This is a genomic window from Bradyrhizobium erythrophlei (assembly GCF_900129425.1).
Lineage (GTDB): Bacteria > Pseudomonadota > Alphaproteobacteria > Rhizobiales > Xanthobacteraceae > Bradyrhizobium > Bradyrhizobium erythrophlei_C.
On record NZ_LT670817.1, the window covers coordinates 5,192,398 to 5,307,740 of the forward strand.

At 60.1% G+C, this 115,343-nt stretch carries 101 protein-coding genes, 3 tRNA genes and 4 pseudogenes (1 of these 108 running past the window's edge); 50 read left to right on the forward strand and 58 right to left on the reverse strand.

Annotated elements, in window-relative coordinates:
• Both B5527_RS24900 and B5527_RS24905 read right to left on the reverse strand, forming a co-directional pair.
• Positions 1–310 carry the 5' portion of a 4-hydroxyphenylacetate 3-hydroxylase family protein gene (locus tag B5527_RS24900; RefSeq protein ID WP_079603901.1) on the reverse strand. It extends 1,187 nt beyond the left edge of the window, so 310 of the gene's 1,497 nt are visible here — the first part of the coding sequence; it begins with the start codon at positions 308–310; its stop codon lies off the left edge, out of view.
• Positions 311–352: 42 nt separating this feature from the next.
• Positions 353–883: a flavin reductase family protein gene (locus tag B5527_RS24905; RefSeq protein WP_079603902.1), complete on the reverse strand. Its 531-nt coding sequence runs from the start codon at positions 881–883 to the stop codon at positions 353–355.
• Positions 884–1,196: 313 nt separating this feature from the next.
• Between B5527_RS24905 and B5527_RS24910 the strand changes: the two genes are divergently transcribed.
• The 9 genes and pseudogenes from B5527_RS24910 to B5527_RS46575 all read left to right on the forward strand — a co-directional run.
• Positions 1,197–1,838, forward strand: a complete 642-nt coding sequence (locus B5527_RS24910; RefSeq protein WP_172842650.1) for a MarR family winged helix-turn-helix transcriptional regulator — start codon at positions 1,197–1,199, stop codon at positions 1,836–1,838.
• A gap of 176 nt (positions 1,839–2,014) precedes the next feature.
• A complete protein-coding gene (locus tag B5527_RS24915; protein ID WP_079603904.1) occupies positions 2,015–2,872 on the forward strand; it encodes a S1C family serine protease in 858 nt (285 codons plus the stop codon).
• Between the two features lie 5 nt (positions 2,873–2,877).
• Positions 2,878–3,459 carry a helix-turn-helix transcriptional regulator gene (locus tag B5527_RS46570; protein ID WP_079603905.1) on the forward strand — a complete coding sequence of 194 codons (582 nt, stop codon included), beginning with the start codon at positions 2,878–2,880 and terminating at the stop codon, positions 3,457–3,459.
• Between the two features lie 294 nt (positions 3,460–3,753).
• Positions 3,754–5,007, forward strand: coding sequence for an MFS transporter (locus B5527_RS24925; protein ID WP_079603906.1), 1,254 nt, complete (start codon positions 3,754–3,756; stop codon positions 5,005–5,007).
• A gap of 81 nt (positions 5,008–5,088) precedes the next feature.
• Positions 5,089–7,260: a glycogen debranching N-terminal domain-containing protein gene (locus B5527_RS24930; RefSeq protein WP_079607476.1), complete on the forward strand. Its 2,172-nt coding sequence runs from the start codon at positions 5,089–5,091 to the stop codon at positions 7,258–7,260.
• 213 nt (positions 7,261–7,473) lie between these two features.
• Complete coding sequence (locus B5527_RS24935) at positions 7,474–7,959, forward strand: flavodoxin family protein (protein WP_079603907.1); 486 nt, start codon at positions 7,474–7,476, stop codon at positions 7,957–7,959.
• 3 nt (positions 7,960–7,962) lie between these two features.
• On the forward strand, positions 7,963–9,795 hold the full coding sequence (locus B5527_RS24940) for a 2-oxoacid:acceptor oxidoreductase subunit alpha (RefSeq protein ID WP_079603908.1): 1,833 nt from the start codon (positions 7,963–7,965) through the stop codon (positions 9,793–9,795).
• A 6-nt stretch (positions 9,796–9,801) separates the two neighbouring features.
• Entirely contained in the window at positions 9,802–10,689 is an 888-nt protein-coding gene (locus tag B5527_RS24945) for a thiamine pyrophosphate-dependent enzyme (RefSeq protein WP_079603909.1), read from the forward strand.
• Between the two features lie 81 nt (positions 10,690–10,770).
• Positions 10,771–10,950, forward strand: a pseudogene (locus tag B5527_RS46575) (IS481 family transposase); the annotation flags it as partial.
• A 1,011-nt stretch (positions 10,951–11,961) separates the two neighbouring features.
• On the opposite strand, the gene B5527_RS24955 reads toward B5527_RS46575, so the two are convergent.
• From B5527_RS24955 to B5527_RS24975, 5 genes are all read right to left on the reverse strand, one after another.
• Positions 11,962–12,642 (reverse strand): GntR family transcriptional regulator, encoded by a 681-nt coding sequence (locus tag B5527_RS24955; protein WP_079603911.1) that lies wholly within the window; start codon positions 12,640–12,642, stop codon positions 11,962–11,964.
• 78 nt (positions 12,643–12,720) lie between these two features.
• Positions 12,721–13,533, reverse strand: a complete 813-nt coding sequence (locus B5527_RS24960) for an anti-sigma factor family protein (RefSeq protein ID WP_079603912.1) — start codon at positions 13,531–13,533, stop codon at positions 12,721–12,723.
• Between the two features lie 10 nt (positions 13,534–13,543).
• Positions 13,544–14,206: a sigma-70 family RNA polymerase sigma factor gene (locus tag B5527_RS24965; protein ID WP_079603913.1), complete on the reverse strand. Its 663-nt coding sequence runs from the start codon at positions 14,204–14,206 to the stop codon at positions 13,544–13,546.
• A gap of 37 nt (positions 14,207–14,243) precedes the next feature.
• Positions 14,244–14,624, reverse strand: coding sequence for a cupredoxin domain-containing protein (locus B5527_RS24970; protein WP_079603914.1), 381 nt, complete (start codon positions 14,622–14,624; stop codon positions 14,244–14,246).
• 13 nt (positions 14,625–14,637) lie between these two features.
• Positions 14,638–15,585 (reverse strand): metallophosphoesterase family protein, encoded by a 948-nt coding sequence (locus tag B5527_RS24975; protein ID WP_079603915.1) that lies wholly within the window; start codon positions 15,583–15,585, stop codon positions 14,638–14,640.
• A gap of 497 nt (positions 15,586–16,082) precedes the next feature.
• Here B5527_RS24975 and B5527_RS24980 point away from each other — a divergent pair, with 497 nt between their 5' ends.
• Positions 16,083–16,616, forward strand: coding sequence for a hypothetical protein (locus B5527_RS24980; protein ID WP_154072503.1), 534 nt, complete (start codon positions 16,083–16,085; stop codon positions 16,614–16,616).
• Between the two features lie 142 nt (positions 16,617–16,758).
• Here B5527_RS24980 and B5527_RS46580 read toward each other — a convergent pair whose 3' ends face one another.
• The 3 genes from B5527_RS46580 to B5527_RS24995 form a co-directional block, all read right to left on the reverse strand.
• Positions 16,759–17,076, reverse strand: coding sequence for a transporter (locus B5527_RS46580; RefSeq protein WP_245332243.1), 318 nt, complete (start codon positions 17,074–17,076; stop codon positions 16,759–16,761).
• On the reverse strand, positions 16,961–17,548 hold the full coding sequence (locus tag B5527_RS47175; protein ID WP_338065131.1) for a transporter: 588 nt from the start codon (positions 17,546–17,548) through the stop codon (positions 16,961–16,963). The genes B5527_RS46580 and B5527_RS47175 overlap by 116 nt, the downstream gene beginning before the upstream one ends.
• Positions 17,549–17,960: 412 nt before the next feature.
• Positions 17,961–18,416, reverse strand: a complete 456-nt coding sequence (locus B5527_RS24995; protein ID WP_079607477.1) for a hypothetical protein — start codon at positions 18,414–18,416, stop codon at positions 17,961–17,963.
• Positions 18,417–18,583: 167 nt separating this feature from the next.
• Between B5527_RS24995 and B5527_RS46585 the strand changes: the two are divergent.
• A pseudogene (locus B5527_RS46585) lies at positions 18,584–18,778 on the forward strand (IS481 family transposase); the annotation flags it as partial.
• Positions 18,779–19,342: 564 nt separating this feature from the next.
• On the opposite strand, the gene B5527_RS44460 reads toward B5527_RS46585, so the two are convergent.
• Both B5527_RS44460 and B5527_RS25010 read right to left on the reverse strand, forming a co-directional pair.
• Positions 19,343–19,660, reverse strand: coding sequence for a hypothetical protein (locus B5527_RS44460; RefSeq protein WP_154072504.1), 318 nt, complete (start codon positions 19,658–19,660; stop codon positions 19,343–19,345).
• 109 nt (positions 19,661–19,769) lie between these two features.
• Complete coding sequence (locus B5527_RS25010; RefSeq protein ID WP_079603919.1) at positions 19,770–20,702, reverse strand: LysR substrate-binding domain-containing protein; 933 nt, start codon at positions 20,700–20,702, stop codon at positions 19,770–19,772.
• 137 nt (positions 20,703–20,839) lie between these two features.
• Between B5527_RS25010 and B5527_RS25015 the strand changes: the two genes are divergently transcribed.
• From B5527_RS25015 to B5527_RS25065, 11 genes are all read left to right on the forward strand, one after another.
• A complete protein-coding gene (locus B5527_RS25015) occupies positions 20,840–22,522 on the forward strand; it encodes a thiamine pyrophosphate-binding protein (protein ID WP_079603920.1) in 1,683 nt (560 codons plus the stop codon).
• A 2-nt stretch (positions 22,523–22,524) separates the two neighbouring features.
• The gene (locus B5527_RS25020) at positions 22,525–23,421 is read left to right on the forward strand and encodes an SMP-30/gluconolactonase/LRE family protein (RefSeq protein ID WP_079603921.1); all 897 of its coding nucleotides are present in this window, start codon (positions 22,525–22,527) and stop codon (positions 23,419–23,421) included.
• On the forward strand, positions 23,421–24,335 hold the full coding sequence (locus B5527_RS25025) for an SMP-30/gluconolactonase/LRE family protein (RefSeq protein ID WP_079603922.1): 915 nt from the start codon (positions 23,421–23,423) through the stop codon (positions 24,333–24,335). The genes B5527_RS25020 and B5527_RS25025 overlap by 1 nt, the downstream gene beginning before the upstream one ends.
• A gap of 30 nt (positions 24,336–24,365) precedes the next feature.
• Positions 24,366–24,920 carry a hypothetical protein gene (locus B5527_RS25030; protein ID WP_154072505.1) on the forward strand — a complete coding sequence of 185 codons (555 nt, stop codon included), beginning with the start codon at positions 24,366–24,368 and terminating at the stop codon, positions 24,918–24,920.
• The gene (locus B5527_RS25035) at positions 24,917–25,462 is read left to right on the forward strand and encodes a cupin domain-containing protein (RefSeq protein ID WP_079603924.1); all 546 of its coding nucleotides are present in this window, start codon (positions 24,917–24,919) and stop codon (positions 25,460–25,462) included. The genes B5527_RS25030 and B5527_RS25035 overlap by 4 nt, the downstream gene beginning before the upstream one ends.
• A gap of 188 nt (positions 25,463–25,650) precedes the next feature.
• On the forward strand, positions 25,651–26,613 hold the full coding sequence (locus B5527_RS25040; protein ID WP_172842653.1) for a Bug family tripartite tricarboxylate transporter substrate binding protein: 963 nt from the start codon (positions 25,651–25,653) through the stop codon (positions 26,611–26,613).
• Positions 26,614–26,665: 52 nt separating this feature from the next.
• A complete protein-coding gene (locus tag B5527_RS25045) occupies positions 26,666–27,112 on the forward strand; it encodes a tripartite tricarboxylate transporter TctB family protein (protein WP_079603926.1) in 447 nt (148 codons plus the stop codon).
• A 17-nt stretch (positions 27,113–27,129) separates the two neighbouring features.
• Positions 27,130–28,659 carry a tripartite tricarboxylate transporter permease gene (locus B5527_RS25050; RefSeq protein ID WP_079603927.1) on the forward strand — a complete coding sequence of 510 codons (1,530 nt, stop codon included), beginning with the start codon at positions 27,130–27,132 and terminating at the stop codon, positions 28,657–28,659.
• A gap of 381 nt (positions 28,660–29,040) precedes the next feature.
• Positions 29,041–30,063, forward strand: a complete 1,023-nt coding sequence (locus tag B5527_RS25055; RefSeq protein WP_079603928.1) for a sugar ABC transporter substrate-binding protein — start codon at positions 29,041–29,043, stop codon at positions 30,061–30,063.
• A 6-nt stretch (positions 30,064–30,069) separates the two neighbouring features.
• Entirely contained in the window at positions 30,070–31,572 is a 1,503-nt protein-coding gene (locus tag B5527_RS25060; protein ID WP_079603929.1) for a sugar ABC transporter ATP-binding protein, read from the forward strand.
• 10 nt (positions 31,573–31,582) lie between these two features.
• The gene (locus B5527_RS25065) at positions 31,583–32,620 is read left to right on the forward strand and encodes an ABC transporter permease (RefSeq protein WP_079603930.1); all 1,038 of its coding nucleotides are present in this window, start codon (positions 31,583–31,585) and stop codon (positions 32,618–32,620) included.
• A gap of 42 nt (positions 32,621–32,662) precedes the next feature.
• Here the strand turns inward: B5527_RS25065 and B5527_RS25070 are convergent, their stop codons facing one another.
• Together B5527_RS25070 and B5527_RS25075 are read right to left on the reverse strand one after the other, a co-directional pair.
• Positions 32,663–32,845: a hypothetical protein gene (locus tag B5527_RS25070; RefSeq protein ID WP_079603931.1), complete on the reverse strand. Its 183-nt coding sequence runs from the start codon at positions 32,843–32,845 to the stop codon at positions 32,663–32,665.
• A 47-nt stretch (positions 32,846–32,892) separates the two neighbouring features.
• Positions 32,893–33,582, reverse strand: a complete 690-nt coding sequence (locus B5527_RS25075) for a TetR/AcrR family transcriptional regulator (protein ID WP_197689208.1) — start codon at positions 33,580–33,582, stop codon at positions 32,893–32,895.
• 220 nt (positions 33,583–33,802) lie between these two features.
• On the opposite strand from B5527_RS25075, the gene B5527_RS25080 reads away from it, so the two are divergent.
• From B5527_RS25080 to B5527_RS25100, 5 genes are all read left to right on the forward strand, one after another.
• Positions 33,803–35,050: an efflux RND transporter periplasmic adaptor subunit gene (locus tag B5527_RS25080; RefSeq protein WP_079607478.1), complete on the forward strand. Its 1,248-nt coding sequence runs from the start codon at positions 33,803–33,805 to the stop codon at positions 35,048–35,050.
• 26 nt (positions 35,051–35,076) lie between these two features.
• Entirely contained in the window at positions 35,077–38,298 is a 3,222-nt protein-coding gene (locus tag B5527_RS25085; RefSeq protein ID WP_079603933.1) for an efflux RND transporter permease subunit, read from the forward strand.
• Between the two features lie 313 nt (positions 38,299–38,611).
• Positions 38,612–39,376: a nitroreductase family protein gene (locus B5527_RS25090; protein WP_172842654.1), complete on the forward strand. Its 765-nt coding sequence runs from the start codon at positions 38,612–38,614 to the stop codon at positions 39,374–39,376.
• Positions 39,357–39,827, forward strand: coding sequence for a MarR family winged helix-turn-helix transcriptional regulator (locus tag B5527_RS25095; protein ID WP_079603935.1), 471 nt, complete (start codon positions 39,357–39,359; stop codon positions 39,825–39,827). Before B5527_RS25090 ends, B5527_RS25095 begins: the two co-directional genes overlap by 20 nt.
• A gap of 24 nt (positions 39,828–39,851) precedes the next feature.
• Positions 39,852–40,652 carry a nitroreductase family protein gene (locus B5527_RS25100; protein WP_079603936.1) on the forward strand — a complete coding sequence of 267 codons (801 nt, stop codon included), beginning with the start codon at positions 39,852–39,854 and terminating at the stop codon, positions 40,650–40,652.
• Between the two features lie 207 nt (positions 40,653–40,859).
• Here B5527_RS25100 and B5527_RS25105 read toward each other — a convergent pair whose 3' ends face one another.
• The 14 genes and pseudogenes from B5527_RS25105 to B5527_RS44465 all read right to left on the reverse strand — a co-directional run bounded on the left by B5527_RS25105 (position 40,860) and on the right by B5527_RS44465 (position 58,492).
• Entirely contained in the window at positions 40,860–41,216 is a 357-nt protein-coding gene (locus B5527_RS25105; protein WP_154072506.1) for an integration host factor subunit alpha, read from the reverse strand.
• A 1,085-nt stretch (positions 41,217–42,301) separates the two neighbouring features.
• Positions 42,302–43,159: a hypothetical protein gene (locus tag B5527_RS25115; protein WP_154072507.1), complete on the reverse strand. Its 858-nt coding sequence runs from the start codon at positions 43,157–43,159 to the stop codon at positions 42,302–42,304.
• A gap of 248 nt (positions 43,160–43,407) precedes the next feature.
• Positions 43,408–44,922, reverse strand: a complete 1,515-nt coding sequence (locus B5527_RS25120; protein WP_079603939.1) for an arylsulfatase — start codon at positions 44,920–44,922, stop codon at positions 43,408–43,410.
• A gap of 709 nt (positions 44,923–45,631) precedes the next feature.
• A complete protein-coding gene (locus tag B5527_RS25125; RefSeq protein ID WP_079603940.1) occupies positions 45,632–46,048 on the reverse strand; it encodes a helix-turn-helix domain-containing protein in 417 nt (138 codons plus the stop codon).
• A 416-nt stretch (positions 46,049–46,464) separates the two neighbouring features.
• A pseudogene (locus tag B5527_RS25130) lies at positions 46,465–46,802 on the reverse strand (DUF1622 domain-containing protein).
• A 152-nt stretch (positions 46,803–46,954) separates the two neighbouring features.
• Positions 46,955–48,292, reverse strand: coding sequence for a H(+)/Cl(-) exchange transporter ClcA (gene clcA, locus B5527_RS25135; protein WP_079607480.1), 1,338 nt, complete (start codon positions 48,290–48,292; stop codon positions 46,955–46,957).
• 110 nt (positions 48,293–48,402) lie between these two features.
• Positions 48,403–49,680, reverse strand: coding sequence for a class I SAM-dependent methyltransferase (locus B5527_RS25140; protein WP_197689209.1), 1,278 nt, complete (start codon positions 49,678–49,680; stop codon positions 48,403–48,405).
• Between the two features lie 91 nt (positions 49,681–49,771).
• The gene (locus tag B5527_RS25145; protein ID WP_197689210.1) at positions 49,772–51,310 is read right to left on the reverse strand and encodes an arylsulfatase; all 1,539 of its coding nucleotides are present in this window, start codon (positions 51,308–51,310) and stop codon (positions 49,772–49,774) included.
• A gap of 241 nt (positions 51,311–51,551) precedes the next feature.
• Positions 51,552–53,096, reverse strand: coding sequence for an arylsulfatase (locus B5527_RS25150; protein WP_079607482.1), 1,545 nt, complete (start codon positions 53,094–53,096; stop codon positions 51,552–51,554).
• Positions 53,097–53,143: 47 nt separating this feature from the next.
• Positions 53,144–54,184, reverse strand: coding sequence for a cytochrome d ubiquinol oxidase subunit II (gene cydB / locus B5527_RS25155; RefSeq protein WP_079603942.1), 1,041 nt, complete (start codon positions 54,182–54,184; stop codon positions 53,144–53,146).
• Positions 54,181–55,572 (reverse strand): cytochrome ubiquinol oxidase subunit I, encoded by a 1,392-nt coding sequence (locus B5527_RS25160; RefSeq protein WP_079603943.1) that lies wholly within the window; start codon positions 55,570–55,572, stop codon positions 54,181–54,183. The genes cydB and B5527_RS25160 overlap by 4 nt, the downstream gene beginning before the upstream one ends.
• 51 nt (positions 55,573–55,623) lie before the next feature.
• Positions 55,624–57,399 (reverse strand): pyrroloquinoline quinone-dependent dehydrogenase, encoded by a 1,776-nt coding sequence (locus B5527_RS25165; protein ID WP_079603944.1) that lies wholly within the window; start codon positions 57,397–57,399, stop codon positions 55,624–55,626.
• A gap of 119 nt (positions 57,400–57,518) precedes the next feature.
• Positions 57,519–57,962: a YidH family protein gene (locus B5527_RS25170; RefSeq protein ID WP_079603945.1), complete on the reverse strand. Its 444-nt coding sequence runs from the start codon at positions 57,960–57,962 to the stop codon at positions 57,519–57,521.
• An 11-nt stretch (positions 57,963–57,973) separates the two neighbouring features.
• Complete coding sequence (locus B5527_RS44465) at positions 57,974–58,492, reverse strand: hypothetical protein (protein ID WP_154072508.1); 519 nt, start codon at positions 58,490–58,492, stop codon at positions 57,974–57,976.
• A 550-nt stretch (positions 58,493–59,042) separates the two neighbouring features.
• Here B5527_RS44465 and B5527_RS25180 point away from each other — a divergent pair.
• The 3 genes from B5527_RS25180 to B5527_RS25190 all read left to right on the forward strand — a co-directional run bounded on the left by B5527_RS25180 (position 59,043) and on the right by B5527_RS25190 (position 62,211).
• Positions 59,043–60,284, forward strand: a complete 1,242-nt coding sequence (locus B5527_RS25180; protein ID WP_245332245.1) for a complex I NDUFA9 subunit family protein — start codon at positions 59,043–59,045, stop codon at positions 60,282–60,284.
• A 769-nt stretch (positions 60,285–61,053) separates the two neighbouring features.
• A complete protein-coding gene (locus B5527_RS47805; protein WP_172842656.1) occupies positions 61,054–61,260 on the forward strand; it encodes a TraR/DksA C4-type zinc finger protein in 207 nt (68 codons plus the stop codon).
• A gap of 513 nt (positions 61,261–61,773) precedes the next feature.
• Entirely contained in the window at positions 61,774–62,211 is a 438-nt protein-coding gene (locus B5527_RS25190; protein WP_154072509.1) for a hypothetical protein, read from the forward strand.
• A gap of 286 nt (positions 62,212–62,497) precedes the next feature.
• On the opposite strand, the gene B5527_RS25195 is transcribed toward B5527_RS25190, so the two are convergent.
• From B5527_RS25195 to B5527_RS25205, 3 genes are all read right to left on the reverse strand, one after another.
• A protein-coding gene (locus tag B5527_RS25195) for an IS5 family transposase (RefSeq protein ID WP_154072160.1) occupies positions 62,498–63,336 on the reverse strand; the annotation gives its coding sequence in 2 pieces (ribosomal slippage) (positions 62,498–62,949 and positions 62,949–63,336; 840 coding nt in all).
• A gap of 128 nt (positions 63,337–63,464) precedes the next feature.
• Positions 63,465–63,538: transfer RNA gene (locus B5527_RS25200), tRNA-Gly, on the reverse strand.
• 1,575 nt (positions 63,539–65,113) lie between these two features.
• Positions 65,114–65,199 (reverse strand) — tRNA-Tyr (locus B5527_RS25205).
• A 200-nt stretch (positions 65,200–65,399) separates the two neighbouring features.
• Here B5527_RS25205 and rlmB point away from each other — a divergent pair.
• The gene (gene rlmB / locus B5527_RS25210) at positions 65,400–66,233 is read left to right on the forward strand and encodes a 23S rRNA (guanosine(2251)-2'-O)-methyltransferase RlmB (RefSeq protein WP_079603948.1); all 834 of its coding nucleotides are present in this window, start codon (positions 65,400–65,402) and stop codon (positions 66,231–66,233) included.
• 58 nt (positions 66,234–66,291) lie between these two features.
• Here rlmB and B5527_RS25215 read toward each other — a convergent pair whose 3' ends face one another.
• The 3 genes from B5527_RS25215 to B5527_RS25225 all read right to left on the reverse strand — a co-directional run bounded on the left by B5527_RS25215 (position 66,292) and on the right by B5527_RS25225 (position 68,180).
• The gene (locus B5527_RS25215; protein WP_079603949.1) at positions 66,292–66,753 is read right to left on the reverse strand and encodes a hypothetical protein; all 462 of its coding nucleotides are present in this window, start codon (positions 66,751–66,753) and stop codon (positions 66,292–66,294) included.
• 56 nt (positions 66,754–66,809) lie between these two features.
• Positions 66,810–67,301: a hypothetical protein gene (locus tag B5527_RS25220; protein ID WP_079603950.1), complete on the reverse strand. Its 492-nt coding sequence runs from the start codon at positions 67,299–67,301 to the stop codon at positions 66,810–66,812.
• 162 nt (positions 67,302–67,463) lie between these two features.
• Entirely contained in the window at positions 67,464–68,180 is a 717-nt protein-coding gene (locus B5527_RS25225) for a dienelactone hydrolase family protein (RefSeq protein ID WP_079603951.1), read from the reverse strand.
• A gap of 132 nt (positions 68,181–68,312) precedes the next feature.
• Here B5527_RS25225 and B5527_RS44470 point away from each other — a divergent pair, with 132 nt between their 5' ends.
• Positions 68,313–68,453 (forward strand): hypothetical protein, encoded by a 141-nt coding sequence (locus B5527_RS44470; RefSeq protein WP_154072510.1) that lies wholly within the window; start codon positions 68,313–68,315, stop codon positions 68,451–68,453.
• Positions 68,454–68,519: 66 nt separating this feature from the next.
• Here the strand turns inward: B5527_RS44470 and B5527_RS25230 are convergent, their stop codons facing one another.
• On the reverse strand, positions 68,520–68,813 hold the full coding sequence (locus B5527_RS25230; RefSeq protein ID WP_079603952.1) for a hypothetical protein: 294 nt from the start codon (positions 68,811–68,813) through the stop codon (positions 68,520–68,522).
• A 133-nt stretch (positions 68,814–68,946) separates the two neighbouring features.
• Positions 68,947–69,324, reverse strand: coding sequence for a hypothetical protein (locus tag B5527_RS25235; protein ID WP_079603953.1), 378 nt, complete (start codon positions 69,322–69,324; stop codon positions 68,947–68,949).
• 287 nt (positions 69,325–69,611) lie between these two features.
• Here B5527_RS25235 and B5527_RS25245 point away from each other — a divergent pair, with 287 nt between their 5' ends.
• The 3 genes and pseudogenes from B5527_RS25245 to B5527_RS47810 all read left to right on the forward strand — a co-directional run bounded on the left by B5527_RS25245 (position 69,612) and on the right by B5527_RS47810 (position 70,890).
• Positions 69,612–69,908: a hypothetical protein gene (locus tag B5527_RS25245; RefSeq protein WP_154072511.1), complete on the forward strand. Its 297-nt coding sequence runs from the start codon at positions 69,612–69,614 to the stop codon at positions 69,906–69,908.
• Positions 69,905–70,181: pseudogene (locus B5527_RS46590) on the forward strand (hypothetical protein). Before B5527_RS25245 ends, B5527_RS46590 begins: the two are co-directional and overlap by 4 nt.
• 508 nt (positions 70,182–70,689) lie before the next feature.
• Positions 70,690–70,890, forward strand: coding sequence for a DUF6894 family protein (locus B5527_RS47810; protein WP_425305106.1), 201 nt, complete (start codon positions 70,690–70,692; stop codon positions 70,888–70,890).
• 235 nt (positions 70,891–71,125) lie between these two features.
• Here the strand turns inward: B5527_RS47810 and B5527_RS25255 are convergent, their stop codons facing one another.
• Together B5527_RS25255 and B5527_RS25260 are read right to left on the reverse strand one after the other, a co-directional pair.
• Positions 71,126–72,094: a PD-(D/E)XK nuclease family protein gene (locus tag B5527_RS25255; RefSeq protein WP_172842657.1), complete on the reverse strand. Its 969-nt coding sequence runs from the start codon at positions 72,092–72,094 to the stop codon at positions 71,126–71,128.
• A gap of 80 nt (positions 72,095–72,174) precedes the next feature.
• On the reverse strand, positions 72,175–73,146 hold the full coding sequence (locus B5527_RS25260; RefSeq protein ID WP_079603957.1) for an ABC-three component system protein: 972 nt from the start codon (positions 73,144–73,146) through the stop codon (positions 72,175–72,177).
• A gap of 617 nt (positions 73,147–73,763) precedes the next feature.
• Between B5527_RS25260 and B5527_RS25265 the strand changes: the two genes are divergently transcribed.
• Positions 73,764–73,838: transfer RNA gene (locus B5527_RS25265), tRNA-Thr, on the forward strand.
• 696 nt (positions 73,839–74,534) lie between these two features.
• Here the strand turns inward: B5527_RS25265 and B5527_RS25270 are convergent.
• The 3 genes from B5527_RS25270 to B5527_RS25280 all read right to left on the reverse strand — a co-directional run bounded on the left by B5527_RS25270 (position 74,535) and on the right by B5527_RS25280 (position 78,296).
• Positions 74,535–75,638, reverse strand: a complete 1,104-nt coding sequence (locus tag B5527_RS25270) for an LptF/LptG family permease (protein WP_172842658.1) — start codon at positions 75,636–75,638, stop codon at positions 74,535–74,537.
• A 275-nt stretch (positions 75,639–75,913) separates the two neighbouring features.
• On the reverse strand, positions 75,914–76,870 hold the full coding sequence (locus B5527_RS25275) for a glycosyltransferase family 2 protein (RefSeq protein WP_154072512.1): 957 nt from the start codon (positions 76,868–76,870) through the stop codon (positions 75,914–75,916).
• 79 nt (positions 76,871–76,949) lie between these two features.
• Complete coding sequence (locus B5527_RS25280; protein WP_197689211.1) at positions 76,950–78,296, reverse strand: hypothetical protein; 1,347 nt, start codon at positions 78,294–78,296, stop codon at positions 76,950–76,952.
• 62 nt (positions 78,297–78,358) lie between these two features.
• On the opposite strand from B5527_RS25280, the gene B5527_RS25285 reads away from it, so the two are divergent.
• Both B5527_RS25285 and B5527_RS25290 read left to right on the forward strand, forming a co-directional pair.
• Positions 78,359–80,113 (forward strand): AMP-binding protein, encoded by a 1,755-nt coding sequence (locus tag B5527_RS25285; protein ID WP_079607486.1) that lies wholly within the window; start codon positions 78,359–78,361, stop codon positions 80,111–80,113.
• A 28-nt stretch (positions 80,114–80,141) separates the two neighbouring features.
• Entirely contained in the window at positions 80,142–80,927 is a 786-nt protein-coding gene (locus B5527_RS25290) for a phthiotriol/phenolphthiotriol dimycocerosates methyltransferase (RefSeq protein ID WP_079603960.1), read from the forward strand.
• Here B5527_RS25290 and B5527_RS25295 read toward each other — a convergent pair.
• The 3 genes from B5527_RS25295 to pks2 all read right to left on the reverse strand — a co-directional run bounded on the left by B5527_RS25295 (position 80,838) and on the right by pks2 (position 90,027).
• The gene (locus B5527_RS25295) at positions 80,838–82,175 is read right to left on the reverse strand and encodes a glycosyltransferase (RefSeq protein WP_079603961.1); all 1,338 of its coding nucleotides are present in this window, start codon (positions 82,173–82,175) and stop codon (positions 80,838–80,840) included. The two genes, B5527_RS25290 and B5527_RS25295, sit on opposite strands and share 90 nt — an antisense overlap.
• A 46-nt stretch (positions 82,176–82,221) precedes the next feature.
• Positions 82,222–83,511, reverse strand: a complete 1,290-nt coding sequence (locus tag B5527_RS25300) for a condensation domain-containing protein (protein WP_338065030.1) — start codon at positions 83,509–83,511, stop codon at positions 82,222–82,224.
• A gap of 213 nt (positions 83,512–83,724) precedes the next feature.
• On the reverse strand, positions 83,725–90,027 hold the full coding sequence (gene pks2, locus B5527_RS25305) for a sulfolipid-1 biosynthesis phthioceranic/hydroxyphthioceranic acid synthase (protein ID WP_276329278.1): 6,303 nt from the start codon (positions 90,025–90,027) through the stop codon (positions 83,725–83,727).
• Positions 90,028–90,218: 191 nt separating this feature from the next.
• On the opposite strand from pks2, the gene B5527_RS25310 reads away from it, so the two are divergent.
• The 3 genes from B5527_RS25310 to B5527_RS25320 all read left to right on the forward strand — a co-directional run bounded on the left by B5527_RS25310 (position 90,219) and on the right by B5527_RS25320 (position 94,565).
• Complete coding sequence (locus B5527_RS25310) at positions 90,219–91,640, forward strand: alpha,alpha-trehalose-phosphate synthase (UDP-forming) (protein WP_079603964.1); 1,422 nt, start codon at positions 90,219–90,221, stop codon at positions 91,638–91,640.
• A 244-nt stretch (positions 91,641–91,884) separates the two neighbouring features.
• Positions 91,885–92,949, forward strand: a complete 1,065-nt coding sequence (locus tag B5527_RS25315; protein WP_079603965.1) for a hypothetical protein — start codon at positions 91,885–91,887, stop codon at positions 92,947–92,949.
• Between the two features lie 44 nt (positions 92,950–92,993).
• On the forward strand, positions 92,994–94,565 hold the full coding sequence (locus B5527_RS25320) for a hypothetical protein (protein WP_154072514.1): 1,572 nt from the start codon (positions 92,994–92,996) through the stop codon (positions 94,563–94,565).
• A 111-nt stretch (positions 94,566–94,676) separates the two neighbouring features.
• Here the strand turns inward: B5527_RS25320 and B5527_RS25325 are convergent, their stop codons facing one another.
• Positions 94,677–95,792 carry a nucleotidyltransferase domain-containing protein gene (locus B5527_RS25325; protein ID WP_079603967.1) on the reverse strand — a complete coding sequence of 372 codons (1,116 nt, stop codon included), beginning with the start codon at positions 95,790–95,792 and terminating at the stop codon, positions 94,677–94,679.
• The gene (locus B5527_RS25330; RefSeq protein WP_172842659.1) at positions 95,789–96,949 is read right to left on the reverse strand and encodes a PqqD family peptide modification chaperone; all 1,161 of its coding nucleotides are present in this window, start codon (positions 96,947–96,949) and stop codon (positions 95,789–95,791) included. Before B5527_RS25330 ends, B5527_RS25325 begins: the two co-directional genes overlap by 4 nt.
• A gap of 863 nt (positions 96,950–97,812) precedes the next feature.
• Between B5527_RS25330 and B5527_RS25335 the strand changes: the two genes are divergently transcribed.
• Complete coding sequence (locus B5527_RS25335; RefSeq protein WP_172842660.1) at positions 97,813–98,997, forward strand: rhamnan synthesis F family protein; 1,185 nt, start codon at positions 97,813–97,815, stop codon at positions 98,995–98,997.
• A gap of 138 nt (positions 98,998–99,135) precedes the next feature.
• Here B5527_RS25335 and B5527_RS25340 read toward each other — a convergent pair whose 3' ends face one another.
• On the reverse strand, positions 99,136–100,494 hold the full coding sequence (locus tag B5527_RS25340) for an acyltransferase family protein (RefSeq protein ID WP_172842661.1): 1,359 nt from the start codon (positions 100,492–100,494) through the stop codon (positions 99,136–99,138).
• Positions 100,495–100,730: 236 nt separating this feature from the next.
• Between B5527_RS25340 and B5527_RS25345 the strand changes: the two genes are divergently transcribed.
• On the forward strand, positions 100,731–101,093 hold the full coding sequence (locus tag B5527_RS25345; protein ID WP_079603971.1) for a hypothetical protein: 363 nt from the start codon (positions 100,731–100,733) through the stop codon (positions 101,091–101,093).
• A 33-nt stretch (positions 101,094–101,126) separates the two neighbouring features.
• Here the strand turns inward: B5527_RS25345 and B5527_RS25350 are convergent, their stop codons facing one another.
• The gene (locus B5527_RS25350) at positions 101,127–101,975 is read right to left on the reverse strand and encodes an alpha/beta fold hydrolase (protein ID WP_079603972.1); all 849 of its coding nucleotides are present in this window, start codon (positions 101,973–101,975) and stop codon (positions 101,127–101,129) included.
• Positions 101,972–102,340 (reverse strand): hypothetical protein, encoded by a 369-nt coding sequence (locus B5527_RS25355; protein ID WP_154072516.1) that lies wholly within the window; start codon positions 102,338–102,340, stop codon positions 101,972–101,974. The genes B5527_RS25350 and B5527_RS25355 overlap by 4 nt, the downstream gene beginning before the upstream one ends.
• A gap of 497 nt (positions 102,341–102,837) precedes the next feature.
• On the opposite strand from B5527_RS25355, the gene B5527_RS25360 reads away from it, so the two are divergent.
• Complete coding sequence (locus tag B5527_RS25360; protein WP_079603973.1) at positions 102,838–103,092, forward strand: hypothetical protein; 255 nt, start codon at positions 102,838–102,840, stop codon at positions 103,090–103,092.
• 130 nt (positions 103,093–103,222) lie between these two features.
• Here the strand turns inward: B5527_RS25360 and B5527_RS25365 are convergent, their stop codons facing one another.
• The 3 genes from B5527_RS25365 to B5527_RS25375 all read right to left on the reverse strand — a co-directional run bounded on the left by B5527_RS25365 (position 103,223) and on the right by B5527_RS25375 (position 106,482).
• Positions 103,223–103,462 carry a DUF6719 family protein gene (locus tag B5527_RS25365; RefSeq protein ID WP_079603974.1) on the reverse strand — a complete coding sequence of 80 codons (240 nt, stop codon included), beginning with the start codon at positions 103,460–103,462 and terminating at the stop codon, positions 103,223–103,225.
• Between the two features lie 233 nt (positions 103,463–103,695).
• A complete protein-coding gene (locus B5527_RS25370; RefSeq protein ID WP_172842662.1) occupies positions 103,696–105,570 on the reverse strand; it encodes an acyltransferase family protein in 1,875 nt (624 codons plus the stop codon).
• 201 nt (positions 105,571–105,771) lie between these two features.
• Positions 105,772–106,482, reverse strand: coding sequence for an outer membrane protein (locus B5527_RS25375; protein ID WP_079603976.1), 711 nt, complete (start codon positions 106,480–106,482; stop codon positions 105,772–105,774).
• Positions 106,483–107,370: 888 nt separating this feature from the next.
• Here B5527_RS25375 and B5527_RS25385 point away from each other — a divergent pair.
• The gene (locus B5527_RS25385; RefSeq protein WP_079603977.1) at positions 107,371–107,628 is read left to right on the forward strand and encodes a hypothetical protein; all 258 of its coding nucleotides are present in this window, start codon (positions 107,371–107,373) and stop codon (positions 107,626–107,628) included.
• Positions 107,629–107,799: 171 nt separating this feature from the next.
• On the opposite strand, the gene B5527_RS25390 is transcribed toward B5527_RS25385, so the two are convergent.
• From B5527_RS25390 to B5527_RS25410, 5 genes are all read right to left on the reverse strand, one after another.
• Complete coding sequence (locus tag B5527_RS25390) at positions 107,800–108,156, reverse strand: hypothetical protein (protein ID WP_245332247.1); 357 nt, start codon at positions 108,154–108,156, stop codon at positions 107,800–107,802.
• 311 nt (positions 108,157–108,467) lie between these two features.
• Positions 108,468–108,689, reverse strand: coding sequence for a hypothetical protein (locus tag B5527_RS25395; RefSeq protein ID WP_079603978.1), 222 nt, complete (start codon positions 108,687–108,689; stop codon positions 108,468–108,470).
• Between the two features lie 62 nt (positions 108,690–108,751).
• Positions 108,752–108,949 (reverse strand): hypothetical protein, encoded by a 198-nt coding sequence (locus B5527_RS25400; protein ID WP_079603979.1) that lies wholly within the window; start codon positions 108,947–108,949, stop codon positions 108,752–108,754.
• A 79-nt stretch (positions 108,950–109,028) separates the two neighbouring features.
• Positions 109,029–109,466: a hypothetical protein gene (locus B5527_RS25405; protein WP_425305023.1), complete on the reverse strand. Its 438-nt coding sequence runs from the start codon at positions 109,464–109,466 to the stop codon at positions 109,029–109,031.
• 200 nt (positions 109,467–109,666) lie between these two features.
• Entirely contained in the window at positions 109,667–109,933 is a 267-nt protein-coding gene (locus B5527_RS25410; protein WP_079603981.1) for a His-rich protein BRANT, read from the reverse strand.
• Between the two features lie 277 nt (positions 109,934–110,210).
• Here B5527_RS25410 and B5527_RS25415 point away from each other — a divergent pair, with 277 nt between their 5' ends.
• Both B5527_RS25415 and B5527_RS25420 read left to right on the forward strand, forming a co-directional pair.
• Entirely contained in the window at positions 110,211–110,756 is a 546-nt protein-coding gene (locus tag B5527_RS25415) for a tetratricopeptide repeat protein (protein ID WP_079603982.1), read from the forward strand.
• 75 nt (positions 110,757–110,831) lie between these two features.
• Positions 110,832–111,386, forward strand: coding sequence for a tetratricopeptide repeat protein (locus tag B5527_RS25420; RefSeq protein ID WP_079603983.1), 555 nt, complete (start codon positions 110,832–110,834; stop codon positions 111,384–111,386).
• Positions 111,387–111,452: 66 nt separating this feature from the next.
• On the opposite strand, the gene B5527_RS25425 is transcribed toward B5527_RS25420, so the two are convergent.
• Positions 111,453–113,024 (reverse strand): S10 family peptidase, encoded by a 1,572-nt coding sequence (locus tag B5527_RS25425; RefSeq protein WP_079603984.1) that lies wholly within the window; start codon positions 113,022–113,024, stop codon positions 111,453–111,455.
• Between the two features lie 278 nt (positions 113,025–113,302).
• Here B5527_RS25425 and B5527_RS25430 point away from each other — a divergent pair, with 278 nt between their 5' ends.
• The 3 genes from B5527_RS25430 (at position 113,303) to B5527_RS25440 (ending at position 115,343) form a co-directional block, all read left to right on the forward strand.
• Entirely contained in the window at positions 113,303–114,082 is a 780-nt protein-coding gene (locus B5527_RS25430) for an NAD kinase (RefSeq protein ID WP_079603985.1), read from the forward strand.
• A 109-nt stretch (positions 114,083–114,191) separates the two neighbouring features.
• Positions 114,192–114,737 (forward strand): response regulator, encoded by a 546-nt coding sequence (locus tag B5527_RS25435; protein ID WP_079603986.1) that lies wholly within the window; start codon positions 114,192–114,194, stop codon positions 114,735–114,737.
• Positions 114,738–114,764: 27 nt separating this feature from the next.
• A complete protein-coding gene (locus tag B5527_RS25440; RefSeq protein WP_079607489.1) occupies positions 114,765–115,343 on the forward strand; it encodes an Hpt domain-containing protein in 579 nt (192 codons plus the stop codon).

Consider the following 115,343-nt stretch of genomic DNA (forward strand, 5'->3'; position numbering starts at 1 on the left):
GATCGGGCGCGCGCCCCATGAAGCCCGCATGCAGTTCGGTCCAGACCTCGAGAGCCCTACGGCGCGTGACCAGCGCCTGATAGCTCCCCGGCAATTCCCAGATCCGGTTGGCCCGGGTGCCGGTGTCGGTCTCGAAGGTCATCAGCTCGCGGTTTTCCGGCGCGCTATGAAAATCGAACATACGGCCGATCGAGGCCACCGCGCCGCGAAACGCCGGATGTGTGGTGACATCAGCAACCAGTTCGCCGTCGAGATAAACCTCGCGGCCGTCGCGCAGGCTCGCAATGTGCTGTATGCCGGTCTTGATCATGAAGGCCTCGGTTATCGGTCAAGTGGATCTAATCAAGTGGACCTAATAATGCATTGGTAGCGGCCATTCCGGACTGCGTTCGCTCCTGGCAAGGCTGCGATAGGCCCCGCGAAAGAATATCAGCGGTTCCTTAGCAGGATGAGCCGAGAACCGCACCACCCGGCCGACGAAAATCACATGGTCGCCACCGTCATATTGCGCATGCGGCTGGCACTCGAAATGCGCTATCGCCCCGGCGATCAGCGGCGCCGCCGTGAGGCCCAAGGTGTGTTCCACCGCCTCCCATTTGTCGGCGAGCGAGCGGGCGAACCGGTCGGAGAGATGCTCCTGGTCCCGGCCGAGGATGTTGACGGCGTAACCCTTGGCTTTGGTCATCGCAGCCAGGCTAAACGCCTTGCGGTCGATCGAGAACAAGATCAGCGGGGGATCGACCGAGACCGAATTGAACGAACTCATGGTCAGCCCGATCGCGTTGCCGTCCGTGGCCTGTGCCGTGATGACGGCAACACCGGTAGCAAATTGCCCTAGCGCACGGCGGAAGGCGCGAGCATTCAAGTCCGAGGCTGCACCCATCGATTTCTCACGGGACCCACATTAGCTTCACTACAAAGCTATATTATCGAGCTAAAACCGGCGCTGTCAAGCAAGGCGGAGCTGCCTCGGGTAACGCCATGGTCATCGCCCGCCCCGTCCGGAAACCGCGGTTCCACTCCACCGCATCCGCCGCAACAGTGTCGCCAGACCAGATTAGATAGCTTATATCCAAAGCTATTGCGGAGTGAATACCAAGACGGCTATGCGACTCTGTGCGCATGCAGGGCACAAACATTTGCTTTTGGGATGCGCAGCGTCCAATCTTGCGCAACCGTCATACAGGGATGATCACGTGGTAAAATCAGCAGCGCGCGTCAAGACCACCAAGCTTGCCGTCGGACGTCCCGCCCCTCGGGCCGCGCTCACCACGTCTCGGCCCGAACTACTGGTTGACGGCTCCGACCAGCAATTCCGCCGCCTCGTCCACAGCTTGTTCGGGTTTCTGGTCCGGCATCAAACGCTGCGCGAAGGGCATGCCGCCGTCATCGGCCTGCCCGGAATCGAATACACCACGCTGATTTCGATCCGGCATCTGGCCGCGCTTGGGGACGTTCACGTCAAGGCTGTCGCCGATCATCTGCACCTCAGCGGGGCGTTCGTCACCACCGTAACCAACAAGCTTGAAAGCAAGGATTTGATCGAAAAAGCGGCGCATCCGGTCGACCGCAGGCGACTGTCGCTCACGGTCACGCCGCGCGGCGCAGAATTGCTTGAACGCCTGGCGCCGACCCAGATGCAGATCAACGATGTGCAGTTCGGCTGCCTGAGCGCACGGGAATTCCAGCAGTTGCTCGACATGGTGCAGCGTCTCGTCGAAACGAGCGACCGCGCGATCGCACTACAGCGTTATCTGGCCGAGACCAACGCCAAGCCGATCTCGCCGGCGCTCCGGAATCCCGACGCGTCCAAGCGGCGAAAGTCCCGGAAGGCATGACACTGACGGCGGATTTGCGCTGCCGCCACCGTTCTTACGTTTTTAAGTTTCGTCGGGCGCCCGCCATCAGGGAAACCGCAATCTTGCCCGAGGCACCCTTTCCTAGCCATCAGGCCAGTAGAAATCGGGGACGCAGACAGCGACATTCGATCCCAGGAAATTAATGGGAGGAATCGATGGATCAGATTCAAGATTGGTCAAAAGGCATTCGGCAGATTGTGAAAGAGGTGGCCGAGCGCGTGGTGGTCCTTCAGAATGAAGATGGCTCGACGGCGAGCGGTATAGCCTGGCGCAAGGGATATGTAGCTACTACAGACGAAGCCGCGGGAGATAGCGTTAAACTGATTACGAGCGATGGCACTGTCCTGACGGCCGAACTCGCTGGTCGAGACCCATCTACCGACATCGCTCTCTTCAAGGCAGATATCGACCAGGATCCCTTCCAAGCATCAGGAGAAGTTCAGCCTGGAGACTTTGCAGTCGCGGTCGGACGCGGGTCGACATCTGAACTGGTAGCTGCGGGCTTCATTGCCGAAACGGGAGGTGAATGGCAAAGCTCGTTTGGCGGAAAGATTGACCGAAAAATTCGACTGGGCTTCAGGATAGACCGCCGTGCGCACGGCGGCGCAGTCGTCGATACGGCCGGACGGCTGGTCGGCCTGGCTGCATTTGGGCCAAGACGCAGAGCGATAGTCATTCCGTCTCCGACCGTTGAACGGATCGCTCACAGGTTGGCAAAGTCCGGCACGATCTCCCGCGGTTACCTCGGCGTTCAGTTGCATCCATTGCGGGACGGACAGCAAGGCACCGGTGCCGTCATCGTTCATCTCGACAAGGACGGACCAGGTGCCACAGCCGGCCTCATCCTGGGCGACTGCATCATCAGTTGGAACGGTGAAGACGTGACGGGCGCCAGGCAGATCTTCCGGCATTTGGGCCCCGACAGCGTCGGTACCAAGATCGCCCTCGGCATTTTGAGGGGCGGTCAGCAGTCCAAGATCGATGTTGTTGTCGGCGAGCGGCCACATAGATAGACGGAATGGGAGACCACGAAAAGATTGAAGGCAGAGATCAGATTTTAGCATCTAGTGCACCGGACGCGATTTCGGTTGGATTAGCTTTATCCGACCGAACAGTCAGGCTGCGCGTGGTGTCAATGATTTCTCAAATGGCAGCTGTCGAGGTAGCCGACGCCGACGATGCTGATGTCATCTTGACCGACTCCGATAACGTGCCTGCTGGCCCCCATTTGGTTCTGGGAGACCCCGCTTCATTGCAATCCACAATTAACGGCGTCGACAAGGACGCCAGCATCTGCGTTCTCGAAGCGGCAATTCGGCTCGTCGTCCACGGTTACCGGATAAGCGTTCCATTGGTCGAGCGTCATCGCTGGGAAACCGACGATTTGACCCCCGAGGGTGATAAGATGCTCACGGAGCGCGAGCGCCAAGTCCTCGAAAAGCTCGCTGCGGGCGCGTCCAACAAGGTGATCGCCAGGGATCTCGAAATCTCCCTCGCGACCGCCAAGTTTCACGTTAGCTCCCTGCTCACAAAATTGGCGGCCCGCAATCGGACAGATGCTGTGGCCATAGGAATCAAACTTGGGCTCCTGCTTCTGTGACGGCAGGCCTGTAAGATGCCATTTCGGAGCGATGGTTGCTTTGATCAACGGCACGGCGGAAATCCGGCACGTCGATCAACTCCACCTGACCGCGATGGGCAAGGATGAACGAGCGCTTTCGGTTTCCGGACTATGTCTGCCGCGGTAACGTCAAATAGACCGATTATGATTGCAACAGCCTTGGGAGCCACCGGCCTCGACCAGCTGGCCGACAACATACGATCCCAGTCGGTGTCGTGACGCTTGCCGCGGGCTTACGGAGCCAGCGGCACGAATAGGCGGAGTCGAAGGAAAATGGTCATTACTGCGGATTCTGCAGCAGCAGCGGTCGCAAGTGAACCATCCCCATCTGGCGCCAGCTTGCGGGGTCTCGATGGCGTTAACTTGCTGCTCGCTGCAGCTTTGTCGGGCTTCGGCCCCTACGTCGCTGCCTTTCTAGCCGAGCAAAATTGGACTCAACAGCGCATCGGCTTTGTGCTGACGGTGGGTGGTTTCGCCGGATTGCTAAGTCAACTACCCGGCGGGGCATTGCTTGACGCTATCCGATCGAAGCGAACCGCGGTCGCGCTAGGTGCGGGTATGATTGCAGCAGGCGCGCTGATTATGGCAGCTTGGCCGAGTTTCCCATTGGTGTTGGTCGCGCTGGTGCTGCAAGGGATCACTGGCGGCTTCCTGGGGCTGGCGATCGCCACCATCAGCCTCGGCCTGGTTGGCCACGCCGCGCTCGCCGAGCGGCTCGGACGCAATCAGCGCTTCGCCTCGACGGGAGGAGTATTCGCGGCCGGCCTCATGGGCTTCATCGCCTATTTCCTGTCGTATCGCGCGATATTCATCGCCGCTGCTGCGCTGGTGCTTCCGCTGCTCCTTGCTCTCGGCCGCATCCACCCCTCGGATATCCATTTCGGCCGCGCCTGCTGCTTTCCGGATCACGAAGGGCCGAGCGCGCCTCCGAGAGTCCGGCTCCGAAGCCTTTGGAAGACTCCCGGCCTGCTGATATTCGCCGGCTGCGTGTTCTTATTCCAGATGGCCAACGCATCGTTGCTGCCACTTGCCGGCGAAGCATTCGCGTACAGCAAGGAAGCGCTTTCCTCACTCATCTTCTCCGCGCTCATCATGGTGCCCCAGGTCGTCGTGGCGATAATGGCGCCGTGGACCGGTCGCCAGGCGAATATGCGAGGCCGCCGGCCGCTGCTGCTCGTCGGATTCGCGGCATTGCCGATCCGTGCGCTGGTGTTTGCCTGGACGACCAATCCAACGATTCTCATCGCCGCTCAATTGCTGGACGGAGTCAGCGGAGCGGTGCTGGGCGTGCTCACGGCGCTGACAGTCGCCGACCTCACAGCTGGTACCGGCCGATTCAATCTCGCGCAGGGTTTCCTCGGAACGATATCCGGGATCGGCGCTTCGCTCAGTACCACACTCATAGGTCTCGTTGCCGGGAGCTTCGGCCCAGCGGCAGGGTTTCTCTGCATCGCAGCAGTGGCCCTGGCCGCCCTTTTTCTCCTGTGGTGGCTCATGCCTGAGACCCATCCGTCAAATAGGAGCTAGCATCTCTGACCGCTCACCCCTTGGACGGCGGACAACCTCGTTTTATTGGTATTACAGCCATTTTCGATGAAGGACTTGCGCATGTCATTCAAGGTTCAGGTCGGGCCAGCAAAGATCGCCATTCATCAGGGGCAGACGGTGTTGCTCACCGAAACCGACGGGCAGGTGAACTGGCCGAGCAAAGGCGGACTTTATTTCCGCGATACCAGGGTGATCAGCGCTTGGGCAATTTATGCCAACGGCGAACTGTGGGATCTGCTAAATGGTGGCGCCGTTGCTCCCCACGCGGCTCGCATCTTCCTGACAAACCGCGCTTTCGAAACCGAAGACGGGCCGGTCGCGGCGCGCACCCTGGGCTTGGTGATCGGCCGTCAAGTCGATCGCGGCCTGCACGAAGACATCGAGATCACCAACAACAGCCAAAAGCCGGTTCGTTTCAACCTGGAGGTCGCGATGCGCGCCGATTTCGCCGACATTTTCGAGGTGAAGGGCGACAACATCGTGCGGCGTGGCCACATCGTCACCTCGTGGTCGGCCAAGCGGGAAACACTCCGCGTGACTTATCGCAACAGGGATTTTGGCCGTGAAGTAATCGTCCATACCGGCAAGGGCGACGGCAGGCCGACGGTATACGCCAACGGACGCTTGAGTTTCGACATTGTGCTGAAGCCCGGGCGGGCCTGGCACCGCTGCCTGATCTACGACCTTGTGGACGGTTCGAAACGCTTTCGGGCATCGAAGGAATGTATTCATTCCAGCGTCACATCGGGCCACTCTCGCAATATAAACGAATGGCAGCGAACGGTCCTGAAAATCGAGACCAGCAACGAGGAATTCTATCGTTGCTATAATCAGGGAGTGCAGGACATGGCGGCCTTGCGGCTTCCGTTACAGGGTACGGATCACATGGTGTTCGTGCCGGCCGCCGGATTGCCGTGGTTCGTAGCGCTGTTTGGCCGCGATGCCCTGGTCGTCTCGTTGCAAACGATGATTGTTTATCCGGAATTCGCTGCGGGCACGCTGGAGGTTTTGGCGCAGTATCAAGCAACGGAGCGCGACGACTACCGTGACGCCGAGCCGGGCAAGATCCTGCACGAGCTTCGTTACGGCGAGCTGGCGCATTTCAAGCTGATCCCCCACACGCCATATTACGGCACGGCGGACGCGACGCCCCTCTATCTGATCGCGCTGCATGCGGCCTGGAAGGCAACTGGCGATCAAGCCCTGATCGAGCGGTATTTGCCGAATGCCGAAGCGTGCCTGATCTGGATCGACAAATACGGCGATCGCGACGGCGACGGATTTCAGGAATATCAAACGCGCTCGAAGGCCGGCTACGAGAACGTGGCGTGGAAGGATTCCGGAGATTCCGTAATGTATCCTGACGGTACGCTCGTGCGCGGCCCTAAAGCTCTGTGCGAACTGCAGGGCTACGTCTATGACGCATGGTTGCGCATGGCCGAGATCTACGATGAGCTCGACGACAAACGACGCGCCAACAGGCTGCGAAAGAAAGCCGCAATCCTGTTCAAGAAATTCAACGAAGCATTCTGGGATGAAAGATCGGGCTTCTATGCCTATGCATTGGATGGCGACAAGAAAAAGGTGTTATCCGTCGTTTCCAATGTCGGGCACTGCCTCTGGTCCGGCATCATCGCACCGGAACGTGCAGCCACCGTGGTAAAACGGCTGATGCAAAAGGACATGTGGAGCGGCTGGGGAATCCGCACGCTGTCATCGGACCATCCTTCGTTCAACCCGTACAATTATCAAACCGGCGCGGTATGGCCGCATGACAACGCGCTGATTGCGCTGGGCATGCGGCGTTACGGCTTTGACGCAGAAGCGGCAGCGGTAGCGCGCGACATCAGCGGTGCCGCAAGCCATTTTCTGCTAAACCAATTGCCCGAACTCTATGCCGGCTTGCAGCGCGATCCGACAGGTTTCCCGGTGCAGTATCTCGGCGCCAACGTGCCGCAGGCCTGGGCAGCAGGGACGCCGTTCGTATTACTCCAAGCGATGCTCGGGCTTCAGCTGGATGCCCCGCGCGGAAAGCTATATGTCGATCCCGCGCTGCCGGATTGGCTGCCGAACGTGACGTTGACCGATCTTCGCCTGGGGCGGCAACGATTCGATATCCGATTTTGGCGTGATGGCAAGGAGACGGCATTCGAAGTGCGGAGGGGGAAGCGCGATGTGGTGGAGCGGAAAGCCATGTCCGCACTTCAACCCCACTCCCTGGCCAGGCATTAAGCAGTCAGCGCGTCGCCGAAGGTATCGCGGGATTCGTTTCCCGGGGACATGAAGCTACAAACGGCGACCCTTCGCTACAAGCGCGAGCCCCGACAAGCGTGTATCTGCCATGATGATGTGTATGCGGTGGGTTCGCTCGAAAACGACCGAATGAAATTACGTGGCCGCGTCAAGGTAGGTCAGCCGGGAACCGTTGAGCGAGGAGCGCGGTAAATGAACCAGCGTCGATTCCTCCATATCGTCTTTGCCTCGACTAGCGGTCACACGGAGTACGTGGTGGATGCACTGATCGATTCTTTGAAGAGCATTGCCCAAGGCTGGGAAATCAAGGAAACGATGGCCGAGAAAACCCAGCCACAGGATTTGCTAAGCGGAGATGTTCTCCTGCTCGCCTCCGCGACCTGGAATACCGGAAGTATCGAGGGGCAATTGAATCCACACATGTGGGTGCTGCTCCATGACAAGGCGAAGACTCTGGACTTGGCCGGCAAACCGTGTGCGTGCATCGGGCTCGGGGACCATCGATACTTCTACACCGCGCGAGCGGCGGATCATTTGCAGCACTACGTTACGGCCCATCATGGCCGGCTGATTGTTCCAGTGCTCAAGATCATAGACGAACCCTACGGCCAGGAGGAGGCATTAAGGGTTTGGGGCAAACAGTTGGTGGATGCTTCCAAGCCGGCAGATCGGTGTTAGGCGATGCCCCGCAAATCTCTCAAAATAGTCGGCGCTTCCGGACAGGGAATAAACTCCATTGGCGCGATTGTCGCCAAAGGTCTCAAGAGATCCGGATATTGCGTGTTCGGCTACCGCGAGTATCCCTCGCTCATCAAGGGCGGCCATGCCAGCTATCAGCTGGATATCTCGAATCAACCCATCCGCAGCACCGAAACGAAGGTGAACGTGCTTGTCGCGCTCAACCATCACGGGCTCGAGTTGAATATGGAGGAACTGAAACAGGGAGGGATCGTGCTGCACGTGACGCCCGGGTGGCAGTTTCCGGAGCATCATCAGAAGCTGATCGCGGAGCGAAGCCTTCGCGTCATCTATTTCCCGGTTGATGACATTCTCAACCGCCTCGGCGCGAGGGCAATTCTGTCGAACGTGCTGCTGACCGCCTTTGTCTGGTCCATGCTTGACCAGGATATCGATGCTCTCAAGTCCCTCGTCGGAGAGACCTTTGCGAAGAAGAAAGCTCTGCTCGAACTCAACATGCGATGCATCGATGAGGGATATTCCTTTGTCGACCCGGAGCAAGGGAGGATCTCCGTCGCGTTGCCGCCGCCTGACAAGGGTTTTGCCAGCCACCTTTTGATTACCGGCAGTCAAGCGATGGGACTTGGCGCGGTGCATGCGGGGGTGCGGCTCTATGCCGGCTACCCGATGACGCCCTCCAGCCCGCTGCTTTCATTCATTGCCGGGCTCGAAAACAAGACTCACATGGTGATTAAACAGGCGGAAGACGAAATCACCGCCGCGCAGATCGTGAGCGGGGCGATGTATATGGGAACCCGCGCGCTCACCGCCACGTCAGGTGTGGGATTCGATCTCATGAGCGAGACACTGTCTCTGAATGCTATGATCGAGAACCCGACGGTGTTTGTGCTGGCGCAACGCCCCGGTCCGGCGACCGGCCTGCCGACCTGGACGGCTCAGGGCGGTCTCTTACAGGCCGCGAACTGCTCTGCCGGTGAATTCACGCGCTGCGTGATCTCGGTCAGCAACAGCCAGGATGCCTTCGATTTGATGCCGGTCGCATTCAATCTGGCAGAGCAGTATCAAATCAGTGTCATTATCCTCACCGACAAGCAGATCGCCGAGGCGCTCTACACGCAACACCCTTACGACCTGGAAAAGGCCGATATCGATCGCGGCAGGCTCGTCGTCGATCCCGAGAAGCTGAATGCGTTGAAATCTTCCGATCGATACGATCCCAATGCCGAGGGCGGCATTTCATCGCGATGGCTTCCCGGTAGCAAGGCCGCAACCTACTGCGCCCAGGCCGATGAACACAACTCCTCGGGCACCACGGATGAGTCCAGCGTCAATACCAAGTTGCAGATGGAAAAGCGGCTGCGAAAGTTCCATGGGTTAAAGGCACGCCTTCCCGAGCCCCATTTGAGCGTGGCCGGTCGCAGTGAGAAGACAACCGACTGGCTGGATGAAGGCAGCGAAATCGAGTTGCTCGCGATCGGCTGGGGAAGTAGCGGTGATGTATTTCGAGAAGTTATGTGCAGCGACGAACTGCGAGAGCGGAAGATCGCGTACTTGCACTACACATATCTCTGGCCGCTCCGCACCCAGGAGCTTCAGAAATTGGCAAAGCGGTCGAAACGCGTTGTCCTGGTGGAGCAGAACTATCAGGGGCAGTTGGGTATGCTCATCAGGATGGAGTGCGGATTGGACATCGCGGACAAAATTCTGAAGTACGACGGCCGACCGTTCTTCTACGATGAACTTCTCTCGTCGGTGGTGGAGAGATGCGCCTCGGCAAGTCAGGAGAATTCTCACGGCGTTGAACTTGCAGGGTGACACATCATGAATATCGCTCTGGAGACCCACCCGCCCGCTCCTTCCGAGTACTACTCGGAAACCAAATGTAGTTGGTGCGACGGCTGCGGCAATTACGGTATCTGGACGGCCGTGAAGTATGCGCTCGTGGAACTGAACTTGCACCCGTGGCAAGTATGCCTCTGCTACGACGTTGGCTGCCACGGTAACGGTTCGGACAAGATCCAGGGCTACCGCTTCCACGGGCTCCACGGTCGTGTCATCCCATTCGCGGCGGGCGCGAAGCTTGCAAATATGAATGTCCCGGTGATCGCTTTCGGCGGGGATGGCGCGACCTTCTCGGAGGGAATAGGACACTTGGTACATGGCCTGAGGAGCAATTATCCCATCACGTTCGTTCTGCACAACAATGCGAACTACGGACTAACGACGGGTCAGGCGAGTTCGCTCACGTGGCAGGACCAGCCGATGAATACGAGCCCCAACGGCATTCCTGAGCACACTTTGGCGAGCATGGACTTCATCTTCTCGCTGAAGCCCACCTTCGTTGCGCGCGGCTTCAGCGGCGACATCAAACTGATGACCCGCATACTCAAGGCTGCCATCCAACACCGCGGCTTTGCCTTTGTCGATATGCTGCAGGCCTGTCCGACATACAATCATTTCGCGACGCACGAATATCTGCTGGACAGGTACTTCGATGCAAATGCCGGCGGTCACGACCCAAGCAATCTGCAGCAGGCGAAGGCACTCGCTACCCAGGTTCAGGATCGCATCGCCTGCGGCATTCTCTATCAACGCGAAGACATTCCCGACTTCTATAACCGGCTAATTCCGCGGCAAGGCCTGGCGACGACCTGCGTGGAGGAGGTGCGGAGGTATGACGTGAGCGAATATTGGAAGGCGCTGGTGTAAGTAAAACGAGCCAAAAAGTGAACCTTTGTCAGAATGAAAACAGCCCACTTGTCAAAATGGAAATCAGCGTGTGCGATAAGTACCGACCACGCTTCGCGCTTCCTGCGGTTGTACGAAGCGCTGGAGTCGGCCCGCGAAGACACCGCTTACACGGCCTTCGAACGGCTGTTTCGCGAGCGCGGCTTGCCGTTCGCCATCCGCTCCGACCGCGGAGTGCCCTTTGCCAGTCCAAATGCCCTGTTCAATCACTCAAAACTCTCGGGCCTGCCCGAGCTGAGTTGGCGGCCCCGCCACCCAGCTGACCTTTATGCTTGTGCTGTTTTTTTATTGATGGCGATCTCCATGCGAACACTCACTTTCGTTTCTGGACAGTAAGCCCTTAGCGCCAAAGTCATCGCTTAACGCGCCAACAATGATTGAACAAAAAAGCGTCCCAGCCAGGGGCGACGGCCGGGACGCTCAGGAGGCTTCGCCGGCCACAGCACCGGCGAATTGCTTTCTTAAACACGGCCAAGCTGCCTCCAATAATGAGACTCACATTCCGGTATCGATATTTCCGACTTTTTGCTTTTTTAACTCTCAAGAGAGTGTTGCGGGTTTCATTTCCGCGCATGAATGATGCTTGCCGACCTAAGACGTCAGACGATCAACATGTCTTCCACGTGAGCGCACGGAAGACAGAACGTCTTTCGTGAGGGCTTGGTTCTCAATATTCGGATGTTCGGGAATATCAGGACTCCAGAGACGGTCTGGTTATCAGAGCGCTTATGCCCGATAGGAGCTAGATGGAGACACTCGATGACCAAACGCACAATTCTTGGCGTGGTCGCGATTCTGTCAACGGCGATCACAACTCCGGGACTCGCACAAGCAGTTATCCAAGAACCCGGCGCATCCGCTTTTTACCGCCCGAACGGGGATTTAAGGATTGCATCCGCGCCACCTCGGCGACGAGAAGAAGCTGTTGTTGGTCGCGGAACTGCCGACGCTATGGCTTTAGCACCGTCCTTCCGTCCATCAATGGCCGGATATGAAACCACAACCAGGCCCTGGACAGCGCCGGTAGGCCACCGCCAGCCGCGTGCAGACGATGTTCCTACAAGGACGACTCCATCTCAGCAGAGCCTTGATCAAGAAGATGCGAACGTTGACCGCATAATCAGAAACGTTTGCCGAGGGTGCTAAACGCCGCACATCTCAGCTGTACGTATCAAACGCCTCTGATGACCACTGACGAGGGCCCGCCGATACAAAGGTGACCCTCGCCTGCCGTCAACCAGATGCTGCTTCTTTGGCGACCCGCGCAAGAATCACCTCCTGCGTTCGGCTGATTTGGGCACATACCAGAAAGGCAGCGCGCGCAGTGTCCCGCGCCCTGAACGCTTGTATGAGGTCGTCGAATCCGTGCGCAGCGCGCTCGGCGAACTGCGGGCTTACGTTTGTGATGGTGCCACAGAGCTGGATTTGCAACGTCAACTGCGCCAGCGCCTCGACGAGCGCCCAATTTCCGGATTGCCCCGCGATAGCTTCGTAGAATTCCCGATCGCGGACGGCATATCTTTCGACGTCGCCACGCTGCAAGGCAACCACGGCTTCAATAAGTATGTTTTCAATCCGTCGGATGTCGCAGTCGCTCGTTCGAGGGACAGCTAGTTCGACCGCGAAACATTCAAGCCGCTTGTAGAATTCGTAAAGGTCCGCTGTCTCGCTGTGAGAAAAGCTGCGCACATAGAAGCCGCGATAGGGTTTGATCTCGATCAGCCCACCCTTTGCAAGTATTGAGATCGCCTCGCGGAACGGAGTTCGACTCACCCGCAGCTTGTCGGTCACCTGCTTCTCGTCGACCCATCCGCCACGCGGCAATTCGCCGGATAAGATCAGGTGCACGACCTCTTCATAGATCCGTTCGCGTAGGGTTGTTTTACGCGGTTTTTCAGCATTTTTGATCAGCATGATGACGCGTCCACCAGACAGCCCATTGGGGCGTACGGGTCAGGACGTCCCTGCAGAGGACTAGACGATTTCACTCGCCTATTTGGTTTCCGGCGCCGGCGATCCCGCGGAGAATGCGCGCTCGAATGATGCAAGATCTGCGCTGGGCAAGTCTGAAACTGCAATGTAGGTGAATTCGGGATCGTTCCAGCTTCGGACGTTGTACCCTGCAATCGCTTGGTCAGAGACGGATTGACCGGGCGGCAAGGTCGTCAGGCTGACTGTATGCTTGGCGTGCTTGTAGACGATCGTCGCAACCGGATCGTGGCCAACGACGTCCACGCGGCCGCCCACCAGCACGAAGCCCTGCGCCGCGAGGTCGGGCACCTGGGGCGACTCAGGCAGGCGCGATGTGAACCAAGGCTTGACCGTATGGCGATCGGAAGACGCAACGTCGAAAGGCTGTGGTGCCAACAGACCCCGGATATGGCCTGCGACGACCTCGCGGGCAACATCCTCATGGAGATTGTCGCGCTCGATCGTCAGCATGACGGAACTCGAGATCACCGCGCCAAACACCGCTGCCGCCGCCAACGCTTGAAACGACCAGTTTCGCTGGCGCGGACGTCGCACCTGCCCCAGACGTACCACATGGCCCGGAAGATTCATCTGACCAGGACCATCTGCATCCAATGCCGATTGGATGCGGGCCTGCAGGCCTGGAGGCAGCTCATATTGCGAAAGCTTACGAACGGCGCGGCCCAACGACAGCAGCCGGTTATATCGGGCCTTCAAAGATTCATCGTCAGCCAGCCGTCGCTCGAACTCAATCGCGGAAGACGGATCGAGTTCGTCGTCGCAATAGGCGTTCATCTGCAGTTCGTCGTTCTCTTTTATCGATGCAATCATCATTTATTTACTCTCAGTCTCTCAGAAGAGCGATTAGAAGTTGCCTGCCCCGGGACAGGCGCGACATTACCGTGCCGATTGGAACATTGGTGATCTCCGCGATATCGCGATAGTTCAATTGATTGATTTCCCGCAAGACAATCACTTCGCGAAACTGCGCCGGCAGCTGCGCCAGGGCGCGCTGAGCGTCTTCGGCATCCGCTTTGAAAAGAGCAATCTCCTCTGGTGTCTCTACCCTCGTTCGATGCGGGCCTTCCTGCTCAAGTTCCTGTTGCTCCGCAGCACTTAGATCGTCCGTGAAAACCACCGCCTTGGGTCTGTTCTTCGCCAACCAGCTATAGGCGGTGTTGCGCACGATCGTCAGGGACCACGCGCGAGCGTTGACGGCACCGAAACCCTTGATGCCGCGAAACGCGCGCAACGCGGCATCCTGCACAACGTCTTCGGCGTCGTAGGCATTGCCGGTGAGCCATTGCGCGAGACGATAGGCTTCGGCCATGTGTGGCAGAAAGACTTCATCGAACACTGCGCGTTCGTCTTTGTTCTGCACAACCGGGATCGATGCCTGCTGCTCGCCGGACAAACGATCTGAGCCTTCCGGCCGTTTTCCTGACAAGACTTCTTTAAGCCCGGCACGCCAGAAATTCGACCGATGTACCGATAAGGGTGTCGTCATGTTCAGCACGCTAAGGTTTTCGGTGCTTTGGGTTCGGTCACTTCACGATGACTTTTCCGACCATATGCGGATGCAGACCGCAGAAGTAGTCGAAGGTGCCGGCGCTGGCGAACGTATAGGAAAACGAATCGTCAGTATCGAGCGCCTTCGACCGGAATGCTTTGTCCTTGTTGACCACTAAATGCGGGATATCGTCATGGTTGACCCACTTCACCGTCGTTCCCACGGCAACCGTTAATTCCGGGGGCGTGAAGGTGAAATTGTCGATGGTAATCACGTTCGTGGCATCCTGCGCTGCTACCGCACCAACCGCCGTCATCGCGCCAACGACTGGGCCCAAGAGGATTGCAACGACCAGGGCGCGGCTAACAGCAAACCGGGCCGCGGCGGACCGGAACTTGCTGATCAGTATTCGCATGTTGGATCCTCCATCAACCGGCTAATGTCTTGTCGACGATCGCGAGCGGCTTGTTACCCTGGACCATGGTGATGCTGGATAAGCCCAGGAACGTGCGAAGCTTGTCGGCGGGGACGAGCATCGGACCTGGCGCTGGTGCAGTCCCGGGGGCCGGCTGCGGAAACGCCGTCGACAACGCGGTGTGGAAGGTGATGTTGCCCTCCACCTTCTGCGCCAATTGGTGAATGTGCCCGTTTAGAACGGTGACCGAGCCAAAACGCTTGAGCAACGCAAGCGCCCGCGTACCGTCTTCGGTGCCCCAACCCCATTCCCTGTAGAGCACCTGTAGCGGGATATGCGCAAACACGACGATCGGCGTGCTGCCGGACTTTTCCTTCAGGTCGGCCTCGAGCCAGGCGAGCTGCTCGGCACCGAGGTTGCCTAGTCCGCCGCCCTTCAGATCGACGACATTGACAAGACCGATGAAGTGGACGCCGTGATCGTCGAAGCTGTACCAGCCCGCGCCCTTCGTGCCTTTGCCGTAACGCTCCAGATAGGCCTTGCCGTTTTCTTCGTCGATAATGTCGTGTTCGCCAGGCACATAATGAAGCTGTACACCGGTCTCGCTGAACACCTTGTCGGCATTGTCAAATTGTGCCGGTTTGGAAAGATGAGTGATGTCGCCGGTGTGAATGATAAAGGACGGCTTGACCGGCATCGCCTTCACTATGGCGACGGCCTCACGCAGCGTGCCGAGCGCATCCGGGTTCGCCGCCTTGTCGAAGCCGATATGGCTATCGCTCATCTGCAGAAACGTGAAGCTCTCGGGCTCGGCGGCGAGAGCATCGCCGATCATCCCCACCGAGTGGGGAACGCCGCCGCTCACAGTCCAAAGCACCCCGGTCCCCGCCCACACCATGCATTCGAGCACTTCCCGGCGGCCTAATCCCTGTCCGCGATCGTCAAAGCCTTTTTTGGACATGTCACATCTCCCTGCGGGAGCCAGAGGGCTCCAACTGGCGCCAAATTGCGCCGCTAAACAGGAGACATGGTCTTTTCGGGCTTTATTCCCAAAAATACAATTTCTCGGTCAGTGCCTTTCCTCGCTCCAATTGCTCATTTCGATGACGGCACCTGACCATTGGAGCCGAGTTTTCGTTCCTGAAGGTATTGGGCCCGGGTCGATCACGACGTCTATTTAAATTTCCAGTTCGCCGACGCGTATCCCAGCAAGCGAAGTTCGCCGGAATAAACCGATCGCCTGTCCAGTCTCCTGAGTGACGCGGAATAGCAATGCGGTCTCATCGAACCCTATGGCTCGGCAATCCGCAGGGTTCGCCGGACGCTAAGCCCGCAACCTATTGGTTACGACCGGACCTACCTCAGCGCAGCCCGGGTGCCGGGGCGTTTTGCGAAACGCCATGCAAATCCGCGCGCAGGAAATGATCCAGTCCAACCAAACGAGGAAGGAAGCCGATCATGCTGAATAGAATAGATACCTCAACAGTCACCCATTCTCACCCGAATGGATTTGCTCAAGTCATAGAGAGACTTGGTCCTGCAATTATGGGCGCACAGTGCGGACTTTTCGTTGCCGCGCTTGTGGCTAAAGCAAATATCGAACCGATCAATTCTATTGGAGCTCTCTTCTCAGCGGTCCTCTACCGCTCTGTCGGCTTCTATTTGAGAACCAACATTCCTTCACTGCCTGCCGGCGCCTCCGACCGCTCCCTATCACACGGCGGTTCGAGTCCGACGGCGTTTGCGATTGCGCTGGCGAGCGGCGCCAGCACATTCCTCGCCGCCTTTGCAGCGCTCGTGTCGGTATGTATGATCGTGCTTGATGAGGCTCCGCCCGTCGTTTGGAATGTCGGGATCGTTTTCTGGTGGATGATCGGCGTGCTGCTGCAGCTTGCCGCTGGCACCGCCGCGCGCCTTGGACAATTCACAGGCGCCCCTGGCGAATTGAAAGCACCGCGACGTTCGCATAACAGGACAGTCAATCTGGCTTGAGAGGCTGCAACTCTATCCGCCGACAACTTCCAGATCATATTCATGCCTATCGGGGTGTGGGGGCATCACCTTCCCCACAATCGTTACTTATAAATCCCAGCTGTCATCCACCTGCTAGTCCGTTGGCACGTCGAAGGCTTTGCTAATTGCGCGGGGCGATGGAGGCACTTCGCTTGGCCGAGAACAGCTCGTCGAAGCGCACCGAATAACCGATACCGACAATGTAACTGGGCGCGTTGTGATTGAGCCCCACGGCTATGTGGAAATCCACCTGCTGATTTGGACTGAGACGATACAGACCACCCGAATTCAGGAGTTGGGCGGGACTCCCATTCTCCGGGTAATCACCCACGTACTCCACAAATAGGCTCGCCCTCTCGGTCACATTCTTTTCGATGACAAATGTGGCTTCTGTAATCAGCTTGCTGGTCGGGTCCGAGGGACGAAAGAACTCGGTCAAACATTCCACTCAATCCCCACCCGCGGTCCAATTCCCACGACCACGGGAATTGAAAATAGGGCTGCGAGCCGCGACCGGCTATGCTGGCTGATCCGGTCGGCAACGCCACGCCAAACACCGCCGAGAGATCGACCTTTCCGGGGGCTGGGCTGATCTGCCACTTCAGCGCTGGCGCGACATCGGAAAACCCGGAATTTTTGGGACCTTGAACATTTGCAAAGTACGTCGGCGTGTCCACAAGAAATTCGAGACAGTTCGCAATTCCAGCGCGCAAACGTGTATTTGTGCCGTCCACAAATCGATCGCCGTCCCGCGTGCTGAAATTGACGCCGTTTTCGATCTGCAGACTGCCCGCAGGCACAACAAGGCTGGAATTCGTGACGTCAGGTCGATCGGTGGTGATCTCGTCCTTGGTGCTTGGACAACCGTCCGCCCTTGTAATTGTGCTGAGACAAACAGCCAAGGCCAGCACGACTATTGCGAGCCTGCAAACGAACGCCAACTGACCGCCCCTTCAAACCACCATTGCACTAAGTCTCGAGGTCTTGGCTAATATCTCGCCGCTCAAACGTTAACAGAATTAGATGTTCGGAATATCAGCGCTCGAAGGAGAGTCTTTCCATCGAAGGGCGCTCATGTGCAACGGTCCAAGTTCCACTCTCATCGGGGATAGCCTGAAATGAGTTCCTTGTTGGGATTCGTTGCGCTCGCTGGCAGTGCGACCGAGCATGTTCTGGGGTACTTAGAGCGTCACCACTGGTTTTTTGGGGTTCTCGTGATTGGCTATATATTTCATCTTCACGACAAAAGCCTTCATACCAGATTTGACGCGCTTGACAGACGGCTTGATGAGATCAGGAAGCGTCTTGCTTGTGACAACTGATTCAGTGCGAAGAGGCCCGTGAATCCAGATAGCAGGGGCGGTACATGGCCGCGAGCTGGCGGCCGCTCAGGAAAATCATGCGCGGGGTGAGCCCTCCGCGTTGGTCGATCCAGCGCCGCACCTCAAATGGATACATGGAATACAGGGTCTGCGTTGCTCCGGGATTGGTGGTTTTGCGACCGCTGGAACCGGGATCCCAGGCGGCGTGAAATCCAAGCTTGGCGCGGGTGGTCACGCATATCTTGTCATGAGGAACCGTTCCGAGAACGATGGTGCAGGCCGAGGCACAAAAACCGTCGATGATCACCATCTCGCCCGAGCTACGTACGCCCTTATATTTATCGACGTATGTTCCGATCCGGCCGCCAGGGTCCTCCACAATCCGAACCGCCGCGTCGCTTGCTCCAATTCCCGCGAGCAGGGTAGTCGTCGCGAGTAACGTTGGGAGGCTCTTCATGACCATTCCAGTCTCAAACTGTCGGATCTGAATCTGACCCCCAAAAGTGATGTCAAGCTGACTTTATCTAGTCGCCCGCCGCAGACCAAGCCGGAAAGCGGGCTCGATTGCCATCCAGAAATGTATATTTCTAGTGGCAATCATATATTCGTGCGCAAGCTGACATTCGTCCAGTTCGCGAGCCGGAAGTGATCGAGGGCCTGATTGTCCGTCTCAAGGCCGAGAAGCCGCACTGGGGTGCGCGCAAGATCCGGGAACTGCTGGTCAGGAGACTCGACGGCGATGTTCGGGTTCCGGCCAAAAGCACCATCCATGCGGTCCTTGATCGCCATGGCTTGGTCAAGCGCGGCGGCGAACCGCAAACGCGATCTCCGTGTTGTTGAGACCTGGTAAGGTTAGAAACTTACAGCGCCCGCTACGGGGATCGGCAGGGTCATCTCGAGATCGCGGACCGGTTCGCGGATGAAACTTCGTTACTCGCGTACCGAAAGCGCATCGGGGATACCGGAATCACGTGGACTTGGAAGGCTCTCACCCATAGGTTTCTCGAGTATCAGAAGCCGAAGCTGAAGGTGAATTCGACGACCGCAGACTTGGAGGCGCGGCGACCGCGATCCTCATCCAGAGCCGATAGGACGAACGAACGCATCGTGGGCGGCGTAAGCCAAGTGTAAGTCGCACCGGTGTGCCTTCCGAAAGGCTACGGGTTGTTGCAAACTGCATATGTAGCCCGCGATTCGTAGATGTCTTGAGGACCCATGAACGAGACTTTGATATCCGCCTGCACGATGTTTCTCGTTCCGGCAACGCTTTTGTTTGGCGCTTTAGGTGTCGCGAACTCGTCCTTTCTCAAAATGCTGGTCTGCCTGCTTGGCGTAGCCACGACAGGAACATGGCTTTACCGGATATGGTGGTGGACAAATCTGTCATTGATTGATCGCAGAACGACGCTTGGTTTCGCGGGCATGTTTGCGTGCGCGTGGCTGGTGACATTCTTGGTGCAGTTGAAGAATGTGTTTTTGCTGCGCTGACTGATCCAGATTGACTAATTTGAGCGCAGCGGAGTCGAAGGCTATCGCCGGGCGGTTAGAATCCGAGAAATGCACGCCCAAGGCAACCGTTACCGCACACACTTTGGAGGTGACGATGAAGATCTCTTTGGTGCCAGAGGTTTCGCAACGTTGATTAAAAGCCGCAAGCCACTGAGCGTTCGCCACGCCGAGGAAGAATTCCTTCTTCTCCAATCCGCCCAACTCAACAATGTTAATAGCTTAAGTCTAGCGTGTTGCAAATTTGTTGCATCGACGGGCAACCCTTCGCCGGAAGTCTGTTGTAGCCCTGCTCTGAGGTGACCTAATCCGGGTTCTGGCGCATTCGGCGGCTTACCCGCCTTTTCGTCCATTCCGGCGAGAATGTCTCGATGAAGTCGTAGACATACCCACGCACAAACGATTCCGGATGCAGTCCGATGAAAGGCGGCATCGGCGGAATGAGATGACCAGCGTCGAGTTTGTCGAGATCCGGATCGTGTTCAGCCTCGACGCAGAGCGACGGCAGAATGGCCACGCCCAGGCCGCGCGCGACGTAAGCTTTGACGACTTCGATATTGCCGGCGGTCATCACGACATTCGGACTGAGCCCCGCTCTTTCAAAGGCGCGTTTGACGTTCCAGCCGCCGGACAGGGTTGGATCGAGTTGTACCACCGGATAACGGGCGATCATGTCGAGCGTGACCAACCGTCGCACCAGCAAGGGGTGCTCGGGCGGCGTTACCAGGCTCAGGGCAATCTTGCGCTGGCTCAAGAGCTGCACCACGCCGACACCGCCGCGCGGCGGCTCGCTTAAAATACCCACATCAGCCTCGGTCGATTGCAGCATGTCGAGCGCATGTCGTTGCGTGGTCTCGTGCAGGGTAATCTGCACCTTGGGAAATCGCTTGTGAAACTGCTCGATACAATCGGTCAGCAGATAGCGCGCGATGAAATGTGTGGTGGCGATAGTCAGGTGCCCCCGATCGCCGCGCCTGTAGTCCTCTCCGATACTTTTCAGATTGCCGGCGTCCAATACGATACGCCGCGCGACTTTCAGAACCTCTTGTCCTGGTTCTGTCATGCCGATGATGCGGCCGCCGCGCCGGAGCAGGACGTCGACAGCCAGGTGCTGTTCGAGAAGACGCACCTGCTTGCTGATATTTGGCTGCGAAGTGTCCAGGGCATTGGCCGCCCGGGACATCGAGAAACCTTGATCGACGACCTCGCATAGAGCGCGCAATTGCTCGATCTTCATTTTTGACTATTCCCATCTGGAATGCACCTATTCCAGTTTTTTCCGTTTGTAGCATACGGGCTTACGGTTACAACTCGGGATGTTTCAAGCCGACTCCAAAATGCCGGCCGCTCGGGGAGGTGTTCTGTTTGCCGAAAATGACGGGCTCTCGCTATCTCGCCGAGTCGCTGCACGCTTATGGCGTCAGCCATGTCTTCTTTGTTCCGGCGGTTGTTCTTCAAGCGATGGCGGAAATGGAGGATTTCGGCATCCGCCGCGTCATGACCCATGGCGAAAAAGCTGCAGCCTATATGGCCGATGGTTTTGCGCGGGCGAGCCGCAGGCCGGGCATCTGTCTGGCCCAGAATATCGGCGCTTCGAACCTCGCCGCCGGTTTGCGTGATGCGTATATGGCCCGCTCGCCGGTGATTGCGCTGACCGGAGGCCCAACGCCGCGTTCGCACTACCGTAATTTCTACCAAGAAATCGAAGACTTCACGCAATTCGATCCTGTCACCAAGTTCAATGCGAGGGTCGAGGATCCGGAGCGGTTGCAGGATCTGCTGCGGCAGGCCTTTCGAACCGCAACATCGGGCTCGCCGGGACCGACACACCTGCAATTGCGCGGGGCGCTGGGCGATAGCCTCGAAGCGGAAGGCGACTACACGCTCGTCGTGGAAGAGACTCACAGCCGGGTTCCCGCCTATCGGCCGGCACCGGATGGCGGGGACATCAAACGCGCGCTCGATATGATCGCCAAAGCGACCCGCCCGATCATCGTGGCAGGCGGCGGAGTGACGATATCGGCGGCGGAAGCCGAACTGCGCGCTCTGGCGGAACGACTCAATATTCCGGTGGCGACTTCGCTTAACGCCAAAGGCTCGATCGCCGACAACCATCCTCTCTCCGTCGGCGTCTGCGGGACCTATTCACGGGCGTGCGCCAATCGCGCGGTCGCGGAAGCCGATCTCGTGTTTTTCGTCGGCAGCCGGACCGGTAGCCAGGTCACGACCAATTGGACCATTCCGGCGCCCGGTACGGCCGTCATCCAACTCGACATCGACGGCGAAGAGCTAGGCCGCAACTATCCCAATAGCGTCTCGCTGCTGAGCGATGCCAGGATCGGCCTGCGAATGCTGCTGGATGCGGCTGTTTCAAAGAGCGCGACTGAACGGTGCGCCTGGTTGACGCGCATCGGCGCTCTCGTCGAGGAATGGCGCGCGCTCGAGACCCCGTTGCTGACCTCGTCGGCCGAGCCGATGCGACCGGAACGGCTCTGCCAGGCGATCTCGGATGCGTTGCCCGAGAACGGAACGGTCGTGGTCGATACCGGCCATTCCGGCATCTGGTCAGGGACCATGATCGATCTCAACCGGCCCAATCAGCGTTTTTTGCGCTGCGCCGGCTCGCTCGGCTGGAGCTTTCCCGCGGCTATCGGCGCCAAATGCGCCTTGCCCGACACGCCGGTCGTCTGCTTCTGCGGCGACGGCGCCTTCTACTATCATATCGCCGAACTCGAGACCGCGGCGCGCTTCGGTCTCAACCTCGTCGTCGTCGTCAACAACAACGCCGCCCTCAACCAGGAAATTCCGCTTTTTGACAAAGCCTATGGCGGCACCCAGCGCGGGCGCGCCGGCGAGATGTGGCGTTTCCGCCCGCTCGATTTTGCCAAGATCGCGGAATCTTTCGATTGCGCCGGCATTCGGGTGAACCGCCCTCAAGACCTCGATGGCGCGTTACGTCATGCCCTCACCCTGAACCGGCCCGTCGTCATCGACGCGACCACCGACGTGAATGCGCTGGCTCGCCCAGCCTGGGGCCGCCCCAAGGGAGCTTATTGAAGATGCAGGTCGAATTTCTGGCACCCGGCATGCGTGACGTCGCCGATCCCGATCCTCCTTTGATCGAGATCGTCCGCGGCTTGATCTTCGGAGAAGGACCGGTCTGGGACCGCAACCAAAAGTGGCTGTATTTCGTCGACATCATCGGCGACAAAGTCCTGAAATGGATACCGGGCATCGGCGTCGAAACCGTGCTGGCGCCGTCCGGGCACCTCAACGGGATGACACTCGATCATCAGGGGCGGCTGATCATTGCCGGCTGGTCGTCACGCAATGTCTGGCGGCTTGAAGAGGACGGCTCCCTCGTCTCCCTCGCCTCGCACTATGAAGGCAAGAAGATCAGTTCGCCGAACGACATCGTCGTGAAGTCGGACGGCACGATCTACTGGACCGAAATGCAGAACGGCTTGCTGATCCCCGGCATGGAGGGCAACGATTGTCAGCGCTACCTCGACTGGCAGGGCGTGTTTCGCATGACCGCGGATGGCGCGTTGACCCCGATGGTCACCGATTTTGCCGGCTCGAACGGCCTGGCTTTCTCGCCGGACGAGAAACGCATGTATGTCAACGACACGCCGCGGGCCCATATTCGTGTCTTCGACATGAGATCGGACGGCTCGTTCGGCGAAGGCCGCCTGTTCTATACGCTGCAGGGCGACGAGCCGGGCCATGCCGACGGCATGAAGGTCGATGCTCAGGGAAACGTCTATTGCACCGGTCCGGTCGGCGTACACGTGATTGCGCCCGACGGCACCTTGCTGGGGCGCATGCACGTGCCAGGCGTGTGCACCAACATGGCCTGGGGCGACGATGATTGGCGCACGCTCTACATCACCACGCGCAATTGCGTGTTCCGCACCCGGCTGAAGATCCCTGGCATTCCCGTAGGAGCGGTTTAATGGCGTGGGAATTCGAACGCGTCGCCGGCCCCTTCAACGGCCCGACCGGCGGCCTCGTCTGGGACGGGAAGACCATCGTCTTTGCTGCGGTTCTCGAAAGCCGTCTGCTGCGTTACGATCCCGGCGGTGGCGGCGTCGAGGAAATCCGGCGCTTCACCAACCGCATCAACGGACTAGCGCTGACGCCCGACGGTCGTTTCTACGGCTGCCAGGAAGGCAGCCGCCGGATCATCGAGATGAATGCCGATGGATCCGCGGCGCCGCTTGGAGCCACGCTTGACGGGCAGCGTATCAATTTTCCGAGCGATCTGACGGTCGACCGCACTAGCCGTATCTGGTTCACCGATCCCTACCATCACCTGCCATCCCATGGGCCGCAGATATTCCCAAATTTGCCGCACGCCTCGGTGCTGCGGCTTTCCCGTCATCACGTGACCCATGACTGGATCATCGAGCGCCTGACCTTCGACACGGCGGCGCCGCGCTGCCTCGCGCTCTCTGCCGATGAGCGGACGCTCTATGTCGGCGAAGGCGATGCCTTGAGTGAAGCGCGTGAATTGCGCGCCTATCCCGTCGATGCGACCGGTCGTCTCGGCAGCCCGCGGCTCCTGCATAGTTTCGGCCGCGACCACCGCGGGACACAGCGTGGCGCGGAAGGCCTCTGCCTCGATGCCGACGGCAACATCATCGTCTGCGCCGGATCCGACCAGGCCGGACCGGGGTCGCTGATCTACATCGTGTCACCGGCAGGCCGGATCCTGGAAACACAGGCATTCCCGGATAATTGTCCGATGCGGTGCACATTCGGCGGCAAAGGTCTGGACGAACTCTACGTCACCAGCGGAACCGGCCATCTCTGGCGCGCCCGGCAGACGGGCCGGGTCGGGCTCAGCGCCGGCAAGCCTGCCGCATGATACATTTTCTGCGTCGATCCGGAGGCAAGCATGCCCTTTCAGGCGAGACCGATACGGCGGGTTGTAACAGGAACCGACGATCAGGGCCGCTCCCGCGTTCTGTACGACGGACCCGCGCCGAATGTGAACACACATGTCTCCGCGCGAATGACCGATCTATGGGTCTATGATCAAGTGCCGGCGCCGATCTCGGGCACCCGCGATGACGGCAATCTGCCCTTCAGCTTCGAACCGCCGCATCAGGGAGGACATCTTCGCGTCGTCGAGAGCATGGGGCGTCCCGCCAATTACGACGCTTCGACCGATGCGCAGAGGAAGGAACGACACGAGACGGTCCGCGCCGCCAATGGGACATTGTATCGCGGCGGTCAAAATGTCTACAGCTCACCCTACCACAAGTCGACGACCGTCGATTACGGCATCCTGCTCGACGGACAGCGAACCCTGCTGCTCGACGACGGCGCGTATCCGCTGCAGAAAGGCGACGTCGTGGTGCAGCTCGGCAACTGGCACGGCTGGACCAATCCCGATAGCGGCAGTCTCATGGCTTTCGTCATGATGGGCGCCGAAGAGGAAAGCTCATGACCATGCTCGACAAGCCGGTCAGGCGCATTGTGACCATTGACGACGCCGAGGGCCGATCGAAACCGCTGTTGATCGGACCGGTCCTCGACGTCAGCCGCGATCCTGCGCGGCCTGGCTATGCGTCCAGCCACATCTGGGCCGCGGGAACCAATTCTCGCGCTGCCGATGTTCAGAGGGCCCGGACTCATCCCGCCATCGAACCGCCGTCGAAAGGCTCGGTCTGCCGCGTCATCACCTTTCCACCGGATGCGGTTTACGCCGGAAAGGTCGGCACCGCCGAAGTCGCGGCCTTCTTTGCCACGGCGGGGTCGCCACATGCCTCGACCTACTCGCCCAAGGCGCCGCATCCCTACATGCAGAAGACGCGGACACTCGACTTCTGCCTGATCCTGGAAGGCAGGATCACCCTCGTTCTCGACACGCAGGAAGTGGATCTGGAAGCCGGCGACACCGTTGTCCAGCGCGGCGCCAATCACGCCTGGAGCAACCGTTCGTCGGAGCCTTGCGTGATCGCATTCACGCTAATCGATGCCGCCGGCTAATGGAGCGTTGAGAGAGGATGACCGGACCGGTTCGCGCAGCATTGAGGTCGTTCTGCGGTCGGAAAAGGCGAGCGGTAGAATCGTGCACCTTCACCCTTCCGGTGTCGTCGCCGGCACCCCGCCCAACGCGCTGTGCACAACCGACGGAAAGCCGCCCGGCTGGAAAGATGCGGGTCCAGGGAGACGGCATGGTCTTGCGTCGTTGTGCTGTCGCAATCCTCGCCTGCCTTGCTCTCATGATAGCCGCCGCCGGGGGCGTCTGCGCGCAGAACTATCCGACAAAGCCGATTCGCATTTTCGTCGGCGCGGGCCCTGACTTTGTCGCGCGGATTATCGGCCAGAAATTCACGGAAGCGTTGGGGCAACAGGTCGTCGTGGAGCAATTGCCCGGCGCAGGCGGTCTCATCGCAGGCCAAACGGTCTTGAAGTCACGACCCGACGGCTACACGCTGCTCTTCAGCACCGCGACCTATGTCGCGCTGCAGGCGTACCGGCCGGATACCACCTTCAACCTGGCGCGCGACTTCGCTCCGGTCGGCAAGATCGGCGAAGGACCCGCCGTTCTGTATGCCCAATCATCCCTCGGCGTGAAAACCCTGGCGGACCTTCTGAAACTCGCAAAGGAAAGACCCGGAGAGCTCAATTGCGGATCCACCGGCCCCGGCACGCAGGCGCATCTCGGATGCGAGATGCTGCGCCTGTATGGCGGTGTGGATATCGTCCACGTGCCCTATAACGGAATGGGCCCGGCGCTGGTCGATATACTGGCCGGGCGGACACAATTGCTGTTCGGCTTCCTTGTCAGCATGCCCTTTGTCACCAGCGGAAAGCTTGTTGCGCTCGCCGTTACCGGACCGAAACGGGTTCCCAATGCTCCGCAGCTTCCGACCACCGTCGAAGCCGGACTGCCGCAACTCGAATACACCACATGGTATGGACTCGATGCACCAAAGGGGACACCGCAGCCGATCATCGACCGGTTGAACGCCGAACTGGTAAAAGCGCTCGCCGATCCGAAGGTGAAGGAAAAAATCCAATCGATCGGCTTTGAAGCGGACTCGGACACGCCGGAGCAGTTCGGCGAGTTCGTGGAATCCGAACTCGGCAAATGGCAGAAGATCGTCAGGGAAACCGGCGTGAAGCCCGAATGAGGCCGACCATTCGAACATACGCGACTCGCTGCGTCCGGCGCCGGGGGTACAGATGAAGTTCAGGGTTCGCAGCCAGCGGGAGTTTACCGCCGGCCTCATCTTCTTCTGCATCGGTTCGGTCTGGCTCGCCGGCTCGCTCGATCATCGGATCGGCTCGGCAACGGCGATGGGACCGGGCTATTTCCCGATGGCCGTCTCGCTGATCCTCGCCGGATTGGGCATCGCTTCGGTGGTCCGCTCGGTGACGATCGCAGACGCGGATGTTCTTGATCCCTGGCCGTTGGCTGCCTTCGTGTTTGTGCTGGGCGGCGTCGTCGGATTCGGTCTGCTGCTCGAATCGGCCGGACTGATCGCCGCCGCAGCTGTCTTGATCCTGCTGAGCTGCTGGTCGCGATTGCAAGCGCGACCGGGTGAGACATTGCTGCTGACCGTCGCGCTGATCGCCCTTGTGGCGGGCATCTTCGTCTCCGGGCTCGGCATGCCTGTCGACCTTTACTGACGCCGGGGCAGAGCGACATGGAAATCCTCGATCATCTCCGGCTGGGCTTCGATGTCGCCTTCACGCCAATCAATTTCTTCTATTGTCTCGTCGGCGCGTTTCTCGGCACCCTTGTGGGTGTCTTGCCAGGAATCGGGCCGGTCACGACGATCGCCATGCTGCTGCCTTTCACCTTCAAGATGCCGGCGGTGGCATCGCTGATCATGCTCGCCGGCATCTATTATGGGGCGCATCATGCCGGTTCGACCACGGCGATCATGCTGAACATGCCGGGCGAACCATCGTCCATCGTCATATGTCTGGACGGCCATCCCATGGCGCGGCAGGGACGCGCCGGGGTCGCGCTGTTCATCTCTGCCGTTGGATCGTTCTTTGCCGGCTGTGTCGGCGTCGTCATCATCGCAACGCTGGCGCCTTTTCTATCCGAGAGCTCGCTGCTGATCGGGCCCACCGAATATACTTCTATGATCATCATGGCGTTGGTCAGTTCGGCCGTCGTGGTGTCGAATTCGCCGCTGACAACCATCGCAATGTCGGCGCTCGGCGTTCTCATCGGTACGGTCGGCACGGACGTCAGCACCGGAGCATGGCGATTTACCTTCGGCAGCCATTATCTCACCGACGGGGTCAGCTTTGTTGCGGTCGCGACCGGCCTCTTCGCTTTCGCCGAGGTGCTCCACCATATCGCCAAGCCGGAGCCGCGCGCAGAACCTACTGCGATCAATTCGCTCATCCCCACGCGAGAGGACATGCGCGCCGCCTGGAGGCCTATTTTGCGCGGCACCGGCCTCGGCGCGATTTTCGGGATTCTGCCGGGCACTGGCCCGCTGGTCTGCTCCTTCGTGTCCTATGCGGTGGAAAAACAGATCGCCAAGGATCCCTCGCGCTTCGGCAAGGGCGCTATCGAGGGCGTGGCAGCGCCGGAAGCCTCGAACAATGCCGCCGCGATCACGCACTTCATTCCGATGCTGGGTCTCGGCATTCCAGCCGGCGCCGCCATGGCGCTGATGCTCGGTGCCCTGATGATCCAGGGCATCACACCCGGCCCGCAGGTGATGAGCGGTCACCCCGATCTTTTCTGGGGCGTCGTCGCCAGCATGCTGATCGGCAACGTGATGTTGCTGATCCTCAATCTGCCGATGGTCGGCCTTTGGATCCGCCTGTTGAGGGTTCCCTACCGCCTGCTCTATCCGGCGATCCTGCTGTTCTGTTGTATCGGGGTTTACAGCGTCAACAGCCAGGTTTTCGATATCTTTCTGGCCGCCGGGTTCGGCGCGCTCGGCTTCGTCTTCAAGCGGCTCGATTGTCCGCCTGGGCCACTCGTCCTCGGCATGATCCTCGGCCCTACGCTGGAGGAAAACATGCGGCGCGCTCTGCTGATGTCGCGAGGCCATGCCGGTATTTTCCTAACGAGCCCGATCAGCCTCGTCATGCTGCTCCTCGCGGTTGCTTTCATCGTGATTTTTGCCCGACGGGAAAAGAGCATCGAGACGACCGTTGAAATCAGTGCAACGGAACAGGCGAAAACGGACACGGCGTTGTCGTAGGAAAATCAAATCTGGATCACGCGGCTTTGGGTGCATGAGTTGGCAGGTATCTCAGTCGAGCTCGCTGGCCCGATAGAGCAGTGTCGCTAGGTGCGTTGCACAAGAGACCGCTCGCAGAAGACAATGGAATCTAAGCCTTAGGCTCCGGATAACGAACAATATCTCTCTTACGGCCTCTCTTCCGAATGCGTTCTGAACGAAGTGTGGCCATAAGTGACCATGCATCTTCACGTAGTCGCTTGCCAGACTGAGATGGTTCCACTTCAAGCGGCTCGGGTCGCATGTGGCGCAAACGCGCCGATTGTGAGAGACTGCTTCCTTCCGTGGCGCGTGCAATCGACGCCCCGGGCAATAAGACAAAGACAACGAGGGAGCAAGCGAATGTTCGGGACCGACAAATCCTCAACGACCAGGCGTGATGTTCTTCAGGCGGCGACGACCGCAGGTGCGGCGGCCGCCTTGCTCGGTAGATTGGGCGTGAGCCCGGCGCTCTCAGCGGAAATGGGACGCTCGGAAAAGCCGCTGAAGGCCGCATTCTCCAACGCAGGCCTGCAGGCGACCTGGTGCGCCCAGGGCAAGCAAGCGGCCGAATGGTGGGGCAAGCTGTTCAACGTCGAGGTCACCTGGTTCGACGGCCAGCTCGACGCCGTCAAGCAGCGCGCCGCCATCGACAATATGGCATCGCAGAAATGGGACTTCGTCGCCATCCAGGCGTTCGGTATCGGCACGCTGACCCAACCCGTGCAGAAAATGATCGATGCCGGCACACCGGTCATCGACATGGATACCCTGATCGCGCCACTCGAGCAGATCAAGGTTCATTCGTTTCTCGCACCCGACAACGAATTCATGGGCGCCTCGGTGACGCAGGCGCTTGTCAACGCCCTCGGTGGCAAGGGCAAGGTCATCATGACACAAGGCGCGCTCGGTCATACCGGCGCACAGGGCCGCGCAAAGGGTTTTAATGCCGTTGTCAAGCAGTTCCCCGACATCGAGGTGCTCGATACCCAGCCGGCGGATTGGGACGTATCGAAGACGGCGCGGCTATGGGAAACCTATCTCACCAAATATCCGCAGATCGACGCCGCCTTCTTCCACAATGACGACATGGCGCTTGCTGCCTACAACATCATGAAGGCGCACAACCGCACCAACATCCTCATCGGTGGGGTAGACGCCATGCCGCCAGCGATCCAGGCGGTGAGCGAGGGCCGCATGTTCGCAACCGTCCGCAATCCTTCCTGCCGCATTCACGGCGGAGCCATCGTCGCTGGCGTCGCCGCCGTGACCGCAGGAGAGAAGAGCGGACAGGGTATCCCGAAGAGTGTCGTCACCGACGGTCCGGTGGTAACGAAAGCCAACGCGGCAGGGATGCAGTGGATGGAGGACCATTTCCTGATCTGAGCCGATATGCCGCAACGCCGGTCACCCATTCTGGAACTGCAACGGATCACGAAGTCCTTCGGCGGCGTCGAGGCGCTCCGTGGAGTCGACTTCGCGCTTTCCGCCGGCGAGATCCATGGTCTCGTCGGCGAAAACGGCGCGGGGAAGAGCACGCTGATGAAAATTATCGCCGGCGTGCATGCCGATTTCTCCGGCCGTTTCGTGCTGGATGGGAGGGAAATCCGCTTTCGATCGGCGCGGGACGCGCATGCGGCCGGCATTGCCATGGTCCACCAAGAGCTTAGCGTCGCGCCCGATCTGTCGGTGGCCGAAAACGTGTTTCTCGGCGCCCAGCCGAGCAATCGCTTCGGTCTGGTGCAGTGGCGGCGCATGGCGCGCGACGCGGGCGAGCAACTAAAAAGGTTCGGCATCGACATCGATCCGCTTTCGCGGCTCGGCGACCTGCCGATCGGCCTGCAGCAGCTGATCGAGATCGCCCGCGTCCTGTTCTCTGGCGCCCGCATTATCATCCTCGATGAGCCGACCTCCGCGCTCTCGCCGCCGGAGGTGGAGCGTCTGTTCGTGACCTTGCAACGGTTGCGCGACGAAGGCACCGGCATCGTCTTCATTTCGCATTTCATTGAGGACATCCTGCGCATTTCGGACACGGTGACAGTGTTCCGCAACGGCAGGAAGGTCGCCGAGGCGCGGCCAACCGCGACCAGCAAGGCCGCCTTGATCGAAGCGATGATCGGCAAGGGGCGCGAAGCGCTCGAGGAGACCTACACGCATGATGTGATGCTACCGCCGCCCAGCGATCGGCCCGTGGTTCTGACCGCGACCCGGCTGTCGTTTGCCCGTAGGCTCCAGGATGTCTCGTTTGAGGTCCGCTCCGGCGAAGTCCTTGGCATCTACGGCTTCATGGGGTGCGGCCAACTCGAACTGGCGCGGATTCTCTTCGGCAAGCTTAGGCCCGACAGTGGCGCGCTTGCCGTGACGGGCCGCCAAAAAGCCTTTGGCAGCACAGCCGATGCACGGCGTGCGGGGATAGCCTTCGTTCCCGAGAGCCGCCGCGCCATGCTGTTCCACCAGGAGCCCGTCTACAAAAATATCTCGATCAGCATCCTCGATCGTATTTCGTCGCTGTTTCTCAAGCCGTCCCGCGAGCGCACGATCGCCACCAGGCAGGTCGAGCAATTGCAGATCAGGCCTGCGGCCGTCGAACTCGACCTCGGGATGCTATCAGGGGGCAATCAACAGAAAGTCGCGCTTGCGAAGTGGCTCAGCTACCCGCCGCGTGTCCTGGTGCTGTGCGAACCGACGCGCGGCATGGATGTCGGGGCCAAGAACGACGTAATCCACATTATTCGCGATCTGCGCGCGCGGGGACTAGCCATCATCGTCCTCTCGACCGAGCCAGAAACAGTTCTGTCGCTTTCCGATCGCGTCATTGTGCTGAAGCGCGGCGCGGTAGTGCGCGAATTCAGCAACGAACAGATCAGCAAGGACCGTCTCTTGGAAGCGGCGTGAGGAGACACGTATGGTGGCCGGTGACAATGTGACAGTCTCCGCGGCGGATCGGAAGCCGCCGCGCAGTATTGCTGCATGGTTTCGCTCGCAAATGCGCAATATTGCGCCCTTCCTGACGCTGATCTGCCTCAGCGGCTTCTTCGCGGTTGCGAGCCCTTCATTTGCGACGATCGACAATGTCGGCAACATCCTTACCCAGGTTTCGGTCACGGGCATCATCGCCGTCGGCCTAACCTTCGTGATCCTCTGCGCTGAGATCGATCTGTCGATCGCGAGCATCGCCAACGCAACCGGCATTGCGGTCGCCTATTTCACCGCGCAGGAATCCTATGTGAACATAGCCAACGTGCCAATGCCCGGGTGGGCTGCGATCGGGCTGGCGCTGGCGTTTTGCGCGATGCTCGGTCTCATCAACGCGCTCGGGCTCACGATCATCGGGATCCCCTCCTTTATCATGACGCTGGCGATGATGCAGATCGCAGCCGGTATATCGGCGCTACTGGTGCGCGGGCAGATTGCGTACAGGGTGCCCGACCTCGTTGCAACGCTCGGATCATCGTCGGTGGGCGGCGTTCCCTGGATCGTGATCGTTGCGGCATTGATGCTGCTGAGCGGCCATCTGGTGCTGACCTATACGCGCTTTGGCCGCTACGTTTACATGGTCGGCGGCAATCGCGAGGCGGCAGAAAATTCCGGGCTCAACGTCAATCTGATCCTCGGCAGCGTCATGGTCATCTCGGCGATTTGCTCGGGCATCGGTGGCATGTTGGGCGTCGCACACTTCGGCAGCGCGCAACAGAACGAGTTCGACACCTATCTGCTCGATTCGATCGCCGCTGTGGTTGTCGGCGGCACCAGCCTTTTCGGCGGCCGTGGCGGCATCGGCAATACCATCGTCGGCCTGTTCGTGCTCGGCGTGCTCAACAATGGGCTCGACCACGTCAACATCGACAGTTTCCTGAAGATACTAATCCGCGGTCTGATTCTGCTCGCTGCGCTCGTCATCAACGTCTATGCGCAGAAATTGCGGGTCAGGGCGGTCGAATGATCGCGGCCTCCTATCCTGGATAGGCACCGGCGATAAGCTGGATCAGGAACCAGCGATCATGGCTCGTGAGCCGGACACGACCGGCAGCTTGCGGATCAAAACCAGCAGCTGATGTCGAGGCACTGCGTTCTTAGCCTCAAGCCGCAGCTTCGACTTGATGGCGAGGCTAGGACGGCCGGAAAGAAACAGATCAGCCCGATATCCCGCCAGCTTGGGCGATTCCATCGCGTCATCAACTCGGATAGGGTTTTCGGCGCACACCGGTGAGCGGTTCAGGCGCCATCCGAGAAAGCATTGCCGCTGAGCCTTGATCGCCCACTCTTCCCTGCCGGCCACGCGCTCATGGCGAGACGACCGATCTGGGCCAGCTTCTCGCGAGAGGCGCCGTCGCGCGCCTGGACCGCAAGCCCGCGCGCCACGGCGCTGCAATAGGCAGCCAGCATGTCGCAATCGGCGTCTTCAGGCACCTCGCCATTTGCCACACCCTTTCGGATGCGTGCCGCCATCGCGCTTTCCGAAAAGGCGCGATGCTCGGCCATCATGTCGCGTATGTTGCTCATGCCCGGCGGGCAATGCGTGCCCGCCAGCGAAATCATGCAGCCGAGCGGGTGATCGCCGCGGGTGAACTCTTCCGCGGTCGCCTCGAACAGCCGCGCGAAGGCCGTCTTGGTATCGATCGAAGGGTCATTGAGAATGGCGAAGAACCATTGACCCGACCATTCGAGGTAAGACCGCGTAGCCTCGCAATAAAGCGCTTCCTTGCTGCCGAAGGAATTGTAGAAACTCGACGCACTGACCCCCATCGCGGCGATCAGTTCGTCGAACGACGTGCCCTCATAGCCGCGCTCCCAGAATAGCTTCATCGCCGCCTGCAGTGCGACGGCGCGGTCGAACGCCGCCGGCCGTCCCCGGCCACGCTTGCCCCCCTCACCTTTCTTCCCTGTAATTATTTTTGGTGTCATCGCTCCAAAAACCCTTGAACGGCGCCTCCCCGAATTTATCTCCCGCGCACGATATTGGAGTGGTTCCTCCAGATATCAATCCCGTGCGCAGCTTTTCCACCACTTGAATGACAACCACCTGGCTTCACCCCTCGACACCCCGGCGCCGCCGGCGCGCGCGGTTCCCGGCGCCGGCGCGACCGAATTCCGGACGGCATAGCAAGGACTTATGGACAGTCTCATGGATCAGATCAGCGACCCTTCGACACTTGAACGAGAACGGCTGGACGAACCGGCGGCACGGCCGCGCCGATGGCGATGGAAGCTGACGGCGCTGGGCGCAGCAGTAGCGCTTGGCCTTACCTTCGCCTGGCTCGGCCTAGCGCCCCACCGGGGCAACCGGGCTGCGGCGGCGCCGACGCCCACCTCGGTCGTGACGGTTAGCCGGCCCTTGCAGCGCGAGCTCGATGTCAGGGCTGGTTTCCTCGGCCAGTTCTCCGCTATCGATCGCGTCGAGCTGCGCGCCCAGGTCGGCGGCACGCTCACGGAAATCCATTTCAAGGACGGGCAGATCGTGCACAAGGGCGATCTTCTGTTCGTCATCGATCCGCGGCCCTATGAAATCAAGCTGGCGCAGGCGCAGGCGGCGCTGCAGACCGCGACTGCCCGTGTGGCGCTCGCCAACAACCAGCTCTTTCGGGCGCAATCGCTCAAGCACAACGAGTTCGCAACCCAGGAGACGGTCGATCAGCGCACCAACGACCAGGATGCTTCGCAAGCCGCGGTCGAAGACGCTAAGGCGCGGGTGCGGGATGCCGAGCTCGATCTCGAATATTGCCGCGTGCGGGCGCCCTTTCCGGGGCGCATCGGCGCGCGTCAGGTCTCGCTCGGAAGCTTGGTCGCGGGAAGCCGCGCGGCGACCAGCCCGACCACGCTGCTGGCGACGCTGGTCTCGCTCGATCCGCTCTATCTCGATTTCGATATGAGCGAATCCGATTTCCTGACCTTCTCGCGCGAGCGCGCCCGCATCGGCGGTCCGCTTGCCAACAAGGTCATGATCGCGCTTAGCGACGAGAACAATTTCAGCCGCGAGGGCACGCTCGACTTCATCGACAATGCGCTCGATCGCTCCAGTGGCACCATTCATGCGCGCGCCACGGTGCGAAATGAGGACCTGTTCCTGGCGCCGGGCCAGTTCGCCCGGCTGCGCGTCGCGATTGCGTCGCCAACGCCGGTCTATCTACTGCCGGACGCCGCGGTCGTGCTCGACCAGTCGCAGCGCCTGGTGATGACGGTCGGCAGTGATGCGACCGTCAAACCGAAGATCGTGACGACCGGCGAACTGCGCGGCGGATTGCGGGTGATCCAGTCCGGCCTCGAGCCGAGCGACCGCGTCATCATCGACGGCCTGGTCCGCGCCATTCCCGGCACCAAGGTCGCGCCGCAGGACGGCACCATCCACTACGACCCGACCGCCGACCAGGGCTGAAATAAAAGGCTGAACAGGAGCTTCCCGTGACCCACAGCTTCATCGACCGGCCGATTTTTGCGACCGTCCTCTCCGTCTTCCTGACGCTGATTGGCCTCGGCGCGCTCGCCATTCTGCCGATCTCGCAATACCCGGAGATCGTGCCGCCCACGGTCCAGATCACCACGACCTATCCCGGCGCATCCGCCGAGACGGTGTCGCGCACGGTCGCAACGCCGCTCGAGCAGCAGATCAACGGCGTCGAGAACATGATCTACATGTCAAGCCAATCGACCGGCGACGGCAAGCTCACCGTCACCGTCACGTTCCGGATCGGGACCGACCTCAACGTCGCGCAGATGCTGACGCAGAACCGCGTACAAGACGCGCTGCCCCGGCTGCCCGAGGACGTGCAGCGGCTCGGCGTGCAGGTGCGCAAAGCGACGCCCAACATCCTGCTCGCGGTGCACCTCTACTCGCCCGACAGTTCGCGCGACACGCTCTACATCTCGAACTATGCGACGCTGCATGTGAAGGACGTGCTGGCGCGCCTGCCCGGCGTCGGCGACGTGCAGATCTTTGCCGGCCGCGAATACGCCATGCGCATCTGGCTCGATCCCGACAAGGTGGCAGCCCATAACCTGAACGCGAGCGAAGTCCTCACCGCGCTGCGCGCCCAGAACGTCCAGGTCTCGGCGGGCGTACTGAATCAGCCGCCGGTCGCCTCAAGGCAGGCCTATCAGATCAACGTGCAGACGCTCGGGCGGCTCTCGACGCCCGAACAGTTCGCCTCCATCGTCCTGAAATCGGACAGCGAGGGCCGCGTGACGCGGCTGAGCGACGTCGGCCGCGTCGAGATCGGCGCCGCCGACTACGGCTCGACGGCGTTCATGGACCACGGACCCGGCATGCCGCTCCTTATCTTTGCCCAGCCGGGTGCGAACTCGCTGGCCGTCGAACACGAAGTGCTCGACACGATGGAGACGCTGGTCAAGGACTTCCCGCCCGGCCTCAGCTACAAGGTCATCTATGATCCCACCATCTTTGTCGGCAAATCGGTCGACGAGGTGATCAAGACGATCTTCGTCGCGATCCTGCTCGTGGTCGGCGTCGTGTTCCTGTTCCTGCAGAGCTGGCGCGCCGCGATCATTCCGGTGATCGCGATCCCGGTGTCGCTGGTCGGCACCTTCACCTTCCTCTATGTGCTCGGAATATCGCTGAACAATCTGTCGCTGTTCGGCCTCGTGCTCGCGGTCGGCATCGTCGTCGATGATGCCATCGTCGTGGTGGAGAATGTCGAGCGCAACCTCGAGCGCGGCATGACCCCGGCAGAGGCCGCCTACGTCACGATGAACGAGGTCGGCGGCGCGCTGATCTCGATCGCGCTGACCTTGTGCGCGGTGTTCGTGCCGTCGGCGTTCCTGTCTGGTATCACCGGGCAGTTCTTCCGCCAGTTCGCGGTGACGATCGCGGTTTCGACATTGATCTCATGCTTCGTCTCGCTGACCCTGAGCCCCGCCCTGTGCGCGGTTTTGTTCAAGGCGCATGAGCCGGGCCACAAGGCGCGCGGCTCGTGGATCGTGCGGCTGGTGCAAGCCGGATTTACCCGCTTCAATCATGGCTTCGAGTGGCTGTCGACGAGCTATGGACGGCTGACGCGACGGCTGGTGCAGATCACCGGCGTGGTGCTCGTGGTGTATGCGGCGCTGATCGGCGTCGCCGGCTTCCAGTTCGCCCGCGCACCGACCGGCTTCATTCCGGAGCAGGACCAGGGCTATCTCATCACCGTCGTACAACTGCCGCCCGGCGCCACGCTCGACCGCACGGAGGCTGTGGTCAAGAAGGCGATCGACATCATCATGTCCACGCCCGGCGTCGAGCATGTCGCGCCGTTCGCGGGGCTGGACGCGACCACTTTCACCATCGCCTCCAACGCCGGAACGATCTTTTCCGGCCTGCCCTCGCTCTACAATCACGAGGTCAAGGGCCTGACGGCGACCAGCGTGCTGGCCGACCTGCGCAAGCGCCTGTCGGTGATTCAGGAAGCCTATGTGCTGACGATTCCGCCGCCGCCGGTGCAGGGCATCGGCAATGCCGGCGGATTCAAGATGATGCTGCAGGATCGCGCCGGGCTCGGCTCGGAGGCGCTCTCGAAAGCGGCGCAGGCGCTGGTCGCCGCCGCCAACAAGGATCCGAGCTACGCCGGTGTCTTCACCCTGTTCGGCACGCGCTCGCCGTCGGTCTACGCCGATATCGATCGCGAGAAGGCCGAGAAGGTCGGGCTGACGCCCACCGACGTCTTCAACACCCTGCAGGTCTATCTCGGCTCGCAATATGTCAACGACTTCAACTATCTCGGCCGGACCTACCAGGTTATCGCGCAGGCCGATGGCTCTTTCCGCCAGGATCCGCAGGACATCGCGCGGCTGAAGGCTCGCAACGCGTCCGGCGAGATGGTGCCGGTCGGCACGGTGGCGCGGTTGAAATCCGAAAACGCAGCCTACCGCGTACCGCGTTACGATCTGTTCCCCGCCGCCGAAGTGATGGGCGTCGCAGCACCGGGGGTCGCGACCGGCACCGCGCTGCACCGCATGGAAGAGCTTGCGCACGATATGCTGCCGCCCGGCATCGGCTTCGAATGGACCGAGCTTGCGTTTCAGCAGCAACAGCCGGGCACCTCGTCGCTCCTGGTGTTCGGCGCGGCCGCCCTGTTCGTGTTCCTGGTGCTTGCCGCGCAGTATGAGAGCTGGAATCTGCCGCTCGCGGTCGTGATGATCGTGCCGATGTGCCTGCTCGCCTCCGTGACGGGGCTGTTGTGGCGGGGGATGGCGATCGACGTGCTGGCGCAGATCGGCTTCGTCGTGCTGGTTGGTCTCGCCGCCAAGAATGCTATCCTGATCGTGGAATTTGCGCGCCAGACCGAGGAAGCCGGCGCGACGCCGGGCGAAGCGGCCGTGACCGCGGCGCGCACGCGGCTGCGGCCGATCCTGATGACGTCGCTGGCCTTCATCTTCGGCGTGGCGCCGCTCGTGGTCGCTACGGGTGCAGGCTCGGAGATGCGTCAATCGCTGGGCACGGCGGTCTTCGCCGGCATGCTGGGCGTGACCGCCTTCGGCCTCCTGTTCACGCCCGCGTTCTATACGGTCGTCAGAAAAATCCAGCGCAAAAAGCCGCAAGCAAGACCCAACGAAGCCGCGCCCGCGAGCTATATCGATGCTAATCGCGACGACCATGCGAGCGGCGTGCGCGTGCCAAGCCGGACAATTTGAGACGAACGAACGGCACCGCTGATTTTGTGAAGTCGTCATGCGCCGATTGCGCGCAATGGGCATCGGAAGCATCAATTCACAGGCCGTCCTTGGCGGACTTCACCACCACCACGCCCGAGCTTAAGTTTTCGGAACGCACACAGGCAGCCGGCGGACCTCTCGCTGACACCGATCCCTAAGCTGCTTCCTCTGCCGTGGACGGAGCATCAGTCGCTCCTAGCCTGATTTTTCAGACTGATTTGCATCGATCCCCCGCATTGACGTTTCGGGGTATATCGTTATGATCATAACGATATACCCATGGGAGGATCGTATGACTGAAAGCGCCAGCAAGCTCACCCATGATTTCACCGATCGCACAAAATACGATGCGCTCATGGAGGTCGTGAGGAACCGTCTGACGACGCGGGCATTCGATTCCGGCTACGTCATGCCGTCAGAGCATTATGAAATGATTTTGGAGGCCGCGCGACATGCTCCGTCGGGGGCGAACGCTCAGCCCTGGCACTTCATTGCCGTCACCGATCAGAACTTGAAGAACAAGATCACGGAATATTTTCGGGAAGAACAGGTCATGCGGGCCAAGCTGAAAATGAAATTCCCAACGCCCGACTACCGCGGCTTGGCGTCTGCTCCCGGCTTTATCGTCGTTGCTAGTGACTTTCGCTGGGTCAAGGCATTTCCGGTCCTGAACGACGGCTCCGAACTCGACAAGATGTACAAGGAGAACGCCGAGCGGATCCTACTCCAAAGCGTGGCGGCGGCGACCATGTCGGCGCATCTCGCCGCCGCCGCCCTTGGATATAATGTTTGGTGGGTGACAGCGATCGGCCAGGAGAAGGCGCAGCAGGCCATGAAGCCTCTGCTCGGCATTCCCGCCGAGCTGTCTGTCCTTGATATCATGTGTTTTGGCCCGCCCGCCAAGCCGCCGTACAAGCGCTGGAAGAAAAGTCTGACAGATATCAGCAACTGGAACAGGTTCGATGCGTCCCACTTCATGACGGACGCGCAGATCGACAATTGGGTGGCAACCACCCGGCACAAGGTGATGTATCGGGATGCAGAGAACGTCGACTAAGGCCGCCGCGGCGGCGGCCGCGCGCGCCAAGCCCGCTTACAGCCTTGAGGATCAGGTTGGGTTCCTGCTGCGACGCGCCTATCAGCGCGCGTCCTCAAATCTAATCGACCGCATCGGTCCTTACGATTTGACGACGCCGCAGTTTGCCACGCTGGCCCGGCTCTACGAACGCGGGACACTCTCACAGAACCTTCTCGGCCGCCTCGTCGCCATGGAGCCCGCCAACATCAGGGATGTCGTTTTGCGGTTGAAAAAGCGCCGCCTGGTTACGACTAGGCGCGACCCAGACGATGGACGGCTGATCCTGCTCAGCCTGACAGCTTCCGGCACGTCTCTTGTTGAGGAACTGCTGCCGATCGAGATTGAGTGCACGGCACGCACTCTGGCCAAGTTCAACGCGAACGAAAAAACACTTCTCTACGACCTGCTGGGCCGGCTGGCCGATAGCTGAAGCACGTACTTCGGGAGGATAGAAATGGGTTGCGGACATTCGGATCACGACACCGGCTATCAAGAGTTCATCGAGGTCGTCAAAAAACGCCGGAGCGTCCGGCGATTCGAAAAAGGGAAGAAGGTCGAGCGTGAAATCCTGCTGAAAATCGCCGAAGCGGGTCGGTGGGCCCCGACAGGCGCCAATGCGCAATGCTGGGACCTAATCGTCGTCGACGACGCCGATACCAAGCAGGCGGTGCTCGATGTCTTCTTGCGTCAATCGCAGAGGCTGGTCGATCACGCAAAGGGTTTCCCCGCCGTCAAGAAAACCTATCTTGCAAACACGGTCGCAATTTTTGTTGTGCTGGGTGATCCGCGCTTCAAGGCCTGTTTCCCGCAGGGGACCAGCCCGGAATGGCAGCGCGAATATAGCGAGAACAATGAGCGTATTTTTCTGGCTTCGCTTGGCGCCGCGATCCAAAACATTCAGCTCGCCGTCACCGCTTGTGGCTTGACGTCAGCGTGGCTGTCTGGAGGCGGCGAGGACAAAACCAACGAAGAGCTGGCGGCGGTCCTTGGATATCCGCCATTCCTCAGCGCGATCGGGACTGTTCCTGTCGGCTATCCAGAAAAGAATGTCGGTCGGCGCTATCGAAGGTCGCTCGAGAAGATCGTTCACTGGAATCGATACGAGGCAGAAAAACTCAGGCCAGACGCAATGATCGAGCATTACGTCACCGAGGTGAGGCCATTTGCCATGTACCGGGGAGTGGAAAACGTCGGCGAATGGGAAGACGCCGAGGAGATCCTTGGCAAATGGAAGGATTTTTACCTCGGCTCTTAGTCCCCGAGAGACTCGACTTTGACGTGCTGGTTCCAGCCAGGATCGCCTGCCCATGTCGCGCAAAAGCAGAAATGCGTCGATCGAAGGTTATGGAATATTGCTCTGAACCTTCGATCCGCCCGCCTATCCACTGCCATGGAATGTTTGCTGCGGTCCCCGAAGGATGACCCGACCGGCTCGTTTCCGTCCCTGAACTGCGCAGCAGTTTCAGCCGCCCGCCAAGGACGACCGGGTTTCCGCGCCCGCGACCGCGCCGCTACCGGGTGGCTGGCTGTTGATCTGCTGTTTCATAATAGCTGAGGGCTTGAACACCACCACGCGTCGCGGAGAGATCGGCACCTCGATGCCGGTCTTGGGATTGCGCCCGAGACGTCCGCCTTTTTCGCGTACCATGAATGACCCGAACGAAGACAGCTTCACCGTCTCGCCCTTCTCCAGGCAGTCGGTGATCTCTTGCAAGACCAGTTCAACAAAAGCGGATGATTCAGTTCGGGACAGTCCTACCTTCTGGTAGACCGCCTCGTACAGATCGACGCGTGTGACCGCTTTGCTAGTTTTTGGCATCGCACGGCCCCCCAGTGTGCTCCAAATAATAGAGCCCAACGCAATGTGGTCAACAGTCAGTGCGCGTTCGGGCGCGCTCCGCAAGGCGGGGGCACGGCACGGGCTGTTCCCCTAGGCGGTGCCGCTTCCTAAGCTCCAGGTCGATGCGCTTGAGCCCGGTGGGCTGCGAGATCGAACCGAGGCCGATCATCTCAACAAATGCCCGGTCTGCGGAGCGTTGCTCGCATGCGCGATCTAGCCCAAATGCCGGCGCATGTTCACGACGCGGGGATTGAAATATGCCAGAATCTGGGGCCGCAAGGCTCGTTGCATTAGAGTTAAAAGCAAAGCCCACGGTAAACCATCCGCCAACCCATGGATGCTACCACGTCGCGATAGCCCGCACAGGACTTTAGGTGGCGCATGCTGCGAAACGGCAGTTATTCTGCTTGGTTCAGAACCTCGTTGAGAGAGGGAACCGGCATCGTAGAGCTTAACGACGGCAAAGTGAGTGGCGGCGACCCAGTGTTCGCCTACTCTGGATCATACTTTCAAAACGGCGATGAATTTTCGGCTTCCCTTACGACGCGGCGACACACGCAGGGGCAACCATCCGTGTTCGACATCGACAACGTAGACTTGACCGTGACCGGTACGTCTACGCCGACGACGGCAGCCTGCACCGGAACTACCAAACAAGCGCCTGGCTTAGCCTTCGAGGCCGTTTTTGTGCGTATCGCGGATGAACCGAGCAACGCAGCGCCCTAGGCGTCGAGGCGATGATGGGACACGCGACGCGATGCCGAGCCTGACGTGAAAGAGGCCGCCAACTGAGGTGGCTTACTTTGGCGACCGCAGCCGCTTGTAGCTCCGTGATTGTCGGAGCGATGTCAGCGGCCCTGGCCGAGACGCGCCTCAATCACCGGGCCTTATCGTCGCCTCCGACCTGACGGCGCGATCTCGGCCAGCACCAAGACGATCTCGTTCACCGGTTGCCAATTCGATCCCGCCCAGTTCGCCGATGCGGAGGCCGCCACTTCCGGTTTTCCCTGAAAGCCGACATACGCCGCGTGGCGTGAGAGCGGCGGTTTTTTATGGGCCGCCGCTTACTGCATCGCGCGCTCCTGCTTGATCCCGTGGGTCCGTCGATCGAGCAAAAGTTCGACCGACAGGCCGCCCCCCGGTTGCACGCCCGCCTCGTCGAAGCGATGGATGGCGCGCACCACGTCGCAGCAGCCATCGGGACTGACCCCGGCCGGTTCCAACCGAAAATCTCCGTCGAACCAGCCCTTGGTGCGCCGGAGATACTGCTCGACACTTTCCACGGAACTGTCCGCCGGGCCGATGATGGAGTAATCGATCAGGCCGGTCGTGCCGAGGCCCGATGCCTCGCTCCAGCCATCGTCCCGATACAGGCCCTCTTCGAGGCGCCAAACTAGGTCGAAGGACTCGCCCGATCTTTTGTGCCAGTGGAGCCGGTAATAAAGGTTGCGCCGCCAACTTGGCGAATGGCCGGTCATCCAGTTCATCTCGAACGGCGTCGGCCAGGCGATCAGGCTGCGGTCTCGACTGAACACCACGTCGTCCCCATCATCCGCGGCAAAGGGGATATCGGGACGGCCATCGACGGGGGGCCGGCCGATCCGCGTACCGAGCGGAAAAGCGTGGCCCAAGGCGCGCAAGGTCAACCGACCAGCGGCGTCGACGTCGTATCGTATATTGACCGGGTTGCCATCGAGGCCGGACAGATACATCTTCGCATCGCCGATTTTCAGGCTGGGCGGCCAGTAGACATAGGCGCCAACGGGCAGCGCCTCCGCGGGTCCGGTAGCGATGCAGTCGAGCAAGAGCACGAGCTGCCGCCCGGCAAACAGCCAGACACCAGCGATGCCGATTAGAGCTAGAACCGCCAGGATCACGGCGAAACGAATGGCGACTGCTCCTTCGCGCGGGGGTGCTCGCATCAACATCAGGTCCGCCGATTCATGGAAAAGGGAGGCAAATTGATATACGCTCAAAACATCTAACGGTGAGACTTTTCCTTTCTCCTACCGAAAACGACGATGTCTCTTGTGGGTCATTCGCGCCGTTTTGGCCACGGACCAGCCACAACCGGTCACCCCCAGCTAACAGACATGCTCACCGTCCATCGGCATGTCTCAAACCTGCCAGACGCGGACATTTCGCTACGGCGAAGCGACGCGGATATCAGTTAGCCACCGCTGCGAAATTGCGTGATGTTCGGCGAGGGCGGATTTGGATATCGCTTAAGCGTTGCCAAGTACTCATCGACAGTTTTGAGCGCAGGCCCCGATACCCAGCCAAACATTGCCGCTACAATCAGATCCTCGTGCGGATCCATTTCAATGTTGTAAATCTTCGGGTAGCCGGCCATCGGAGCGCTGGCGGAGAACATACCGGGCTGCCGCTGCGGTCCAATGCCGGTCGGATGAACGTCGGTGAAGTAAATGCGCCACTGCTTCCAACGCGCCGCGACGAGGTCTGCACCGATAAAGCTCAAGAGGCTTTCGCGATGTCCTGTGGCTGTGCTTCCGAGCAAGAGGTCGATTTGATCGATGCCGTCAATCGGTCGGTCCGTTGGCATCTTGCCGCCGACGATGTGGGCGAAGGTCGGCATGAAGTCCATGATCGAGAACATGGCGTAGGTGGTTGTGTTCGGCTTGACCTTGCCGGGCCAACGGATCATTGCCGCTGTCCGTATCGCGCCCTCTGTCACTTCGCCTAACTCTCCACGGAACGGACCGGAATTGCCCATGTCCGGCGTCCCTTGGTTACCGTGTTCGCGTGCGGTTTCCCCCTGCGGCCCATTGTCGGAGGCAAAGACGACGATGGTGTTGTCGTCGATGCCAAGTTGTTTCAGCGTGTCGAGGATCTGGCCGACATGGTAGTCCCCCTCCATCAGCTTGTCGCCGTAGTTGCCGATCCGCGACTTGCCCTTGAACTGCTGCGAAGGCAGGTTCGGGAAGTGCCCCATCGAGAACGGCAGGTAGAGGAAGAAGGGCTTCCCAGCGGCCGTTTGACGCCGCATGAAGTCAATTGATTTGTCGACCAACTCATCGTCGATATTGGCACGCACCTCCTCGGTATATGGCTTCACCGTCTGCAACGGCCCACCGGCCTTCGCCTCAACGATCTGCGGCCCAGTCTTTAGCAGTGTTTCGTACGGCTCATTGATCGAGTGCGTGAGGGCGATTGTCACCACATATGTTGCTGCATCCCAGCTAATGTCCGGCGGGATGCCGTAGAACTCATCAAAGCCGTGCGCGGTCGGCAAGCTCTGCGGCGCACTTCCAAGGTGCCACTTTCCAAAAATCGCGGTGGCATAGCCCACACTCTTGAACAACTCACCGATGGTGAAGGCGTTAGCGGGAAGTGTATAGGGGCTGCCCTCAATGGCGATCAGCGACAGACCGTTGCGGATCGAGTATTGTCCGGTCATAAGCGCCGCACGGGAGGGGGTGCACGCTGGTTCCACTAGGAATTGCGTGAGACGCAATCCCTCTTGAGCCAGTGCATCGAGGCGCGGCGTCGGAGCCCCGCGCAACTCGCCGCCGCCATATGACCCAAGGTCGCCGTAGCCGACGTTGTCGGCGAGAATAAAAACAACGTTGGGCTTATTGCTTTGTTGCGCAAAGGCGGTCGCCGAACCCATCAAAGCAAGTAGCGTCGCCGCTGAAGCGAAGCGCATTAAGGCTGTGACTTTCATAGTGATAGCTCCATGAGCCATACCGGGCTGTAAGCGTAGCTGCCGCATTCAACCCTCTCAAGCAGGCCGCGCGGCATCCATTGGGGAGTTAGAGCCAACTGAGGCAGCTTTACTCTGGCGGCCTTAGTTCGCTCTTGAGCCAGCCAGTGGCGTTGTTTGAATTCATCGGGTCCTCTGCCAGCACCTTGTAAGCGAGTTCGCACTTAGGACATTCAAATGTCCACAAATCGGGACCAGCAAAGCTGGGCTCGATACCGGCCAGCATCATTCGAATCCGGCACTTGGGGCAGCGAGGCCGCTCGATCATGGTAAGCGACGACTCAGGGGAATGAGTTTGAAACATGTGATGCTCCTTGGATTCAGGCGGGAGGAAACCTCTTAGTCACCGATAAAGCGGATGGTCGCGTACGAAGATTGTCACCACACCGGTGGCACTCGCGCTCGGCGAGCACCGCCTGACGTTTCTTAATAAGTGGTTCAGGCAGTGGTTACGTATCTGCGGCAGAAAACTGGCTGGCCGTCCAAATCGTCATTAGCACGCGCCCATCTGCTATCTCACCTTGCGACGGATGGATCTCGTGTGGCGGGCGCTTCTGCACGCGGAGCCGTACTACTGCTGATGGTCGTTAAGTCCGTTTTGCGCTGCCGTTCACAATCGCTAAACGCGCAGGATGGGAGGCGGCTGCACAATCGAAGCTTCGCCCTTCAACTATTGCATAACCAGACTCTCGAGCGTCGATGAGCGATTTAGAGGCATAGGCCAGTCGGGCCTTCGGAGCGTTTCCGATGGTGTCTCGCCGAATAATGACCGATAGGTGACCGAGAAGCGCCCTAATTCCCAGAAGCCGTGATCAGTAGCAATTCGAGTGACGGTGGCCGTAGATGGATCGGCGCACAGGAGTGCGCAACGGACAAGGTGCATTCTTCGCAAGGAGAAGTAGCGGATCGGACCCATTCCCAGATGCTCCTCGCAGGCGAGGCGCAGTGTTCGCTCCCCCACGCCGATTGCGGGGCAAATTTCAGCCAGATAGAGCGGCCGGTCGAGATTCGCTTCCAGGAATTCCGCGAGCCGCGCGACGATCGCATAGTGACGTCGGCCGCTTCCCATCCGTTTACTAATCTTCATGACTAGCCTCCATTCCGGGATCGCAAAGTGACGCTAGAAAAAGAAATGGGGTCTGACCATCATTGGGAATACGTACCGGAATAGGTGGAACCACGTGCAAACGTTTGCTGAAGCTATGGCCGGTTTACAGTTCTCAGGCAGTGGCCGGAAATAAAGCCGTCAGCATGGATCCGGCTACAATTGTATTGTGCCTGCTCAGGCACCGGCGCCAATCGCGAGGCGGACAACCATTCGCAGGCGACGATCCGAAAAGGGATGCTACGCAGACCCCACGCGCGCAATGCCGATCATTTCCTGACCCGCAGCAGAAGGCTTGCGGCTGCCTCGCACAGCGCCTCCTGAACGGCGACGCGAAGCAAGATCAACAGCGCTGAGGTCCGCTCTGGCTCTGCATCATTCGGAAGTAGACTTGCTGTCTAAGGCTCGAATTGCCGTCTGCGAACCTCGGAGAGATCTCTCTCAAGGAAGAAGTTGAGCAAAGTTCGAATCACTGCGACCGTCGCGAGGCGCACCAGCTCGGAGCGATTGAGGTCGCAAGGCTATCGGCGGCGAGCTGGAAGGTAAGGCCGGCGACCAGCCATCGCGCATAGTGCAGCCACACGTCTCGCCTTTCATGTCCGGTCGCAGATGACAAGAGCATAACCCGCAAACCCCGGACAAAGGCTTGGATCGTCCCGATCGCAATGATGACCAATACCATCGCATCGATGACCAGCACCGTGCCGTTGGTGATTGCAACGAGCCATTCATGCATCGTGAGCACCTCGCAACATCTTCAAACCAGTCGTCTCGACCCGCGGGCCAGCACCGGATGGCCTTCGTCCGGACTATGCAATTCCGGCAAGGGTCGTTCGGCGGCAAAATTGAAGCGCTGAACTATTGGCATCATTTGGTTTCGACGCATCTCTAGGTTTGCGCCTGCTTGAGGCGTGTTCTTTCGCGCTCCAGAGTGAGCTCCCGCAACGAATCGTAGATTGGCGGGTCGTGCATCAGAGTCGGCACCAGCATCGCCATGAAACAGGCCCCCAACATCGGTAAGAGCATCGTGACGTTTGCCGTCATCTCGACGACAAGGACGATGCCGGTCAGCGGGGCGCGGACGACACCGGTGAAAAAAGCGGCCATCCCGACAACGGCGAATCCCTCGGGTTGAATGTTCAGATCCGGAAATACAAGCTGGCACAGCTGACCGAAGAACAGTCCCAGTTGGGCTCCCAGTACAAGCATGGGGGCAAACAGGCCCCCCGGTGTCCCCGCCGCATACGATATGGCGCCGAGCCCGAGCCTGAGCAGGAAAACGAGCGGAAGCAGGCCAAGCGTCTCCGCCCCGACCAGAGTGCGCTGCGTAATCGGATCGCCGCCGCCTACAAGGTCGGGCACGAACCAAGCGAGCATCCCGACTGCCCCGCCGATAAGACCCGCACGCAGCTCGACGGGCCACCGGTCGAGTTGACGGATCGTCGCAATCGTTCCGAGCAGCAAGCGATTATAAACAATCGCCGTAAGCCCGGCGACCGCCCCAAGGACAAAGTAGAGCGGCCTCGTTGCTGCACCAGGGTAGGCCAACGCCCCAACATGGAAATCTGCTGCGTCGCCGAGGATCACACGTGACACGGAGATGGCCGTCGCCGACGCGCCAAGCGCCGCTATCGCAACGCGTAGCTCGAATCGCCGCACCAATTCCTCCAGGACGAAAATGGCGCCGGCGATCGGAGCGTTGAAAGCAGTGGCCAGGCCTGCCCCGGCGCCTGCGGCAAGCAACACTCTGCAGTCGGGCCAGCCGCGTCGAAATTCCTTGCCGATTAGATGCCCAATGGTCGCCGCCATCTGAACACTTGGGCCTTCACGGCCGAGCGCCAGCCCCGAGCCGATCGCCAGCACACCTGCAATGAATTTCACCGGTATGATGCGAAACGGCGCCTGCGGCAGTTCCTCGTTCAGCACGGCCTCGACGTGTGGGATGCCGCTTCCTGACGCGTGAGGCGAGTAGCGGCGAACCAGCCAAGCCGCTACCGCCGCCCCGGCGGCACAAGCGATGCTGACGACCAAAAAGCCGGCGAAAGCTTTCGAATGCGTCCAGACGATGAGGGCATCGCGAAACCTGTCCGCCCGTTCAAGCAAGAGCAGGAAGAGCGCTCCTACGAAACCCGAAAATGCGCCAACGATAAGCGCCAAAACAGCAAGTACCAGCATGCTGCCATGGTCGCCATCTCGCTCGCTCGCAAGGTTCTGCCCGGGGGTCATTTGCATTTCACATTGGGGACAAGCGAGAACTCAGAGATGGCCACCAAGATCTTTCCGTCGACGACCTTGGCCGGAGCCCCTTGGCCTGAAGTAATCATTGTCTCTCCTTCTCACGGTCCCGATGGTTCGGCGACGGCGCGTGATGCGTCAAAGACCACCTGGTCGTATTGCCAAAGGCGCTCGAAGAACCTCAGGGCTCGGCAATCGCCGTCGCCGTCCTGCGCTGTAAATTGCAGAATTTCGGCCAGGGTTCGGTTTCCGTCGATGGCGCCGAGCAGCCGATCCTCGAAAGAGTCGACGGTGCAAACGAGATCAGTAAATTTGTGCGACCGGTTAATCAGCACCGCGACGCTACCAGGAGGCAGACGTTCCCGAACGCACACCGTCCCCGGCAGTGCAATGGGAATGTAGTCGCGCCAGCTATCGCCGGCGAAGGTGATCGGCTGGCTCACCTCGGAGCGATCGTCGCGGTAGGCGATGAAGTCGTGCGAGACCATTGTTCCGCGGAAGATTTCGACGGCGGCGTGCTGCAGCCGGGAGGGTAGCGAGGCCAGACGCGCGGCGTGCGGGCTGCGCGCCACCATCCCGCATTGGGCCAAGTAGGGAGCCTGCTCGATCCAGCGGCCGAAGGACATGCCGCACCGATCGAGCCATGCATACAGTACCGGGACGGAGTATGCGCGATCTTGGGGATGAAGGAGTGCGTCGGCCATAGCTTCCGGCTGCCGGAAGTCCTTCGCCCGGCGCAGCACACCCGAGATTGGGTGATCCGCCGATAGTGCCGCAAGCACGGCGGCAAGACCTCGCAGATCGTCCTCTGAGGCGCGAATCCCGAGCAGCCGGCAATACTCCTGCATCATGTAGACCCCGGCCCGGCCGTAGCGTGCATAGACCATTAGCCGCATCGCGCCTTGCGGACGGAGGACATCGCGAAGGGCGCGCAGGCCATGGTCCGGGTCGGGCATGTGATGGAGCACACCGGTGCAGACGACCAAGTCGAAGGAGCGCGCCAGTTTGCGGACATCCTCGATCGGGAGATGATGGAGTTCGAGGTTGTTCAGATTGTATTTGCGCTGAAGGTCAAGCGTGTGACGCAGGCTCGTTTTGCTTACGTCGATCGCGGTGACCCGCGCATCAGGCTCGCGGAGCGCATACCTGGCTGCCTGCGACGTGCCGCAGCCGGCCACTAGAATTTCCTGATTTGCGCGCGGGCGCTCGTTCGGCCACGTCAGGTGGAACTGCGCGCGGCGACGCTGCGGATTCGCATATAAATCCCTCTCCCGGTCCAGATTGTCGACCGGCGCCGGGTAGGGCATCTTTTCGTAGAAGTCGCGGACCTCCTGCAAGGCAGAGGTCGCCGGCCCCTCGCACAGATCGCTCCGGGTCACTTCGATTTTCCTAGCAAGCGTCTTTGCAGACGGCGGGCGCAATCGAGATTGCCGATTGCGCCCAGCGGTTGCACCATCTCGGGAGACTTTGTTATTTCACCGCGCCGCCCGAGCCTACTTCCAGCGCCTTCCTGTGGGCCTCGAGTTTCTCCATTACGTTGCCGACGGTAAAACTATCGGGCCGCTGCCTGGGTGGGAATTCCACCAGAGTCTGCATATACTGGGTGACGAGCGCAGCGGCTGGCACTAGTAAAAAGACCCGATCTACCCGCCATTGCTTGTACGAAAGGTCGCCGGCAACCGACGCGTTCTCGAACGGGTCGCTCCGCAGGTTGAAGAGCTTCGGGACTCTCAGATGCACAAAGGGTTCCTCCCAGGTGTCGAACCCTTCAGCGCGTTGCTCGGCGAAATGGACCTTCCAGTTGCCGTAGCGAAGCGCCATCAGGTCGCCGTCGTCACTCCAGTACAAGAAGCCTGGGCGTGGGTTCTCTTTCACTTCGCCCTTCCAATAGGGGAGCAGATTGAACCCGTCGATATAGACCTTGAAGGTTTTCTTCCCGGCCGTGTATCCCTGCTTGAGCTTCGCCGCAATGTCCGGCTCCCCGGCCGCAGCCACGAGCGTGGGCAGCATGTCCTGATGGGAGAAGATGTCGTTGCTGACAGTACCCGGCTTGATCACACCCGGCCAGCGGATCATGCAGGGCACTCGCCAAGCACCCTCCCAGTTCGTGTCTTTCTCGCCTCGAAACGGCGTGGTCCCACCGTCAGGCCAGCTGAATTCCTCCGCTCCATTGTCGGTAGCGTACATGACGATGGTATTTTCGGCGATCCCAAGATCATCGAGTTTCTTGAGGAGTTGTCCGACGTGGCCGTCGTGCTCCACCATCCCGTCGGGATACACGCCGAGACCCGTAACACCCCGCGACTCCTTCTTGAGATGCGTGAAAATGTGCATCCGAGTCGAATTGAACCAGCAGAAGAACGGCTTGTCGTCCTTCACGGCGGCGTCCATGAACTTCAGGCTGGCGTCAAGAAACTCGCCGTCCACGGTCTCCATGCGCTTGATCGTCAAAGACCCGGTATCTTCGATTTTCTGTGTTCCATCGGGGTTGGCCCAGGAATGAAGCACGCCCCGGGGCCCGAACTTCTTCTTGAATTCGGGGATCTTCGGATAATCTTCATTTTCCGGCTCTTGCTCAGCGTTCAGGTGATAGAGGTTTCCGAAGAACTCGTCGAAGCCGTGCGCCGTCGGCAGGAACTCGTCGCGGTCGCCGAGGTGATTCTTGCCGAACTGGCCGCAGACGTAGCCTTGCGGTTTGAGCAATTCGGCAATGGTCGGGTCCTCCGGTTGTAGACCTAGCTTCGCGCCCGGCAAACCGACTTTGGTCAGACCGGTCCGGATCGGCGACTGCCCGGTGATGAACGCGGCGCGGCCGGCGGTGCAGCTCTGTTGCCCGTACCAGTCGGTGTACATCGCCCCTTCCTTGGCGATCCGATCGATGTTCGGGGTGCGATACCCCATGATGCCGTGATTGTAGCCGCTGATGTTGAACCAGCCGATATCATCGCCCCAGATAATGAGGATGTTCGGCTTATCAGTCTTAGCCATTTGATCTCCTCCTGTCGGCATTGCAGTTTCGGGTCTAGTAGAGGGACATGACTCCGGGCATTATGATCGCTTTACGGTAGAGGGCGGCGCGCCCGCCGGGGTGTAGCCTTTGCGCTGCCTGCCGCGAAACATCCGCCGAGCGTCTGCCCGCAGCTAGTCTTGCAAGAGACCGTCGAGACCGAAGATTGGCGGTGAAAGCGTCAACCTCGGACGCAACGGGCGGCAAGCCAAATGCCTACCGCCCGATGCGGAACGCCGGCGCTCAGTGCATTCCCGAGGCGGTTTCGTGCATCATCCTCAATGCGTCGTCGAGGGTGAAGGTGTTGGGCTTCTGAATCGGCGGAAAGTCCTTGAAGGTCGCCGCCCATTGGCCTGCCACCGCCTGCGCTCCGTACAACAGGTAGATGTGGTGAATGTACCACTCCCAGTAGGTGTTGGACGTCTGATCCGCCCGCTCGTAAGGGTCGGTGCGAAGATTGAAGATCTTCGGTATTCTGAGCCGGGTGAACGGCTCGGCCCAGATCTGTAGCGAGCCGTGGCAGCGCTGCTCCATGAACGCCATTTTCCAATTGTCGTAGCGCAAGCCCAGCACGTCGCCGTCGTCGCTCAAATACATGAAAAACTCGCGCGGGCTCTGCTTCGTCTCGCCGGTCAAGTAAGGCAGCAGATTGTAGCCGTCGATATGGTTCTTGTAGGTGCGGCCGATCGCCTGATAGCCGCTCTTCAGCTTCTCAACGACATTCGGATCGCCGGCCATGGCGAGGAAGGTCGGGAACCAGTCGTGGTGCTGGACAATCCCGTTCGCGACTTGGCCCGGCTTGATCTTGCCCGGCCAGCGCACCACCATCGGGACGCGGAAGGCGCCCTCCCAGTTGGTGTTCTTCTCGCTGCGGAACGGCGTCATGCCGCCGTCCGGCCACGAGTTCATGTGGGGGCCGTTGTCGGTCGAATACATGACGAAAGTGTCGTCCGCGATGCCGAGTTGGTCGAGATAATCGAGCACCTGGCCGACATTCTTGTCATGGTCGATCATTGTGTCGTGGTAGGGGGACTGCCAGCGTCCCGCCTGTCCTTTGTTCTCCGGCTTGGGATGGGTGTAGAGATGCATATGGGTCATGTTCAGCCAGACGAAGAACGGCTTGCCGGCGTCGTTCTGGCGCTTCATGAAATCCTTGGCCGCCGCAACAAATTCGTCGTCGCAGGTTTCCATGCGCTTCTTGGTGAGCGGGCCGGTGTCGGTCACTCTCTGTTTTCCGACCTTGCCCCAACGCGGCTCATCGGTCGGGTCGTCCTTGTCGGTTGCCCAGGAATGGATCACGCCGCGCGGTCCAAACCTATTGCGGAAGTTCGGGAAATCCTTCTCGCTCGGGTAGTCCTCCATTTCCGGCTCTTCTTCGGCGTTGAGGTGATAGAGGTTGCCGAAAAACTCGTCGAAGCCATGGTTGGTCGGCAGCATGTGGTTGAGATCGCCGAGGTGGTTCTTGCCGAACTGGGCGGTTGCGTAACCCTGGTTCTTGAGGCAGGCGGCGATGGTCGCGAGCTTCTCAGACATGCCGACCGGCGCGCCCGGGATGCCGACCTTGGAGAGGCCGGTGCGATAGACGCTCTGCCCCGTGATGAAGGAGGAGCGTCCCGCCGTGCACGACTGCTCGCCGTAGCAATCGGTGAACATCATGCCTTCGTCGGCGATGCGGTCGATGTTGGGCGTCTGGTAACCCATGAGGCCGTGCGAAAAGCAACTCAGATTTGAGATGCCGATGTCGTCGCCCCAAATCACGAGGATGTTCGGTTTATCAGTTTTGGCCATTTCAATCTCCTCCTGTTGGTTTTCGTAGAGGGACATGACTCCGCGTATTATGATCGCTTCACGGTAGAGGGCGGCGCGCTCGCCGGCGTGTAGCCTTTGCGCTGCTTGCCGCGAAACATCCAGTAGACGACCGCGGTGTAAGCGCCGATCACCGGCAGCACGAACAGTCCGGCACCCCAAAACAGGAAAGATAAGGAAGCCTGAGGCGCTGCCGCCGCGGCCACCGTGACGCTGTAGGGGATCATGTACGGCCAGAACATCACCGCGAGCGAGAGAAAGGCGGCCACGAAGAGCAAGACCGTCATGGCGAACGGCCATGAGTCGCGACGCTGACGCACACCCGAAAAGATGCCAACGATCGCGATGATGCCGATCAGCGGAAAGACAAAGCCCCAGGAACGGTCGAGGAAAAGGCTTCCAGTCATGCGGGCCCGATCGATGAACGCATTCACGACGGCAGCGAACAGGACCGCAACAACCGCACCGGCAAGCACCGGTATGCGACTGCGCGCCCAGCTGCGTAGCGGATCTTCGGACTTAAGGACCAACCAGCCCGCGCCCAGCAGGGCATAACCAAGCACGAGGCCGATCCCGCACAGGAACGGAAGCCCCGCGACCCAGTCGAACGAGCCTCCGGAAAATTGGCCGTTCACGACCGGTATTCCGCGGATCATGGCTCCGACCGCGGCGCCCTGGACAAAGGCCGCAACGAGCGAGCCGACAGCGAAGCTGCGATCCCAGAATCCTTGTGCAGCGCCCCGGGCGCGGAATTCGAACGCGACGCCGCGGAATATCAGTGCCAAGAGGAGCAGCAGCACCGGGATGTAAAAGGCCCCCAGGAACACTGCGTAAACGACGGGGAAGGCTGCGAACAACGTTGCGCCCACCACGATCAGCCAAGTCTCGTTGCCGTCCCAGAATGGAGAAATCGAGGCGATCATTTCGTCCCGCAGAGCCGCGTCTTTGGTGGCGCCAAAAAGGATCCCGACGCCCAGGTCAAAGCCGTCCAGGACGACATAGGCGAGAATCGCCACGCCGATCACGGCGAGCCAGAACAGGGCTAGTGCTGAGGGGTCCGTCGCACTCATCGGGGTTCCTCCGTGGAGGATTGCATTGCAACAGCCAGCGGCCGAGCCGGAGTCATTTTCGCCCGGTCCGACGCATCGCGCCCAGGGCCATCCCGCAAAAGTCGGTGAATGAAAAATAGACCAAAGCCGAATATTGTAGCGTAGGCGATGACGTAGCACGCCAGCGAAAACAGCACGTCACGCGTTGTCAAGGACGGTGTCACGGCATCCTTCGTGCGCAGAAGGCCGTAGACTACCCAGGGCTGGCGGCCGACTTCGGCGGTAAACCATCCCGCCAGCACGGCGATGAAGCCGCTGGGGAAGGATAGGAACGCCACCCACAGAAACCAGCGAGTGCTTTCCAGGTGGCCGCGCCAGCGCAGAAAGTTTCCAAACCAAGATACCGCGAGCATGATCAGGCCCATTCCCACCATGATGCGGAACGCGAAAAAGGGAATGATCACCGGTGGACGGTCTTCGAGCGGGAAGGTCTCCAACCCAATCTCGCGCGCGGTCCAATTGCCGGAGGCGATGAAGCTGCCGAGCTTGGGGATTTCGATCGGAAAGAGATTCCGCTCCTCGAACGGATCGGGCAAAGCCATCAGCACCTCGCTTGCCGGCTGCTGGGTCTTCCAGCGCGCCTCGATCGCAGCGAACTTCGCAGGCTGATGCTGAAGCACGTAGAGGCCCGTCAAGTGGCCGAAGAACAGTTGGATCGGGATCATCACGGCAACGAGCCCGAGTCCCCAGCGCAGCATGGTGCGCGACTCCGGCACGTCCTTGTCACGCAGCAGGTACCAGGCGCCGGTAGCCGCCACGCACATGCCGGTGGTCAGGAAGGCGGCCAGCAGCATGTGCGGCCATCGAATCCGCATGATGGGCCCGGTGGTGATGGCCCACCAGTCGCCCGGCTCGATCCTGCCGTTGACCATGACATGGCCGAGCGGCACCTGCATCCAACTGTTGTTGGCGAGGATCCAGAAGGACGAGAACATGGTGCCGAGCGAGACCATGCAACAGGAGAGAAAGTAGAACCAGGGCGACACGCGGTCGCGACCGAGCAGCACGACGCCGAAGAATGTCGCTTCCAACATGAAGGCGGTGAAGGCCTCATAGCCCAGCAACGGCCCCTGGATCGATCCCGTGCGCTCGGCCATTACGCTCCAGTTGGTGCCGAACTGGAAGGCCATCACGATGCCGCTGACCACGCCCATGCCGAACGACAGAGCAAATATCTTGAGCCAGAAGTCGAAGACCCGCCGATAGAGCTGGTTGCCGGTCAACAACCGCGCGCCTTCGAGAGTTGCAAGCCATGCGGCGAGCCCAATGGTGAAGGCCGGGAAGATGATATGGAAGCTGATGACGAAGGCGAACTGCACCCGCGACAGCAGAACGGGATCAAGCTCCATGACCAGGCTCCTCATTGGCGCGCGCGGCGGCCGGAGCCGCCGTTGGCTGCTTCAGTTGCCCTCGACGCCCACGATCGCGATCTTCGCTCTCCTGATTTCCGCAGGAAAGGCGGGAGATACGTAGCCGGTTGCCACCGCGACTTTTTGGGCGCCGTTCACCGCGTAAGTGATCACCCCGCCGCCGATCGCGCCGCCGATCTTCTTGCCCCACAGCTTCTGGCCGGTCGCCGCGTCAAGCGCATAGAAATTGCCGCCCATGTCGCCAAAGAACACAAGGCCCCCCGCGGTCGGCGTCACGGCGCCCGTGATCGGATAATTGGACTTCAGCCTCCACTTCCATACCCCCGTGTCGGCGTCGATGGCGTGAAGCCATCCCGCCCAGACGCCGTCGGGACGCGTGAACTTTCCGAACACGTCGGCCGGATTGAAAGACTTCTCTCCCGTCCATAGTTGTCCGACCGAGGTCGCCACAACTTCTTCCCTCCTCTGCAACCTCACCGTCACGCACCAGTCGACCTCGCCAGTGAAGATGAGATTGGTCAGAGGATCGTAGGCCGGGCTGTTCCATTCCCCCCCGCCCGCGGCGCCCGGACAAAAATGGACGTCTTTGTCGACAGCGAAGGGCTCTTCCGCATTCTCGATTCTCGTCACCGGCGTCCGGTACAAGAGCGTGTTGTCGGCGCGATCGAATCCGTAGAGGAAACCGTCCTTCGGCGACACCGCCATCAATTTCTTGCCGCCCGTCGTCTGAAAGAGAGCGGGCGGGTTGGAGACGTCCCAATCGTGCCAATCCCTGCGCACGATCTTGTAATGATTCTTGTAGGCGCCGGTCTTGGCGTCGAGGACGACGACCGAGTCGGTAAAGAGGTTCTCGCCCTCGCGCACGCCGATGTCGAAGTCGGGCGCCGGATTCCCCACGGGCACATACAAGAGCCCCGTCGCCGGGTCCAAGGTCGCGGAAGTCCAGGTTCCCCCGCCGCCGATCGGAGCGCCAGGCACGTTTTTCCAAGTCGAATTGTCGAGCGGCGATGCGCCCTGGGGCCCGCGAACAGTATCGCCCTCGGCCTTGGGCACGAGGAAGAATTCCCACACAATCTTGCCGGTCTTGGCGTCGAGCGCGTACATGCGCCCCTTCCCGCCCTTGAAGTCGCCGCCGGCATTGCCGACGAAGACGAGGCCCTGCCAGGCGATCGGCGCCGCCGGCACGGCTTCGCTCTTCTTCACATCCGCGATCGTCGTTTCCCACAGGCGCTTGCCGGTCTTGAAATCGTAGGCCAGCACCCGCCCGTCCTCGGTCCCGCGAAACAGCATGTCATCGAGGTACACCGCGCCTCGATTCGTCGGTATAAGGTAGGATGGATATTCCTCGTGCGTCCGCCAGTTCTCGGCGCAGGTCGAGGGGTCGATCGAGAAAATATCGAATTCGGTCGTACCGATGAGCGCGCCGTTCACCATGATCAGGCCGGTCTCGAAGGCCGTCAATCGCCCGGTGTCGAAGGTACATAAGACCTTGAGCTTGGCGACGTTCTTCGTGTTGATCTGGCCGAGGTCGGAGAAGCGCTCGGAAGTCAGCGTTTTGTTGTAGCTCGGCCAGTCCGCGGCGGCCGACGAAGGTGGTGCCGCAGGCGCGGGCGCCGCAGCGCCCTTGTAATTTGGGTTCGTTTCCGTGGCTATGGCACCTGGAGGCGCAAAGAGCGACAGAATTGCGCCGCGCAACTCGCCGAGGCCCACCTCGACTCCGGCCTCGTCCGCAAGCGAGGAGGTGATCCCGGCGCCCACCACGGCGGCGCCCAGCGCAACGATGATGATCTCGAGCCTGCGATTCATTTGTGCCTCCCTTGTTTGCTTACGATCGTTAAGAGCTTCGCTTTCATGCTCATGCTAACGATGGTCGGGCTTGAGTTGGTCATTGCGGACCCCCTTTCACTCGCAGTTTCCTCCGGCGGCTACACGAGGCGCAGCAGCACGGCAAAGAAGGCAAACATCCCTATGCAAATGAGGAGGACGGCGATGGCGATAACCGGCGTATGCATTCCCTCCCTTCTCAGTCCGGCAATTGGGACGAACGTTCCGCCCCAAAGGTAACGAATGCTCCACAAGTACTGCCAAATCGCGATGAGCAGCGCCAACACGCCGCATGAAATCAGTGACAGCCCGAGGTCCCGCGGCGCGTTTGGATAATCGGCAGGTCGGGCGCCGGGCATCTGTTCGAAGCGTGCGAAGAACTGGACGATTGCGAAGCCGAAGCCGATCAGCGAGACTGCCGTCCGTATCCACGACATCATCGTGCGCTCGAGGCTCAGGCGGGTGCGGATCCAGCTAAAGTGGCTGTCTGCGGTTACTCTTACCTCGAACCTATCAGCGCTTGGGGCGGAGTCTGGATCTGCCATGCCGGGCTCCCTTATTGCTGACGATTCATGTCGGTGCCCTCACCGCGCGATCCGCGGATGCGCGACCGCGCGACGCGAAAAACGAGCCCTCGGATGATCAGGTACGGTACAAATGCGAGCAGCAACGCGATGACGAGTGCCTCATTCGGATAGAATGTCTTGAGCACGATGAGCTGATAGATCACGTCCATCGCCAGCCCCAGAAGGATGATCCTGGCGGTCGCGTTCAATCCCTCGCGCAGCAATCCAACGCGTTGCTGCGGATTGCGCAGCACCGTCACGAAATACGCAGAGCGGCCGGCCCGCGCGTCCTCGCGTCCGTCGTGGATGGCGGCGAGCGCAGCCATCAACGGCTGCAGGATGAAGCGGAACCTCATCGGCTCGTCCGGCCGTTCGACCAGATCGTGCCAGAATCGTCGGAAGGCATCGCCCGTAACGCCGTGCCACACCACGCCGGCGACGATCAGCACGATAGCGAGCACGATGACCAGCTTGGCCAGGACGCCCAGTTCCTGCGAAGTGGCGCTCATGGCGCGGCTCCCGCCTGCCTGACGATGCAGCGGAACCCCACATGGCTGGTCGAGGTGTCCACCGGCTTAGGATGACGCGCAGTGTGAGGGAAGCGCTCGGCGCGGACTATGCAGTTCCGGCATTTTTTCGAACGCGGGCGGCGATTTTGGAAAGGCGCCGATTGTCCGACGCTCCGCGCAAAGATGGCATCGCTCCCAGTGATTGCGGCGCCTTCGGAAGCTCTGCGACTACCATCAGTTACGCGCGCGTTCTCCTGAACCGGCCGTCATCATTGATGCACACGATTTCGCTTAGTCCATAAACCGGACCGGAATCGCATAGCGCGCCAACAAGGTTGGCAGTAATTTTGAATTGCCAAAAAGCCCGATCCCAATCGTGAACGGTACGTTTTGTACTGGACCAGCAACTTCACTAGCGGGAGTTACATATGCCACTCATCAAGGATCTTCTTGAGCGACCGTTCGATCAGGCGATCACGTCAAAATACACGGCAATGAACGGCCTGGTTTATTTGGGCGCGGGAACCTTGGACCACTAGCAAGGTAGACTATGTTGAAGCACTGGCTCATTGACCTCATTGGTCACGTTTCCGGTCTCAGCGATGCACAACTTCGGCAGATTGAGAAATCGTTGCCGGCGAGCAAGGCGCTGATCGATCTTCTCATTAGGGCGCAGCCGATCATCGAACAGGCGCACAAGCTGTACGTGGAAGCTGAGCCGCTGATCGATGAAGCAATGAAAGAGTTGCAGACTGTCGGCCCCGCGGCGCAAATTTTGATCGATGTTATCGGGCATCATGTCAACAAAGGTAGTTCGCCGGCGGAGGCCGCTGAGGCAGTGCGCACGGCGCTTAACGGCTCAATCAAGAGCGTCGCCCAGGATCATTGGATCGATCAGCGAATGAGCTGCGTAACCGTGTTTGGGGGAACTGGCTTTGTCGGCCGTCGCGTCGTGCGCTACTTGCACGAGTCCGGCGCCACGGTGCGCGTCGCCTCGCGGCATCCCATGCTGGCTGAGGGCGACGACATCAAACAGATCGCCGCCGACGCACACGACGAGCGCTCCGTAGAGGCCGCCGTTGCGGGCGCCGATGGCGTGGTCAACGCCATCAGCCTGTGCGTCGAGCACGGAAGCGATACATTCCATTCGGTACACGTCGAAGCGGCCGCCAGGATCGCGAGCGTAGCGCGGCGGGTCGGGGCCAAGCGGCTAGTTCACCTATCAGGAATCGGCGCCGACGCGGCCTCGCCTTCGCCCTATATTCGCAGTCGCGGCGAAGGCGAGGCGGCCGTGCAGGCCGCATTCCCCGGCGCGGTTACCATACGCCCAGCGGTGATGTTTGCGTCGGACGACGGCTTTCTCACGACAATTCTCAGGTTGCTTCGGGTCCTGCCGGCTTATCCGATATTCGGCGACGGCAGGACGAGGCTCCAGCCGGCGTACGCGGATGACGTTGCTGCGGCGATTACACAAGTTCTGCGGCAGAGCAAAAAGCCGTATCCTATCTACGAGCTGGCCGGCCCACGCGTCTATTCATACGAGGAGTTGTTGCGGACCATTGCCCGTACCGCAGGTTTGCGGCCGGTGCTGATGCGAATGCCGTTTGCCTTGTGGGATGTACTTGCCGGTGTCGCTCAAATCTTGCCGCACCCGCCCCTCACCCGCAATCAGGTCGAGCTCATGCAGATCGACACCACAGCCTCGGACAACTTGCCGGGGTTTCGCGTGCTCGGCATTTCGCCGCGATCGCTCGAAGAAGAACTCGAAGCGATGCTCAAGCAAAGCAAATGAGGAAACTCAGCAAAATTGCGACCGGACAGCGAGGAAGAAATGGTGCCGACCCGACGGGGCGATGTCCGAGTTGGGTCAATCGCGTCGTTTTGACCATCGACCAGCCACTTCCGGCCTACCCCGATCAACGGACATCGCCAGACCAGCCGGTCTGGTCCGTTTCGTGCCACGACCAGACATCCACCGCGCAAACGCTTGATGAACGACCCATTTTTTAATGGCTGTCCCTGTCGGAAACTCAATCCTGGTGGCAGCTGATACCGAATCGACTCAGACCGACCGAAAGTCTATTTTCCGGGGTCAAATCGACTCACTTCAAAGTTGGGCCGACAAGCAGTGTGAGCGGCCCGAGACATAGGTGACATTTCGTACCGGACCACGGTACGGGGTGTTACCCGTCTGTCCGGGCCGGACACTGCAGGAACTGGAGCGGGTGAAGGGAAACTACGCGGTCACCGCCCAAACGTTGAAATGATTAGCTTATTTGCTCGCGATTGATCTCCGTTTGTAGCACGGCTTTGTAGCGCTCGCCAGTGCTTCTCGGGCCTAACACGGCTTCACAAGGGCCGAGCACTGATAGATGCTGTCGCTCTCGCGCAAGTGGTGAAAGCAAATGTCAGTCGGGAGCATCGCGACCGTAGTGTGCGACAGGTGCGGTCACACAGCGGAGTTTGAGTTAACTGAGGAACAGTTGCGAAAGCGGCGTGCCGGCTCAGGGTTCAAATGCGGTCGGTGTAAGGGCAACGGTCGGGTGGTTGCGTACACCCCAATGCAAGAACAACAACAATCGATAGGATTAAAATGCGCCCGATGCCCGGAGCTGCTCTCTGAGGAACGGCTTAGAGCAATGCCAGGTACACGCCTATGCGTGGGTTGTGCCTCCTCAGACCCCGATGGCGAGAAACGCAAATTCGTCAAAGACAGCTTTGGCAGCCGCGAAGACTACAAACGTGATCAGGGAAGCTGGAGGCGCTAGCATGGCGCGCCCGAAGAGAGGACCTGCCTGCCAACAGAAACCCCCATATTCATTGAATAACTTGAACGCCTGCCGCCTCGGTTGATACCACCTGTGCGTCCCACCGCCAATCGTATTTTGATGGGTTTGGAGCAGCCCGTTGGCGCTCCGTAGGGGAATCGACGGGCGATCAAAGAAACCATTATAAATCCAGATACATCAGCTTTGCTGCGGTGCAACGATTACGAAAAGCGGCGAGCGGCGCGGCCAACGCCAAAGCGAGGCGGGGGTCCACCGCCCAGTCGGCCATTGCAATGGCTGGATATCGCGAAGGCCACCCTGTCAGGATCCTCGATTTCGCTGTGGCGGTGAGCCGCCTTTATCATAACGCTTTACAGCCTGCTTTCGATACCAACGACGTCCGCATTCGCGCAATCGAGAGCATGCATAGATTTTTCAACAATCGGCGTCGGAAGGTATACGTGCCCTCAGGCCCCGACTATGGGGTGTTTGGACTTTGGAACGCTGAAGTTTATGTCTCTCAACCCGATATTGATCGAAGAGGATCCGGCCGCAGGACACTTCAAAGGTATCAGCCCTGCAGCCGCAGGCGCCGACGAAGTCTTCGTAAGCTACCATTTCAACGGAGACGTCTACTCGATACAGTTGGCGGAATTCAAGTACGACCTCACCAAGCGAACCGGCACAGCGAGTGCTCGCTTCTATCCAAACCCCTCCGGGGCAATTGAGATTGTTCATTTACCGACCACTCCCATTCATTCTTCGCTTCCCGCCAGTCACGTCACCAAGGACGATCGAAGGGAAGCGATGGCCGTGCAAGGAGACGCGCTCTTTGATCAAGTATGCCTTACTCCAGGTAAGATGATCGAACCGGAAACTTCCGCCTCGAAGTTTCTAGAGCAAATTCGCCGTGTACGAGGCCGCTCTAACGGGAGGAAGGCACGACGATAGCCTGGTAGCCCAGGCCCGGTGAAACAACGGAAGCAGCGGTAGTCTTTACGTACTGCGAATTCTTGTCGTCGATTTGCAAGTTAGGATCACCAAGAACCTGCGAACAAAAATCTTTCTTAGATAAAATATTCGCCATCATACTTTGAGAACTTCGAACTTGCTGAGCCGCTGCGGCTCGACTGATCGCTGGAGCACTACTTTGAATGAGCTTCGGTGAAGCAGCCCTTCCGAACTGTGGAGAGGCATGCAAAACGGAATCACGTGTCTTAGTGTCTGTCCGGAGACTTCAGGCCGGATTGCAGAGTTTTCTGAGCATGAAGCGGATTGAGGCGAGTCGCAAGAACGCCAACGCCTTTCGGTTGAGGCACTCCCAATCCTTGGCCAGGCGGCGGCAGCGGTTGAGCCACGCAATGGTGCGCTCGACGATCCAGCGTTTGGGCAACACCACGAAGCTGCTGACCTGATCGGAACGTTTGACGATTTCGATCTCGATATGCGGTCGAAGTTTCGCAAGCGCATTGGCAAATTTCGGTCCTTTATATCCGCTATCGACGAACAGCTTCTTCAAAAACGGAAACATCCCGAACAATGTCGTCATGACGAGAGCGCCGCCATCGCGATCCTGGATGTCGGCCGGATGAACGACGGCGTGGAGCAGGAGACCTACTGTGTCGACAAGAATGTGCCGCTTCTTGCCCTTGATCTTCTTGCCCGCATCGTAGCCGTGCGGATCAATGAACGCCCCCCTTTTTCCGCGCTTTTCACGCTCTGGCTATCGATGATGGCGGCAGTCGGACTGGCTTTCCGCTGGGCTTGTTCTCGACACTGCTGATAGAGCGCATCGTGGATTCGTTCCAATGTGCCGTCATAGGTCCACAGGTCGAAGTAGTCGTGGACCGAGCTTTTCGGCGGCAGGTCCTTCGGGATCGCGCGCCACTGACAGCCGGTCGAGAGAATGTACATGAGGCCGTTCACCACCTCCCGCATGATCACCGTGCGCTTGCCACCGCCAGTCTTGCCCGGCGGGATCAGCGGTTCGACCAGTCTCCATTCGTCGTCGGTCAGATCGCTCGGATAGCGCAACATGCTGCGGTCGTATCGGGCGCGATTCTTGCTCGTCCACATCGGTGACCCCTCCTCGAATCAGGCCACCACTCTTGAATCACAGATGATTCATATGATTCAAGAACTCTCCGGACAGACACTTAGGTACGCAGTGTTACCTATCGGTCCGGGGCCGGACAGCAGTGAGATGGAGCGGGTGAAGGGAATCGAACCCTCGTATTCAGCTTGGAAGGCTGCTGCTCTACCATTGAGCTACACCCGCGCAGGCGATCACCTATCACGCCAGGCAGGCGGCCTCAACCGCTGATGCGGCGCGGGGGCCCACGTCGATTTCTGCGGAAAACCCTGTTCCATCAGCCGCTTCGGGCTGGGTCGCCTCTTAACAGGCGGCGAATCCAAGCCTATATTCGGCTTTCCATCAACAATGAAAGGAGGTGATCCAGTGTCTTACACCAAGCGCTGTCACCTCGCTGGGATCGCCCGCTAAGCTCTCAAAGCTTCGCAACTGGGCGTCTCAGCGCCTGGACCAGCGAGTTATGAAAGTTGGGGCGCGACGGGAGCCATCCCGTCGCGTCTTTTTTTTGGGAAGCGCCTGATTCCACGCGCGCTGCGGCGCGACTCCGAAATAGTGGAATTCGGATGCGCCCATTGTTCATCCGAGGTCTGTTCGCGGGCCATCCGGGAACGGCGAATTTGAAATTTTCGCGCTCTCCCTGCCCTCGGGAGCGGAGCCACCCCGCGCCGACGGCATTAAAGGACTCCGTCATTCCGGGGCGCGCGTTAGCGCGAACCTCAGATGTGCCATTGCACATCGGGGAATCCTTGGATTCCGGGTTCGATGCTTCGCATCGCCCCGGAATGACCGGGGCTGCATTGGCGCTTCGCCGTCACCGGCAAGGCGCTGGTCAATCCGCCCCGCTGCCCCTCCGATTTATTTCTGATTTGCAGAAATTGCGCTTGACGCATGACCCAAATCACTTGAGGACTCCGTCATTCCGGGATGGTGCGTTAGCACCAGACCTCAGATGTGCCATTGCACATCGGGGAATCTCGAGATTCCGGGTTCGATGCTGCGCATCGCCCCGGAATGACGGGGGCTGCGTTGTCGCTTTCCGTCACAAGGCGCCGGTCAACCCGCCCCGCTGCCCCTCCGATCCGTTTCTGATTATCAGAAACTATTCTTGACGCCTGACCCAAATCACTTCTATATCCCCGGCCATCCTGTTCCACTCAGAGGGGCGTTTCGCGAACGTCACGAACGCGGGGCGGGGGGCGGTGGACGCGGCGGCGCGCTTGACGGGCGTTGCCAACGCGGACGGCGAAGACGTGTGGTCCTGACACCCCGACGCTGGTGTCAAGTCGGTGGAGGCAACTCCGCCGGCGACGGTGGCAAGAAAGCCGATCACCGGGGAGAGCACGGTATAAGCCGTAAACCATTGCGCGGGGAATGCCGGATGTTTCCGGTGACTCGCTGTGAATACTCGTGTGCATACTTACTACCCTAGCGCACACGAGGCTGCGGGTGCATCGGGCGCCCGGCATTTCCCGCGCCCTCTGAATTGAGAGGGCGGAACGAGCAGGCCAACCCTCGCGCACAACATGCGGCGAGATCGCGAAACTGTATCTGCAAGGATGAAGGATGCCGGATTTGAAAATTGACGCTGGTGTCCATCGGCCGCCTCTGCCCATGGCTTCGGCGCAGCAGCCTTCGCGTTGCTTCGCCATGACAGACACGCCGGTCCGTCTACGCTTGCGCTTCGCTCCAGCTACGCCGGACACGCTTCGCCCTGACGATCTCAGCCTGGCTGCGCCACGCGGAGCCCGTCAGGGCGAAGCGTGGTGGGGGAAGAAGGACTCGAACCTTCGAAGTCATAAGACGGCTGATTTACAGTCAGCTCCCTTTGCCACTCGGGACACTCCCCCGCTCAACAACATCGCAAGCCCACCCGTCGAGATGGCGGCAAGAAGGCCCTTGATGACGTTAAAACCGGACCCGATGAAGGGCTCCCGGTTGGGCGCGTTTATGACGGAAGCACCCCGGCAAAGTCAACCAACGCCGGCGGCTAATCCGCCGCACGACAGCCCAAATTGCCATTATTCGGAACCCGTGACACAAGCCTGCCATGAGTGAGCGCGATCGAAAGCCCGGGTTCCGGCGCGGCGGCGGCAAAGCCCCTGATAAAGGCCGCGAATCCGGTCGCCGGCCGCCCTGGCGCGACCGCGAGGCCAGTCCCGACGGTCCGGTCATTCTGTACGGCTGGCACACGGTGGCGGCGGCCCTGGCCAATCCGCAGCGCCGGATCCGCAAGCTGTACCTTTCGGAAAACGCCGCGCGGCGCCTTTCGGACGAAAAAATCGACACCAGGGTGACACCGGAAATCGTGCGGCCGTCGCTGATCGACCAGCGGCTCGGCCCCGACGCCGTGCATCAGGGCCTGCTGGCGGAAGCCGATCCCCTGCCCTCGCCTGACATCGATACGCTGCCGCAGGACGGCATCGTGCTGGTGCTCGACCAGATCACCGATCCGCACAATGTCGGCGCGATCCTGCGCTCGGCGGCGGCGTTCGCGGTCAAGGCCATCGTCACCACGGCCCGTCACAGCCCCGAAGCGACCGGCGTGCTGGCGAAATCCGCCTCCGGCGCGCTCGAGCTCGTGCCATTGGTGACGGTGCAAAACCTCGCCCGCGCGCTCGCCGAAATGAACGACCAGGGTTTTTTGACCGTCGGGCTCGACAGCCAGGGCAGCGAAAATCTCGGCAGCGTCGCCTTGCGGCAGCCGCTGGCGCTGGTGCTCGGCGCCGAAGGCAAGGGCCTGCGGCAGCTGACGCGCGAGACCTGCGGCGTGGTGGCGCGGCTCGACATGCCCGGCGAAATCAAAAGCCTCAACGTCTCGAACGCCGCGGTGCTGGCACTCTATATCGGCGCCAGCAGGCTCGGCCTGATGGGCGGAGGATAGAAAAACGCCCGCTCGCTGAATGCGAACGGGCGCCGATGTCTTCAGATCAAATGCGCGATCAGTTGTAACGGCGCATCATGTGCTCGTGCATCATGTGCTCGTGATAGCTGTAGGCGCGCGGCGCATAGCCATGATGGGTCGCGTAGCCGTGATGGATCGCGTAGCCGTAGCGATAGCGGGTGTGCCGCCAGGCGCGGAAATGCGGGTGGATGCGGTAGCCGCCTTCCCGATAGGTCGGATAAGGCGCGAAATCGCCGGGACCGGTATAGGTCGGGCCCTGATTGACGTAGTAATACTGGTGCACGCGCGCGGGATAATATGGCGCCGGATCGGACAGCCGCTCATAACTCCAGCCGCCGCAGGCGCCGCAGCCGGTGTAGGCCGGCGCGACCGGCGCAACGTACACTTCCGGCTGCGCACACGGGCTGGCATAGGCCCCGAACAATCCTCCGCACGCCATTGCGGGCGCCGCGCTCATCACGGCGATGGCCGCTACCAATCCTGAAATCGTCCGACGCATTATTCTCTCCTGTGGGTCTATTTTTTGCGGGTCTATTTTTTGATGGTGTAGATTTATTATGGAAGCTTCCGGGGTCTTCGATGCCGCATCTCCTGCGGCGGGTTGGAAAAATCCTGCGACATGCCCGCGTCACCGTTTTGCGGCGCCGAGATCACCGGTGGCGGATAAAGCGGTACCGCGGGCTGCGCCGGCTGCGGGGCGGATTGCGCGGACCATGATTGATGCCAGCTCTCCGCGGGCTGCGGCAGCCGGCGGTTGGCCGGCGGCTCGATCTCGAGACGCCCGTAGCCGGGCATCTGACCGGCGCTTGGATAGTAGTGACCGACGTTCGGCACGACATCGACGTAGCGCCCGCCATAGACCGTGGGCTGGACATGGATGCCCTTGGCGAGACCCCAGTCGCCCTCGACCACCGCGTAGGATGCATCGATGCCATTGATAATAACGGGCACGCCCGGCCGGCCTGGAATCACGATATCGAAGCCGTCGCCAGCCGAAGCCGTCCACGTCGTTCCGATCAAAATGGCCAACGCCAGCCCAGCGCGCATTGCTTGGAATCCCGATTGCTGACGGCACTCTAAACGAATGCCATGCGCCAAGGGTTAAAGCCGCCGGCCAAATTGGCGGTAAGCCTAACGCGTGGGCGTTCGCGCTCGCTCAACTGCCGATCATCGCGGCAGGGAAATGTTAACGCCGCGCGGGCTACCCGTTTACAGCACTTCCTCAAACAGGCTTCGCATCGACGCCCACGAGCGGCGATCGGCCTGCGCGCTGTAGAGCGCGCTGCGCATCATCGAACCATCGGCCGCCGGGTTGGTGAAACCATGCAGGGTGTTGCCGTAACTGATGACCTGCCAGTCCCGAACCCCGGCTCCTCGCATCTCATCCTCGAAGGCCTTGACCTGTTCCGGCGGCGCGAGCGGATCGTCGGCGCCGGTACAAACCAGTACGCTCGCCTTCACCTTGCCGGACGCCGCTGGCATCCTGGTTGCGAGGACGCCGTGAAAACTGACGGCGGCCTTGAGATCGGCGCCATCGCGCGCCAGCTCAAGCACCACCGAGCCGCCGAAGCAGAAACCGATGGCGCCTATTCTGTTGGCGTCGACCTGCGGGAGCGCGGCGATCGTCGTCAGCGCCGCGCTGCCGCGGGCGCGAAGCTTTTCCGGTTCGTTGCGGAGGTCGCCGACCAGTTTGACCACCTCCTGCAGATTGCGCGCCTGCCGGCGATCGCCGAACATGTCGGCGGCGAGCGCCACGTAACCAAGTTCCGCGAGCATACGCGCGCGCGCCATCGCGAACTCGCCCAATCCCAATCCCTCGTGGAAGACCAGCACACCCGGGCGCCGCCCGGCTGCCGTCTCGTCAAAGGCGAGATAACCGCCCAAATTGACCGCTTCGGCGCGGTAGTCGATGTCCTGCGTTTCCATCGGCGCGCACCTCACTCCCGGGGATAGTGGAACCGGAACTTCACATCTGTTTGAAAGCTGCACAAGCCGGCTTCGGAACATCGGGCGCGAGGGGGCGGTCTTCTCCCACAATCATTTTGGGAGAAATCGGCGATGACGAAATCGAAACTGCTCGGCGCTGCAGGCATTCTCATGGCGGCGATCACTACGCCCGCGTCAGCGCAGGAAGCGATGCAGGAGCCCGGCGCTTACGCTCGACATCACCCCTGGGCGGGCGATTATCGCTATCGCTAAGGGCGGCTTCGGGCCGCCCTTTTTCCGGCGCAGCAATCAATTGAAGCGGCCAGGTCGTGCGCCGTTCTAACGGCCGCTGCAGCCTCTCAGATACTGCGTGCGTGCATCCCGCTCGGTGCCCGCGGCGCCAAAGGAAGCGCCGAGACACCACTCATAATGAACCGCAAAATCCGTCGACCATCGGGCGCCCTGCAGGCCGCCGGCGCAGCGCGGATTGCCCAATCCGCCACGCACCTGATTGAGCGCTGCCTTAGCGTATTGTTTGCAAAAGCCGGGATCCGCCGCGTGAGCGACAGTCAGTCCCGAGATGAGAAATGCCCATACCACAAAAGCAACGGTCAACCGCAGTCTGTTAGCCATGATGTTTCTCCCCAGCCGCACTTTGATTCCCGGGAACCAGTGTAACATTCGGCCACTAGCTTCCCATAAGGCTGTCGGAACGGGCTTTCGCAGCGGCGAGAAATCGGGCGCGCCGATTGCTCAAACGGCGCGGTCAGGTTTTGAGAGTCGCGACAGCCTGCTGGTCGGTCTGGATGCCCGTGGTCGGATCGGTCGCAATCGTGTTTAGCTGCGCGACACCGGTGCCCGTCAGCATGAACTGGGAATCGCCGATCCGAAACGTGCCCTTGGTGGTGATGAACGCTCTTTGATACTGAAGGCCGGCGGAGCTTTCATACGTCACGTTGGCGCGGTAGCCGCTGACCTTCGAAATCGTAATCGTGAATGGCTGATTTTTATAATCCTTGCCGGTCCAGGTGCCCTGATATTTTGTCGGATCGACGGGGGCGAATTTGTCTCCCGGCGAGAGGAGGCTCTGCGAAGCTGACGCTGTTGAGTAGCTCGACTGCAGGATGCTCATGATATCGGCCATTGGAAACCTCCGTTCGCCCCCGTGATGGCGGGCCCGAAGCATCACTGGCATATTCAAATTAATCACCGGTTAACCATCTCCGGCGGCGATGCCGAGCGGAGCCATGATCCGATTTCGCCGCGGCCTGATATGCCGGAATACCCGGCAAATTATCGCAATTATCGGCCCTGCCGGACCGTGTCCGAATCATGCCTGGTCGTTGTATGCTGACGATGCCGCAGGCCACTGGATTGGCGAGAGACGAGCCAATCATATCGGCCGCTGGAGTAGTTGCCGGAGGCTACGAGATGCGGTTAGGCGTTGTGGTTCTATTGATCTCGCTTTGCTGCGCCGACTGCGCGCGTTTCCAGCAGCCGGCTGCGGAGCAGGCCGCGCCCCAGCAAGCCGCGGCGCCGGACAAGCCTGCGCCGGTCGCCGACGCAGCCCCTGCCGGCTTCACCTGCAGCGACGGGACGATTTCAAGATCGCAGGATGCCTGCCTCATCGACATGGCGCGAGCGCGGCTTCCCTCGACGGCCATCGAGCGGACGCCCATCGATCCCGCGCATTCGACCAGCGATCCGCCGACCGGATCGGTGCGGTGACCCCCGGGTCCGGATACGCGAATTACCCCTTCGGCGAGATCGGCAAGAAACACGGCAACACGCTGGTCGGCACGCTGCGCAAGATTTTCGGTTCAACGTTCGCAACCGGCAACAACCAGGCTGAGCGACGTGCTGGAGCATTTGAACGAAACATCGTTGAGCCAGCTTGTTCACGATCACGGTAATCACAAGCTCGATCACAGGATACGGCAGGCTCACCGGACTGAGCGCCCTCACCCTCTCATCGTCCGGCGCTGCCCTCCTTCCTACTGACCGCAGAAACGTTCAAATGCTCGCGGCCAGCCACGTTCAAGGGCCTTCCGAATTAATGTTTCTTATGTCGACTCCCAAACATAAAGGGAATTTAATGGCCCCATCACCGTTCCGCCTTTGGCTATTGTCGGTGACTGAGAGTGTTGCGCTCCCGCCTGATTAAAGAGGAGTGCGCCATGCCTGACGCGCAAATCACTGATAGGCTATCGCCTCGCGATACGGTGCGACCCCGCTGTCCACAATGTCGAGGCCGCATGGAGGTCCAGCACGTTGCGCCGGGGCGACTCGGCTTCGAACACTGGACGTTGAGATGCATAAAGTGCGGCCTTATCCAAGACGCTCAAGCCCAAGCGGACCCAATGAAGTCGGAAGCGGTGGGCTGGTTCAACGGCGAACTCAGGCCGCCAAAATAAGTCCCAGCATTTAGCTGGGTTTATTAGGCGTTTGTCCGGCGCCGTGCCGACATTCACAAGCGTGGGTTGTATAATCCCGGCATCGCCCATTACACATTCATTCAAGCGACGCACCGGTCGATGCGGCTTGGGATGAAGCAGCAGCGACATGTTCCGATATGATCCGCGACACCATCGCGAGACTTAGAGACTGCCGCGAATGGCGGCTGGAAGTCGCGGACGAGTCGAGCGCCGTCGGCCATCTCTTCCGAATAACCGCCGAGACCTTCAATCCGTTAGACCGCCTCGGTGGGTGACATTGATGACCACCATCATGTGCAGTGCGATTTGACGACTATCGTCGGTAGAACATTTACCGTGCGGCGAACCGGAACGGGGGGTCGTTTCGGTTTCTGTCAGGGGTCCGGATTGCTCCCTCTGGACCCCGCCTGGGCGCGTGAGCCGTGTTGCCGACGAGCCCGAGCTTTAAAAGCCGAAATAGACCAGGGAACCGGCTCCTACCCATTTGCTGAGTTCTGGCGTCGCGTGTACCTATCTTAACTTTGCGACGAAAGCATCGACATCGGCGGCCTCTTCATCAATCCAGGCGATCATCTTGGGAGCAAAGGCCTCCGGATCCGCAAGGAAATTGTGCAGCGGCTTAAATGAGATCACAGTCACCCAATCGTTTATCTCTGCAAAGGTCCATCGTTTTTGCGGTTCGTCTTTAGCTGCGCGAACTGCCTGGATGCTTCGCCTGTCATCTGCCCCAAGACAAATAAACGCTGAATCCGCATCCGGGATTGCTGCCTGCCTAAAGATTGTGTCTGGTTCGAGCGCCATCCCATACCCAATGAACAAACCGGTCAGCGTCGGATGCGCCAAATATGTCCAACCCCAAATAAGTTTGAACTCGGTATCGAACTTCAAGCTGTATTCGCGAACCGACTCTGATTTCTTGAAGCAGCCCTCCAGCGACTTGATATGCGAATAGATTGAGCTAAACGTATGATCCATCCGTGATCCAGCTCGCAAATAGACCAAGGCTGCCGCAAACTCGTCGCGTCCCGCGTACTCTCCGCTCATTTCGCTCTCTCCCAGGAACGTCGCTAGCTCACGGGCCAGCATTCTAACATCACTCTTAAGACCTTCAGTATCGGCTAGTTCATGGAATAAGCTGCAGACTGCTTGCCATTTCGCAACATGAGGGATCGCTCTTCCGCTGCCTTCCCCACCACCTCTAAAACCGTCAGGTGGCCGTGTCAGATGGCTTAGCAAACAGACCACCGCCGGATCGTTCGGAGCTGCTGTTGCTCTTATCCAGCGTCCGTACAGCGCGAGCTGATCGTCGCCTACGGGCGCGCCAATCTTATTCTCAATCGCCACTAGTGGTTTCGTATCCGCATACAACACCAAGTCGATACGGCCCGAAGGAATCGGATGCTGCGTCTCCATACGAAAGGATGCGATGGACGCGCTTCGTTCTTCAAACCACGCCTGAAGGCTCGGCGGAATAAACACCCGCGCAGCGAACCTACCTTGGGCCGGCGCATCTAATCGACGAGATCCTAAGGACTGACACATCCAGATTTAGATGCTTCCTAGGCGTTAGCATCGACGCCAAACTTAAGGGAGACGGACTTCTTCGATCCTATGTCGCAGTTGAAGTACATGTAGTGGAGCAGAACGTTCACAAGACGACGGCGTCCGCGCAACGCGGCTCTTTGCTTTTGTATCTCTTGATTAAGAAAAGCAAAGATTTCGTCGAACGCACCAAACTTGTCTCGATTAACCAGTATCTTTTGTTTTAGTTCGTCAGCGGCATCATGATAGAGGGCGGCGAACTCCTCGTTTCGTGGATTTTTTAGAAACTCTTCTATGCGAGAGAAATGGGGCATCGAGTCGTTCACGATAATCTGCTCATAATATTCGTGCCCGATCCCGTTTATTTTGTTCTTTTCCGCTTTGATCTTGATGGCGGTAAAGTCGCGCGCGCTGTTGAACCCCGAACTCCCGCCCGACCCGACGAAAGTGTGTAAGGCCCCAATCACCTCAACAAGATCATCTGGTTCAAAGCGAAATGGCGCAGAGTCATTGGCGTTTGGTAGATCACGGCGAATGTCACGATATTCATCGAGGGCCAGATGAAGCCGCTCGTTCCCTATAATGTGCCCGCTTTTTAGACCCAGCGCGACAAGTGCAGCGATAAGCTTTTGGTCGGCGCCTGCTGTCAATTTTCTGTTGGTGAAAACTATGTAGTGGTCACAGATTCCTAGCTTAATGAGCCGCTTCACCTTCGCGTGCTCTTTCTTGAGAAGGCGCTCAAAATCGCGCTCAGAACACGATTTATTAGGTTCGTTGACATGCTTCGCCTGCAGCACACAATGCCCTACTAGCGGAGCCGCTGCACTCGGAAATTTACTGGCAGTTCCATGAAATTTTCCGTCGCGGCCGCCGTCTCGCCCTGTGGCGAACGGTGTCACGCCTGCGCCAAACCACTCCACAGAAATACGAACGACGAGAGCTTCAAACTCGTCGTTATTCAACTCATAGAGGCGGTAGTCCTTTCGCATAATTCAAGGTTGTCAGATTCCAATGCGCCTGACCACAAGAATACGCCGCCGGGGGCGCCAAAGCTGCTCATATCTGGCAGGCACGTAGGGCACGGGCACTTCCAGGGTCCCTCTTCTTAAGTCGGCTCATCAATCCTGCCTTCCATGCCTGACACCGCGCGTGTGCGGTGCCGAATCGGTGCCACGCTCAAAAACGACTATTTAGAAAATTGAGCTAACTTCTTGAAAAGCTTGGTGGGCGCACCACGGCTCGAACCTGCGACCCGATCCTTGAGAGTCATCGGAAAGCGACCCCGAAAGTACGATCCACTTATTCCGATGGGCCGACCTAGCTTTCATCAGGTCAAATGCCGGTGTAGCCCTTCCTGTACAACTCTGATATTCGACCGCGCGGCTCCCCAGCCACCTTGGCGTCCCGAGACAGAAAGGAGACAAAACCTTATGCCGATATCGTAACTAATTGATTTTATTTGACTAGCCGGTTTAGCTCAGCGGTAGAGCAGCGGTTTTGTAAACGGGGATTCGGCATAGCAATCAATGGCTTAACCCCTACAGAAATAGGGGTTTGGCACAAAGTCGCCCGATGCGCGATGACACTCGCCTCGGGGTAGAAAAAAGCCGGGTTAGCACAGCGGTAGTGCAGTCGCTTTGTAAGCGAAAGGTCGCGGGTTCAAATCCTGCACCCGGCACCAACAAGTAGAGACACCGGCGACATTCGCGTTGCGGGTGTCTCTCTTTTTTCCGAACCCACAGGCTCGGGAAGGTATCGGGAATGAATGGCACATGTGCCAACGATAAAAACCAAAATATACAGTAAAATCAATCTATTAGATCGATTTCATGGGTTTTGTAAACCGAAGGTCGGGAGTTCAATCCTCTCAACCGGCACCAGCGAAACCCGCTGTTTTATTGGACTTTTCGCGATTTCAGGCCATCGGCGTAAGCGGCCCAAACGGCGAACAGCAGCGGTTTCGACAGGCACAAAAACAGGCTCTTTTGTTCTCGGCTTGTTCGCGGTCGGAGGGAGGTCTCCCGATGACATGAGCAGGACTTGCGAGGGCGGACGCTGCTTCTGCGGCACCCCCATCACCGACGGACGACGACCTTCCCACCACGAATAGCAAACACTCAAACCCATCACGCTGCCGCGCCTGCACGTCTTCGATGGAAACCGTTGTTACCGGGTGACATTATTGTGCTGCCACGCGCGAACGGGTTCGCGCAGCGAAAGAAGGCACCCACGTCGCGACGACAAAGAACGTGCAGCAAACGATTGACGATCTCCCAGGTGACGCGACTCTGCGCCGAACCGGCCAGATGGGGCTTGCCCTGCATAAAGACGCTGATGCCGGATTTTTCCTAAACTATGTAAAATATCTTGAGTGACATCAGGAAATCGGCGGACACGATGATGGCGCGAGAGCGTCCCGGACGGCCGCGGGAGGCACGAAATTTACCACGATGCCCGTACAGATCTCGATCACAATAAAGGCGGCAATAGCCCAGGCCATTCGTCTGTCCAGACTAATCAGCGCATCTATGGCTAGAAGAAAGACCGCATGGTGGACGATCACCCCCACACAAATGGCGTATAACTTCCAAGGTCTTTCCTGCCTGCCACCGAGACCGAGTAGCGCGAGACGCACGCCGAATAACAGATAGGTTACGGTCAAGATTGGCGGGATCGTTCGCTTGAATGCTTCGTCTATCCATTCACGCTGATAATGCGCGTCGCCCTGATTGTACGCGGCAGCAAAAGCAACAGATCCTAGTTCAGCCAGATACGTTGAGTTTCGCTCAGGTGTTGCGCTGCCTCGCATACCCGAATCGATCCACAGCCTGTTGACGCTGACAATGGTGGGCGCTCGCTCACCGGCTTTCCGTGTTTGTATGACGGCATCAGCGAGATAAAGTAAGGTTGTCCTTGGAGTTTTGACAAAGCTTCCGATCGGAGAGCTGATTGATCTTTCGCCGCCGTCATCGGTGCGTTCTTGCATGAATACTTCAGCAATCTCATCGTCGGGCAGCCGACGACCGAAGTAGAACGTGCGGCTATTATCATTTAGAGTATAGAAATGCTGCGGTTCGAGTGTTGAAGGGTCGACGTCATGAGTCCCAATATATATTGCGTCCAGAACGCGGCTCCAACCACGCGGGACTTCGACGAGGGAGAGATAAAATCCAAAAGCAGCGGCTAAAAAAGCTAACAGGAGTGCGGGCACAATGACTGAAAAATAAGAGAAACCCGTCGCGTAGAGCGCGTCAATTGCATGATCATCGATAAGGTCAGTGTAATACCATGCCGCTGCGACTGCTATGCCGATAGGCAAAACGTTGCAAAAATTGATTGGAAGTGCTCCCAGGGCAATCTGAAGTACGGCCTTGGAATAAAGAACTGAAGAGGGGGCACTCGCAAATAGAACGACAAGAGTTAGTATGCCCGACAGGGCACCCGTTACGACGAGCAACGCCACAAGCAATTGGACGAACATATGTCGCTGTATCGTCATAGAAACAAGGCTTATCCACAATCACCAGAATACTGTGCAACCTATTTCGTCCATTGGGTAATGTAAAATCTGCGTTTTCAATGAATTCCTATACCTCACATTAGCCGGCGACAGAGAGCTTGCAGCCGAGGCAATCGCTTGGTGTTGAAAGAGCGGATATCGTCGATTTGATCATTCAAGATCCAACCGATGCGTCTCCAAACGGTCCCTGTCCGACAGCCGCATCGAACGCTTCCCTGAGTGGCACTTCGAAATCGCTAACGCCGTGAAAGCCTCACCGCCAACTGGCGCGCATGGACGAACTCTTGAACGGGCGCCCGCGCCAACGTCTTCAGACGCGACCATCGCTGCGGCCCGAACAGGGCGACCTGCAAGTGCAGCGCTAGCCAGACGAGTGACCACCACGTCGCGGCGAACACCCGAATTGCCCTGGTCGACGCCGGGTCCACCATCAGCCAGGTGAGAATGCGCAGACGGTCGAGCCAGCTTCGGCCGGTCTTCGCGTTACGTACCGATTCAGTGCCGGCCGATTGTGTGCGTACCGACAGTTCGTGCGGGACAAAGCACACCGCCGATCGCAGCATCAAGCGAAACCAGAAGTCCACGTCGACGAGCTGGTAGATGTCGTCGCGCAAGCCCCCCACGGCGAGCGCCAACTGGCGCCGAAACATCACGGAGGTTGGTTCGCCTATCCAATTGCTGCCGCCGCCCATCAACATCATCTGTGCGACCAATGACCTTCCCTCGTTGTGTTCGCTAAGCGTCGGAAAGAACCTATGTGGCCTGCTCACCGTTCGCCACCACCATGGGATATCCTCCTGCACGACACGCCGGGGCGCGAATGCCAGCCCGACAGCCGGGTTATCAAAGCATGCTGCGAGTCGCTGCAAGGCTCCAGGGAGCAACCAGTCGTCCGCGTGCACGAATTGGATGCGGGTGCCCCGCGCGAGTTCGATGCACTTGTTGTGGTTTGCGTTGAGACCCAGCCGAGATTCATTGCGGATCAAACGGTCGCCAGGTCGCAGCATCGTTGCCGCGATGGCCGCACAGCCATCTGAAGAGTCGTCGTCAACGACCACAATCTCGAAATCGACGCCATCCTGATCGAGAATACTGCGCAGACAACGCGCGACTGTGACGCTGTTGTTGTACGTCGGCACGCATACCGAGATCGTCGGGTTCACCGCCAGGTCGTCGGCATCGTCGGTGCCCATCACTGCCATTCCCGATCGAGCGAAAAGGTAGCGCACCACGCCACCCAGGTCGCTATCAACTACAATCTTCGAGCCGCAACTAGCCCTGTATCTCAGCGGTCACGTTGAATTCGGCGAATGTCCGAGCTAGGTCCTCCCGCAGGGCATCCTGGGAGTTTGTCCGGCCGCTCAGATATGCGTTGACCACGATCCAGACCTTCCCATGGACCCGTCCCGAAGCCACAAACAGCTGGCCGCCCATGCGTTCGAGGGTGCGCTGGCTGATGCCGGGTTCGATCAAACGCCCATGCACGTAGTCAGCGTCGGTGCCATCGGGGCGGTTCGCTTGAGGATGCAAGTCGCCGACGTAAGAGCAGCCGATCGGAAGGCTGGCGGCACCCAATGCCATTCCCACCGCCCTGCGCGCCACCCACTTCGGAGTGAACGACGTCAGTGGCAACGGCCCCAACATCTCCGCGGAAGTCTCCGACAAGTCGGCAAGGGCTCGCCTGATCTTGACGCGAATCTCCCGGAGGTCCGACGATAAGTGGGTCGGATCGACCGAAACGACGAGAAACGCCAATGCGTTGCCGCGGGTGTCGTTTTCGGCGCGATCGCTCATCGGGAACGATAGGGTGACCAATCCGTCGTCGCGAACGCGCCCCATACGAACGCCTAGTCTGCCGGCGAATCCTGCGAGCAGGAAAAGGCTGTTTCCGCCGAGGCCTTTCGCGCGCTCTTCCCATTCCGCCAGATCGACATAAGCGGTCAGGGAAGGCACTACTACTGGTTGATCGTTGCCGCCTGTTCGCGGGGATGGTGGTGCCGATGCGATCGACGCGGCGACCTCCTTACGCTGGCGCCGGCCGATGCGCACCGCAGCCGCCACCGCCCGCGCTAGCTCCGGTGCCGACGCAATGGTTTGCCGCGCATCCTCAAGCAACGCCCGGCGACGTGTACGCGAACCCGGATCCGGATAACCCAGGTTGCGGGGCCTCCCGCCGGCCGCATCGGCCAGCGCCTGGATAATCCCACGTCCATCCACGAGGGTATGCGAAGCTGTCAGACAAACCGCGGTCCCGCCGTCCTCGAACGGAAGCACTCCGACGTGCCAGCAGGGTCCGTATTCCGGATCCAGCGGCAGGCACGCGCGCTCGAATAGCCATGCGTTCAGATCGACACGCGGACGCGGTGTTTCTGCGATCTCGATGTCTCCAGGCCCGCGATAGGCGACCCATCGATCCCGCGCGAAAGGCAACGGAGACCGCTCGACCCGTCGTCCCAACAACCCGTATCCAAGACCTCGGTGGAAACGGCGCAACCCATCGACATTTAACGGCCGGTTATATATCCAATTGGACTGCAGAAGCGTCCCGTGGCCAAGCGCCCGCAGAGCGAGAAAGGAGGCTTGGTCCATGTGTGCGAGTCGATTGTCCATCGCGTCCACGGTAGTTTATTTGCGGCGAGGTGCACAAGGCGGTGTGTGTAGGCGAAGGTAATCTGTTGTCCGTGGTTCAGTCTTCGATACCCGCCGTGCTGCGCGAGCGCGCCAGCCTCCAGCCCAACGAAACGGCGTTCACATACGTTGATTACGACCAGGATTGGAAAGGCGTGCCGCTGATCTTGTCCTGGTCGCAGTTGTATCGGCGCGTGGCGAATCTTGGTGAGCAGCTCAAGCTTCGCGGGTCGACCGGCGATCGTGCGCTCATACTGGCTCCGCAGGGCCTGGACTATATCGTTAGCTTTTTGGGTGCGTTGCAGGCCGGACTTGTCGCGGTTCCGCTCCCGCTTCCCAATAGCCGCGCCAACCACGAACGCATAATTTCGGTGCTGGCCGATGCGTCGCCTTCGGTCGTCCTTACCACGTCCGCGGTCATCGACAATGTCAGCGCGTCGCTGCAGCCGCACCAGGGGCAATTCGCGCCCTCGATCATCGAAGTCGATTTGCTGGATCTCGATTTTCGCCAGCGAGCACCGGGCCCGAGAGCTCGCGCCGGCGCGAATGACCGGGCGGATTTCATCTATTTGCAGTACACATCCGGGTCCACCCGGACTCCCGCGGGTGTCATGGTCTCCAACAAGAACGTCTTCGCCAACTTCAAGCAGATCATGGCCGACTTCTTTGCGCCCGAGGGGGGGATTCCCCCTGGGGACATCACAGTGGTATCCTGGCTGCCGCTCTACCACGATATGGGTCTCCAATTGGGGATCATCATGCCGATCCTGGCGGGCACGCCGACGCTGCTCACCAGCCCGATGGGATTCTTGCGGCGACCTGCCCGCTGGGTGCAATTGTTGGGGCGCAACGGTTGCACGATTTCGGCGGGACCGAATTTCGCTTTCGAGCTCGCGGTGCGCAAGACGTCCGATGACGACATGGCTGGGCTTGATCTCGGGGGCGTCCACACGATTCTCAACGGCAGCGAACGGGTGCAGCCCGCGACGCTCAAGCGATTCGCTGACCGGTTCGCGCCCTTCAATTTTAACCCCAGGGCACTGCGGCCGTCATATGGCATGGCGGAAGCAACAGTTTACGTAGCAACGCGTCACGTGGGTAAATCACCCGAAATCCCTCACTTCGACGCCGAGAAATTGGCTGCCGGCCAAGCGAACCGGTGCGAAACCGGAAGCGGCACGCCGCTAGTCAGTTACGGTACTCCGGAATCGATGCTGGTCCGCATCGTCGATCCGAATACGAGTCGCGAATGCCCGGATGGAACGGTCGGAGAGATCTGGGTGCACGGCGACAACGTCGCTGGCGGGTATTGGCAGAAGCCAGAAGAGAGCCAGCGCACGTTCGGGGCAAGTATTGCCGACCCGTCGCAGGAGACCCCGGAAGCTCCCTGGCTGAGAACCGGGGACTCGGCCTTCTTCTCCGATGGAGAGCTGTTCATCATCGGCCGCATCAAGGACCTGCTGATTGTCTACGGGCGCAACCACTCTCCCGACGACGTCGAGACGACGATCCGGGACATCACCGCTGGCCGCTGCGCAGCGATAGCGGTTCCCGACAAGGGCATCGAAAAGCTGGTCGTGATCATCGAACTCAAGAAGCGGGGCGACTCCGACGAGGAGGCGGCGGACCGGCTGCGCAGTGTGAAACGCGAAGTCACGTCGGCGATTTCAAAGTCTCGGGGGCTGAGTGTGGCGGATCTGGTTCTGGTTTCGCCCGGCTCGATTCCCATCACCACCAGCGGCAAGATCAGGCGATCTCAATGTGTCGAGCTGTATCGGCAGGATAAGTTCACAAGATTAGATGCCTAGTGTCGCGTTGTGGTATGCCTGAGATCCCATGGCCTTCGGATATCGCCTGCAATCCAACCCCCTTGTCGGAAAGTTCACCACCAAGTATTTGCTGCCCCTCGGCACCCGCCAGATCGGCGACGACGTGGTGTTCTTCAACTTCGGCTATGAGGAGGACCCGCCGATGGGCTTACCCTTGGCGTCATCCGACGAGCCCAATCGATACTGCATTCAGCTCTACCACGTGACGGCCTCGCGGGTTGATCTCACCGGCAAAAGGTTGCTGGAGGTGAGCTGTGGCGCCGGCGGGGGAGCGTCATATATTATGCGTAACCTGGGGCCGGCCTCCTACACGGGGCTGGACCTAAACCCGGCCAGCATCGACATGTGCCGGGAAAGGCATCAGCTGCCGGGCTTGGACTTCTTGCAGGGCGATTCCCAGAGCCTCCCTTTTCCGGACGAAACCTTCGACGCGGTGATCAACGTCGAAGCCTCCCACCAGTACCGCGACTTTCCTCGCTTTCTTGACGAGGTGGCACGCGTGCTCCGCACAGGAGGGCATTTCATGTACTCCGATTCGCGCCGGGCTCCGGTTGTCGCCGAGTGGGAAGCTGCGCTAGCCGACGCGCCGTTGCGGAAGATTTCGGAAAGGGCCATCGACGAAGAGTGCAAACGCGGCCTGGCGGCAAATGCGCGGCGCACCCAGGAAAAGCTCGGTCACCGCTTGCCGGCGTTCATGAACTCGTTAATCCGTTATGGCATGGGTGTTTTGGACTGGGATCTGCGCCGCGCCGGAGGGTTTTCTTACCGGGTCTATTGTTTCGTCAAGGATTGATCTCGCGTGGACGGTCTGTTCCAACAGATCGGCGGCGGTGGCGACACCAACGGTGGGTTTGGTCATCCGCGGGGCGATCTCTCGAGCTCGCGCCTTGCAATCGGGTGCAAGAATTTTGCGGAGCTGCTTGACGAGGGATTTCCGGCTCACGTTCCAAAGACGCTTGGCGGAGCCGACCTTCAGTCGTTTGACCTGGGTCGCCCAGATGAACTGATCGGCCACGTCCCACAGGATCAACGTCGGGAGTCCGGCCCGCAGGCCGGCGGCGGTGGTCCCGGCGCCGCCATGGTGGACGGCGGCGCGGCACATGGGCAAGATCTTGGTGTAGTTGACTTGGCCGACGAGCTTCACATGGTCGGGATGTGAAGGGTGTTCGGAGCCGCCGGTGCCGGAATAGATCAACGCCCGCTCGCCCAGTTCGGCGCAGGCGCCTGCAATCACGGCCACCGTCTCGGCAGGGGATTGGACTGGCGTGCTGCCAAAACCGAAATAGATCGGCGTTTTTCCCGCGGCGATCCAGGACGCGACCTCATCATCGGTATCGGCGGTCAAATCCAAGGTCAGCGCGCCGACGAAGGGGCGCCGGCCGTTCCATTCCGCCGCAAGCCCGGGAAAAACCGCCTGATCGTAGGCCTGGATTTCAAGCGTTTCGCCTTCTGCCATCCGTTGGCTTGCAGGGAATAACGCGGGCGGCAGGCTCAGTTCACGGCGTTGCGCCTCCTCATCCGCCTTGGTGATGATGTGCGAATAGAGCCACCAGCCCGCCTTCATTGTCGTGCGGACCAACGGTCCCGGCGACGGCAGGAAGGGAAGGCCGACCTGTCCGTTAACCCGCACGGGGAAATGATGCAGGGCCGCCACCGGGATGTCGTAGTACTCAGCGACATTCGCAACTAGCCCGTGGTAGGTCTGGCCCGTCAACAGCAGGTCGGCCCCGTCGGCTAGCGAGGTTAGCGTCCGGCTCATCTCGGCCCAACCCTTGACGAAGAGCTCCTTGCCGGCACGCAGGAAGATGACCGGGTTCTGGATCTTGAAAGCGTTATGGGTGAAATCCGCGACGGCAACTATTTGCTCTCGCGAGTCCGGCCCATAGGAGGTAGCGGACAGGCCAGCTAACTCGACGAAGTCAACCAGGTTGGGCGGGACCGCCATTCGAACTTCGTGCCCGCGGCGTCGCAGCTCCACACCGACCGCGGCGCAGGGTTCGACATCGCCGCGAGTCCCATGGGCCGCCAAAACAAACTTCACCGGCGCAACTTTCAGCTGCCAGACGCGTAGGCCAAGTGTTCGATGTCTAACTGGCTACGCGAACCCGCACCTCGGTTAGGCTGCCGGCGACAACGCGGTGGAGCACCGACTTCATCGCCTCCGTGTAGCGCCTCGCGGATTCCCGGGCAATCGGGTTGTTCGGGTAGGACACCATTATCGAGACCTCGTCGAACAGGCGGAAAACCGTGGAGTAGATGAACGCCGGGTTCCTGCCGTCGGTGAGTAGGGCCGCATTCACACCATTCAGTGCGCTTGCGACGATGGCGGAAAGCGGCGGAAGACCCGCGTCCATGTAGTTCATCATGGTGAACTGAGGTCCAGGTCTGCGCAGCCAGGGAGCCAATTCCAGCACCCGGTCGTACGGCACGTTCGCGAGGTCCATATTAGCGTCGAACGACGCTTGGGCCGCGCGGGCGGTTTCTTCGAACGAGTTCGGGTCGACGGGAACGGTGAACGGCACCACACCAGTAAACCATCCCACCGTCATGAAATCTGCCGGACTCTTCCGCATATCGATGGGGGTGAGTCCGTAATACGTTTCCGCACCGCTTAACTCGTACTGGGTCAGGGCCACGCAGGCGAACAAGCCACCGCTGAACCTCACACCCGCCTGTTGGCAGATGACTTCGAACTGAGCCGTCTGCTCCGGGCCCAACAGCCGCCTCACGTGGACACCCCCGCCGCACGGTATCGATTGGTCGCCGAGAGGCAGCGGGAAATCCGGCAGCGTTCCGCCGTTGGCTCCCGCGAACTCGATCCACTTGCGCACCTCGGGGGATTCCAAGGTCATTCCGGACACACATTGGCTTTCCCGCATGCAGAAATCGTCATAACTGGCCGCCGGTGGCAGCGCGATGGGCGCCTTGCCCTCTCGGAGGGCGCTGTAGTTCATAAGGATCTCTGCATAAAAACCGGCAATCAGCATCGGGTCGCAGTGGAGATGGTCGACGACCGCGTATAACGCGAACCGGTGCTCGTCCTGGATGATGCCGAACCTGAAGCAATCCCATTGCAGTGGGTCGGGCGTGGCCAACACGTGATCTCGCCATTCGAGTTGCGTCATCACGCCGTACTCTTTGGCGACAAATTGAATGTCGCGGGGATCCTTGATGGTGTGCCGGACGATATGCTTCGCTTCGTTGTATTCAAACCAGCTGTGGTACGTCGCGTGGCGTCGAAGGTGCGCATTGATGACGTAGGTCATGGCGCGGATATCGCAGCGGCCGGGTACGTCCCAAGAGCCCATGACCGTGCGTGAATAATCGAGGCCCCGCTCCCGGAACTCGACGTAGCCGCGAAGATGGCCCGCCTGCATGGAGCTGGGAGGCACTGGACTTATTGGCGCCGACCGAGCGTTTGCAATGCTGCCGGGTGTCGGCTGCCAAGTAACGACTGATCCTGGGCCCGGATCCCAGTCGTAGGCGCTGCCAACCCGCAGCCTGTCGTGATCAGAGCCTCCACCTATGAACACGTTTTCCCTTTCCTAATATCCTAAAGCAGGGCAGTCGACTTTGACGAAGGACCTATCTCACGCGTGTGTCGTAGCGTTCTCTTTCGTGGGCGCCAGCTTCTGGAATAGGTGATCCGCCAAACCTCGAACGGTTGTGATGTCGGAAGAGGTGATGCGAACTCCCGTCTCGCCCTCGATATGAATGCGCAGTTCGAGGTTGCCCAGCGAGTCGAGGCCGTACTCGGAAAGCGGGTGGTCCGGGTTGACGTTCCGACGCAGGCTCAGACCGATCTGCTCCGAGAGCAGACGTCGCAGCCGAGCGGGCCACTCGTCGAGCGGCAACTCGGCGAGTTCAGCGCGCAGTTTGCTTGAGCCTGAGCGCTTTTGCCCCTCGGCTTTGAACATTTCGAAGAACTTGCTGCGTTCTGCGACGGACGTGATCCACGGTGTTCTGATGAGCGGGTTGTAGCCGGTATACCCACGGTCGTGGCGCAGCAGCTCCTCGAACGCATACGCGCCCTCGTCCGGAGTGATCGCGGCGCCGCTGCCTTCCGCAAACTCTGCACCGCGGCCGATCTCCCCCCAGGCGCCCCAGGCAATTGCCATGGCCGGCAGGCCCTGTGCGCGCCGCCAGTGGGCGAATGCGTCCAACCAGCTATTGGCGGCCGCGTAAGCACCCTGGCCCGGCGATCCCAGCAGCGCGGCCGCCGACGAGAACAAACAGAACCAGTCCAGGTCCGCGGCTGCGGTAGCCTCGTGCAGCCTCCACGCGCCGTACACCTTGGGCGCCCAGTCACGGTCGATCAGTTCGTCGGTGATGTTCGTCAACGTGGCATTCTCGACCACCGCAGCCGCGTGCAGCACACCACGCAGCGGAAGTCCGGTGGCGGTCGCCGTCGCCAGCAAGCGCCCCGCGGTGTCAGCCTGAGCGATGTCACCGCGCTCCACCAACACATCAGACCCCATCGAACGGACGCGTTCGATTGTCTCGAGCACCTTTGCCGTAGGCTCGGAACGAGAGTTGAGCACGATCCGTCCGGCGCCTGCGGCGGCCATCTTCTCGGCCAGGAACAGTCCGAGGCCGCCCAAACCGCCGGTGATAATGTAGGAGGCGTCGCGCCGGAAAGCCGGAACCTGCTCGGGCGGCAGCACCACGCTGCTGCGTCCGGCCTGCGGGATGCCGAGGATGAGCTTGCCGGTGTGTTCGGCCGCGCTCATCGCACGAATCGCCGTTACCGCATCGGCGAGCGGATAGTGCGTGCTCTCGGGCATTGGCAGCCCGCCCTCGGCAATCAACCGGTAGACGGTGCTCAGGATCTCGCTGACCTGCTGTGGATGGCTGACCGACATCAGTCCCAGGTCGACGCCCCAGAACGCGAGGTTGCGACGGAACGGGGAGAGGCCTAGCTTGGTGTCCCCGTAGATGTCGCGCTTGCCGATCTCGACGAACCGTCCGCCCAGCGCGAGCAGATTGAGCCCGGCCAACTGCGCGGCGCCCGTCACCGAGTTGAGCACGACGTCCACGCCGTACCCGTCGGTGTCGCGACGGATCTGATCGGCGAACTCGACGCTGCGCGAGTCGTAGACATGGTCGATTCCCATGTCGCGCAATAGCTGTCGACGCTGCTCGCTGCCCGCGGTGGCAAAGATCTCGGCACCCGCCGCGCGCGCGATCGCGATCGCAGCCTGTCCCACGCCACCGGTTCCGGAGTGGATCAGCACCTTGTCGCCAGCCTTGATGCGGGCCAGGCCGTTCAGGCCGTACCATGCGGTCGCGTGGGCAGTGGTTACCGCGGCTGCCTGGGCGTCGGTCATGCCCTCCGGCAGCTTGGTGGCCAGACGCGCATCACAGGCGACGAACGTGGCCCAGCAGCCGTTGACGGACATGCCGCCGACGTGATCGCCGATCTTGTGGTTGGTGACGTCGGATCCGACGGCCGTCACCACGCCCGCGAAATCCGTGCCCAGCCGGGGCAAGATTCCGTCGAAGCTTTGATAGAGGCCGAACGAGTTGAGAACGCCGAACGCGTTGAGAACATCGGCGAAGTTAATACTCGATGCGGTGACCGCGACCTCGATCTGCCCGGGACCCGGCGGAATGCGCTCGAACGCGGCGAACTCCATCGTTTGCAGGTCACCCGGGGTTCGGATGTGCATGCGCATGCCGTCGCGTTCGTGTTCCGCGACGGTGGTTTGGCGTTCGTCGTGGCGCAGCGGAGCGGGGCACAGGCGCGCCGTGTACCACTCGTCGTTACGCCAGGCCGTTTCGTCTTCCCCCGGCGCCATCAGCAACAACTGGCGGACCACCTGATCGGCCTTGGTGTGCTCATCAAGATCGATGTGGGTGGTGTGCAGGTGCGGATGCTCGACGCCGATCACACGGAGCAGGCCGCGCAGTCCGCCCTGCTCCAGATTGGGAGCGTCGTCCGACAGCACCTTCTGAGCGTTCCTGGTGATGACGTAAAGCCGAGGCGACGGGCCCTCAATGTTTGGCAGTTCGCGGGCGATGCGCACCACGTGGCGGACGTACTCACTGCCACGCGCGGCGCTTTCTCCGACCGCATTACCGTTCTTCGGCTCGGTGATCACAACCACCCCGATGTAGCCGCCTTTTTCGATCTCACGGCGCAGCCGCTCGGCCATCGCCCGATGGTCAGCCCCTCGGTGCCAAGACAGCGTGGTGCATTCTGCCTCGCGCGGCTTCATCGCATCGGCGAGCGCCATCGCCATGAGATCGGCGGCATCGGACGTATTGACCAGAAGCCATGCTCCAGTCTCGGTGGTGCCCGCCTCCGGCAGGGCGCGTTGCTGCCATTCCACGGTCAGCAACCGCTCGGCCATCATCCGGGCCTGCGCGGCGCTCGGCGAGACCCCTGTGCTCATTTGCAGTCCGCGCACCGTCAGCAGGACATTGCCGTGCTTGTCCAGGATGTCGAGGTCGGCCTCGACGGCGCCGCCGGTCGCCGCCGTCACCCTCGAGTAGCAGTAGCGGGCCGTGCTGATGGGGCCGTGAACCCGCAGCTGCCGGACGCCGAGCGGCAGCAGCAGGCCGCTGAGGCTGGCGTTCGTAACACTAGGGTGGGCGGCGACCGACTGAAAGCAGGCATCGAGCAGTGCCGGATGCACGCCGTAACTGCTCTGTTGTGTCCGGATGACGCTGGGCAGACCGATCTCGGCCAACACCGTGGTGCCGTTTCCCTCAGTAGTGTGAACGGCGGCGAGACCGGCGAATGCCGGACCATACTGAATGCCGCGGAGGTCGATGGCGTCCCGGAGGTTAGCGCCTTCCAGGCGATTCGGGTGCGCGGCCAGCAACCCGTCAATGTCCTCGGCGGCGGGCCGCTCCTTATCATCGACCTTGTGCAATACTGCGGAAGCGCGCCGCGCTTGCATCCCGTCTTCATTGGTCTCCACCACGAACGCGAGGGTGCCGGACACCTCCGCGGTTGCGCTAAGGCTAATTTGCCTTTGCTCATCGAGGAGCAGCATCTGCTCGAAGCGGACATCGCTAACCCCAGATGCCTCGCCGAAGATGGTGCGGGACGCGGCGAGCGCCATCTCGCAGTACGCCGCACCCGGCAGGGCGGCGGTGCCGTGGACCTGATGGTCACCCAGCCAGGGCAGCGTCGCGGTACCGATTTCTGCCTGCCAAACGTGGCGCTCGGGTTGCTGGGGCAGCCGTACGTGCTGACCCATCAACGGGTGAACCGCAACGCTCGAACGCAACGCGCGAGAGCTGTGACCCTCGCGGCTTAATAATAAGCTCCGGTGTGTCCACGCCGGCAGCGGGGCATCCATTAGCTGTCCACCAGGGTAGAACAGGGAGAAGTCGACCGTGGCACCGATGGCGAAAAAGTCGCCCAACAATCCGCGCAGCCCGTGGGGTAGCGGCTGATCCTTCCGCATCGCGGCAAGCGCAGCTACTGTCATGTCGAGGCTGCGGGCGGTCTGATCGATCGCGTGGGTCAGCAGCGGGTGGGGTGATAATTCACCGAAGATCCGGAAGCCGTCCTCTAGAGCCGCCTGCACCGCCGCCGAGAAACGCACCGTGTGGCGCAGGTTGTCGACCCAGTAGTTGGCGTCGCAGTACGGCTCCTCGCGAGGGTCGAACGAGGTGGCAGAGTAGTACCGAACCTTAGGCGTCAACGGCTCGATCTCCGCCAGAACGTCGTAGAGTTCGTCGAGGATCGGATCGACTTGCGGCGAATGCGATGCCACGTCGACAGCAACCTCGCGGGCCATCACATCGCGCTTCTCCCACGACGCGACCAACTTGCGGACCGTCTCGGTTGCGCCGCCAATAACGGTGGATTGCGGAGAGGCCACCACCGCCACCACGGCGTCATTGACGCCGCGCGCCATGAGCTCCGAAAGTACTTGCTGGGCAGGCAGCTCTACCGACGCCATCGCACCCGAACCGGCGATCTTGGTCATCAGTCGCGAGCGCCGGCAGATGATCCGCGCACCGTCTTCCAGCGACAGCGCTCCCGCGACGACAGCGGCCGCGGACTCGCCCATCGAATGGCCAATGACCGCGCCGGGCCGGACTCCATAAGATTGCATCGTGGCCGCCAGTGCGACCTGCATGGCGAAGATCGCTGGCTGGATCCGATCGATGCCGGTCACCTTCTCGGGTGCGGTCAGCGCGTTGGTCACCGAGAAGCTGGATTCGGCAGCGATCAGTGGCTCGATTTCGGCGATGGCCGCCGCGAATGCTGGCTCGTTCGCCAGCAGGTCCGCGCCCATTGCGGCCCACTGCGATCCCTGGCCGGAGAACACCCAGACCGGACCGCGTTCGTCCTGACCCACCACTTCCTGGCAAATAGCATCACCTTTGGCGACCTCCCGCAGCGCCGCTACCAGCTCCGCGTTGGTGCTGGCAAGCACGGCTGTCCGCACTGAGCGGTGATCACGCCGGCGAGCAAGCGTGTAGGCCAGATCCGGCGTCGCCAACTCCGACGGTTGCGCCTCGACCCAGTCGGCAAGCCGCCCGGCGGCTTCCTGCAGTCCCGCGGCCGACGAGGATGTCAGCGGGAACAGCAGTGGGCCGTCGCGGCCCGGTCTGATTGCCGCGCCGTTGCCGGAAAGCGGTTTGGGAGCCTCCTCGACGATCGCGTGCACATTCGTTCCGGAGATCCCGTACGCCGACACCGCCGCACGTCGCGGCTGTCCGTCATCCAGCGGCCACGGCGTATTCTCTTTCGGCACAAACAGTCCAGTGTCGATCCGGGCCAGTTCATCAGGCAAGGCTTCGAAGTGCAGGTTCTTGGGGACTACGCCGTGCCGGACGGAAAGGAGCGCTTTCATCATCCCCAGCGCACCAGCGGCCGCCTGAGTGTGCCCGAAATTGGTCTTCGAGGCGCCGAGCACGCAGGGGCTGCCGAGGCCGTAGACCTCGGAAAGGCTAGTATACTCGATTGGGTCACCGACGGGAGTACCCGTGCCGTGCGCCTCGACCATGCCGACGGTGCCGGCGTCCACGCCCGCTGCGGCAAGAGCCGCGCGGTACACCGCGGTCTGCGCCTCGCCGGAGGGCGTCGCGACGCTTATGGTGTGGCCGTTATGGTTGGCGGCCGTGCTACGGATCACACCCAGAATCCGGTCGCCATCCCGCTGCGCGTCGGGCAGGCGCTTGAGCAACAGGACGACGCAACCCTCGCCAGATACGAAGCCGTCTGCTTTGACGTCGAACGCATGGCAGTGCCCGGTGCCCGACAGCATACCCCCCGCCGACGCCGATGCGGACCTGCGCGGCTCCATCATCACGTTGACGCCGCCCGCGAATGCGAGCTTGCTCTCTCCGTCGTTCAGGCTGCGGCAGGCCTGATGGATCGCGAAGAGGCCAGACGAGCATGCGGTGTCTACTGTGACCGCGGGTCCGTGCAGCCCGAGCGCGTAAGCAATCCGCCCGGATGCCATGCAGGAAATGGTGCCGGGATTTCCATACGGTCCGTCGAAGGCGTCGGTGGCGATGTGCACGAATTGGTAGTCGCCGTAGTTCAATCCGACGAAGACTCCTGTTTCAGCGGCGATCGTGCGCTTGGTGAGGCCGGCGTGTTCCATGGCTTCCCACGCGGTTTCCATCAGCAACCGATGCTGAGGATCCATCGCCGTCGCTTCTCTTTCCGTGATGCCGAAGAAATCCGGGTCGAAGTCGCCGACGCGGTCCAGGAAAGAGCCCCACTTGCATACCGAGCGGCCCGGCACCCCCGGCTCGGGATCGTAGTAGTAGTCAACGTCCCAGCGGTCGGCGGGAATCTCCGTGACGAGGTCGTCACCTCGCAGCAGCGCTTCCCAAAAGAGATCAGGGGAGTTGATGGCCCCCGGCAGCCGGCACGCCATCCCGATGACGGCGACCGGAGTCACGCTTGCCTTGTCCACGGTCCCCCACCCCTCCTTGCCTATTCACTAGCTCCTATCACTGCTGCACACGCTTAGTCAGGAATTTTTCTGTGCGAGCTTGCAACTCTGGCCTGCCCATGGGCTGCCGCTCTCAAAGTTTGGTCTGGTCTGCCTTGTAAAAAGACAAGAACGTCGATACTCGGGTTCAACTGCCATCTCGGGAGGCTGTCGTGACCCTGGTCGTCGTTTCCAATCGGGTGGCAGGGGCAAAAGCCGGTGAACCAATCTCGGGAGGATTGGCGGCGGCGCTGATCCCGATGGTCAGCAGGTACGGTGCGATCTGGGTCGGTTTGAGCGGTGACGTGGGCGGCGCGTGTCGGGCGAGAGACGCCTTTGTAAGTATCCCGGCCCTCGGCACTGGCACGACCGTCGTCGTCGAACCGCCAATACAGCACTATATCAACTACTATGAGGGTTTCGCTAATTCTGCTCTCTGGCCGGCACTGCATTCGCGTGTCGATCTCATCCGCGTTACGGCCGATCACTACGCGTCCTATCGCGAAGTCAACGCTTTCATGGCGCGGGCGCTAATGCGCTTTGACAAGCCGGACTCCATTTTCTGGATCCACGATTATCATTTTCTCCCGCTTGGCGCCGAAATGCGTCGGCTTGGAATCAAACGTCCGATCGGATTCTTTTTGCACACGCCGTGGCCGGACCGCCACTGCATGGCCGCAGTGCCACATCATCGCGATATTGTGCAGGAAATGCTGGCCTACGATCTCGTGGGCTTCCAGACCATTGAGGCCCGCCAGAACTTCGAGGATTACCTGCGGTACGAACTGGGCATGACCCTTAAGAATGACACGATCGCTGGCGAATGGGGCTGCACGCAGCTCGCGACCTTCCCAATCGGTATCGACGTCGACGAATTCGCCGCGCGCGCGACCGTCGCCATCGAGCAGTCGGACGTGTTGCGGTTGCGCGCGAGCCTGAAAGGCCCAAAGTTCGTGCTCGGCGTCGACCGGCTCGATTATTCGAAAGGCCTGGCTAACCGTTTCCGCGCATTCGGCCGGATGTTGGAGATCGAGCCGGGCTTGATGCGCGTGGTCTCGTTTCTACAAGTCGCAGCCCCGTCGCGCGGCAACATTCGGGCCTATCGCGAACTGAAAGCCGATCTTGAAGCTTTGGCGACGGAGATCAACTGCCGACATCGTCAATCCGACTGGACGCCAATCCGCTACCTCAACCAGGAATTTTCACAGTTGACGCTGGCGGGGCTTTATCGGACCGCGCAGGTCGGGTTGGTGACGCCTTTTCGCGACGGCATGAACCTGGTGGCAAAGGAATTCGTCGCCGCGCAAAACCCCGTCGATCCCGGCGTTCTGATACTGTCGACATTCGCCGGCGCAGCCGAAGAACTCGACGCAGCGCTTCTGGTCGATCCGCACGACGTCGACAGTATGGCGCTGCAGATTGCCAAGGCGCTCGCTATGACCATCGAAGAACGCCGCGAACGCTGGCAGCAAATGGTAACAAAATTGAAGCGCAGCTCGCTGCAAAACTGGTTCTCCGCGTTCCTAAATACGCTTTCGGAAGCGCGCCGGTTGCCGCCGGTGCCGGCAAACCAGGCGCGGATGGTGCTGCCTTGACGCTGACAGCGAAGGCCAAGCTGGCCACTATGGAATGTTGCGAATTTCTTCGTATCTCGTCGCGAGCGGAGAGACGCCGGTAGACATGGCGAGTAAGCCGATGAAGCGAAAGCGCAGCTTTGCCATCATGAACATTCGATCACCGCGTCCGCGCTTATAATCACGCCCGCTTCTTTCTAGGATTCCATCGCTGAGCAGAGAGCAGCGAGCCGGCTACACGCCAACTTGGGGGTTATCTTTGCGAGTGTCCGCCAAACTGTTTGAACGGAGGATACTCAGGATCTGCGTGCTCTCCGCAATTCCTTGTTTCATTGCCCTGTTCAGCATCTTCGGCCCGTTCCTGACTGATACCGTCTATCTTTACAGCGGCGTCGCCGTCAACGTGCAGGCAAGTGGGCTGGCTGGTTTCCCGACAATCGATCCGAATGCAGGGTTCACGTCATTTGCATTGGGCGCGCGCGCAGCATTGGACCTGTTATCCGGTCACCTGCCTCTGTGGAATCACTATGAGGGACTGGGAACTCCGTTACTGGGCGAGATGCAGTCGGCTGCCTTGTTCCCGCCGACGTTGTTGCTCGCTTTTCCGCATGGACAGGCGCTTGAACAGGCGTTCCTGCAACTTGTGGCTGGTGTGGGGTCTTTTCTTTTTTTTAGAAAATTTGGTCTGGGGGCAAAGGCGGCGATCTCCGGAAGCCTGCTATTTGAAGTCAACGGCGTGTTCGCCTGGCTGCGTAACGCGATTTTCAATCCGGCGGCATTCCTTCCCTGGCTTCTTTTTGCGGTGGAGGGCATGCATGCCACCGCCATGGCCGAACGGCCGCTTCGGCAGCGATTGCCCCTGATTTGCGTGGGTGCCGCCATGGCGGCCCTGGCCCTTTATGCCGGCTTCCCCGAGGAAGTGTATTTCTACTCCCTTTTGTTGATGGGTTGGGTAGCGTTGCGCATGACTGAGCTGTCTGTCCGGCAGGCTCTCATCTTTGTCAGCGACCTACTGCTGACCGGCCTGATCGCCCTTGCCTTGAGTGCACCTCTCTTGGTCGCCTTCGTCGATTTCCTGGGCGAGGCGGCATTGGGAGGCCATGGCGGTAACGGCTTCTATGGCGCCTGGCTCAATTCCGGGGCGATCATCCAGTATATTATCCCCTACATATTTGGGCCCATTTTTGCATCAACCAATCAAACCGTCAGCGGCATTTGGGGGAATACGGCGGGTATATCGGATTTGCACCTGTCGTCATTGCTCTCGCCGGACTTTTCACCCCCGGTCGGCGCGCTGTCAAAATTTTTCTGGTTGGGTGGGTTTTCATAGCCCTGAGTGTCACCCACGGCATGCCGGGGATTTATCAGGCGTTTATGACACTGCCTCTCGTCAAGCTCGCAGCCTCCTATCGTTATCTGAACACCAGTTGGATTTTCTGCGTCATCTTTTTGTGCGCCCTGTTCATTGACAGGCTTCCCGCGGTTCCGCAGCCAATGTCGCGGTGGATATTGATCGGAGCGGTGGCGTGCGGTCTGCTTTCCATCGTCGCGGCGGCGGTCGGGGCGTGGCCGCTGGTACTTGAATTGTGGAGAGAAAGCTCTCTTTGCCATCGCTCTTTCATTGTCGGCGCACTGCTGAGCGTTGCCGCTTTGTCGTTCTGTATCGTGGGTGCTGCCTGTCTGGGCAGCACTGGGGCAACGGCTACGGTTGTGTCCGGCATTCTGGTTGCGGAGGCGATGGCTTGGTTTCTCTTGCCTTATTTTTCCTATCCGCGCGAAGCAGGCATCGACAATGATGCCATTTCCTTCTTGCGTGCAAACATTGGATATCAGCGGATTCTCAACACAACCGAAGCCGGGCTATCTCCCAATTACGGCTCCTACTATGGTATTCCGCAACTAAATTATAATGACCTGCCCGCTCCAAAAGCCACTGCGAAATATATCAAGGCGACTCTTGATCCCTATGCTGACAAAAACAATTTCATACCCGACTGGCCGGTACAAAATGCCGATCGCGCCGCAGTTTTCAAGGAGCGACTTTCTCAATACGCCCAGGCCGGAGTTAAATACGTGCTCGTTGGAACGGACTTCGGCTTTACTCCGGCTTTTTCTATCTTGCCTGCCGGCAAGTATGCCTATCCACTCGGTGCCGGCGCTCGGGTTAAGATTTCCGCCCAGGCGACGTCCACCAATCCGTTGAGTGTTACTGCCGTTTCCCTTCTGGTCGGCACCTACAACAACATCTCAACCGGCCATTTGAAGGTGACACTTTGCGCTTATGCCACCTGCGCCGAGGGTCTTTCCGACCTCGGCTCGGCAGAGGACAACAAGCCACTGCGGATTGCGCTTGACCATCCCATCGTGATGGAGGTCGGCACGAAGTACACCATCAGCATCGAAAAGCTCGATGGTGACAAGTATGTCGCGCTCTGGATGTTTCCGCTCGCCTCTGCGAATACTGGAATCGAAATTGTTGGGACCCCAACCACCCCAAGGGACAAATATCTTCCGGACCTCCGATTTTTGTCCGGCTCCGAAGAGAATCTGGTGTATCGGGGTCGTTCGATGAGCATTTACGAGTTGCCCAACACTCGTGACTACTTTTCCGCGCCGTCCTGCACGTTCCTCCCCTTGTCCCACGACCGCGTCAACGCTTCATGCACTAGATCGAGCAAATTGATCCGTCTCGAGCTGTTTATGCAGGGGTGGTCGGCGACCGTTAACGGCGAGCCGGCTCCTATCGTCATTTCGGACGGGGTCTTCCAAACCATTGATTTGCCGGCAGGGGACGCGCAGGTCAGATTCACGTATGAACCGCCGGGGTTCAAGCTGGCTTTGGTAGCAGCTGCTACGTCACTGTCATTCGTGTGCGCTGTCTTTATCAGCGTCATTCGCGGCGTACTCGCCTCATGTCGGGCTAGGTTTCGTGGTTGCACCGCATGAACGGCTGACGACCAGCACAAAGCCTGCGGCTTGCCGTGCCCAGTCCCCATTGCTCGCGCGAAACTTCCTGGCGGCAGCCCTCATGGTCGTAACCGTAATTGAGTCCGAACCCTAGCGGGACAAGCCGCGCCACAGGGTCCGGGATACATTGGCGATCCCGCGCAAAGGAGCCGCAAGCCCCCACGACCGCGACGTCGAAATTGCAGCCAGTGCGCTTCTGGTGTTTTCAAGTTCTGACTGAAGGAAACTCGAATGCGTCAACAGTCTGTCACATGTGGATTGCAAGCGCTCGATTTGAAAATGAAAGCCATCGCGCGATTCCGTGCTGCGCAACTCTGTCATGGCGTCCCTCCGTGGCGCGTGGCTCAGTTGAGGCGCGGCCTGGCCGAGCAATTCGCTGGCCAGGTGAAGATACGTCGCGAGCACTTCGCCTACACCGGCGGCGGAGAATCGACGATCGAGTTCTTCCCAGTTGATTGCCTTCTCATGGCGTGCCCGGAGCAGCGCCAGATCAATAACATGGCGAAGCTGCACCTTGTTCAGGGTGTATAATTCGTGGAAAATCTCGCTGTGAAAGATGATGTGACCGACGTTCCGCGTCGGCTCTGGCAGCAACATGCGCTGACCGCGAAATAGAACCGGTCGAACCATCTCGCAAAACCAGTCCGTTGCGATCACGGCATCGGCGGACCGGCTGATAACGTCGGTATGCAATTCCACGCCGGTCCCGGTTTCGGGATCCAGCAGCATGGGCAGATGGTGGTGCGTTGGCGGCGATACGGCCGACCACTTCGTGTCGAATCCGACAGCTTTCAATGCGGCGCAAGCCTCAGCCGATCGATTTTTCGGAATCAAAATGTCGATGTCGCCCAGGATTCGCATGGACGGCTGCGGATAGATTCCTTCAACAAGAAGAGCGGCGCCCTTCAAAAGCACTGGCTCGATATCGATGGCATTGAGCAGGCCGGCAACGCGTGCCAAGGTCGAAAGAATTTGCTCGTTGCGTTTCTTGTTTAGCGCAAGCGCGGACTCGAAATAATTACGAACATCGCTGGGAACATCAATGTCTGGATCGAAACATGCCGCTAGCGTGGTGGTCGCGTAATGGAAGCTCGCTACTTCGATAATCAACTCCCAGGTTACTTCGGCCTGGTGCGTATGCTCGCCACCAAGAAGCCCGGCGCGGAGGTAAGAGCAAACAGTTGTGAAGGCTTCCCAACGCGTCATGCGATCGCTCGTTCGACAAGCTGTACGGCATCATCGAGTGTGCCGTAAAAGATCGCATAGGCGGGCGTGTCATCGAGCCAGTCAAGGAAGGATTTCACCCTTGCCTCGGTGATCGGATAGCCAAGCCACACCCGATCGGTCAGCAGGTTTTGGATCGCTTCAAATTGTGAGAGTCTCCGCTGGTTCGGCGCGGCGTCTTCGATAAACCGCGGAAATATCAGAGTTCGCAATTTCACCGTCGTTGCGTCCCACACTTTGGCCGCAGGGACCAGGAGCCGCGCCTCGGTGCCCTTTGTAGAATAAGCCGGAGCGTTCCCCAATTCCGGAAATCGCGATTTCAGAATTTCCATACTGCCGGGCTTTATGCTGAGCGGCAGCGGCCACGGCACGATCTCGCCATCGGGTTCGGATACGGGCACCGCGTCGTCGCTGAGATAGTCGAAACCCCGGCTGACGAGACCGGCCGCCAGCGTCGTTTTGCCGCTTCCGGACGGCCCGGCAAGCGCGAGACCAATACCGTTGCGCGCGAGGGCCGCGCCATGAATGAGCGCGCGCCAATGCACATTCGGGTGGATACATTCGAGGACGGAGTGCCACAGGCCGCCGACGAGCAGGCCCGGATCGCTGGTGCGCATCCGTTCCAATCCGTCACGGATGAGTACGGCCTCAGTGGATACGCTGCCCCTAATTTCGATTCTTGTCTGCGGCCACGCGTCTGGAGTCTCCAGATGGCTGAGAAACAGCCGGACCGAAGGCAGATCGGTCTCGACCGCGAATCCCATCGCTATTCCGCCGATAGTGCAGATCCATTCCGCGGCCCATCTAGCCGGCGCAGCGCGATATCCATCGACGGTGACGCTAGACTCAATTTCGGCTGCAGCCGGTCCGCTCTCGGCTCCGGCGATGAGGCCCTGCGCGCGCCATTGCCCAAGGATCGATCGAAGGTCTGCTCGTGCGCGCGACCGTGGGATGCCCCACGTCCGTTCGAACTCCGCCTCCAAATCCTCCACAGGCCGGCCGGCCTCGATCAACTCCCACGCGAAGCGCGCCGTGTCATTGTAAGCGAAGAGGCAATTGGAACTGACGTCGAGAAGCAGCAGGCCGCCGTCGATCGGAAACTTGCGTACCCACACTGACGGTCGGATGTCGTCATTCAATTTGATGAGCGCTCCGTTGGGCGTTCCTCAACGCCCTTGGTTTCCGCCTAGCGTTCCCTGGAGGAGCCAAGTGGATTTCGGTTGCAACCGATCGGATCCTGCGGATTCGCTCGAAGCATCACGGCCGGGGTCTCGGCCGCAAAATGTCAAATCGCATGAAAACGTCACTTGGGATTGCGCCCACGTCGCCCCTGCCATCGTCACTCGGCTAGCCGATCGTGGATGCATCAAGGTCGCGCTTAACCGCTATTGTCCGCTTATGGCGGCCGCCTGTTCGCTCAACAGCATAGCCAGCATTATTGGCGCCGTATATTTCGCAAAGCGACCCAACGCTTCGCGTCGCGTCGGCCCTTGCGATTGCTCCGCGGTGTCGTCATCCGCCCCAGGCTCATGATCGTCGCTCATGACGAATCCCCGTTCCTAACCCCATCGAACTATGCATCAGCCGATTTGACTTGGCAAGCCGTCAGCCGTCACGCCAGCAGACGAGACGGCTACGCATCGATTTGCCGACTGAAGGTGGTTGCCCTTAGGGGACATGGGACGTCGTGAGTTCAATGTCAGCTCAACGGTTTAAAGCAGACGTTCAACAAGAACTCCTCCGTGGGCAGAACTTGGCTACGTATTGTTCAGCCTCGTCTAGAATGCAATTGCACAGGAGCGGTCGTCGCAAGCCGAAAACCGGAGTGACAGAGAACCTATCGCTGCGTAATATCAAATTTTCACTTACATTGCATCCGATGATCCCAGTCCAGGCACAAGGCCGAAAAATCCGAGCTAGCGATAGAAACGCAATGGGGCTAGCGGCTTCCCTACCCTTCGCATCCGTGAGGCGCCGGTACGAGGAACTGACGCAGTCAGGCTTGTTCGATTCCGTTTGGTACCGGCTCAACAACTCGGATTCGTTCAGGCCCGCATACGTATGGCCGTTCGCTCGACGCATGGATCCGGCTTGGCACCACGTCTCGTTGGGGCGTCTGCGTGACCCCAATCCGCTCTTCGACACCGAATGGTATGTCGCGAAACGGCCGGAAGCAGCAGACCGCGGCAACGTTCCGCTTCTCCACTATCTTGCCCGAGGCGCCGGTGAAGGGCTCGATCCTAACCCGGATTTTAGCAGCGCAGATTATTTCCGTCGCTACCCCGACGCGCAGGCGAGCGGATTGACCGCGCTCGAACACTTCGCGCTACTCGGCGCACGAGAAGGGCGAGACCCCCGGCACGAGCCGACTTCCCGACCCAAGAGCTCCGGAAACCTGCGACTTGTCTGCGTATTCAGCCATTTCGATGCCGCCGGCCGGATACTGCCTTATGTGCAGCGATACCTGTCCGAACTCGGCCGATGCGGTTTCGAGGTGCACTTGGTGAGCACATCTCCCAATCTGAGCACTTCCGATCGACGCAAAGCAGAACGTGCGGGCGTTCGGGTGCATTGCCGTGAGAACGCTGGAATGGATTTCGCTTCGTGGCAATGGGCATTGCATCACGTTGTCCCATTGGCAGAGGTGGATTGGCTATTGCTGGCAAACGACAGCGTGTTTGGTCCGATTTTTGATCTTGAACCTGTATTCCGTTCACAATTTGCCGAGAACTGGGACTTCTGGGGGATTACCGACTCCTATGAAGTGGCCTGGCATCTGCAATCATACTTTCTTTGCCTTCGTGGCGACGTGGCACGCAGCGAAGCTTTTCGCAAAGTCTTTGCGGTGGATTTCGCAAGATTGACAAAACGATCGATTATCCGCAGCGGCGAGATTTCACTCTCGCAGTCGCTCCTGCGCTCGGGGTTTCGCGGCAACGCGGTCTGTCCGTTTGACAGACTACGGAAATTCAGAAGTTTCCGCCAGTGCAATGCGACCCATTTTTACTGGGATCAGCTGATCGCCCGCTTGCGTTGCCCGTTTATCAAGCGACAGCTCATTCGAGACAACCCGATGAAGTTGGCAAGTGCCGGTTATTGGAAGGGCTTTCTCGAACGTTACACGAGCTACGATACATCGTTGATCTCTGATGCCATCCTGCCAGTCGAAAATGTGTTACCATCGTGAGGCGTTTGTTTTGGTCGGCAATTTCTTAAAGTCGACTATTCGGGCAACAAAGGCTGCTGCAACGTGCGGGTAAGCCTCCTCGTTAGACAACGGGATAAATTTAGAAGGGCCCCGATATCTGCCCTCTTCTGTCGGTACCTAAAAACGAGTCTCCACTGGTTCCGCCAGGGGAGCTTTTTCTGTTGCCCGCTTCCCGAATTGAATGAATGGCAATTCGATTGCGTGGTACAGGAGGATGGAAATTGCCGTCACGGCAGCGGTGACCGCGGGCAATAGTAGCCAGAGCCAGCCTAGCTCGTCGCTCGCGGCTCCCGGCATGTTTTGGAACAGCACATGCAAGACAGTCCCGTGCAGGATGTAGATGCTGTAACTCGCGTTACCAAGCACCTTGCTGCCCCAAAGCGTTAGAATGCCGAAGACGGTATTGCCTGCTGAGATCGGAAAGAACGCCGTGAAAAGCAGCAAATTGAATAACGACCACTGGGATAGATAGGGCGTGATCAAGAGGCCGACCCCAGACCCGAGAACCAGCGCGCTCGCTGCGCTACTCCTTGCCAGCTTTGTTAGCGGTGGGATCAGCGTCAGCTCGTAGCAAAGCATTCCGAGCAGGAAGGGAGATCCTAAATTCAGCCAGAAACCCCAAATGCTATAGTTGCGCACGAATTTGCTGGCTAAAATAGCAACAAGGATCGCCGCGATGCGGCTCCTTTGGAGGCCGCCATACTGACGGATGACAAGCGCGATAGTCGGCAGCAGGAAGTAGAACGCCCACTCATACCGTAGCGTCCAGATTGCGCCCGCCGGAATGTAGCTCGTCTGATTGTAACCGTCGATGAGCGGCTCGCCAAACAAGGTAAAGGCAAGCCATGAAGCGAGCGACTTGCAAACATCGAACAGGCTCACGGTCAGCGTGAAGTTCATGTGCCAAAATGCAACCAGCGCCATGAGAGCAACGACGATCCAGTACATCGGCGTCAGCCTGAAAACTCGCCCGATATACAGACTCGACCAATCTATCATGCCGCGCGATCGAACAAGCTTGCCGTAGAAGAGAAATGCGGTGATCATAAAGAAAAGTCTTACCGGGACCGGCCCGATGTTCGTCAAGACGACTGACCATGTTGGGTCTTCCCACCGGCCAAGCCTGATCAGGTTCCAGTTCATGATGAAGTGGAAGGCCAAGACGCTGATCGCCAAATACCCTCTCAGGCCATCTATGCAGTTGACGCGCGAGCCTTCCTCAATTTTCGATGGGGCAAATTTTCGAGCAAGGATGGCCGCAGTGGAATAAGCTGTGAGCGGAACGGCCAGCAGTGCTGCCGCGCCCGCATAGGATATTTCACTCATCGCCGCCCCAGTTGTTGCACAAGTATTAAACAACCTCATTTGCAACTCTGCAACTCGGCTGCCGTCGCCATGGCTCATCGGGTGCCAGGCAACGACAGCAACTCGGGCGCTTGGCGGCTTTAACCTCACCCGCACCCCGTCGCGCGACATCGACGCGACTTCCATTCCGGCCAGGAATTGCGTTGCGGAAGGTACTGGTGGAGCCGCCGAAGCCAGGAGGTCGCATCGCTATCGTCGATCGCAACGTACCGTTCGCGATCGGCGAGCAGCGTCTGAAGCTGGGCAAAGCGGTCGGAGCGGAGGCCAGAGTCGGTTAGCGAACACACGGAAATGCCCTCTTGTTTCCGCCAGCGCTTTTTGCTGAAATATTTGGGCTGAGGTGTGTGATGACGTGGGTAAAGGAGCGCGATGCTCTAATCGCGCAAACTTTGGCGTTCGTTCAATCGGTCACCGGCAAGAAGCCGGAGGCGGAGCCGAGCGTTGAGGCGATTGAGGCCGCAGCGATCAACAAGGCCGAAGAAAAGCAAACCATCGAACACAAGATAAAAGCCGCCGAGCCGCCCAACAGCATCGGGGTTTCGCAGGCGAATGTCTCGATCGACTTCCGGAGCGAGATGCAGGCGCGGGTCGCCAACTTTCGCGCCCACCAGGAGCGCTTTCACAGGGAGCGCGAGGCGTACTTCAGCGCCACCCTGGCGAAGGCCCGCGCCGCGATCGCGAACGACGCGTCGGCTCCGCTGCGTAAATAGGGCCGAAGCCGATCCGCGAGCGTCTCCGGCAAATCATCGGCCTTTGATCTTCTCCAGCACCGGCAGCAGATGTTTTAAAAACTCGGTCGGATTCTCGCTCATCGGAAAATGGCCGAGCCCCTTCATGATGGTGACCTCGCTGCCGGGAATGCTGTTGGCGACGCCGAGCGTCTCTTCCGGCGTGCAGGAATAATCGTATTCGCCGGACAGCAAAAACAGCGGGCAGCGGCGCGTGTCGATTTGGGCGACGCGGTCGCGGATGTCGCCGTCGAGCTTGTAGAAATAGAGGTCGCCTTTGAAAACGCCCGGACCGCCCTGCATGTAGTGCCACAGCGTCTCCCAGCGCTCGTCGTCGGGCGCGTCGGGCCCGACCAGCCCGGAGACGATGGCGGCGCAGACCTCGCCGCCATGGACATCGGAGCGGTGCAGGAAATTCAGATCGTAGTAGGGATCGACATGCGCCCCGGCCTGCAGGCCGATGATGGCGCGGAAGCGTTCGGGGTGTTCGATTGCGAGATGCAGCGCGATGCGTCCGCCGATCGAACATCCAATCAGGATCGGCCGGTCCAGTTCGAGAGCGGCCATGATCTCGAGGATCATCGCCGTGTATTGCGCGGAGGTAAGCTGGTATTCCCGGTTGTGCCAACCCGAAGGCGGCGACGACTTGCCGTGCCAGGGCATGTCGAAGGCGATGACGCGGTGGTGGCGCGTGATGCGGGCATCGTTCATCAGCGCGCGGTATTGCCGTCCATCCGAGCCGGCCGTGTGGAGACACAACAGAGGCGTGCCCTCGCCGGCCTCCTCGACATAAATGCGGTGTTTCAATCCAAACAGCTCGAGATGCATGTAGCGGCCGAGCACCGGCTCGAATTGCGCGCTCATGCGTCGGCTCCCGCCGGGCGCAGCTTGGCAAGCGCCTCCTTGAAGTAGCGAAGATTGGCCATGAATATCTGCAGGTTGCCTTCCGCCCTCAGGACACGCCGCTTGATCAGCGCCATCAAATCGTTGGAGCCGGGCGGCGGCCGCCGGCTCCAGAATTTTTCCCATTCCGCTTCCGGGGCGCGCAGCGCAAATGACGACGACGGCATCACGAACGGCCCTCGGGTCACCGAGGCGACCCGCCCTTCGAAGATTGAAATCAGCCACGCGGTCTGGCCGACTTCCAGCAGGAACGTAGTCGATAGGAACTGCCCGCGCCTGACCAGCGCCTCATCGGCATTGACCCGGGCCTTGAGCGCCTCGATCATCTCCGCCTCCCCTTTGCAAATCCGGCAAACCGCCGTTCCCAGCGGCTTTTGCCGCCTGCTCGCATGATGGGAGGAATAGAAGCGGCGTCAATCGCCACTATTTGAACGAACGCATGATCTCATCGCCAAACCGCTTACAGGCTCGGGGCAAGCCCAGGGCAAGTTTTGGCGGACCAGGCGCTAAAGCCAGGAGCACACCAGCGCGAGGTTGGCGGCGCATGCCGCCAACAGGGCAACGGTGAGCGCGATGTGCACCCGCTCGACGGAGGTATCGAAGGTCGTTCTCATGACGACGAAAACATCGGGCGATTCTGGTCCGGGAGTCTCGCACGATATTTTTCCGGGGATTCAGGACTCGTTTACGACTCAGGGACTCCGGGATTCAGGGCCGAAACGGCCTCAATCCAGGACCCGATTCTCACCGGTGCGTGAAGCGCCGGCCCCCGCCGGACCGAAACCCCATCAGGTGCGTTGGGATGGTTTAGCGGAGGCATCCGATGCCCTATGCGCTGTTCAGCAATGACGCCAAGTTGAGCAAGGCCTATCCGACCGAGGCTGATGTCTGGAAGCACGCCCGGCAAAGCGGGCTGGTGGTCGACGTGGTGTCCAGGGCGGGAAAGCCGGGGCTGCAGCCGGTGCTGGATAACGATTATGAAATCAAGCCCTGCCGGCCGGACCCGCAGGAAGATCCCGCGGAAAACCAGGCCGAGGCCGAGCGCGAAACCCCGCTGGATTTTCAATTGAGTTCGTGAGTTCTCGCCGTCATTCCGGGGCGCGCGAAGCGCGGAATCTCGACATTTCCAGATGCGATTGCCCCACTCCAAGTCGGCTGTCGACGGCCTCGAGAGGCCCATCCCGCAACAATGAATGAGAAATGTCAGCCTAAGGTGCCACCGCCGCGAGCGACGCCCGCTCGGCGGCCAGCGAGACACAGGCCTTTCTGCGATGCAGGCCCCTTATTGCGCCGGTGACCTTGAGCACTTTGCCGGCGGGACACGAGGCATCCTGCACCAAGGCGATTTCATAGGGCGCAAGCACAAGGGGTTCGGATTTCAGGACGGTCTGGGCAAGGCACGGCAGAGAAGCCGCGGATAAAATCAAACCTAACAACAGTGCACGCATTTTTATTGTCCACTAACCGGCAAGGCACAATAACCGATCGCGAGCCGAAGTTCCGGAAACGGCAAAAATTATTTTTGCCGCTGGCGAGATCAGACTGTGGCGACCGACGTCTTCAAAAAGCCCGGTCCAAGGAATGGCAACCCCAACCGAAGCGCCAAATTGCCACCAATTTGAAGGTTCGTGGTCCCGGAAGTCCGGGATCGAGGCGGCCGCGCGCCCTGTTCCGACAGCATTCATTGCGGCGAGAACAGACTCCCTCCGATCGCGTCGATCAGGAAGCTTGAGCCGGCGTCCGACAAATGCACGATATCGGTGGTTACTACGTCGTTTGCCGTGGGGCCGATGCGGGTCAGGCATCCCTCCTGATCGCAGAGGATATGCCATGCCGAGATATATTCCACGCCGGCGGCCCTGCTGAAGCCTTCCATTCGTTCGTCGTTCTCCGGCCCGGACACGCCTGCCGCGATCCTGTCGACGATGGTGTGCCGCATTCGGTAAAAATTCACCAGCGAATGCGGCAGTGTGCGTTTCCATACCGGCACCGGCCCCAAAATGACAATTCGCGGGACGTTGATGGCCCTCAGTTTGCCGATGGTCTCCATGAGTTTGCCCAGATCGTTGTGCTTGTCCCACATCGCGTGAAGCAGCACGATCTGCGGGGCGGACGATTTTATAAAACCAAACACGCGATCGTTGGTCACATCACAAGGCGATCCTCCGGCCGCCAAAATCGGCGCGCACCCCGGGGCGGCAAAGTGAGCCAGGCGAAACGGAACGGTTTCCTCGGCTTTTTTTAATCCCGGATAGAGCGCTGCCGCGGTGGAATCTCCCCAAACAAATAAAAGAGGCTTGTCGCCCTTCTCGATGCAGTTCGGGCCGAGCCGAGCTCCAGCCGCCTCCGAAAAACATTCATTGCGCAGTCCGGCATTGTTCTGCTGCTGAATCTGCGCGATGTCGCGAATCTCCGGGGGGAAGCGAAAGCCAAAGCCGGACGCATTGACCGTTAAAATTCCGGCTACGCCGACCGCAATCAGTCCGAAAGACAATCTCGGCACGGCGTTTTGCTGTCGGCGAAGCGGGATCTCGACGAAACGGAATGTCAGCCACGCCAGAATAAAAGCAACGAGGATGGCTGCCCAGATTTCCACCGTGTTCGCGTTCCCATTTCGTACAATCCCGAGATAGGACAACAGCGGCCAGTGCCAAAGATAGAGCGGATAGCTGATCAACCCGATCAGCACCATCGGTCGGTTCGACAGTAAAATCCGGTTTATCGACGAATTCGGCGACAGGATAATCAGCACGGCGCCGAGCACCGGAAGCAACGCGTCTACACCCGGAAACAAACTGTTGGTGTTGAACCAGATCGCGGCACCGAGGATCGCCGCTATGCCGATTGCCGCCCGCAAGTCGTCAAAGTTGGCAAAGCCGCCAGCTTCGCGTTTGGGACGCTCAAAGTCCTGGTTTGCCAGGATGGCGCCGGCCAGCAGCTCCCACCCCCTCGATATCGGCGAGTAGAACGACCACTCCTTGTAGCCGAAGAAAATCAAGAGGCCGACCGCGAACGACGCAACCGCGATCGCTGCCATCCGGAACCGGCGCCGCTTCGATCCGAACAGCATCAACAGAACTAGCGGCCAGAAAATGTAGAACTGCTCCTCGATACCTAACGACCAAAGGTGGAGGAGCGGATTGTCGGCCGCCTCGGGCGCAAAATAGCCGGCCTGCGAGAGCTGAAACAGGTTGGACACAAAAGCCACGCCGGCGGCGATGCCCTTGCCAAGCAAGGAAAACTGGTCCGGCAGCAGGACAAACCAGCCGACCAGCCAGCTAACGGCCAGCACGACGATAAGCGCCGGAAATATCCGGCGAATCCGTCGAGCGTAGAATTCCGCCGGCGAGAAGGTGCCGGCTCCGGCCTCGTTGAGAATGATGCGGGTGATCAGGAAGCCGGAAATAACGAAAAAGATGTCGACGCCGATAAACCCGCCGGGAACCAGCCGCGCGTGATATCCGATCACCAACAGAATGGAGACCGCTCGCAGACCGTCGATGTCGGCGCGATACGCAAGTTTGTCGTTTTCGCGCCCGGACCGAACGAACGGCAAGTTGTGCTCCCCCGGCAACCTCCCGATCTAGCGCATATTACCGGCCTAAAGTCATGGTCGCGCTGTATTTTCCCGTACCGAATTCCGGTCTTGTAGCAGCCGACGAGCGATCCCTGAAGGCCGAAGGATGGCCAAAAGCGGCCGCCAAACAAAAAGGCCGGCGTGAGCCGGCCTTTTCTTTCTCTATCGAAACAAACCCGCTCAGTAGCGCGTGGCGACCGGGCCGCCCCAGCCGAAGCGATAGTTCACGCCGACCTTGACCGTATGCTCGTCGTCCCGGAACCGGGAGCCGACGATGTCGGCGGGACCACTGGTGAAGGTGGTGTTGCCGAAATTGTAATACTGGTATTCGACCTTGGCGGACCAGCTTGGCGCGAACATGTATTCCAGACCGGCGCCGACGGTATAGCCATCCCGGTGGCTTCCATCGGTCGTGAAGGCCACGGGTGCACCGCCCACACTAGCGCCGATATTGTTGTTATCGCGCCAGGCGTAACCGCCCTTGGCGTAGAGCAACGCCGGGCCCCAAGTGTAGCCGAGCCGGCCGGTGACCGAGCCAAGCTGGTCGTTGTTGGAGGTGACCAGCGTGCCACCCGGAAACAGCACGCCATTATTGTTGCTGCTGAGCCAGTCGTACTGGGCTTCGGCACCGATGACCCAGTTGGTTGCGAACTGGTAATCGACGCCACCCTGTACGCCGCCCATAAACCGGCCGCCGCTGCCCTCCAGGCTGTTATTGCCGGAGAACGCACCGCCAATGTTGCCGCCGATGTAGAATCCGGTCCAGTTATAGACAACTTCCGGCGCCGTGTAGGCCGGAGCCTTTGTGTAGGTGCGGGCCGGCAAATCGGCCGCCACGGCGGGAGCCGCGAAAGCGATGAAGGCGGCTGCGCCGAGCAATAGTCTTTTCATGATTGTACCCCGTTATTGTCGCTGTCGACCCTCATCAAACAACGTGGCCTCAATTTGGTTGCTTCGCGGCAGGCGCGAAGCGCCGGATGGTTCCTGACTGTGACAGCGCGGCAACAAAGCCCTTTTGTTCCCGGCTGACACTACTTTTTGGCGGTTCCGTGCGCTCCGCAGCTATGTGCTGCGTCGGCCGAAGATAGGCTCAGGTTCGGACCTCGCTGAAAAGTGATCGCAGTTCCACGAACCGTGAGCGGTCAAAAACCAAACAATTTGAAGAGATAACCGCCGTTGTTTAGTCCAGACCTTCATCGTCCTCATCTGCCCATGCGGTTCTGGGATTTTGCACGGGATGAGGCAACGGCCCCCGATGTTCAGCCACAATGCGCGGGTCGCTTCGATCGAACCACCGTTGGCAGAGTGGGCACCGGGTAAAGTTTTCGACATCGAACGTCCGGCCTTGATTTGTGCATGCTCGGCGAGTTGACATGTCAGCCTCTAAAGCTCGCGCCGCTGCGCCGATGTTCCGGGCTGTGAGCCACGGATCGCCGGCGAGGCGCTTGTCCCTCCAGCCACGCTTCGGTTTTGGCCAGATCCCTCAGCGCCCCCGCAAGCTGACGCGCGGCACGGCGCTCTGACCCCGGCGGCATTGCGCGCGCCTTGCGCAACATCTCCGCTGCGGCGCTGCGATAGGCAAAGGATCGACGGAGGAACAGCAGATTGCTCACGGCTCAACTCCCTTACTGGATGCGCACCATCATCGCCCGGCGTGGCTGAACAGCGCATGAAAGCCGCCTTCGGCTGATGTTCACCTGCCCGATGGGCTATCCTTGAACGGCAAGGGAACCGGGCGTCTCCCCCAAGCGTTTCCGTGGCTAATCCCCGGAGCAGCCAGTGCAAACGAAGAAAAAGCCATCAGGGTTGGTGACCCCGTCGGGGCTGCTGAAATTGGTAGTGCACGCGGCCATGGGCGTCGCGATGGGCCTGGCCTTCGCGCTGATCTTGATGGTCATGGACCCCTCGGGAATCGCAACCCTTGTCCAGCAAGAGGGAAATCAGGTCGCCGCGGTGGGTATCGGCACTCTCATGCTGACCTTCGGCATCGGTGCGGCCTTGACGAGGGCCGTCTTCATGATGACGGAGGATGACTGATCCCCGGAGCAGCAAAGCCAAGACTGGCTTGGGACTTTTGAAGCGTCAGAAACACGACCGCAGAATTGCGAGCATGACGTCAACGGTCCCGCCAAAAAATCTCGGCCAGCAGGTAAGCCGCCTGCCCCTCGAAGACGGACCTTCCCCCTCACGGGCCCGCGCGGAAGGTTTCTAAGTCATGCTGCCCGGCATGAAACATCGGATCGAGATCTGATTGTCAAACCGCATCGGCCAAACGATCGTGCGTCCTGCCCGGTTCGGTTCGGTGACCACGGCATCGTCGGGAACGTCGATCCAGTTGTTCTCGAGGCGAACCCGATAGTGGCCGTCTTTGGATTCCCAGTCGGGGTCGGCGACGCTTTCGCCGTCCGCCACCGAGCAGCAAAGTCCCTTGCCGCTCGCCAGATGATCGAACCACGGCTTAAGCGGCGAATCGGCGTAGCGGCCATCAAGGTCGCGAGCCGTCACGCCGCCAACGAGGCAAGCACCTGTCACACCAACCGCCAGACCAAACACGATGCGTTTCATTTGCCACGCTCCTGAATGTCAAAGCCCAGTCCCCGTTTGTGTTAAGCAATGTTCGTGCCGCTCCATACGAGCCGCTCTAAACGAATCGCAGCGCCATGATATTCTGCGCTGCAGATATCGGCGCGGCGCGGCGACCGGTTCGACACGCGTCATCGCGGCGCGCGTTCGAGCACGGTGAACCGTTGCCGAATCCGCCAGAGGCATTAAGCGCAATCAGGCATGTTGGTTCCTGACGTCGTCGCCGCCAAACATCCTCGCAAGTGCGATATGTTACACGGTCTCGTGAGTGAGGCGGCTAACGCCCGCTGACGTCAGAGACCATGTGCCGAGCTGAGCTCGCTCACGGCAACACGCCCGGCATTGGTCAGGCCGTCCAGCGTTTTGTCGCCACGCTCCGCGCATTCGAGGATTTTGCTGGCGATGTGGCGCCGAGCCCAGTGTTCCTCGGCTCCGGCCGGCAGGGCCTTGCAGGCCCGATCGAGGGCGACCTCCATATTGGCCAGAGTGCGGGAGTTGAAGCTTTCCGCGATCATGCGTCGTCTCCCTCTTGCCGCGGGGTCGCGGTGCCGGACTTCGCCCCGCCTTGCACAGCCGCTCAAGTTTTTTTCGCGGGTCTTCCGCGCTTGGCAAAAAATATGCCCTGCAAGTCAGCCGCATTTTGGAGAATACCGGCTTTTTTCATCGCCTCATTTCGCTCGGGACCGGGCGGCATCGTGCGCGCCGTTTCCAGAGCGGCCAACGCTTGGGCTTCCAGGTCGAGCCTGGGCCGCGGGTCTTTCGATTCGCGCGTCATGAAAGTCGAAAGCTACGCCCGTCGGCCCGAAGTTGTCTGTCCGGTGTTCGACTTTGGAACCAGAGCAAGGTTCCAACCGCTAGCGGGTCAGCTTTTCAAGCTCAGGAAAAGCTGTGTAGACCGCACCGGCGCAAGCCTCGGTTGCATTTTCGGCCACGCGGTCGAGCCGGCCATCGACGTAGAGAATGGCGCGCTCGCGCACCTCGCGATAACTGCCGTCGGATTCGCGCGGGGTAAAACGCAGGCAGCTGACGTAACGCAGCCGCCCGCCGACCGTGCGCTGTACCGGCTCGGCCATGGCGGCGTCGTGCACATCGACCGGATTGTTGAGATAGGTTCTCATGAACGCCAGCAATTCGGCGCGATAGTTGTTCGGATACGGCTGCTCGGCGACGCCGCGATCGTCGGTAAAAGTGATGCTTCTACCGTCATCACTCCCCGCGCAGGCCGCGAGCACGACCGGCAGCAGCAGGATCGCCGCACGCTTTGCTGATATCCCCAAGTGCAACCTTGTCACTCATCCGACGTCCGGCCTGTTCTAGACCGTCCGTGAATGAAAGGGAATCTGCATTTGAGGCTCATGGTTTCAGGCGCGTGCGAAGATCGCAACAACGCAGCACCAGCCCGCCACCATTGGGGAAGCAATGGCGCGGGCCGGGCCTGATATCCGCTGGGAGCGGCGGGGCAATGTGGATCAGCCGCGCCCGCGGATCAGTGTCAGCCGTGCTTGGCGGCGGGCTTAACGTGCTTGATCGCGACCTTCGAGAACCGGTGCGTCTTGAGCGCGCCCATCCGCTTGTGGAAGCCATGATGGCGGTAATGCCTGTGATGGTCGCCCATTTTGGCATTGGCGTTGAGCACGCTCGGCTTCCCCTGCACGGTTTTGACAGCCGGCGCGGGCGAGGTCTTGCCCGCATCGGCCGCAAACGCGGGCGCGGCGAGAACGGAAACAGCGAGCAAGGCTGCGGAAATTGTTTTCAACATAGTCGTCTCCTCATTCAACGGGGATCACGAGGTTGCCGGTCGGATGGCCGGTTTCGTCGATCATGGGACGACGTTAGCTGCCGCGCGCTGAACCCAGCGTGAAGCGCAGCGATGGACTTCGTTCATCTGGATGACACCTGTGTTATGTTCCACCCTGCAGTGCGGCGCCAAAATCCGTCAAATGAGGCGATTGGGCGCGGGAATGATCGAAAGCGGCCGGTGTTCAAATCACCATGCTTGGGTGTAGGATTGCCTCACTGGAAATCAGGAGAGACGCGTGACAAAATTTGCGATCAGGCTGCTGACTTTGGCGATGTTCTCGATGGCGCTAATCGCGGTGCCGCTGCTGACGGCAGCCCATGCCGCGGGCGGCGACAACCCATCGCCTCCGGCAACGGACTCCAGCAAGGCAAAGAAGAAGGGCGGCAAGAGATCCGGCATCGACGACCCCAAATTCATCGAGGGCTATCGCACCGCCTACGCCACGATCTACGACCGCAACGACTACACTTCCGCGATTGCGCAGTTGAAGGCGCTTGGCCATGACGACCGCGCCGATGTCGCCAACCTGATCGGCTACTCCTATCGCAAGCTCGGCGACTACAAGGTCTCGCAGATCTGGTACGAGCGCGCGCTGAAGGCCGATCCCAACCATGTGCGAACCTGGCAGTATTACGGACTGTGGCAGCTCGAACAGGGTAACCGCGATCAGGCGCAATACCATCTGGACCGGATCGGCCAGATCTGCGGCACCGGCTGCGCGGAATATCGGTCGCTTGCAGCGGCACTGGAAAAGCCGCCGGGCACCGGCCTCGTTTACTGACGTTCGCGAAGTCAGGCTTTCTGATCTTCACGAAGTCAGATTGATTGATCTTCACACCGGCAATAGGAGAAATGCATGAGCAAGAAATTTGCGATCAGGCTTTTGACGCTGGCAATGTTCGTGGCGGCGCTGGTCGCCGCACCCCTGGTGACCAGGGCTTACGCCTCGTCCGACACCGACGCACCGCCGCCCTCCTCGACGAAGTCCACCAAGGCAAAGAAGAAGACCAGTGAAGTCCGTCCCAGCATCGAGGATGCGGCATTCGCCAAGGGATATCACGCGGCTTATGCCACCATCTATGACCGCAACGACTATGCCACCGCGATCGGGCAACTGAAGGCGCTCGGTCACGACGACATCGCCGCGGTGGCCAATCTGATCGGCTACTCCTACCGCAAGCTCGGCGACTACAGGCTCTCGCAGATCTGGTACGAGCGCGCGCTGAAAGCCGACCCGAACCACGTCAAGACCTGGCAGTATTACGGGCTGTGGCAGGTCGAACAGGGCAACCGCGACCAGGCGCAATATCACCTGAGCCGGATCGCCGCCTTGGTCGGCACCGACAGCGAGGAATACCGCTCGCTGGCCGCGGCGCTTGAAAAGCCGCCCGGCACCGGGCTGGTTTACTGAGTTTTTGTATCAACCATCGGGCCGGCGCAAACTTTCAGGTTTGCGCCGGCTTTGCTTTGACGCGTCTTACTTCATCATCGCCTGCGCCTCAGCGCGGAAGGCCTGGCGCGAAGCGTCGCGCGAATAGAACATGTGTCCACCCGGATAGACCACGAGCTTCACGCGCTCGGGAGAAGCGTAGGCCGGCAGCTGGTCGAGCAGGATCTTCGAGCCGAAATACGGGGTGGCGAGATCGAACAGGCCGTGCCCCACCAGGAGCTTCAGTTTTGGATCGACCGCGAGAATCTGGCGCAGCTGGGAGATCGACTCGGGGGGATTGAGGCCGTGGCCGAAATCCCAGGCCCGCTCGACCGCGCCATTGAGCACCTGATAGGAACCGTCCGGCCGCCAGTTGAGCTTGCGGGTGGTGAGGTCGACCGCGGCGCTGGTCAGCGGTGCGATCAGGGGATCGAGGGACGGGTCGCCGAAATGCGAGGAGCTCGAGTCCGGATAGGGATCGAAGCCCGACACGGTCGCGTCGAATCGCCCCGTTACCTTGCCGTCGCGCCGGTCGAATTCCCGGCGGAACTCGCCGATGCCGAAACGCCCGGCCAGCCGGCGGCTCACGGCCTGATCGATCCCCGTCAAGGCAGCCACCCTGTCGGCAAGGCGCGTGGTAGCCTCGCTGTCCGCCTGTCCCTTGATCAGGTCGCCGAGGAAATCGCCCCGCGCATAGCGCTCGACGTCGGCCATGTCGGCGCGGGCGACGGCGCCTTTCGCCTCGCGCGCCACGGCCGCCATGGTGGGAAGGCTCACGACATATTGCAGGAGGCTCGAGCCGGAAAATTCGCGGAAGTCCAGCAGCGGCGAGATCAGGATGAGGCCCCTCACGCCGACGCCCTGCGGGACCTGCAGTTCGTGAACGATCTTCGGTCCGCGGATGCCGCCATAGCTCTCGCCGACGACAAATTTGGGCGACAGCAACCGGTCGGATTTTTCCAGCCAGCGGCGGATCGTCAGCGCGATCGAACTTACGTCGCCGTCGACCGAGTAGAACCGCTTGCGCACGTCCTCGCCGGTCGCGACGAAGCGGCTGTAGCCGGTGCCGACCGGATCGATGAAGACGAGGTCGGTAAAGTCCAGCCAGGTATCGGCGTTGGGCTCAAGGTCGGGCGACGCCGAGGAAACCGCCGCGTCTCCGCTGATGGAGAGCCGCCAGGGCCCGAGGTTGCCGAATTGCAGCCAGGCCGAGGACGCACCCGGGCCGCCGTTGAAAACGAAGGTCACGGGACGGGTCCGCGAATCCTGGCCATCCAATTGATAGGCGGTGTAGGCGATATCGGCCTGCGGCTCCCGCTTGTCGTTGAACAGCCGGATCGAACCCGCCGTGGCCGTGAAGGCGAGCGTGCGCCCGGGCAGCGCCAGCGTTTGTTTGGTTGTGGAATCCGGGGGCAGACCATGTTCCTCGGCGGCAGCCGGCGAACCCGGAATGCCAGCCCGCCCGCCCCCTGCTCCCGATTTTTGACCCGACGGCGTGGCCGCAGGCTGCTCCTGAGGCGGCCGCGGCGCATCCTGGGCGCGGACGACGGTCAGCACGCAGGACGCGAAAAGCGCAAGAACGATTGGCGCACGGCGCGATGCCCGGAACGGCAAGACCATTCGTTTTCTACTCCCTGCTTCCCGCGATCCACCCGGAGCCACCGCATACACCGCGCGAAACGACGTTTTCCGGATAGAGGCAGGTTTTCTTGCTCAAACTGCGACAGGCGGGCATTGTTCGCAAGCCCGCGCAGACATAGCGCGCGCGGCACTCATGCTGATTGCACGATCCGGTGACACCCTTTGGGGGCTAGCTTATCTCGACAAGCCCGGCCAAGGTCGTATAGACGACCTTGGCGCACCCGATCCATCAGCGCCAATGACGAGCCCGCGATCCCATGACCAGCCAACAGCGATATGACCGGATCGCCTTCGTCGCGAGCCCCGGCCCGGAGGCCCAGCAGGCGCTGGCGCAACTGGTGGAGCTCTACGGCAATCACGAGCCTGCGGACGCCGACGTCGTGGTAGCGCTCGGCGGCGACGGATTGATGCTGCAAACGTTGCACGCGCATATGCATTCGGGCAAGCCGATCTACGGCATGCATCGCGGCACCATTGGTTTTCTGATGAACGAGTACAGCCCGCGCGATCTGCATGCGCGTCTCGCCGCCGCGCGGGAATCCGTGATCCATCCGCTCCTGATGCGCGCCACCGACGTCCATGGCGTCGTGCACCTCTATCACGCCATCAATGAAGTCGCGCTGTTTCGCCAGACCCACCAGGCGGCGCGCCTGAGGATCCTGATCGACGAACGCGAGCGCATGGCCGAGCTGATCGCCGACGGCATCCTGGTGGCGACGCCGGCGGGATCGACCGCCTACAATCTCTCGGCGCAGGGGCCGATCATTCCGATCAACGCGGCGTTGCTGGCCTTGACCCCGATCAGCGCATTCCGTCCGCGGCGCTGGCGCGGCGCCCTTCTCCCCAATACCGCCTATGTGGTGATCGAGGTGCTCGAGGGCGAGAAACGCCCCGTGGCGGCGGTCGCCGATCACGACGAGGTGCGCGACGTCCGCCGCGTCGAGGTGCTTTCCGACAAGACCATCTCGATGCGGATGCTGTTCGACCCCGGCCACAGCCTGGAAGAACGCATTCTGAGCGAGCAATTCGGGTATTAGCGCCTTTCCGCCCCCGCCGTCGGGAAGCCTCGCAACCATTCGTTAACCGGCCCGCGATATGGTTAACGCCAGGTATACCGTTGAGCGGTACGCCCCCCAGGGCCGGGCCATGTTTCGCATCGATTTCAACAAGCTGCGATTTCTTGTGTGCGACGACAATCCGCACATGCGCCGGATTTTGCGGACGCTGCTGCATTCGTTCGGCGCCCGCGAGGTCTATGAATCCGAGGACGGCGCGACCGCGCTGGAAATGTACAGCCACTACGTCCCCGACATCGTCATTACCGACTGGTCGATGCCGATTTTCGATGGCCTCGAACTTGCGCAGATGATCCGGCAGCCCGAATCGAAGGGCAATCCCTACGCCCCCGTCATCATGCTGACCGGCCATTCCGAGAAGCGGCGCGTGACGGTGGCGCGCGACGCCGGCGTGACCGAGTTCCTCGCCAAGCCGATCTCGGCCAAGGCGCTCTATCAGCGCATTCTCAACGTGGTCGCCAATCCGCGCCCGTTCATCAAGACCAAGACCTATTTCGGCCCGGACCGCCGGCGCAATACCAATAACGCCTATATCGGCCCCGAGCGCCGTATCGGCGGCGAAGTGGAAATCCTGCAACAGCCGTCGCTGCTCGACAAGGCGCGGTCCACCGTCTAGCGCGCGATACGCGCAAGGGAAATGATGATGGCGAAAGAAAAGCCCGCAACGCTGCAGATCAAGACCTTCGCCGATCATCACGTGATCACGCAACCCAATCCGTTGCGCAAGATGTTGCGGCGCGTCGGCGAAAAGGATCTCGACGATCCCGTTGCGCGGGCGGAAAAGGCCTTGGCCGACCTGTCGGGCGAGTTCAAGGACTGGATGGTAATCGAAACCGACCGGCTCGCGGCGGCCCACGCCGCCATCCTCAAGGTCGGTTTTACCGACATCACGCGCCAGGAATTGTTTCGTGCCGCCCATGACATCAAGGGCGATGCCGCCACTTTCGGTTACCCTTCCGCCGGCGCCGCCGCCGACAGCCTGTGCCGGATCATCGAACACGCGCCCAAGCTCGACGAGGTACCGCCCGACCTGATCGCGCATCACATCAACGCCATTCAGGCCATCGTGCGCGGGCGCACCAAACTCGACACCATCAGCATGGCCAGCGAATTGAGCCGGCAGCTGCGCGGTGTCGCCGACGAATACCTCATGCACGCCAATCGCGATCGTCCCGAGCACCTCGAGGCGATCCTGGCGCCGAGCATCGCACCGGCGGATTGA

Bases quoted from the DNA above. Each gene is read 5' to 3' on its own strand.
- B5527_RS25340 (WP_172842661.1), bottom strand. From the start codon at position 100,494: ATGTCGCGCGACGGGGTGCGGGTGAGGTTAAAGCCGCCAAGCGCCCGA.
- B5527_RS25115 (WP_154072507.1), bottom strand. From the start codon at position 43,159: ATGCGAGCACCCCCGCGCGAAGGAGCAGTCGCCATTCGTTTCGCCGTG.
- B5527_RS25080 (WP_079607478.1), top strand. From the start codon at position 33,803: ATGGATCAGATCAGCGACCCTTCGACACTTGAACGAGAACGGCTGGAC.
- B5527_RS24940 (WP_079603908.1), top strand. From the start codon at position 7,963: ATGCCCCGCAAATCTCTCAAAATAGTCGGCGCTTCCGGACAGGGAATA.
- B5527_RS25190 (WP_154072509.1), top strand. From the start codon at position 61,774: ATGTCTCTCAACCCGATATTGATCGAAGAGGATCCGGCCGCAGGACAC.
- B5527_RS24930 (WP_079607476.1), top strand. From the start codon at position 5,089: ATGTCATTCAAGGTTCAGGTCGGGCCAGCAAAGATCGCCATTCATCAG.
- B5527_RS25350 (WP_079603972.1), bottom strand. From the start codon at position 101,975: ATGAGCGCGCAATTCGAGCCGGTGCTCGGCCGCTACATGCATCTCGAG.
- B5527_RS25365 (WP_079603974.1), bottom strand. From the start codon at position 103,462: ATGCGTGCACTGTTGTTAGGTTTGATTTTATCCGCGGCTTCTCTGCCG.
- B5527_RS25030 (WP_154072505.1), top strand. From the start codon at position 24,366: ATGCCCTTTCAGGCGAGACCGATACGGCGGGTTGTAACAGGAACCGAC.
- B5527_RS25070 (WP_079603931.1), bottom strand. From the start codon at position 32,845: ATGGAATCGCCCAAGCTGGCGGGATATCGGGCTGATCTGTTTCTTTCC.
- rlmB (WP_079603948.1), top strand. From the start codon at position 65,400: ATGAGTGAGCGCGATCGAAAGCCCGGGTTCCGGCGCGGCGGCGGCAAA.
- B5527_RS25355 (WP_154072516.1), bottom strand. From the start codon at position 102,340: ATGATCGAGGCGCTCAAGGCCCGGGTCAATGCCGATGAGGCGCTGGTC.
- B5527_RS25095 (WP_079603935.1), top strand. From the start codon at position 39,357: ATGCAGAGAACGTCGACTAAGGCCGCCGCGGCGGCGGCCGCGCGCGCC.
- B5527_RS25100 (WP_079603936.1), top strand. From the start codon at position 39,852: ATGGGTTGCGGACATTCGGATCACGACACCGGCTATCAAGAGTTCATC.
- B5527_RS25430 (WP_079603985.1), top strand. From the start codon at position 113,303: ATGACCAGCCAACAGCGATATGACCGGATCGCCTTCGTCGCGAGCCCC.
- B5527_RS25320 (WP_154072514.1), top strand. From the start codon at position 92,994: ATGACACTGCCTCTCGTCAAGCTCGCAGCCTCCTATCGTTATCTGAAC.
- B5527_RS24965 (WP_079603913.1), bottom strand. From the start codon at position 14,206: ATGACGACACCCTTATCGGTACATCGGTCGAATTTCTGGCGTGCCGGG.
- B5527_RS25015 (WP_079603920.1), top strand. From the start codon at position 20,840: ATGACGGGCTCTCGCTATCTCGCCGAGTCGCTGCACGCTTATGGCGTC.
- B5527_RS25160 (WP_079603943.1), bottom strand. From the start codon at position 55,572: ATGGAGCTTGATCCCGTTCTGCTGTCGCGGGTGCAGTTCGCCTTCGTC.
- B5527_RS24960 (WP_079603912.1), bottom strand. From the start codon at position 13,533: ATGATGATTGCATCGATAAAAGAGAACGACGAACTGCAGATGAACGCC.
- B5527_RS25275 (WP_154072512.1), bottom strand. From the start codon at position 76,870: ATGGGCACCGACGATGCCGACGACCTGGCGGTGAACCCGACGATCTCG.
- B5527_RS24945 (WP_079603909.1), top strand. From the start codon at position 9,802: ATGAATATCGCTCTGGAGACCCACCCGCCCGCTCCTTCCGAGTACTAC.
- B5527_RS25125 (WP_079603940.1), bottom strand. From the start codon at position 46,048: ATGAAGATTAGTAAACGGATGGGAAGCGGCCGACGTCACTATGCGATC.
- cydB (WP_079603942.1), bottom strand. From the start codon at position 54,184: ATGAGTGCGACGGACCCCTCAGCACTAGCCCTGTTCTGGCTCGCCGTG.
- B5527_RS24955 (WP_079603911.1), bottom strand. From the start codon at position 12,642: ATGCTGATCAAAAATGCTGAAAAACCGCGTAAAACAACCCTACGCGAA.
- B5527_RS25150 (WP_079607482.1), bottom strand. From the start codon at position 53,096: ATGGCCAAAACTGATAAACCGAACATCCTCGTGATTTGGGGCGACGAC.
- B5527_RS25230 (WP_079603952.1), bottom strand. From the start codon at position 68,813: ATGGCTAACAGACTGCGGTTGACCGTTGCTTTTGTGGTATGGGCATTT.
- B5527_RS25055 (WP_079603928.1), top strand. From the start codon at position 29,041: ATGTTCGGGACCGACAAATCCTCAACGACCAGGCGTGATGTTCTTCAG.
- B5527_RS25420 (WP_079603983.1), top strand. From the start codon at position 110,832: ATGAGCAAGAAATTTGCGATCAGGCTTTTGACGCTGGCAATGTTCGTG.
- B5527_RS25050 (WP_079603927.1), top strand. From the start codon at position 27,130: ATGGAAATCCTCGATCATCTCCGGCTGGGCTTCGATGTCGCCTTCACG.
- B5527_RS25300 (WP_338065030.1), bottom strand. From the start codon at position 83,511: ATGCAGGCGGGCCATCTTCGCGGCTACGTCGAGTTCCGGGAGCGGGGC.
- B5527_RS25375 (WP_079603976.1), bottom strand. From the start codon at position 106,482: ATGAAAAGACTATTGCTCGGCGCAGCCGCCTTCATCGCTTTCGCGGCT.
- B5527_RS25345 (WP_079603971.1), top strand. From the start codon at position 100,731: ATGACGTGGGTAAAGGAGCGCGATGCTCTAATCGCGCAAACTTTGGCG.
- B5527_RS25235 (WP_079603953.1), bottom strand. From the start codon at position 69,324: ATGGCCGATATCATGAGCATCCTGCAGTCGAGCTACTCAACAGCGTCA.
- B5527_RS44470 (WP_154072510.1), top strand. From the start codon at position 68,313: ATGACGAAATCGAAACTGCTCGGCGCTGCAGGCATTCTCATGGCGGCG.
- B5527_RS25390 (WP_245332247.1), bottom strand. From the start codon at position 108,156: ATGAAACGCATCGTGTTTGGTCTGGCGGTTGGTGTGACAGGTGCTTGC.
- B5527_RS24935 (WP_079603907.1), top strand. From the start codon at position 7,474: ATGAACCAGCGTCGATTCCTCCATATCGTCTTTGCCTCGACTAGCGGT.
- clcA (WP_079607480.1), bottom strand. From the start codon at position 48,292: ATGACCCCCGGGCAGAACCTTGCGAGCGAGCGAGATGGCGACCATGGC.
- B5527_RS25180 (WP_245332245.1), top strand. From the start codon at position 59,043: ATGTTGAAGCACTGGCTCATTGACCTCATTGGTCACGTTTCCGGTCTC.
- B5527_RS25270 (WP_172842658.1), bottom strand. From the start codon at position 75,638: ATGTTCGTCCAATTGCTTGTGGCGTTGCTCGTCGTAACGGGTGCCCTG.
- B5527_RS25025 (WP_079603922.1), top strand. From the start codon at position 23,421: ATGGCGTGGGAATTCGAACGCGTCGCCGGCCCCTTCAACGGCCCGACC.
- B5527_RS25410 (WP_079603981.1), bottom strand. From the start codon at position 109,933: ATGTTGAAAACAATTTCCGCAGCCTTGCTCGCTGTTTCCGTTCTCGCC.
- B5527_RS24925 (WP_079603906.1), top strand. From the start codon at position 3,754: ATGGTCATTACTGCGGATTCTGCAGCAGCAGCGGTCGCAAGTGAACCA.
- B5527_RS25225 (WP_079603951.1), bottom strand. From the start codon at position 68,180: ATGGAAACGCAGGACATCGACTACCGCGCCGAAGCGGTCAATTTGGGC.
- B5527_RS24915 (WP_079603904.1), top strand. From the start codon at position 2,015: ATGGATCAGATTCAAGATTGGTCAAAAGGCATTCGGCAGATTGTGAAA.
- B5527_RS25165 (WP_079603944.1), bottom strand. From the start codon at position 57,399: ATGAATCGCAGGCTCGAGATCATCATCGTTGCGCTGGGCGCCGCCGTG.
- B5527_RS25075 (WP_197689208.1), bottom strand. From the start codon at position 33,582: ATGACACCAAAAATAATTACAGGGAAGAAAGGTGAGGGGGGCAAGCGT.
- B5527_RS25045 (WP_079603926.1), top strand. From the start codon at position 26,666: ATGAAGTTCAGGGTTCGCAGCCAGCGGGAGTTTACCGCCGGCCTCATC.
- B5527_RS25220 (WP_079603950.1), bottom strand. From the start codon at position 67,301: ATGCGCGCTGGGCTGGCGTTGGCCATTTTGATCGGAACGACGTGGACG.
- B5527_RS25290 (WP_079603960.1), top strand. From the start codon at position 80,142: ATGGCCTTCGGATATCGCCTGCAATCCAACCCCCTTGTCGGAAAGTTC.
- B5527_RS24980 (WP_154072503.1), top strand. From the start codon at position 16,083: ATGCTGAATAGAATAGATACCTCAACAGTCACCCATTCTCACCCGAAT.
- B5527_RS25065 (WP_079603930.1), top strand. From the start codon at position 31,583: ATGGTGGCCGGTGACAATGTGACAGTCTCCGCGGCGGATCGGAAGCCG.
- B5527_RS24905 (WP_079603902.1), bottom strand. From the start codon at position 883: ATGGGTGCAGCCTCGGACTTGAATGCTCGCGCCTTCCGCCGTGCGCTA.
- B5527_RS25245 (WP_154072511.1), top strand. From the start codon at position 69,612: ATGCGGTTAGGCGTTGTGGTTCTATTGATCTCGCTTTGCTGCGCCGAC.
- B5527_RS25215 (WP_079603949.1), bottom strand. From the start codon at position 66,753: ATGCGTCGGACGATTTCAGGATTGGTAGCGGCCATCGCCGTGATGAGC.
- B5527_RS25170 (WP_079603945.1), bottom strand. From the start codon at position 57,962: ATGGCAGATCCAGACTCCGCCCCAAGCGCTGATAGGTTCGAGGTAAGA.
- B5527_RS24975 (WP_079603915.1), bottom strand. From the start codon at position 15,585: ATGTCCAAAAAAGGCTTTGACGATCGCGGACAGGGATTAGGCCGCCGG.
- B5527_RS47805 (WP_172842656.1), top strand. From the start codon at position 61,054: ATGCAAGAACAACAACAATCGATAGGATTAAAATGCGCCCGATGCCCG.
- B5527_RS46570 (WP_079603905.1), top strand. From the start codon at position 2,878: ATGGGAGACCACGAAAAGATTGAAGGCAGAGATCAGATTTTAGCATCT.
- B5527_RS25400 (WP_079603979.1), bottom strand. From the start codon at position 108,949: ATGACGCGCGAATCGAAAGACCCGCGGCCCAGGCTCGACCTGGAAGCC.
- B5527_RS25090 (WP_172842654.1), top strand. From the start codon at position 38,612: ATGACTGAAAGCGCCAGCAAGCTCACCCATGATTTCACCGATCGCACA.
- B5527_RS25325 (WP_079603967.1), bottom strand. From the start codon at position 95,792: ATGACGCGTTGGGAAGCCTTCACAACTGTTTGCTCTTACCTCCGCGCC.
- B5527_RS25425 (WP_079603984.1), bottom strand. From the start codon at position 113,024: ATGGTCTTGCCGTTCCGGGCATCGCGCCGTGCGCCAATCGTTCTTGCG.
- B5527_RS25145 (WP_197689210.1), bottom strand. From the start codon at position 51,310: ATGCCGACAGGAGGAGATCAAATGGCTAAGACTGATAAGCCGAACATC.
- B5527_RS25035 (WP_079603924.1), top strand. From the start codon at position 24,917: ATGACCATGCTCGACAAGCCGGTCAGGCGCATTGTGACCATTGACGAC.
- B5527_RS25020 (WP_079603921.1), top strand. From the start codon at position 22,525: ATGCAGGTCGAATTTCTGGCACCCGGCATGCGTGACGTCGCCGATCCC.
- B5527_RS25435 (WP_079603986.1), top strand. From the start codon at position 114,192: ATGTTTCGCATCGATTTCAACAAGCTGCGATTTCTTGTGTGCGACGAC.
- B5527_RS24995 (WP_079607477.1), bottom strand. From the start codon at position 18,416: ATGAAGAGCCTCCCAACGTTACTCGCGACGACTACCCTGCTCGCGGGA.
- B5527_RS24970 (WP_079603914.1), bottom strand. From the start codon at position 14,624: ATGCGAATACTGATCAGCAAGTTCCGGTCCGCCGCGGCCCGGTTTGCT.
- B5527_RS25395 (WP_079603978.1), bottom strand. From the start codon at position 108,689: ATGATCGCGGAAAGCTTCAACTCCCGCACTCTGGCCAATATGGAGGTC.
- B5527_RS25010 (WP_079603919.1), bottom strand. From the start codon at position 20,702: ATGAAGATCGAGCAATTGCGCGCTCTATGCGAGGTCGTCGATCAAGGT.
- B5527_RS25260 (WP_079603957.1), bottom strand. From the start codon at position 73,146: ATGCGAAAGGACTACCGCCTCTATGAGTTGAATAACGACGAGTTTGAA.
- B5527_RS25060 (WP_079603929.1), top strand. From the start codon at position 30,070: ATGCCGCAACGCCGGTCACCCATTCTGGAACTGCAACGGATCACGAAG.
- B5527_RS25360 (WP_079603973.1), top strand. From the start codon at position 102,838: ATGCCCTATGCGCTGTTCAGCAATGACGCCAAGTTGAGCAAGGCCTAT.
- B5527_RS25120 (WP_079603939.1), bottom strand. From the start codon at position 44,922: ATGAAAGTCACAGCCTTAATGCGCTTCGCTTCAGCGGCGACGCTACTT.
- B5527_RS25040 (WP_172842653.1), top strand. From the start codon at position 25,651: ATGGTCTTGCGTCGTTGTGCTGTCGCAATCCTCGCCTGCCTTGCTCTC.
- B5527_RS25105 (WP_154072506.1), bottom strand. From the start codon at position 41,216: ATGCCAAAAACTAGCAAAGCGGTCACACGCGTCGATCTGTACGAGGCG.
- B5527_RS44465 (WP_154072508.1), bottom strand. From the start codon at position 58,492: ATGAGCGCCACTTCGCAGGAACTGGGCGTCCTGGCCAAGCTGGTCATC.
- B5527_RS25440 (WP_079607489.1), top strand. From the start codon at position 114,765: ATGGCGAAAGAAAAGCCCGCAACGCTGCAGATCAAGACCTTCGCCGAT.